This is a genomic window from Actinoplanes flavus (genome assembly GCF_017592555.1).
GTDB lineage: Bacteria > Actinomycetota > Actinomycetes > Mycobacteriales > Micromonosporaceae > Actinoplanes > Actinoplanes flavus.
Map to the genome: position 1 here is coordinate 1 of NZ_JAGFNS010000009.1, position 115,343 is coordinate 115,343.

At 72.2% G+C, this 115,343-nt stretch carries 87 protein-coding genes and 1 pseudogene (1 of these 88 running past the window's edge); 39 read left to right on the top strand and 49 right to left on the bottom strand.

All coding sequences use genetic code 11. The features are described 5' to 3' along the window. Positions 1-1,158 precede the first annotated feature (1,158 nt). Entirely contained in the window at positions 1,159-1,536 is a 378-nt protein-coding gene (locus J5X75_RS15095; protein WP_307798092.1) for a type II toxin-antitoxin system PemK/MazF family toxin, read from the bottom strand. Positions 1,537-1,581: 45 nt separating this feature from the next. Continuing rightward, the gene (locus tag J5X75_RS45970; RefSeq protein ID WP_208468027.1) at positions 1,582-3,024 is read right to left on the bottom strand and encodes a GGDEF domain-containing protein; all 1,443 of its coding nucleotides are present in this window, start codon (positions 3,022-3,024) and stop codon (positions 1,582-1,584) included. A gap of 92 nt (positions 3,025-3,116) precedes the next feature. Here J5X75_RS45970 and gnd point away from each other — a divergent pair, with 92 nt between their 5' ends. Both gnd and J5X75_RS15110 read left to right on the top strand, forming a co-directional pair. Next, complete coding sequence (gene gnd, locus J5X75_RS15105; RefSeq protein ID WP_208468028.1) at positions 3,117-4,556, top strand: NADP-dependent phosphogluconate dehydrogenase; 1,440 nt, start codon at positions 3,117-3,119, stop codon at positions 4,554-4,556. 58 nt (positions 4,557-4,614) lie between these two features. Further along, positions 4,615-5,406, top strand: coding sequence for an SAM-dependent methyltransferase (locus J5X75_RS15110; RefSeq protein ID WP_208468029.1), 792 nt, complete (start codon positions 4,615-4,617; stop codon positions 5,404-5,406). Here the strand turns inward: J5X75_RS15110 and J5X75_RS15115 are convergent. From J5X75_RS15115 to pgm, 4 genes are all read right to left on the bottom strand, one after another. Beyond that, the gene (locus J5X75_RS15115) at positions 5,376-6,827 is read right to left on the bottom strand and encodes a GGDEF domain-containing protein (RefSeq protein WP_208468030.1); all 1,452 of its coding nucleotides are present in this window, start codon (positions 6,825-6,827) and stop codon (positions 5,376-5,378) included. The two genes, J5X75_RS15110 and J5X75_RS15115, sit on opposite strands and share 31 nt — an antisense overlap. 76 nt (positions 6,828-6,903) lie before the next feature. Continuing rightward, entirely contained in the window at positions 6,904-8,253 is a 1,350-nt protein-coding gene (locus J5X75_RS15120; RefSeq protein WP_208468031.1) for an MFS transporter, read from the bottom strand. 47 nt (positions 8,254-8,300) lie between these two features. Continuing rightward, a complete protein-coding gene (locus J5X75_RS15125; protein ID WP_208468032.1) occupies positions 8,301-10,607 on the bottom strand; it encodes a putative bifunctional diguanylate cyclase/phosphodiesterase in 2,307 nt (768 codons plus the stop codon). A gap of 79 nt (positions 10,608-10,686) precedes the next feature. Beyond that, on the bottom strand, positions 10,687-12,327 hold the full coding sequence (gene pgm, locus J5X75_RS15130) for a phosphoglucomutase (alpha-D-glucose-1,6-bisphosphate-dependent) (protein WP_208468033.1): 1,641 nt from the start codon (positions 12,325-12,327) through the stop codon (positions 10,687-10,689). A gap of 94 nt (positions 12,328-12,421) precedes the next feature. Between pgm and J5X75_RS15135 the strand changes: the two genes are divergently transcribed. From J5X75_RS15135 to yaaA, 3 genes are read left to right on the top strand one after another with little or no spacing between them, the layout of a single operon-like run. Then, complete coding sequence (locus J5X75_RS15135; protein WP_307798093.1) at positions 12,422-14,155, top strand: copper resistance CopC/CopD family protein; 1,734 nt, start codon at positions 12,422-12,424, stop codon at positions 14,153-14,155. Between the two features lie 31 nt (positions 14,156-14,186). After that, a complete protein-coding gene (locus J5X75_RS15140) occupies positions 14,187-14,525 on the top strand; it encodes an STAS domain-containing protein (protein ID WP_307798094.1) in 339 nt (112 codons plus the stop codon). A gap of 9 nt (positions 14,526-14,534) precedes the next feature. Further along, on the top strand, positions 14,535-15,329 hold the full coding sequence (gene yaaA, locus J5X75_RS15145) for a peroxide stress protein YaaA (RefSeq protein ID WP_208468035.1): 795 nt from the start codon (positions 14,535-14,537) through the stop codon (positions 15,327-15,329). A gap of 1 nt (position 15,330) precedes the next feature. On the opposite strand, the gene J5X75_RS15150 is transcribed toward yaaA, so the two are convergent. Further along, positions 15,331-15,903, bottom strand: a complete 573-nt coding sequence (locus J5X75_RS15150; protein WP_208468036.1) for an FKBP-type peptidyl-prolyl cis-trans isomerase — start codon at positions 15,901-15,903, stop codon at positions 15,331-15,333. A gap of 193 nt (positions 15,904-16,096) precedes the next feature. Between J5X75_RS15150 and J5X75_RS15155 the strand changes: the two genes are divergently transcribed. The 3 genes from J5X75_RS15155 (at position 16,097) to J5X75_RS15165 (ending at position 25,114) form a co-directional block, all read left to right on the top strand. Next, on the top strand, positions 16,097-16,867 hold the full coding sequence (locus tag J5X75_RS15155; protein ID WP_208468037.1) for a hypothetical protein: 771 nt from the start codon (positions 16,097-16,099) through the stop codon (positions 16,865-16,867). Positions 16,868-16,947: 80 nt separating this feature from the next. Continuing rightward, on the top strand, positions 16,948-23,259 hold the full coding sequence (locus tag J5X75_RS15160; RefSeq protein WP_307798095.1) for an MMPL family transporter: 6,312 nt from the start codon (positions 16,948-16,950) through the stop codon (positions 23,257-23,259). A gap of 445 nt (positions 23,260-23,704) precedes the next feature. Further along, positions 23,705-25,114 carry an SDR family NAD(P)-dependent oxidoreductase gene (locus tag J5X75_RS15165; RefSeq protein ID WP_208468039.1) on the top strand — a complete coding sequence of 470 codons (1,410 nt, stop codon included), beginning with the start codon at positions 23,705-23,707 and terminating at the stop codon, positions 25,112-25,114. A 51-nt stretch (positions 25,115-25,165) separates the two neighbouring features. On the opposite strand, the gene J5X75_RS15170 is transcribed toward J5X75_RS15165, so the two are convergent. The 4 genes from J5X75_RS15170 to J5X75_RS15185 all read right to left on the bottom strand — a co-directional run bounded on the left by J5X75_RS15170 (position 25,166) and on the right by J5X75_RS15185 (position 31,329). Next, positions 25,166-25,942 (bottom strand): hypothetical protein, encoded by a 777-nt coding sequence (locus J5X75_RS15170; RefSeq protein ID WP_208468040.1) that lies wholly within the window; start codon positions 25,940-25,942, stop codon positions 25,166-25,168. 245 nt (positions 25,943-26,187) lie between these two features. Beyond that, positions 26,188-27,531: an SWIM zinc finger family protein gene (locus J5X75_RS44300; protein ID WP_238488107.1), complete on the bottom strand. Its 1,344-nt coding sequence runs from the start codon at positions 27,529-27,531 to the stop codon at positions 26,188-26,190. Between the two features lie 129 nt (positions 27,532-27,660). Next, the gene (locus J5X75_RS15180; RefSeq protein ID WP_208468041.1) at positions 27,661-30,633 is read right to left on the bottom strand and encodes a DEAD/DEAH box helicase; all 2,973 of its coding nucleotides are present in this window, start codon (positions 30,631-30,633) and stop codon (positions 27,661-27,663) included. 249 nt (positions 30,634-30,882) lie between these two features. Then, a complete protein-coding gene (locus J5X75_RS15185) occupies positions 30,883-31,329 on the bottom strand; it encodes a DUF5990 family protein (protein WP_208468042.1) in 447 nt (148 codons plus the stop codon). Positions 31,330-31,545: 216 nt separating this feature from the next. On the opposite strand from J5X75_RS15185, the gene J5X75_RS15190 reads away from it, so the two are divergent. From J5X75_RS15190 to J5X75_RS15205, 4 genes are read left to right on the top strand one after another with little or no spacing between them, the layout of a single operon-like run. After that, positions 31,546-32,508, top strand: a complete 963-nt coding sequence (locus J5X75_RS15190; RefSeq protein ID WP_208468043.1) for an alpha/beta hydrolase — start codon at positions 31,546-31,548, stop codon at positions 32,506-32,508. A 22-nt stretch (positions 32,509-32,530) separates the two neighbouring features. Continuing rightward, positions 32,531-33,769, top strand: coding sequence for an ATP-grasp domain-containing protein (locus J5X75_RS15195; RefSeq protein ID WP_208468044.1), 1,239 nt, complete (start codon positions 32,531-32,533; stop codon positions 33,767-33,769). A gap of 31 nt (positions 33,770-33,800) precedes the next feature. Continuing rightward, positions 33,801-36,011, top strand: coding sequence for a glycoside hydrolase family 9 protein (locus tag J5X75_RS15200; RefSeq protein ID WP_208468045.1), 2,211 nt, complete (start codon positions 33,801-33,803; stop codon positions 36,009-36,011). Between the two features lie 58 nt (positions 36,012-36,069). After that, complete coding sequence (locus J5X75_RS15205; RefSeq protein ID WP_208468046.1) at positions 36,070-37,329, top strand: cytochrome P450; 1,260 nt, start codon at positions 36,070-36,072, stop codon at positions 37,327-37,329. Here the strand turns inward: J5X75_RS15205 and J5X75_RS15210 are convergent. Continuing rightward, on the bottom strand, positions 37,317-37,649 hold the full coding sequence (locus J5X75_RS15210; RefSeq protein WP_238488109.1) for an STAS domain-containing protein: 333 nt from the start codon (positions 37,647-37,649) through the stop codon (positions 37,317-37,319). The two genes, J5X75_RS15205 and J5X75_RS15210, sit on opposite strands and share 13 nt — an antisense overlap. Before the next feature lie 292 nt (positions 37,650-37,941). Here J5X75_RS15210 and J5X75_RS15215 point away from each other — a divergent pair, with 292 nt between their 5' ends. Continuing rightward, entirely contained in the window at positions 37,942-39,351 is a 1,410-nt protein-coding gene (locus J5X75_RS15215) for an amino acid permease (RefSeq protein WP_208468048.1), read from the top strand. Between the two features lie 10 nt (positions 39,352-39,361). Here J5X75_RS15215 and J5X75_RS15220 read toward each other — a convergent pair whose 3' ends face one another. The 3 genes from J5X75_RS15220 to J5X75_RS15230 all read right to left on the bottom strand — a co-directional run bounded on the left by J5X75_RS15220 (position 39,362) and on the right by J5X75_RS15230 (position 42,527). After that, positions 39,362-40,303 (bottom strand): serine/threonine-protein kinase, encoded by a 942-nt coding sequence (locus J5X75_RS15220; protein WP_208468049.1) that lies wholly within the window; start codon positions 40,301-40,303, stop codon positions 39,362-39,364. Between the two features lie 307 nt (positions 40,304-40,610). Next, positions 40,611-41,522, bottom strand: coding sequence for a glycoside hydrolase family protein (locus J5X75_RS15225; RefSeq protein WP_208468050.1), 912 nt, complete (start codon positions 41,520-41,522; stop codon positions 40,611-40,613). Positions 41,523-41,591: 69 nt separating this feature from the next. Beyond that, positions 41,592-42,527 (bottom strand): sulfotransferase family protein, encoded by a 936-nt coding sequence (locus tag J5X75_RS15230; protein WP_208468051.1) that lies wholly within the window; start codon positions 42,525-42,527, stop codon positions 41,592-41,594. A gap of 939 nt (positions 42,528-43,466) precedes the next feature. Between J5X75_RS15230 and J5X75_RS15235 the strand changes: the two genes are divergently transcribed. The 6 genes from J5X75_RS15235 (at position 43,467) to J5X75_RS15260 (ending at position 51,240) form a co-directional block, all read left to right on the top strand. Next, the gene (locus J5X75_RS15235; RefSeq protein WP_372450884.1) at positions 43,467-44,543 is read left to right on the top strand and encodes a glycosyltransferase family 2 protein; all 1,077 of its coding nucleotides are present in this window, start codon (positions 43,467-43,469) and stop codon (positions 44,541-44,543) included. 37 nt (positions 44,544-44,580) lie between these two features. Further along, a complete protein-coding gene (locus J5X75_RS15240; protein WP_208468053.1) occupies positions 44,581-45,534 on the top strand; it encodes a glycosyltransferase family 2 protein in 954 nt (317 codons plus the stop codon). Beyond that, on the top strand, positions 45,531-46,856 hold the full coding sequence (locus J5X75_RS15245) for a glycosyltransferase family 2 protein (protein ID WP_208468054.1): 1,326 nt from the start codon (positions 45,531-45,533) through the stop codon (positions 46,854-46,856). The genes J5X75_RS15240 and J5X75_RS15245 overlap by 4 nt, the downstream gene beginning before the upstream one ends. Positions 46,857-46,934: 78 nt before the next feature. Continuing rightward, entirely contained in the window at positions 46,935-49,334 is a 2,400-nt protein-coding gene (locus tag J5X75_RS15250; protein WP_208468055.1) for a putative glycosyltransferase family protein, read from the top strand. After that, the gene (locus J5X75_RS15255) at positions 49,331-50,119 is read left to right on the top strand and encodes a DUF1616 domain-containing protein (RefSeq protein ID WP_208468056.1); all 789 of its coding nucleotides are present in this window, start codon (positions 49,331-49,333) and stop codon (positions 50,117-50,119) included. The genes J5X75_RS15250 and J5X75_RS15255 overlap by 4 nt, the downstream gene beginning before the upstream one ends. Positions 50,120-50,130: 11 nt before the next feature. Next, the gene (locus J5X75_RS15260; RefSeq protein ID WP_208468057.1) at positions 50,131-51,240 is read left to right on the top strand and encodes a glycoside hydrolase family 26 protein; all 1,110 of its coding nucleotides are present in this window, start codon (positions 50,131-50,133) and stop codon (positions 51,238-51,240) included. On the opposite strand, the gene J5X75_RS15265 is transcribed toward J5X75_RS15260, so the two are convergent. After that, entirely contained in the window at positions 51,230-52,270 is a 1,041-nt protein-coding gene (locus J5X75_RS15265) for a glycoside hydrolase family 26 protein (RefSeq protein WP_208468058.1), read from the bottom strand. The genes J5X75_RS15260 and J5X75_RS15265 overlap by 11 nt on opposite strands. A gap of 32 nt (positions 52,271-52,302) precedes the next feature. Next, positions 52,303-53,115 carry a polysaccharide deacetylase family protein gene (locus J5X75_RS15270; RefSeq protein WP_208468059.1) on the bottom strand — a complete coding sequence of 271 codons (813 nt, stop codon included), beginning with the start codon at positions 53,113-53,115 and terminating at the stop codon, positions 52,303-52,305. Between the two features lie 258 nt (positions 53,116-53,373). Here J5X75_RS15270 and J5X75_RS15275 point away from each other — a divergent pair, with 258 nt between their 5' ends. After that, positions 53,374-54,036: a hypothetical protein gene (locus tag J5X75_RS15275; protein WP_208468060.1), complete on the top strand. Its 663-nt coding sequence runs from the start codon at positions 53,374-53,376 to the stop codon at positions 54,034-54,036. Positions 54,037-54,060: 24 nt separating this feature from the next. Here J5X75_RS15275 and J5X75_RS15280 read toward each other — a convergent pair whose 3' ends face one another. Then, positions 54,061-55,026 (bottom strand): ScyD/ScyE family protein, encoded by a 966-nt coding sequence (locus J5X75_RS15280; RefSeq protein ID WP_208468061.1) that lies wholly within the window; start codon positions 55,024-55,026, stop codon positions 54,061-54,063. A 116-nt stretch (positions 55,027-55,142) separates the two neighbouring features. Here J5X75_RS15280 and J5X75_RS15285 point away from each other — a divergent pair, with 116 nt between their 5' ends. The 5 genes from J5X75_RS15285 to J5X75_RS15305 all read left to right on the top strand — a co-directional run bounded on the left by J5X75_RS15285 (position 55,143) and on the right by J5X75_RS15305 (position 62,542). Then, a complete protein-coding gene (locus J5X75_RS15285) occupies positions 55,143-55,769 on the top strand; it encodes a nucleoside/nucleotide kinase family protein (RefSeq protein ID WP_208468062.1) in 627 nt (208 codons plus the stop codon). Between the two features lie 45 nt (positions 55,770-55,814). Beyond that, positions 55,815-56,996: a metallophosphoesterase gene (locus tag J5X75_RS15290; protein ID WP_208468063.1), complete on the top strand. Its 1,182-nt coding sequence runs from the start codon at positions 55,815-55,817 to the stop codon at positions 56,994-56,996. Beyond that, positions 56,993-57,841, top strand: a complete 849-nt coding sequence (locus tag J5X75_RS15295; RefSeq protein WP_208468064.1) for a class I SAM-dependent methyltransferase — start codon at positions 56,993-56,995, stop codon at positions 57,839-57,841. The genes J5X75_RS15290 and J5X75_RS15295 overlap by 4 nt, the downstream gene beginning before the upstream one ends. A gap of 361 nt (positions 57,842-58,202) precedes the next feature. Beyond that, the gene (locus tag J5X75_RS15300) at positions 58,203-61,685 is read left to right on the top strand and encodes an ABC transporter ATP-binding protein/permease (protein WP_208468065.1); all 3,483 of its coding nucleotides are present in this window, start codon (positions 58,203-58,205) and stop codon (positions 61,683-61,685) included. A 65-nt stretch (positions 61,686-61,750) separates the two neighbouring features. Continuing rightward, a complete protein-coding gene (locus tag J5X75_RS15305; RefSeq protein WP_208468066.1) occupies positions 61,751-62,542 on the top strand; it encodes a nucleoside-diphosphate kinase in 792 nt (263 codons plus the stop codon). Here J5X75_RS15305 and J5X75_RS15310 read toward each other — a convergent pair. Further along, a complete protein-coding gene (locus J5X75_RS15310) occupies positions 62,535-63,560 on the bottom strand; it encodes an alpha/beta hydrolase (RefSeq protein ID WP_208468067.1) in 1,026 nt (341 codons plus the stop codon). The genes J5X75_RS15305 and J5X75_RS15310 overlap by 8 nt on opposite strands. A gap of 26 nt (positions 63,561-63,586) precedes the next feature. Between J5X75_RS15310 and J5X75_RS15315 the strand changes: the two genes are divergently transcribed. Next, positions 63,587-64,771, top strand: a complete 1,185-nt coding sequence (locus J5X75_RS15315; protein ID WP_208468068.1) for an acyltransferase family protein — start codon at positions 63,587-63,589, stop codon at positions 64,769-64,771. A gap of 316 nt (positions 64,772-65,087) precedes the next feature. On the opposite strand, the gene J5X75_RS15320 is transcribed toward J5X75_RS15315, so the two are convergent. From J5X75_RS15320 to pgi, 4 genes are all read right to left on the bottom strand, one after another. Further along, positions 65,088-66,242 carry a dienelactone hydrolase family protein gene (locus J5X75_RS15320; protein WP_208468069.1) on the bottom strand — a complete coding sequence of 385 codons (1,155 nt, stop codon included), beginning with the start codon at positions 66,240-66,242 and terminating at the stop codon, positions 65,088-65,090. A 111-nt stretch (positions 66,243-66,353) separates the two neighbouring features. Then, on the bottom strand, positions 66,354-67,670 hold the full coding sequence (locus J5X75_RS15325) for a carbohydrate-binding protein (RefSeq protein WP_208468070.1): 1,317 nt from the start codon (positions 67,668-67,670) through the stop codon (positions 66,354-66,356). Positions 67,671-67,730: 60 nt separating this feature from the next. Then, on the bottom strand, positions 67,731-68,801 hold the full coding sequence (locus J5X75_RS15330; RefSeq protein ID WP_307798096.1) for a winged helix DNA-binding domain-containing protein: 1,071 nt from the start codon (positions 68,799-68,801) through the stop codon (positions 67,731-67,733). A 33-nt stretch (positions 68,802-68,834) separates the two neighbouring features. Beyond that, complete coding sequence (gene pgi / locus J5X75_RS15335) at positions 68,835-70,466, bottom strand: glucose-6-phosphate isomerase (protein ID WP_208468071.1); 1,632 nt, start codon at positions 70,464-70,466, stop codon at positions 68,835-68,837. Between the two features lie 208 nt (positions 70,467-70,674). Between pgi and J5X75_RS15340 the strand changes: the two genes are divergently transcribed. Then, the gene (locus tag J5X75_RS15340) at positions 70,675-72,009 is read left to right on the top strand and encodes an SWIM zinc finger family protein (protein WP_208468072.1); all 1,335 of its coding nucleotides are present in this window, start codon (positions 70,675-70,677) and stop codon (positions 72,007-72,009) included. After that, positions 72,006-75,014, top strand: coding sequence for a DUF6493 family protein (locus J5X75_RS45445; RefSeq protein WP_208468073.1), 3,009 nt, complete (start codon positions 72,006-72,008; stop codon positions 75,012-75,014). Before J5X75_RS15340 ends, J5X75_RS45445 begins: the two co-directional genes overlap by 4 nt. A gap of 576 nt (positions 75,015-75,590) precedes the next feature. Here the strand turns inward: J5X75_RS45445 and J5X75_RS15350 are convergent. Continuing rightward, a complete protein-coding gene (locus J5X75_RS15350; protein ID WP_208468074.1) occupies positions 75,591-76,757 on the bottom strand; it encodes a dipeptidase in 1,167 nt (388 codons plus the stop codon). Positions 76,758-77,149: 392 nt separating this feature from the next. Here J5X75_RS15350 and J5X75_RS15355 point away from each other — a divergent pair, with 392 nt between their 5' ends. Next, positions 77,150-78,682 (top strand): CBM96 family carbohydrate-binding protein, encoded by a 1,533-nt coding sequence (locus tag J5X75_RS15355; RefSeq protein WP_208468075.1) that lies wholly within the window; start codon positions 77,150-77,152, stop codon positions 78,680-78,682. Positions 78,683-79,151: 469 nt separating this feature from the next. Here the strand turns inward: J5X75_RS15355 and J5X75_RS15360 are convergent, their stop codons facing one another. The 9 genes from J5X75_RS15360 to J5X75_RS15400 form a co-directional block, all read right to left on the bottom strand. Further along, a complete protein-coding gene (locus tag J5X75_RS15360) occupies positions 79,152-79,364 on the bottom strand; it encodes a hypothetical protein (RefSeq protein WP_208468076.1) in 213 nt (70 codons plus the stop codon). Between the two features lie 168 nt (positions 79,365-79,532). Further along, positions 79,533-82,268, bottom strand: a complete 2,736-nt coding sequence (locus J5X75_RS15365; protein ID WP_208468077.1) for a helix-turn-helix transcriptional regulator — start codon at positions 82,266-82,268, stop codon at positions 79,533-79,535. 63 nt (positions 82,269-82,331) lie between these two features. After that, positions 82,332-82,856 carry a hypothetical protein gene (locus J5X75_RS15370; protein ID WP_208468078.1) on the bottom strand — a complete coding sequence of 175 codons (525 nt, stop codon included), beginning with the start codon at positions 82,854-82,856 and terminating at the stop codon, positions 82,332-82,334. A gap of 7 nt (positions 82,857-82,863) precedes the next feature. Beyond that, on the bottom strand, positions 82,864-84,066 hold the full coding sequence (locus J5X75_RS15375) for an ABC transporter permease (protein WP_208468079.1): 1,203 nt from the start codon (positions 84,064-84,066) through the stop codon (positions 82,864-82,866). Then, positions 84,063-84,827, bottom strand: a complete 765-nt coding sequence (locus J5X75_RS15380; RefSeq protein WP_208468080.1) for an ABC transporter ATP-binding protein — start codon at positions 84,825-84,827, stop codon at positions 84,063-84,065. The genes J5X75_RS15375 and J5X75_RS15380 overlap by 4 nt, the downstream gene beginning before the upstream one ends. Then, entirely contained in the window at positions 84,824-86,026 is a 1,203-nt protein-coding gene (locus J5X75_RS15385) for an efflux RND transporter periplasmic adaptor subunit (RefSeq protein WP_208468081.1), read from the bottom strand. Before J5X75_RS15385 ends, J5X75_RS15380 begins: the two co-directional genes overlap by 4 nt. Positions 86,027-86,092: 66 nt before the next feature. Continuing rightward, positions 86,093-87,538 (bottom strand): sensor histidine kinase, encoded by a 1,446-nt coding sequence (locus tag J5X75_RS15390; RefSeq protein ID WP_208468082.1) that lies wholly within the window; start codon positions 87,536-87,538, stop codon positions 86,093-86,095. Next, positions 87,535-88,257 (bottom strand): response regulator transcription factor, encoded by a 723-nt coding sequence (locus J5X75_RS15395; RefSeq protein ID WP_208468083.1) that lies wholly within the window; start codon positions 88,255-88,257, stop codon positions 87,535-87,537. Before J5X75_RS15395 ends, J5X75_RS15390 begins: the two co-directional genes overlap by 4 nt. Positions 88,258-88,336: 79 nt before the next feature. Beyond that, positions 88,337-89,512 (bottom strand): efflux RND transporter periplasmic adaptor subunit, encoded by a 1,176-nt coding sequence (locus J5X75_RS15400; RefSeq protein WP_208468084.1) that lies wholly within the window; start codon positions 89,510-89,512, stop codon positions 88,337-88,339. Positions 89,513-89,690: 178 nt separating this feature from the next. Here J5X75_RS15400 and J5X75_RS15405 point away from each other — a divergent pair, with 178 nt between their 5' ends. Next, a complete protein-coding gene (locus tag J5X75_RS15405; RefSeq protein ID WP_307798097.1) occupies positions 89,691-90,290 on the top strand; it encodes a hypothetical protein in 600 nt (199 codons plus the stop codon). Between the two features lie 210 nt (positions 90,291-90,500). On the opposite strand, the gene J5X75_RS15410 is transcribed toward J5X75_RS15405, so the two are convergent. Next, positions 90,501-91,526, bottom strand: a complete 1,026-nt coding sequence (locus J5X75_RS15410; protein ID WP_208468085.1) for a LacI family DNA-binding transcriptional regulator — start codon at positions 91,524-91,526, stop codon at positions 90,501-90,503. A gap of 73 nt (positions 91,527-91,599) precedes the next feature. On the opposite strand from J5X75_RS15410, the gene J5X75_RS15415 reads away from it, so the two are divergent. Next, the gene (locus J5X75_RS15415) at positions 91,600-92,826 is read left to right on the top strand and encodes an MFS transporter (protein ID WP_208468086.1); all 1,227 of its coding nucleotides are present in this window, start codon (positions 91,600-91,602) and stop codon (positions 92,824-92,826) included. Between the two features lie 610 nt (positions 92,827-93,436). Here the strand turns inward: J5X75_RS15415 and J5X75_RS15420 are convergent. The 3 genes from J5X75_RS15420 to J5X75_RS15430 all read right to left on the bottom strand — a co-directional run bounded on the left by J5X75_RS15420 (position 93,437) and on the right by J5X75_RS15430 (position 96,235). Then, positions 93,437-93,619, bottom strand: coding sequence for a hypothetical protein (locus tag J5X75_RS15420; RefSeq protein ID WP_208468087.1), 183 nt, complete (start codon positions 93,617-93,619; stop codon positions 93,437-93,439). A 381-nt stretch (positions 93,620-94,000) separates the two neighbouring features. Continuing rightward, positions 94,001-95,296 (bottom strand): hypothetical protein, encoded by a 1,296-nt coding sequence (locus J5X75_RS15425; RefSeq protein ID WP_208468088.1) that lies wholly within the window; start codon positions 95,294-95,296, stop codon positions 94,001-94,003. Positions 95,297-95,350: 54 nt separating this feature from the next. Then, positions 95,351-96,235 carry an alpha/beta hydrolase family protein gene (locus J5X75_RS15430; protein WP_372450885.1) on the bottom strand — a complete coding sequence of 295 codons (885 nt, stop codon included), beginning with the start codon at positions 96,233-96,235 and terminating at the stop codon, positions 95,351-95,353. Positions 96,236-96,406: 171 nt separating this feature from the next. On the opposite strand from J5X75_RS15430, the gene J5X75_RS45450 reads away from it, so the two are divergent. Beyond that, complete coding sequence (locus J5X75_RS45450; protein WP_208468089.1) at positions 96,407-99,088, top strand: helix-turn-helix transcriptional regulator; 2,682 nt, start codon at positions 96,407-96,409, stop codon at positions 99,086-99,088. Between the two features lie 27 nt (positions 99,089-99,115). Here the strand turns inward: J5X75_RS45450 and J5X75_RS15440 are convergent, their stop codons facing one another. From J5X75_RS15440 to J5X75_RS15450, 3 genes are read right to left on the bottom strand one after another with little or no spacing between them, the layout of a single operon-like run. After that, complete coding sequence (locus J5X75_RS15440) at positions 99,116-99,682, bottom strand: histidine phosphatase family protein (RefSeq protein ID WP_208468090.1); 567 nt, start codon at positions 99,680-99,682, stop codon at positions 99,116-99,118. Positions 99,683-99,692: 10 nt separating this feature from the next. Beyond that, the gene (locus tag J5X75_RS15445; protein ID WP_208468091.1) at positions 99,693-99,929 is read right to left on the bottom strand and encodes a hypothetical protein; all 237 of its coding nucleotides are present in this window, start codon (positions 99,927-99,929) and stop codon (positions 99,693-99,695) included. A gap of 48 nt (positions 99,930-99,977) precedes the next feature. After that, complete coding sequence (locus J5X75_RS15450; protein ID WP_208468092.1) at positions 99,978-100,253, bottom strand: hypothetical protein; 276 nt, start codon at positions 100,251-100,253, stop codon at positions 99,978-99,980. A 225-nt stretch (positions 100,254-100,478) separates the two neighbouring features. Here J5X75_RS15450 and J5X75_RS15455 point away from each other — a divergent pair, with 225 nt between their 5' ends. The 4 genes from J5X75_RS15455 to J5X75_RS15470 all read left to right on the top strand — a co-directional run bounded on the left by J5X75_RS15455 (position 100,479) and on the right by J5X75_RS15470 (position 104,649). Beyond that, positions 100,479-100,919 carry a universal stress protein gene (locus tag J5X75_RS15455; protein ID WP_208468093.1) on the top strand — a complete coding sequence of 147 codons (441 nt, stop codon included), beginning with the start codon at positions 100,479-100,481 and terminating at the stop codon, positions 100,917-100,919. A 197-nt stretch (positions 100,920-101,116) separates the two neighbouring features. Beyond that, positions 101,117-101,701 (top strand): DoxX family membrane protein, encoded by a 585-nt coding sequence (locus tag J5X75_RS15460; protein ID WP_208468094.1) that lies wholly within the window; start codon positions 101,117-101,119, stop codon positions 101,699-101,701. Positions 101,702-101,835: 134 nt separating this feature from the next. Then, positions 101,836-102,024, top strand: a complete 189-nt coding sequence (locus J5X75_RS15465; RefSeq protein ID WP_208468095.1) for a DUF1918 domain-containing protein — start codon at positions 101,836-101,838, stop codon at positions 102,022-102,024. 138 nt (positions 102,025-102,162) lie between these two features. After that, positions 102,163-104,649 carry a DEAD/DEAH box helicase gene (locus J5X75_RS15470; RefSeq protein ID WP_208468096.1) on the top strand — a complete coding sequence of 829 codons (2,487 nt, stop codon included), beginning with the start codon at positions 102,163-102,165 and terminating at the stop codon, positions 104,647-104,649. On the opposite strand, the gene J5X75_RS15475 is transcribed toward J5X75_RS15470, so the two are convergent. Together J5X75_RS15475 and J5X75_RS15480 are read right to left on the bottom strand one after the other, a co-directional pair. Next, the gene (locus tag J5X75_RS15475) at positions 104,621-106,402 is read right to left on the bottom strand and encodes a sensor histidine kinase (protein ID WP_208468097.1); all 1,782 of its coding nucleotides are present in this window, start codon (positions 106,400-106,402) and stop codon (positions 104,621-104,623) included. The genes J5X75_RS15470 and J5X75_RS15475 overlap by 29 nt on opposite strands. Beyond that, complete coding sequence (locus tag J5X75_RS15480; protein ID WP_208468098.1) at positions 106,399-107,103, bottom strand: response regulator transcription factor; 705 nt, start codon at positions 107,101-107,103, stop codon at positions 106,399-106,401. Before J5X75_RS15480 ends, J5X75_RS15475 begins: the two co-directional genes overlap by 4 nt. Positions 107,104-107,258: 155 nt before the next feature. Between J5X75_RS15480 and asnB the strand changes: the two genes are divergently transcribed. Together asnB and J5X75_RS44320 are read left to right on the top strand one after the other, a co-directional pair. Then, entirely contained in the window at positions 107,259-109,184 is a 1,926-nt protein-coding gene (asnB, locus tag J5X75_RS15485) for an asparagine synthase (glutamine-hydrolyzing) (RefSeq protein WP_208468099.1), read from the top strand. A 38-nt stretch (positions 109,185-109,222) separates the two neighbouring features. After that, positions 109,223-109,438: pseudogene (locus tag J5X75_RS44320) on the top strand (hypothetical protein); the annotation flags it as partial. Between the two features lie 18 nt (positions 109,439-109,456). Here J5X75_RS44320 and J5X75_RS15490 read toward each other — a convergent pair. Beyond that, a complete protein-coding gene (locus J5X75_RS15490; protein ID WP_208468100.1) occupies positions 109,457-110,476 on the bottom strand; it encodes a sigma-70 family RNA polymerase sigma factor in 1,020 nt (339 codons plus the stop codon). Between the two features lie 104 nt (positions 110,477-110,580). On the opposite strand from J5X75_RS15490, the gene J5X75_RS15495 reads away from it, so the two are divergent. Further along, complete coding sequence (locus tag J5X75_RS15495; RefSeq protein ID WP_208468101.1) at positions 110,581-111,372, top strand: alpha/beta fold hydrolase; 792 nt, start codon at positions 110,581-110,583, stop codon at positions 111,370-111,372. A 4-nt stretch (positions 111,373-111,376) separates the two neighbouring features. Here the strand turns inward: J5X75_RS15495 and J5X75_RS15500 are convergent, their stop codons facing one another. The 6 genes from J5X75_RS15500 to J5X75_RS15525 form a co-directional block, all read right to left on the bottom strand. After that, complete coding sequence (locus tag J5X75_RS15500; RefSeq protein WP_208468102.1) at positions 111,377-111,925, bottom strand: MerR family transcriptional regulator; 549 nt, start codon at positions 111,923-111,925, stop codon at positions 111,377-111,379. Between the two features lie 163 nt (positions 111,926-112,088). Continuing rightward, the gene (locus J5X75_RS15505) at positions 112,089-112,553 is read right to left on the bottom strand and encodes a bifunctional nuclease family protein (protein ID WP_183219032.1); all 465 of its coding nucleotides are present in this window, start codon (positions 112,551-112,553) and stop codon (positions 112,089-112,091) included. Positions 112,554-112,652: 99 nt separating this feature from the next. After that, positions 112,653-113,321, bottom strand: coding sequence for a transcriptional regulator FtsR (ftsR, locus tag J5X75_RS15510; protein WP_238488113.1), 669 nt, complete (start codon positions 113,319-113,321; stop codon positions 112,653-112,655). A 68-nt stretch (positions 113,322-113,389) separates the two neighbouring features. After that, positions 113,390-113,839 carry an oxoglutarate dehydrogenase inhibitor Odhl gene (odhI, locus tag J5X75_RS15515; RefSeq protein WP_183219034.1) on the bottom strand — a complete coding sequence of 150 codons (450 nt, stop codon included), beginning with the start codon at positions 113,837-113,839 and terminating at the stop codon, positions 113,390-113,392. A 177-nt stretch (positions 113,840-114,016) separates the two neighbouring features. After that, the gene (gene gcvH, locus J5X75_RS15520; protein WP_208468104.1) at positions 114,017-114,397 is read right to left on the bottom strand and encodes a glycine cleavage system protein GcvH; all 381 of its coding nucleotides are present in this window, start codon (positions 114,395-114,397) and stop codon (positions 114,017-114,019) included. A 15-nt stretch (positions 114,398-114,412) separates the two neighbouring features. Next, positions 114,413-115,343, bottom strand: the 3' portion of a protein-coding gene (locus J5X75_RS15525; protein WP_208468105.1) for a DUF881 domain-containing protein. It continues 560 nt past the right edge of the window; 931 of the gene's 1,491 nt are visible here — the last part of the coding sequence; the start codon falls outside the window, past its right edge — the gene reads right to left on this strand; it ends in the stop codon at positions 114,413-114,415.

Genomic DNA, 115,343 nt, shown 5'->3' on the forward strand with positions numbered 1-115,343 from the left:
CGCGGGCCCGGAGGCGGACGCGGGCCCGGAGGCGGACGCGGGCCCGGAGGCGGACGCGGACGCGGGCACGGGCGCGGGCACGGGCACGGGCGCGGGCGCGGGCGCGGACGCGGGCGCGGGCGCGGACGCGGGCACGGAATTCGGTGCGGGCGCGGGCACGGAGGCAGATGCAGGCGCGGGCGCGGAGACAGGCGCGGGCGCGAGGGTGGGGGCGGAAATGCCAGCGGCAGTGGCAGGAGACGGGTCACGGCGGAGTTGGGCGCGGCGCAAACGTTGGGCGTGGCGCTGGTGTAGGCCCCATTCGCGGTGGCGTTCGTGGTCGCGGCGGAATTGGTCGGCGGCTGGCGAATGGTTTCGTCGCTTGGTTCGGTCGCGCATCGTGGCGATCGTCTTCGGGGAGAATAGCTGCTGCTGCCGCATGCCTATACTCTCCTACTTCCGGGAGAAAGACTGTAAGAAGTCGATCATGCCAATTCCGGGCCGAAGGGAAGATGAAGAACAAGCGTCATTGATGACGAAACGAGAAACATGTAACAGCACAGAGAAATCTTTTGTCATTTCATCGAAAATCGCATAGCCCCGCGCGATCACGTCGAAGCGGCGGCGCGCTCGACGCGCGGCCAGGCGAGCGGGCCGGCGTCGTCGCGCGCCGACCCGCCTGTGCCCCTCGGGCAACTGCTCACTTCGGCCCGCGGGCGCCGAAACGCGCCCGAGGCCGGCGCGGTCAGACCGCGGGGCATCGCCGACCAGGGATGGCCGCCAGCCAGTAACCGACAACGGCGGCGGCACCGAAGGGCGCCGGCCAATGAGGGCCGCCGAGCAGCACCGGTGAGCCGACGGCAACAAGGGCGGCAACCGATGGGCTTCGACCGGCGGCAGCCGTCAAACAGCGACGTGCGACGGCCTTCCACCGACGACAACCGCCAGACAGCGACGAGCGACGGCCTTCCACCGACGACAACCGCCAGACAGCGACGAGCGACGGCCTTCCACCGACGACAACCGCCGGGCAGCGACACGGCCGCCTCTTCGAGAGGAGATCTTCATCCGGGCTCGGGAGTCGAACGGCGTGGACTTCGGGCACTAAGGCAGGAAATCGGGTTCAGCAAACCGAAAATGGCAGAAATCGTGCGGTGTACCCCGTACCGGATAAAGGGTTTAAAGCTCGAAAAGATCCCGCATCGCCTCGGCCAGGCGGGCCATGCTGGCGCCGGTCACCATGCCGATTCGTTCGGCGCCGGTGGAGGCGGGCAGGCGGCGCATGCGGTTGACGACGACTACGCCGGTGATCGGGTCCTGTTCGGTGAGGGCGACCGCGTACGGTGGGAGTTCGGTGACCCCCCGCTGCCGGACGATCGGCGCGCAGAAGGGGGCCGCGTTGCCGCGCTCGTTGTAGCTGTCGCCGGAGAGGACGAGGACGCGGTAGCGCAGGTCGGCGCGATCGCCGATGGTCCAGATCTCTCCGCGCCTCATGCCCGCGACGACCCGGATGTCGGCACGGTCCGGATCGGCATGGCAGGAAGCGTACCGCCGCACCGATCTCACCCGCGTTCGCCCCGCCCACGCATCGGAAACAATCGTTCAGGCCGCGCGCCGGGTGGCTTTCTGCTGGTACATGGCCTGGTCGGCGCGCCGGATCAGTTCGTCGGCGCAGGTGCGGGCGTCGGAGTGGACGGCGCCGACGCTGGCGCTGACCCGGATCGGTTCGCCGCCGACGACGATCGGCTCGGCCAGGGCGGCCCGGACCAGGGCGGTGAGCCGTTCGGCGTCCTCGCCGAGCAGGACGAACTCGTCGCCGCCGTAGCGGGCCGCGAACGCGCCGAGGCCGCCGAGGCGGGCGCCGACCTCGGTCAGCAGCCGGTCTCCGGCCAGGTGGCCGAGCCGGTCGTTGACCTGTTTGAAGCCGTTGAGGTCGCAGAACAGCAGCACCACCGACGGGTGACCGGCCTCCTGTTCGCGGCGTAGCGCGGCGTCCAGGCGGTTCCACAGTTCGGCCCGGTTCGGCAGGCCGGTGAGCAGGTCGTGGGTGGCCTGGTGGCGCAGCCGTCGTTCGGCCTGTTCGCGTTGCAGGCCGATCCGGGCGACCCGGACGCCCACCAGCGTGATGATCAGCAGGTTGCCGACGGTGAGCAGGGCGGCGTCGCCGTGCATGCCGAGGATCTCGCGGACGCCGGAGACGGTGGGGATGACCGCGATCGCACCGCCGAGGACGATGACCCGGCCGGCGAGGAGGCGGCCGGGCGGCACCGGGCAGGGGTGGGCGAGGTCCGCCGCGCGGGGGTGCAGGGCGGCGAGGCCGACCAGCGCGTAGGCGACCACGAAGATGGTCTCGCGGAGGACGGTGGACTGCGAGGTGACGGTTCCGGTGGCGAGGATTCCGCCGACCACGCCGGCCAGGTTGCCCAGCACGGACAGGATGAACAGGGCCAGCGGGGCGGAGAACCGCTCGCTGGTGCGCAGGACCCGGATCAGGGTGCCGAGGATCCCGGAGATCAGCAGGACCGTGGCCAGCAGGCTGGTCTGCTTGGCCAGGGGGACGCCGGCCCGGACCAGGCTGGGTTCCAGCACGACGGTCCAGGTGAGGGCGGCGACGACCACGGCGACCACGCCGGCGTCGAGCAGGCCGCCGATGTCGGCGCGGCCACGGCGCAGCACCAGGGCGACCGCGGCGGCCAGCATGTGCAGGTTGCTGACCAGGACGATCAGGTCCCCGACGGCGGCGTTCCGGCCGCTCAGCAGAATGACGTTGTCGAGCACCAGCCAGCCGAGGGCGAAGGCCATCAGCACGAAGGGGCGCCGTTCGCCGGGCGGCACCCGGCGGACGAGGAGGGTGACCGGGATCGCGGCGAGCACCGAGATCGCCAGCAGGATCAGGTCGCGGCCACCTTCGGACACCACCGGCATCGCGGCCGTGAGTGCGGTCGCGGCGCTGATGTAGGCCACCATTCCGAGGTTCCGGGTCACGACACCTGCGATCGGTACGCGGTCCGGGCACATGAGGTAACCCGCGGCGAGAGTGTTCACCACGTGGACGGGATCGAACCGCCGGGCTCCCGAACCCGTAAGAATGACCGCGGGGCCCGTAACGGGCGGGTAACGAGGAAGGACGTAGCACGATGTCGCAGAAGGCGCAGATCGGAGTCACCGGCCTGGCGGTGATGGGCCGGAACCTGGCCCGGAACTTCGCCCGGCACGGACACACCGTGGCGTTGCACAACCGGTCCTACGGCCGCACCAAGGAGCTCGTCGAGGAGTTCGGTCACGAGGGCAGCTTCCTGCCGGCCGAGACCGCCGAGCAGTTTGTGGCGAGCCTGGAGCGCCCGCGCCGCGTGGTCATCATGGTCAAGGCCGGCCCGGCCACCGACGCCGTGATCGACGAGTTCGCCCCGCTGCTGGAAGAGGGCGACATGCTGATCGACGCGGGCAACGCGCACTACGCGGACACCCGCCGCCGCGAGGCCGCGCTCAAGGCGAAGGGGCTGCACTTCGTGGGCGCCGGCGTCTCCGGTGGCGAGGAGGGCGCGCTGCACGGCCCGAGCATCATGCCGGGCGGCCCGAAGGAGTCGTACGAGGCTCTCGGCCCGCTGCTGGAGGACATCTCGGCGAAGGTGGACGGCGAGCCGTGCTGCGTGCACGTCGGCCCGGACGGCGCCGGCCACTTCGTCAAGATGGTGCACAACGGCATCGAGTACGCCGACATGCAGCTGATCGCGGAGGCGTACGACCTGCTGCGCCGGGTGGGCGGCCACTCCCCCGCCGAGATCGCCGGCATCTTCAAGACCTGGAACGAGGGCCGGCTCGGCTCCTACCTGATCGAGATCACCGCCGAGGTGCTCAAGCAGGTCGACGCCGCCACCGGTAGGCCGTTCGTGGACGTCGTGCTGGACCGCGCCGAGCAGAAGGGCACCGGCCGCTGGACCGTGCAGGCCGCCCTGGACCTGGGCGTCCCGGTGTCCGGTATCGCCGAGTCGGTGTTCGCCCGCGCCATCTCCGGTGGGGTGCAGGAGCGTGAGGCGGCGGTCAGCGCGGGTCTGCCGGGCCCGTCGGCGTCGGCCGGTTCGCACGCCGGTGACCTGGTGGCGGACGTCGAGCAGGCGCTGTTCGCCTCCAAGATCGTGGCGTACGCGCAGGGCTTCCAGCAGGTCCAGGCCGCCAGCAAGGAGTACGGCTGGGACATCGACCCGGGCGCCATGGCGAAGATCTGGCGGGCCGGCTGCATCATCCGCGCCAAGTTCCTGGACTTCATCAAGCAGGCGTACGACAAGAACCCGGCGCTGCCGACCCTGCTCGTGGACGAGTACTTCCAGGACGCGGTGGCCGGCGCCCAGGACGCGTGGCGCCGGGTCGCGGTGACCGCCGCCCAGCAGGGCATCCCGGCGCCCGGCTTCTCCTCGGCGCTGGCCTACTACGACAGCCTGCGCGCCGAGCGCCTGCCGGCCGCCCTGATCCAGGGCCAGCGGGACTTCTTCGGCGCCCACACCTACCACCGGGTGGACAAGCCGGGCTCGTTCCACACGCTGTGGGCCGCGGAGGGCCGCCCCGAGGTCGACGCCTGATCCCACTGTGCGAGCCCGGCCGAGAACGATCGGCCGGGCTCGATTATCCTCACCGGGCATGACCGTGCCCCCCGGCATCGACGTGACCGTGCCGAACGCCGCCCGCATGTACGACTACTACCTGGGCGGCAAGGACAACTTCGCCGTCGACCGGGCGGCCGCCGACGCGGTCCTGTCCGTGGCGCCGGAGATGCGCGACGCGGCCCGCTCCGGCCGTGAGCTGATCGTCCGCGTGGTGCGGCACATGATCACCGAGCGCGGGATCCGCCAGATCATCGACATCGGTTCCGGCCTGCCCACCAGGGAGAACGTGCATCAGATCGCCCAGGCGGTCGATCCGTCGGTGCGGGTGGTCTACGTCGACCGCGACGAGGTCGTCTGCCGCCACGGTCAGGCCCTGCTCAGTTCGGCGAACACCACGATGATCCAGGGTGACCTGCGCGATCCGGCGGCGATCCTGGCCGACCCGGGCCTGCGGAAACTGATCGACCTCGACGAGCCCGCCGGCATCCTGATGATGTTCCTGCTGCACCTGATTCCGGACGGCGACGGCCCGCACACCCCGGTCGCCGCGATCCGGGAGGCGGTGGCCCCGGGCAGCGTGCTGGCGATCTCGCACGCCGCCTCGGACGCCCGCCCCGAGCACATGGCCAAGATCTCGGCGATCTACCAGCGGGCGAACTCGCCGTTCACCCCGCGGGACCCGGAGACGATCCGGGCGTTCTTCGGGGACTGGCCGCTGGAGGAGCCCGGCCTGGTGCACCTGTGGCCGTTCGCCGAGCTGCCGGCCGGGGTGGACCCGGATCTGGCGGCGATGGGCTATGCCGGGGTCGCGGTCAAGCGCCGCTGAGCCTTCACCTCGTACATGGCGGCGTCGGCCCGCGCGATCAGGGTCTCCCGGTCGACGACGGCGCCGGCGCGCGCGACGGCCGTTCCGATCGACACCCCGATCCGTACGGGTGTGCCGCCCACCAAGATCGGTGCCCGCAGCGACTCGACGATCCGGTCGGCGACCGTGGTGCCGCCGCCGGGATGTTCGCCGCGTAGCAGGATCAGGAACTCGTCGCCGCCGATCCGGCCGACGAGGTCCTGCTCGCGGACCGCGGCGGTGAGCCGCCGGGCGACCTCCTGGAGCACGGTGTCGCCGGCCTGATGGCCCATCCGGTCGTTGACCGGTTTGAAGCCGTCGAGGTCGCAGAGCAGCAGGGTGACCTCGGCGAGCGGGCCGTCGTCGAGGGCGCGCAGCTCCTCGTCGATCCGGTCGACGGTGTGCCGCCGGTTGTAGAGACCGGTGAGGTCGTCGTGGTGGGCCTGATGGGCGAGGGTGCGCTCGGCGCGGGCCCGCTGCGCGGAGAGCAGCCGCAACCGCAGCACCACCACCGGCACCACCAGGATCGTGGTGGCCGGAAGCACCACGCTGGCCGGGCCGTCGCTCTGGACCGCCTGGACGGCGGCGACCGCCGGGTTGGCGCAGAGGGCGGCGCCGAGCCAGCCGAGCGGCGGGTGCCGCACGGTGGCCGGGCCGGGCGCCGGCCGGGTGACGTGCGGGCCGGTGGGCAGCACCGGACCGGCGGCCACGCACAGGTAGGCCACCATCATCAGCTGGGCGGTCGGGACGTGGCTGCCGTGCACGGTGAGGACCGCGACGACGTCGCAGAGCAGGGTGAGGATGCCGGCGGCCATCAGGTAGGCGATCGGGCCGCGCGACTTCGGGGCGGTGACGCCGATCCGGAGCAGGCAGCCGATCACCGCGGAGAGCAGCAGCAGGTCGGAGAGCAGCAACATCTTGCCGAGCGGGGTGGCGTCCGGGACGAGGCCGGGGCGGATCAGCCAGGCCCCGAGCGGGCCGGCGGCGCAGAGGCCGATCAGCGCGGCGTCGATGAGGCCGCCGGGGTCCTTGCGGCCGTGCCGGCGCAGCCCGATCGCGGTGCCGGCCAGGAAGAGCACGTGTGCGCCGGCCATCACCAGGTCGGTGCCACCGCCCTCGGCCCGGCCGAGGTGGTGGCCGGGGATCCAGTCGGGCCAGCACAGCGTGCCGAGGGTCAGCATCGCCATGCCCGCGGTGGCGATCAGCCACGGCAGCCGGTCGGTGAGGTGCCGGGCGGCGATGGCGGCCAGGTAGGTGATGATCGGGGCGGCGGTGACCAGCGCGAAGATCACCGTTCGTGAGCCGGGGCCGGTCAGCGCGTAGGACGCGACCGCGGCGGCCGACAGTCCCAGCACTCCGGCGTGCACGGGCCAGGCGGGAGCCGTGGCACGCGGCCATGCCATACCGGGTTCCCTTCCTCGGCCTGACGGGGTCTCGGCCAACGATCGGCCGCGCCGCGCCCGGCTTGAGGGAAACGGGTCAGGCGGGTGCCGCGGCCGGTTCGGTGGCCGGCGTGTCCTCGGCGACGCGGCGGCTCAGGGCCCGGTAGGGGCGGCTGGCCAGAGCCAGCGTCGTGGCGATCACGCCGATCAGGCCGGTGAGGATGAAGACCAGGGCCATGCCCCGGTCGGCGCCGGTGCCGAACCAGGAGCCGATGGCGTCCGCACCGGCGCCGCCGTCGCTCATGAACGGGATGAACACGAACTGGGTGATCGGGGAGATCAGGAACGCGGTCAGCGGGGACGCCGCCTGTTCGGCGCTCTGGGCGAGGCCGAAGACCCGGCCCTGCCGCTCGTAGGGCACGACCCGCTGGAGGATGGTCTGCTCGGTGGCCTCCGCATAGGGCATGAGCAGCATGTACACGTACATGCCGACGGCCATCGGGATGATCGACGCCCAGATCGGGAAGACCACGATGATCACCCACAGGACCACGTTGAGCAGCAGCAGGAGCCGGACCGGGCGGGAACCCAGACCGGTACGGGACACGAGCAGCCCACCGAGGATGAAGCCGGTGCTGATCACGCCCCACAGCAGGCCCCACGTCTGCACCGACACGAGCGACAGCCCGTACGCGTCGGCGAGGGCCATGAACACGCCGCCCAGGAAGTTGTTGAACGTGCTGAACAGGATGAGCGCGGTCAGGCCCGGCACGCCGGCGATGATCCGGATGGTGCCGCGCAGGTCGACGCCGGGTCTCGCGGCCTCGGTGTGCTCCGGTTCCCGTTCCGGGATGCGCACGAACGTGAGGTGGACCAGCGACAACCCGAGCACCGCCAGGGCCAGGACCAGCACCGAGAACATGCCGTCGAAGGCCACCAGCACGCCGCTGATCACCGAGGTGACCAGGAAGCTGGTGCCGGAGACGGTGCCGACCAGGCCGTTGGCGCGGTCCCGCCGGTCGGCGTCGATCAGCAGCGTGACCAGGGTGGGCAGCGCGATGGTGCGGATGTTGCCGGCGATCACGCCGAACATCAGCAGCAGCACGAACGCCCAGAGCCGCGCGTCGGCCGGGTCCGTCCACGCCTCGCCGGGCACGGACAGGTGGACGGCGAAGGCGGCGCCGTACAGCACGAGCGACGCCAGGGCCGAGCCCTGCAACGCGGTCTTCTTGCGGTGACCGTCGACCAGGCTGCCGAACCAGACGCCGGTGAGCGCGGTCAGCACCAGGAAGATGCCGGAGATGACGCCGGTCGCGAAGACCGATCTGGTCTCGAGGTACACCCAGAAGGTGACGGCGAACCAGACGGTGAAGTTGATGACCGACACCAGCAGGGTGTTGAAGAGCAGCTGGTAGAAGGTCCGGACGTGCCCCGTGACGACGGTCATGGACTGCACGGTATTACCTGGACCCCGCTTGAGGTCCAGAGGGTTTTTCAGGCGCGGACCGGGTCGGTGGCCATCAGGGCGGCGAAATCGTCGGCGGGCAGCGGCCGGGCCATGAAGAAGCCCTGCCCGTACCGGTAGCCCATGTCCCGCAGCCGGTTCAGCTGCTCCTGGTTCTCGATGCCCTCGGCCACGGCCTTGAGCTGAAGGTGCTCGGCGAGCTGGGCGACCGCGGCGGCGACCGCGAGGCGGCCCCGGTCGGCGCCCTCGGCGATGCCGTCGACGAACGACTTGTCCAGTTTCAGCACGTCGACCGGGAAGGCGCGGAGCAGGCTGAGCGACGACTGGCCGGTGCCGAAGTCGTCGAGAGCCAGGCGTACGCCCATCTCGTGCAGTGCCCGGAGGGTCTCCTGCACCTGCCAGCCGTCGACCACCGACGACTCGGTGACCTCGAGGATCAGGTCGCGCGGGCTGAGCCCGGTCTCGCTGAGCACGGCCGCGACCTCGTCGACGAAGCCGGCCTCGCGCAGTTGGCGGACCGCCACGTTGACGTTGACGGCCTCGACCGCCGCGTCCTTGAACGTCGCCCGCCAGCGAGCCAGCTGTGAGCACGCCTCGCGCAGCACCCAGGCGCCGAGCGGCACGATCAGGCCGGTCCGTTCGGCGACCGGGATGAAGTCGGCGGGCGAGACGAAGCCGCGTTCCGGGTGCTGCCAGCGCACCAGCGCCTCGCCGCCGTGCAGGCGGCCGGTGACCAGGTCGTAGATGGGCTGGTAGAGCAGCCGGAGCTCGCCGCGGGCGATGCCGGTGCGCAGTTCGCCGGCGAGCATGGCGTGGTTGACCATGTCCTGCCGCATCCGCGGCTCGAACCGGGCCCAGGACGCCTTGCCGGCCTCCTTGGCGGCGTACATGGCGATGTCGGCGTTGCGCAGCACCTCGTCGGCGGTCTCGCCGAGCTCGGCGATCGCGATGCCGGCGCTGGCGTGCACGAGCAGGTGCTGCTCGCCGACGGTGAACGGGTCGGCGAGGGCCTGCAACGCCCGCCCGGCGGCGGACTCGGCGGCGGCGGGAGTGTCGATGGGCAGCAGCACGGCGAACTCGTCGCCGCCGAGCCGGACCGGCATCTCGCCGGCCGTGCACTGGGCCCGCAGCCGCTGCGCCACCTGGAACAGCAGCTGGTCGCCGGCGGCCGGGCCGAGCGTGTCGTTGATCATCTTGAAGTCGTCGACGTCGATCAGCAGCGCGGTGGCCGGTCGGCGGGCCTCGATGCGCTCGGCGAGCGCCACGGTGAACCGGGCCCGGTTGGGCAGGCCGGTCAGGGCGTCGCTGAGCGCCAGGCGTTCCAGCTCGGCCTGCTGGCGGCGGATGCCCCGCAGCGCGAGGGTGTTCTCCCGCAGGCTGAGCAACTGGCGGGCGACGACACAGCCGGCGATCAGCAGCGCGCCGATGATCACGGTGCGCTGCCGGTGGCTCATGTCCTGGGCGCTGACGCTGATCACCAGGCCGGTGGTGGCGGCGACCGCGGCGAACGGCAGCAGGTTGAACAGCGACCGGTTCGAGGCCGGCACGGGCTGCGCCTCCGGCTGGTCGAGGGCCCGCCGCTGGAGGTAGGCGCTGATGGCGAGGGCGGTGCCGACGATCGGCAGGACGAGCACCGACAGCGCCATCCGGGACTGGTCGTCCCCGGCGATCAGCAGGATGGTGCCGGCCACGCAGGCGATCGGGGCGGCGGTGAGGACCCGCAGCGCGGTGCCGTCGACGGCGGTCTCCGGGGCGGCGGCGGCCTTGCCGACGGTCACCAGCAGCAGCACGCCGCCGACGCCGACGAGGGCGGCCACCATCCGGGCGGCCAGGGAGGTGTCCTCGGGGGCCAGGTCGAACACGGTGTACCAGAAGACGAGGGCGCTCGCGACGGCCACCGTCAGGGCGTCGAGCACGGCCCGGAGCAGGGCGACCGGGGTCGACTCGCGGCCGCGCAGAGCCAGGAAGGCGAACATCAGGAGGCCGAGGCCGGCCAGTGTCGGGACGGCGACGTACACCGACATGCCGGTGTCGTTGTTGGCCCGGACCATGGCGACCAGCGCGGCGATCAGCAGGCAGACACCGACCAGCGTCATCCGCCGCCAGAACACGTGGACCCGCCGCGGCAGCCCGGGGAGCCGGGCGATCCGCAGGCAGGCGTACGCGCCGGCGGCCATCGCGACCGGGCCGCCGACGTAGCCGAGGAACAGTTCGTCGTCGCCGCGGACGAGCAACCACGTGACGACCCCGAGGATGGCGCCGACGGAGACCAGGACGGGCGCCAGCCCTCCGGACCATGGCCGGGGGAGACCGCCGGCGTTCTCGGGTTCGCTCATCGGGGGTCTCGGCTCCTGCCCGGTTGGCATCTCCTTGCGGTCTACCAGTCGGCGCGCGAGCCCCGAATCTGAGTGGAATTCAGCCGGACAGTGCGGCGGACACCACAGCCCGGGCCTCCTCCTGGACGCGCGCCAGGTGGTCGGGGCCCCGGAACGACTCCGCGTAGATCTTGTAGACGTCCTCGGTGCCGGACGGCCGGGCCGCGAACCAGCCGGACTCGGTGACCACCTTGAGGCCGCCGATCGCCGCGCCGTTGGCCGGGGCGGTGGTCAGCACCGCGGTGATCGGCTCGCCGGCCAGCGTGGACGCGGTGACCTGCGACGGCGACAGCCTCGCCAGGATCGCCTTCTCGTCGCGGGTGGCGGGGGCGTCGATCCGGGCGTAGGCCGGCTCACCGAACCGCGCGGTCAGCTCCCGGTAGTGCTCGCTCGGGGTCCGGCCGGTCACCGCGAGAATCTCCGAGGCCAGCAGGTCCAGGATGATGCCGTCCTTGTCGGTGCTCCACGGGCCGCCGTCGCGGCGCAGGAACGACGCGCCTGCGCTCTCCTCGCCGCCGAAGCCGATCGACCCGTCGAGCAGGCCGGGCACGAACCACTTGAAACCGACCGGCACCTCGTCGAGGCGGCGGCCCAGGTCGGCGGCGACCCGGTCGATCATCGACGAGGACACCAGGGTCTTGCCGACGCCGGCCCCGGACGGCCAGCCGTCGCGCGAGGAGTAGAGGTAGGCGATGGCCACCGCGAGGTAGTGGTTGGGGTTCATCAGGCCGCCGTCGGGGGTGACGATGCCGTGCCGGTCGGCGTCGGCGTCGTTTCCGGTGGCGATCTGGAAGCGGTCCCGCCGAGCGATCAACGACGCCATCGCGTACGGCGACGAGCAGTCCATCCGGATCTTGCCGTCCCAGTCCAGGGTCATGAAGCCGAACCGCGGGTCGACCAGCGGGTTCACCACGGTCAGGTCGAGCCGGTGCCGCTCGGCGATGGCACCCCAGTACGCCACGCTGGCCCCACCGAGCGGGTCCGCCCCGATCCGCACGCCGGCGTCGCGGATCGCGTCGACGTCGATCACCGACGGGAGGTCGTCCACGTACGTGGCGAGGTAGTCGTACCCCTGAACGCTCTCCGAAGCCCGCGCCGCGGCCGCGGTGACCCGCCGCACGTCCTTGAGCCCCGCCGCGATCAGCGCGTTGGCCCGGTCCTGGATCCACCCGGTGGCGTCGGTGCCGGCCGGGCCACCGTCCGGCGGGTTGTACTTGAAGCCGCCGTCGTCCGGCGGGTTGTGCGACGGCGTCACCACGACCCCGTCCGCCTTGGCCTTCGCCGACCGGTTGTGGGTGAGGATGGCGTGCGACAGCGCGGGCGTCGGGGTGTAGCCGTCGCGGCTGTCGATCAGGACCGTCACCTCGTTGGCCGCGAACACCTCCAGCGCGGTGATCATCGCGGGCTCGCTCAGCGCGTGCGTGTCACGGCCCAGGAAGAGCGGGCCGGTGGTGCCCTGCTCGCGCCTGTACTCCACGATCGCCTGGCTGGTCGCCGCGATGTGATCCTCGGTGAACGCGGTCCGCAGGCTGGACCCGCGGTGCCCGGACGTCCCGAAGGCGACACCCTGCCCCGGCTGCGCGGGATCCGGGTGCTCGGTGTAGTAACGCGAGATGACCTTGGGAACGTCGATCAGATCGGCCGGCTCGGCCGGCTCACCGGCACGGGGGTGGTGGGACATGGCGGCTCCCTCGAGGACGGGTCTGGGCGCTGCCCCGGATCGTATCGACAGCCCCGGCTTGAACCTTTCCCCACGCCGATCCGAACTACCTCTTGTGACCCGGGTCTTACTGTTCCTGCTCGTCCTGCTGACCGGCACCCTCGCGCTGCCCGCCGCGCCGGCCGCCGCGCACGCCGCGCCGGTCGGGGCGTCCCCCGCGCCGGGCAGCCTGAACAACGCCGCGCCCACCGAGGTCACCGTCACCTTCAGCGAGCCGGTCACCCCGGTCGAGGGCCGGGTGCAGGTGATCGCCCCGGACGGCGAGCGGATCTCCGGCAAGGTCACCGTCGAGGGCCCGGTGCTGCGGATCCCGATCCGCAAGGCCGGGCACCCGCTCGGCACCTACCTGATCAGTTTCCGGGTCATCTCCGCGGACAGCCATCCGGTCGGCGGCGCGATCACCTTCTCGGTCGGCGCGCCGTCGGCACGGCCCGAGGCGCCGGTGGAGTCGGCCGGGGCGCATCCGTCGGTCACCGCCGCGATTCCGATCTTCAAGACATTGGGGTACGGAGGGATCACCCTGATCGCCGGACCCGCCCTGTTCCTGGCGTTCCTGTGGCCGCGGACCCGGTCCCGGCTCGGGGCGCTGCTGGCGATCCGGATCGGCCTGGGGCTCACCGCGGTGGCCACCGTCGGCGCGCTCGGCACCCAGGCGCAGCAGAGTTCCGGGGCCGCGCTGTGGCAGGTCACCGCCGCCGAGCTGGGTGAGGTGGCGACCAGCCGGTTCGGGTCGCTGCTGCTGGGACGGCTGGCGATCGTGGGCGCGCTCGCCGTACTCCTGCCCGCTCTCCTGCGGAAACCACGACGGACCGTGACCGTGCCGCGGACCGTGCCCCAGCCGGTCCTGGTCGGCGCCGGGGCGCCCGCTCCCGAACCGGCACCCGCGCCGGGGCCGCGGCCGCCGGCCGGGTCGCGGAAGGCGCGGGCCTACGCGGTTCTCGGGCTGTCCGTGGCCGGGCTCGCGACGTGGCCGCTGACCGGGCACGCCATCGCCGCACCGCTGCCGGCGGTGACCGTGAGCGCCGGGGTGGTGCACATGGCCGCCATGGCGGTCTGGATCGGCGGGCTGCTCACGCTGACCGTCTTCCTGCTGCGCCGCACCGACCAGCGGGTGCTCGGCGTGATCCTGCCGGTGTGGTCCCGGTGGGCCGCGCTCTCGGTGTTGTGGCTGGTCCTCGCGGGCGCCGCGCAGTCGGTCATCCAGGTGGGCCGGGTGAGCGCGCTGTGGGAGACCGACTACGGCCGGCTGCTGAGCGCCAAACTCGGCATCCTGGCCGTGGTGCTGGCGGTCGCGGCCGGCGCCCGCCGTCTGGTGCTGCGCGGGTCCGGCGGGACCGGGCTGCGGCGGCTGGTCGGCGTCGAGGTGGTGGCGACCGTGCTGATCTTGGGGCTCAGCTCGGTGCTGGTGCAGGTGGACACCGGGCGGATCGCGGCCGCCAAGGACCGGCAGATCACCGGCGCCGGCAAGTCCGAGACGCTCACCAGCGACCTGTACGCGGTCCAGTTCAACATCTACCCGGTGGAGCTGGGCGAGTACAACACGGTGCACGCGTACCTCTACGCGCCGGACGGCTCGCCGATGCGGGCCGAGGAGTGGCAGGTCACGGCCCGGCTGCTGGACCCGGCCCTGGAGGCGGTGCCGCAGCCGCTGGCCCCGCTGCCGACCGGGAACCAGGCTCTCGGGTCGATGTCGTTCCCGCTGCCCGGCACCTACGAGATCACCTTCACCATCCGGGTCAGCGAGATCGACCGGGCCAGCGTGAAGACGACCGTGACCGTGGAGAGGTGACGGGCGGGACGGTTCTGGGCATCAGGCGTGGGTGGACGTCTCCCTGAGCGAATCGACCGTCGCCGTCGTCGTCACGGTGCACGGCACCCTGGACATGGACAGCGCCCCGCTCCTGGCCGCCCGGCTGGACGAGGCGCTCGACCGCCCCGAGCCACGCGTCGTGGTCGACATCGCGGGTGTCGGCTTCTGTGACTCGATCGGGCTCAGCACCTTCGTGCTGGGCCACAGCCGGGCCCGGGCCTCCGGTGGCTGGCTGCGGCTGGCCGGGCCGGGTGAGTTCCTGGAACGGCTGCTCGACACGGTCGGGCTGATCCGGCTGATCGGCGTGTACCCGTCGGTCGCGGACGCCGTCGCCGACCGGCCCGGCTAATGTTCGCCCGTGCTGATCCTGCTCCCGCCCTCCGAAGGCAAGACCCCGGCCGCCGCCGGCGCGCCCGTCGACCCGTCGTCGCTGTGGCTGCCGTCACTGACCGCCGCCCGTACCCGGGTGCTGAAGAAGCTGGTGTCGCTCTGTGCGCGGAGCAGCGCGCGGTCGATCGCGGACAGTCTGGCCGTGCTGGGGCTCAGCGAGGGGCAGCGGGGCGAGGTGGCCCGTAACGCCGGGCTGCTGACCGCCCCCGCGGGCGTCGCGTCCGGCATCTACACCGGCGTCCTCTACGAAGCCCTGAATCCGGGCGATCTGCCACCCGCTGCCCGTCGATGGCTCGGGGAGTCGGCGGTCGTCTTCTCCGGGCTCTGGGGCGCGGTCCGCCTCGGTGACCGGATCCCGGCCTACCGCTGCTCGATCGGCGTCACCCTGCCCACGATCGGCGGGCTCACCGCGTACTGGAAGAAGGCTCTGCGCCCGGCCCTGGACGAGGCGGCCGCCGGAACGCCGGTGCTGGACCTGCGCTCCGGCGCGTACGCCGCGATGTGGGCCCCGGCGGAGAACGCCGCGGCCGTCAAGGTGCTGCACGAGCGGATCGTCGACGGGGTGGCCAGGCGGTCCGTGGTGTCCCACTTCAACAAGGCCACCAAGGGCCGCCTGGTCCGCGCGCTGGCCGCCGAGGGCGCCGCGCCGGGCTCGGTGGACGAGCTGGTCACCGCGCTGCGCGACCTGAAGTTCACGGTCGAGGAGCGGCCCGGCCCAACCGGGCAGCCCCGTCAGCTCGAGGTGATCGTCACCGAGCTGTAGCTCACTCGGCCGACACGATGTCCACGACGAACCGCAGGTCGCCCTTCTCCGGGCCGTAGGCGAGGGCGGCCGGCACGTCCAGCTGGATCCGGCTGCCCACCTTCTGCCCGGGGACGCCCTGGTCCCAGCCCGGGATCAGCTGGCCGACGCCGATCTGGGCGGTGAACGGCTCGGACACGCCGTTCTCCCACGACGAGTCGATCAGCTCGCCGGTCTTGTGGTTGATCACCTTGTAGTTGACCGTGATGGTCTGACCGGCCTTGACCGTCTCACCGGTCCCCGGCACCAGCTCCTTGACGGTCACCGCGGTCACCGCTCCGGTGCCGGGCTGCACGTCGGGCTCCTGGCTGAGCCCGGACGCACCGGAGGCAGCCGCGGTGGCGGGCGCGGACGACGGCACGGCCGACGGCGGAACGGGCGGGGCCGGCTGGGTCGTCGCCGAGGGCTGCGACGCGACCGGCGCCTCGTCGCCGCCGTCACGGACCGCGAAGAACACTCCGACCAGCACCGCGACGACGAGCGCGCCGCACAGCACACCGGCGATGGCCTGGCTTCGGCGCTTCTTGTCACTCATTCGTAGAACCCCTCGGTGTCGGAAACTCCGGACACGCTACTCAACGATGTGACCGGCGCGACAGCGAACCTCCCCCGAATCGCCGATGGGGATGATCAACCGTAAGGCCCCCGTCCGCCTCCCCCTCTTCTCCCCGGCCGTACGAGATGAGATCGTTTAGCGCCCCTGTCACCGACGCCGCCCTGGAGGATCCTTGCCTCTGCTCGATCCCGGAGCACGGCGGGACTACCTCGAACCGGCCGCGGTGATCCTGGCCGGCGTCCTCGCCGTCGTGGTGTTCGGGCTGGTCATGCACGCCCGCGCGAACAGCGGCGGGCAGCCGGCGGAACCGGAGCCGACCGCCGCGCCGACGGCGACCGCCGACCAGATCCCGATCCCGCTGCCCAGCGCGAGCCTGCCGCCGTCGACGGCGCCGGTCGACGCGATCTCCATCGAGCGGGTCCCGGTCGCCGCGACCGTCGACCTGGCCGCCGAAGGCACGATCGACTGGGTGCACTGGGGTGAACAGGGCCGGTTCTCGCTGGAACGCGACGCCGACGGCGAGTTCGCCATCCTGGAGGGCACGCCCACCGCGCCCCGGGTCCGGCACACCGCCAGCCCGCAGCGGTTCGCCTGGAGCGGCGGCGAGCCGATGGCCGCGACCTCCGGCGTGACCAGCGGCATCAACACCTGCGGCACCGGCAACGGCTTCACCGTCACGGCGCCGGCCGGGACCGGCCGCAACGTCCTGACCGTGTACGTCGGGGCGATCAGCGCCCGCGGCGACCTCCGCATCGAACTGTCGACCGGCGGCGAGCCGGTCACCGACGTCCTCGAGAATCGAGAGCCGGCGATGACGACCGTCGCCTATGTCATCTCCTACCGAGCTTCCGGAACTGGCAAGATCTCGGTCAAATGGATCACCGGCGCCACCTTCGACGACAAGTGCGGCGGAGTGTCCCTGCAGGCCGCGACTTTGAGCTGACCTGCGGAAACTCTCTAATCCGAAAGGGGAACCCTGTGTTCGCGGGCTGGGGATCGCGGGTCGCCCGCCTCCGTTGGCCGGTGCTGATCGTCGCGCTCGTCGCGGTGCTCGGCGCGGGCGTGTGGGGCTTCGGCGTGTTCGGTCAGCTCACCGAGGGCGGCTACCACGACCCGAACAGTGAGTCGGGCCGCGCCGCCGAGGTGATCACCGCCACCACGGAGGGCCGGAGCGGCGACGTCATCGCTGTCTACACGCCGGACCAGGGCACCATCGACGACCCCGAGCTCGGCACGCGGATCAAGGACCGGCTCGCCGCGCTGCCGAAGTCGGCCGTCAACGCGCAGACGTCGTACTGGGACCAGCAGGCGCCGGACTTCGCCGCCGAGGACAAGTCCAGCGGCGTCGCGGTGATCACCCTGGTCGGCTCCGACGACGCCGCGAAGATGGAGTCGTACGCCGACATCGAGGACTCGTTCACCGTGCCCGGCGCGCACGTGCAACTCGCCGGCGGCATCCCGCTCGGGCACGCCTCGTCCGAACGCTCGACCGAGGACCTGGCCTTCGCCGAGATGGTGTCGCTGCCCATCGTCCTCATCCTGCTGCTGGTCATCTTCGGCTCGCTGGTCGCCGCCTCGCTGCCGGTGCTGGTCGGCGGCTGCGCGGTCCTCGGCTCGCTGGGCGTGCTGCACCTGATCGCCCTCAACCACGAGGTCAACTCGTTCGCCGTCAACGTGGCCAGCCTCCTCGGCCTCGGCATGGCGATCGACTACGGGCTGTTCATGGTCGGCCGGTTCCGTGAGGAGCAGGCCCTCCACCCCACCGCCGAGGCCGTCCGCCGGACCGTCGCCACCGCCGGCCGAACCGTGGTCTTCTCCGCCACCCTGCTGATGACCGCCCTCGCCGGGTTGCTGCTGTTCCCGCAAGGCTTCCTCAAGAGCCTCGCGTACGGCGGGCTCGCCGCCGTCTTCCTCGCCATGCTGCTGTCGCTCACCCTGCTGCCGGCGCTGCTCGCCCTCCTCGGGCCGCGCGTCGACCTGATCCCGGTCCGCCTCCCGTTCGCGGCCCGCACCGGCACCGGCGGCTGGCAACGGCTCGCCACCTGGGTGCTGCGCCGGCCGGTGCTCGTGGCCGTACCGATCCTGATCGCCCTTCTGGTCCTGGCGTGGCCGATCACGGACGCCCGCTTCGGCGAGAACGACGAGCGGCAGCTGCCGGCCGGGGACCCGTCCCGGGTCGCGGTGGAGACGCTCAAGGCCGACTATCCGCAGTTCAGCGCGGACGGCGTACAGATCGTGGTGCGGTCGGCGAACGGCCGGGAACCGGACGTCGAAGCCTTCACCGACGCGGCCGGAAAGATAACCGGCGTCGCCGGGGTGACCGCCACCGGCGGCAACGGCGAAGACGTCGTCGTGCTCACCGCCGACCTCGACAGCACCGACTCGTTCAGCACCGAGGCCCGGCAGGCCGTCGAGGACCTGCGCGCGCTGCCCGCACCGGCCGGAACCGAGACACTGGTCGGCGGCGTCACCGCCCGCAACGTCGACAGCGTCGCGGCGATCGCCGACGAACTGCCCGTCATGATCGCCCTGCTGGTCGGCGCGACGCTGGTGCTGATGTTCCTGGCCTTCGGCTCCATCCTGCTGCCGGTCAAGGCCGTCGTGATGAGCGCGCTCAGCCTCTCCGCCACCTTCGGCGTCCTCGTGTGGATCTTCCAGGAGGGGCACGGCGCGTCCCTGCTCGACGTCACGCCCACCTCGCTGGAAGCCGGCATCGTCGTGCTGATGGCCGCCGTCGTGTTCGGCCTCTCCACCGACTACGAGGTGTTCCTGCTCTCCCGGATGGTCGAGGCCCGGCTGCGCGGCGCCACCACCGAAGAGGCGGTCACCCTCGGCCTCACCCGTACCGGCCGGGTGATCAGCGCGGCCGCCCTACTGCTCATCGTCGTCACCGGCGCGTTCTCGCTGTCGTCGATCAGCACCATGCGCTTCATCGGCGTCGGCATGATCGTCGCCCTGGTGCTGGACGCCACCGTCGTCCGGGTGCTGCTCGTGCCCTCCGTGCTGGCCCTGCTCGGCGACGCCTCCTGGTGGGCGCCGGGGCCGCTGCGGCGTCTCCAGGAGCGGGCCGGGCTCGCCGAATACGCCGGCGAGGAGGAACCCACCGGGCGTCACGCGTACCGGCCCGTCCTCGACGGCACGGTGGTCAGCCGGGCGTTGCCGGCGGCCCCCGCACAGGCGGCGCTGCCCTCCTCCGCCACCGGCGACGGCATGGTCCTCGACTACGACGCGTTCCTGGAATACATCTCCGAGAAAGAGAACGGGACCACACCCTTCGGCTTCCCGCTGCCGGGCTCGACGACCGTCGCCCTTTCCACCAGCACCGGTACGGCCGGCGCATCGTCCCCGGACGCGGATTCGGCGGCCCCGCCCGCCGACGATCCCGTGGTCGGCGCCGCGGCGTCCGACGGCGGTGCGGTCGAGCCCGGCGACACCGCCTCCCCCCGCGACGCCGCCTCCCCCAGCGACACCATCTCGGCCGGCGACGGCGTCTCCCCCAGCGACACCATCTCGGCCGGCGACGGCGTCTCCCCCAGCGACACCATCTCGGCCGGCGACGGCGTCTCCCCCAGCGACACCGTCTCGCCCGGCGACGGCATTTCCTCCGGTGACGCCGTCGTCGATGACGACCACTCGCTCGGCGGCCCCGCGGTCGGCGACGCGCTTTCGCCCGGCAATGCCTTTACCTCCGGCGACACCCTTTCGTCCGACGACGCCTTTACGTCCGGCGACGCCCATTCGTCCGGCAATGCCCTTACATCTGGCGACGCCCATTCGTCCGGCAATGCCCTTACGTCTGGCGACGCCCATTCGTCCGGCGACGCCTTTGCGTCTGGCGACGGCTTCTCGCTCGGTGGCCCCGTGGTCGGCGACGCCGTTTCGCCCGGTGATGCCGTTTCGGCCACCGAACCCACGGTCGACGCCTTCTCGCTCGACGACCCCGCAGTCGACGACGCCCACTCTCCCGGGAGCCCCGGCGCCCTCTCGTTCGATGGCGCTGCGGTCGAGGCGGCTGATGTTTCGATCGCTGATGGCGGCGCCTCGGCATCGGTCGGGGACGACCTGGGCGGGCTCGATGATCTTCCCGTCATCAGCGGTGGCGACGAGTCGCCCGAGCTGACCGAGGAGCCGATCACCTTCGCGGCCGTCGAGGACGCCCTCACCCCGACCGACCCGTTGTCCGCGGACCTGTCCCGCATCGCACCCGGCGAACTGGAACCCGCCGAGCTGGCACCCTCCCTCGACGACGAAGCCGTTCCCGAGCCGGTCGACTCCGACGCCATCTGGGCCGAGGTCGAGGCGACCCTGGCCGCCGGAGCGGAGGCCATGAACGTCGAGGTCCCCGTCCTGGAACCGACCTTCGACGAATTCGGTGTCTCGGCCACGCAGGTGATCCACCCGCCCACCGAGCCAGACGAGGCCGACAAGGCCGACACCTCGGCGACCCAGGTCATCCAACTGCCGCCCACCACCGAACCGGCCACCACCTCAGCCGACCCCACCCACGCCCGGCAGGACGACACCTACGCGGCCCCGGCCACCGACCTGCCGCCCACCACCCCAACCGACCCCACCCACGCCCGGCAGGACGACACCTCAGCGGCCCCGGCCACCGACCCGTCGCCCACCCCAGCCGACCCCACCCACGACCAGCACGACGACACCTCAGCGGCCCCGGCCACCGACCCGTCGCCCACCCCAGCCGACCCCACCCACGACCAGCACGACGACACCTCAGTGGCCCCGGCCACCGACCCGTCGCCCACCCCAGCCGACCCCACCCACGACCAGCACGACGACACCTCGGCGACCCAGGTCATCCAGCTGGCGGCCGCGATGGAGAAAGCCAGCGAGGAGACGGTTCCCGCCGAGTCGGACATTCGGGACGAGACGCCGGTGCTCGGTCGGGCAGCAACCGAGCCGACGACCGAAATGTTCGCCGCGACCCCGGACGCCGCACCCCTCGAGAGCGAGACGACACCCGTCACCGCGACCGAGGCTCCGGCGCTGGACCCGTTCTCGTGGCGTTCCGACCCGAGGTTGGCCGACTTCGCCGCGCCGGGTTCCGCATCGTTCCCCTGGCTGGTCCGCCCCACCGAACCGAGCAGTGCCCCCACCGACCACACCGCGCCCACGGCACCCGGCGACATCGCCGTCCAGGCCGAGGCTCCCGCCGAAGCCGCCGCGGCTTTCGGATCGCCGGCCACCGCCGGTGCCGCCGACCTCAAAGCTGATACCGGCATTTCAGGCATGGGCGGCTACGGGTCCACGGCCCGCCCGGACGCCACGCTTCCTCATCCCCTCGCTGACCGGACCGGACAGCGTCGACCGCAGACCCTCGACGACTGGCTGGCCGCCTCACGCCCGCAGTCCCTCGGCGACCTGCCCACGACCGGCGCACGCCGCCCGGAAACCCTCGACGAGTGGCTGACGACCAGATCGAGCGGAACGCCGGACACCGAGGCCACCACCTCATCCCCCGCCGATGCCCCGGACACGCCCTCGACGACCCCTTCCGCGGAAGAACCCAGCGGAGACGCCGAAGCGCCCAACCCGATCGCCGAAGCACCCAGTCGGGACACCGAAGCGCCCGGTCGGGATGCCGAGGCCGATCTCTCACCTGAACCGACCCGAGTCGCCGAGCCCACCGCTCCGGACACGATCCGGGACAACATCGACTATTCGCATGAACACGACGAACCCGCGTCGAGCCCCGTGGATCTTCCCGATGCTGGAGGTGCAGTCGCGCGGCCCGAAGCCACCGACGAGAGCCGGAAGCCTGGGGAAGGCATCGTTCCCGCGAACTCGGAGCCCGTCGCAGCGAAGACCGAATGGGCGACGTCCGAAGACCGCCTCGCGGAGCCCGCGTCGGCCATCGTTGCCGGTCAGCAGACGTCCGCCCCCGTGACGGAAAGCCCGGAGCCGGATCACGAGCCGCTCACCGTCGCGGAGCCGACCGCCGCCCCTCAGCCAATGGCGGAACAGGTCACCCAGCCCGAACCGGCAACGGAACGAATCACCGAGCCCGAACCGGCAACCGAACAGGTCACCGAACCTGAATCGCCGACCGAACAGGTCACCGAACCTGAATCGCCGACCGAACAGGTCACCGAACCTGAATCGGCAACGGAACGGGTCACTGAGCCTGAATCGATGACGGAAGCGACCGACGAACCCCGATCGGCGACGGAACAGCTCACCGAGAGGATCTACGAGGCAGAAGCGGCCCACCACAGCGACGGGTCCGACGTCGCGGCAGGTGTGCTCAGTGACGGGGCGATTCCCGCACGGGCTGAACCCGCCGTCGCGGAGGGAGCCGAACCGACAGTCGCCTCGGAGCAGCTCACGGCTCCCGCACCGCACGCCGCCGAACAGATCGACGAGCCGGCCGCGGCCGAGACGAACTCGGCTGGGCAAACCCCCGCAGAAGGGCCGTCCGCCACGATCGGCGAGCCGATCGCGGAGTTCGACTCGGCCGACAGTCCGGGCCCTGTCGTCGTCGAGGACGCGGCGAACGACAACGCCACGATCCTGATCAGCGAACCGATCGCCGAGTTCAACCCAGCCGACAGCCCGGACACCCTCGTCATCGAGGACGCAACGAACGACAACAACACGATCCTGATCAGCGAACCGATCGCGCCGATCGAGGAGATCACGGACGTCGAGCCCGCTCGGCCGAGCATGGCAACCGCGGAATCGGCAGTCGATGGAGGTACCGCTGCCGAAGACGCCGTGACGGATGAGGTGGCCGCAACGCTCGCTGATCAGCACGCGGTGCTCGACGACTCGCCGGCTTCGAAGGCCGAGGACGCCGAGGTGACCGACGAACCGGCAGCGGAACCGGCGACCCGCGAACCCGTCATGGCAGACGGCGGCGCAGCGATCATCGCGGAGCCGGCTGGCGAGACCCTTGCTGCCGCCACAGAAGCGGCCGTCGCGGAAGCAGCCGCCGCCGAAGCGCTCAGCGAGGCCCTGACGGTCAACCCGGTGATCCCCAGGCAGGGTCGTCGCCCGCAGACGCTCGGCGACCTCCCGGTCGGTGCGTGGCGCGAGGACGGTCAGCCGGCGGGACGCCGACCGGAGACGCTCGACGACCGGCTTCGCGGGGCCGGGCGGCCGGCCACGCTGGCGGATCACCTCTCCGACCACGGCGGGGCCGCGCGTCGTCCGGCGAACGCGGGCCCGGCCTGGGTCGCCGTTTCAGGTGAACATCCGTACGATCGGCAGACCCGCCGTCCGGCTTCGCTGGCCGACCATCCGGGACCGGCGCGGTCCTCTCGGGAGGCCGTCACCGAGGAGCCGGAGTCGGGTTCCGCATCGAGTCCGTCCTGACGGGCAGGTCCCGGCCGGGCAGGTTGATCTTGTACGGCTGGCTGTGAGGGCTGTCTCGAACCCTGGAATCAGCACTCACAGCCAGCCGAACGACCCCAGCCGGCCGCCGAAGCTGTCTCCAAGCCCTCGAAACAGCGCTCACGGCCAGCCGAACGAAACCGGCTGGCTGTGCGGGCCGTCTCGGACACCTCGAAACAGCGCCCACCGCCAGCCGAACGAAACCGGCTGGCTGTGCGGGCCGTCTCGGACGCCTTGAGACAGCCCTCACCGGCCAGCTGGAAAATCGGCCACCGCGGAACGGACACGACCACGGGCGGCGGGATGCCCGCGGGCGGCGGACGCCGTACCAGTGATCGAAGAGTGCTCGCGTGGATGCCGCCGTCGGCCGATAGGAGCGCCGGTAAGTACAGTGCGTGCGGGCAAGGAACCAGAGGGGGACATAGGAATGACCGGAGACCCGGGCGCCGTGGGTGTGGATCCGGACCGGCTCGCGGTGTGTCTCGCGGTCCTGGCCGAGGTGGAGGCGTTGTCGCCGGACCACCCGGACGCGGTGACCGTGCGGCGGGCGACCGCCGGACTGTTCAAGACGGTGAAGTTGCAGCGGCGGCGGGATCGCCGGCAGGCGGTGCTGGCCGCCGACCGGGCGGTGACGGAGGCCACGGCCACCGGGGCGCCGGGGCGGATCGACGACGAGACGGCGGGCATTCCGCTGCGCAGCACGGTGCGGGGCGCCACGGCGGGCGTGTTGAAGCAGGCGCGTGGCTGCTACGTCTGCAAGCAGCGGTTCACCGTGGTGGACGCGTTCTATCACCAGCTCTGCCCGCAGTGCGCCGAGACGAACCACGCGAAGCGGGACGCCCGTACCGATCTGACCGGGCGGACGGCGCTGCTCACCGGCGGACGGGCCAAGATCGGCATGTACATCGCGCTGCGCCTGCTGCGCGACGGCGCGGATCTGACGATCACGACGCGGTTCCCGCATGACGCGGTCCGCCGTTTCACGGCGATGCCGGACAGCGCGGACTGGCTGCACCGGCTGCGGGTGGTGGGCATCGATCTGCGGGACCCGGCCCAGGTGGTGGGTCTGGCCGAGTCGGTGGCGTCACGCGGGCCGCTGGACATTCTGATCAACAACGCGGCCCAGACGGTACGGCGTACGGCCGGCTCCTATGCGGCGATCGCCGCCGCCGAGGCCGAGGCACTGCCCGGCGGGAGTCTGCCGGAGCTGGAGTATTTCGGCACGGCGGGCGCGTCTCCGGCGGCCGCTCTGACCTCCGGTGTGACCGAGTTGACGCCTCAGCAGATCACCGAGATGGCGCTGACGGCCCGGTCGGTGGCGATCGACGCGGGCGGCCTGGTGCCGGACACCACGCCGACGAACAGCTGGAGCGACCGGGTACACGAGGTCGATCCGCTGGAGCTGCTGGAGGTGCAGCTCTGCAACGTGACGGCGCCGTTCATCCTGGTGAGCAGGCTGCGGCCGGCGATGACGGCGTCGAAGTTCCCGAGACGGTACGTGGTGAACGTCTCGGCCATGGAGGGGATCTTCGCCCGCGGCTACAAGGGTGCCGGGCATCCGCACACCAACATGGCGAAAGCCGCGCTCAACATGCTGACCCGGACCAGCGCGGAGGACCTGTTCGCCGACGGGATCCTGATGACCAGCGTCGACACCGGCTGGATCACCGACGAGCGCCCGCATCCGACGAAGATGCGGCTGCACGAGGAGGGTTTCCACGCCCCGCTCGACCTGGTCGACGGCGCGGCCCGGGTGTACGACCCGATCATCCGCGGTGAGCGTGGTGAGGACGTGTACGGCTGCTTCCTGAAGGACTACGCGCCGGTCGCCTGGTGACGGTACGCCGAACGGGCCGCACCTCGAGAGGGGTGCGGCCCGTTCGCGTGATCACTTGTTCTTGTACTGGCCGTCGATGCTCAATGCGCCCAGCGGGCTCTTGTGCGTGTCGCGTACCTTGTACACCTTGTCTTGCTTGTCGTACTTATTCGACTTGTAGGCCTTGACGGACTTTACCGACTTGTCGACCTTGCCTTTTTTGTACCACGGGCCGTCACCGTAAACACCGCCCCCGTAAACATCACCGTCCACGACAGCACCGCCCACGACAGCACCGCCCCCGTAGGGACCGCGCACGACAGCACCACCCACGACGGCGTCAACGTCCGCGCCGTACCTGAACCCGTTCAGGCCGGCGCCGTACCCGAGGCCGCCCACGCCGTGGCCGTACCTGAACCCGACGCGGTTATAGAACGGATTGGCGTAGCCGCCCCCGATGCTGTACGTGTTCCCGTACAGGTAGTTCGGGCGGTACGGCCAGTTGCCTTGCCATCCGTTCCAGCGGTTCCAGCCCCAGTAGCCCCTGTCGATCTGGAGAACCCAGATCCGGCCCCAACGGACATCCCACGCCGGTACGCAGTCGAAGTCGGTCCACGCGCCGACCCCGGCAACCCAGCGGCCGGCATTGCGGCAGGCCCACAGGTTGTTGTAGACGCCGACGACATAGTCGTTGTTCCAGCCCACATCCCAGCCCCAGCCGCTCGCGACGGTCGCGGTACGGGGCGACTGGTCGGCGCCGGGCGCCGCCTGGGCGGGCGCAATTCCGAGCATCGCGCCGGCTGCCAGGGTCATACCCGCTAGTGCCAACATCCGCTTTGCGTTTTTCATTGTCACACCTTTTCAGGACAAATCGCCATGACGTGCGTAGCTCATCACGGGGCCCCGAGGCGAATCTGGCGTTTTCCGGAATGTCGGCCGTTTGGCCGACCCGAAGAGTGGCCGTAAAGGCAGGAACGGAACAGTTGTGTTTAGCTCAAAAATCGCAGCTGACCAGCGGAAATGCTCTTCTCACGGCAGTCCGCCCGCTTACCTGGCGGCCACTGCAAAACGTCGCGCCGATGACGCTAAAACGGTCATTCGGGAACAAAATCGGCATCATCTCCATCGGGCAGAGCCCGGTACGCGGGACGCAGCACCTCGACAATCGCGCGGCCATGATGGGCAAGCCCCGGAGCATCCAACTGATCGAGAAGAGCATCCGGCCGCAGACCCCCCTCCCGCCGTCCCGTCCCCGCCCCACTCACCCCAGGGGCACCCGACCCCGATCCGCTCGACCCGCGCCCACGCCCACGAGCCCCAGACTCGCCCGGCGTACGTCCACTCGCCTCAGAGCCACCCGGCCCACGCCCACGCGCCCCAAACTCAGCCGGCTCATGTTCACTAGCCTCACCCTCGCCCGGCGCATGTCCACTCGCCCCAAAAGCACCGGGCCCACGCCCATCGGCCTCGGACCCGCTCGGCCCACCCGGCCAACGCTCACCGGCCTCGAACTTGCCCGGCGCATGTCCACTCGCCCCAGAGGCACCGGGCCCACGCCCACTCGGCTCAGACTCACCAGGCCCGGTTTCGCCAGGCGCCGGCCGCCCCCAGAAGGCGACCGGATCGGCGGCCGCCGCCCAGACGTCCCCCGCGCCGCCATCCGCCTCCGAAGCATGTGCCCGGCCCCCGGCCGAGCCGGAGCCACGCGCCGCACCACCGCCCCGACCAGAGGTTTCCGCCGCTTCATCGGCCGATTCGAAAGCGCCCGCCGCACCGGCGGCCGAACCGGAAGCACCCGCCACGCCGCCGGCCGAGCCGAATGTTTCCGCCGGACCGCCGGCCGGACCGCCGGGCGGGGCGGGAGTGCCCACCCCGGCGAGACCGGCCGAACCTCCGCGCGCGCCCGGCCCGGTCGCGTCGACGACCGCCGCCTCGCGCAGGCGCCGCAAGCGCATCAAGAGCTCGTCGCGTGGCCGGCCCCGCCAGGTGAACACCTCGAACGGGTCGGCCTCGAAGGCACGGGCCAGGGCGTAGCAGGTGGCGGCCAGGTGGGCGCACGGCATCGGCCAGCGCTCGCACGTGCAGTCCATCGCCACCTCGTCCAGCGACAGCGGCAGCAGGCTCAGCCCGGCGCCGGCGAAGACGGCCTCGATCCCGGCGGGCATCCGCCCGTCGAGCAGGTCGGCCACGAACCGCGCCTCGGCGACCAGTGCCGTCTCCACCCGTGCCCATTCGGACGCGCCGAAGGCGGCGACCGCGATCCGGGCCCGGAAGGCGACCGGATCATCCGGCCCACGGACCAGGGCGACGACCAGGCTGCCGGAGACGGTGAGGCTGCGCACGTGCCCGGCCCGCTCGTCACGGCGCCCGCGAGCGAAGGTCGGCCCCATCCTCAGCGCCTCGAACATGCCGAGGAAGGCCAACGGGAACTCAGCCACCGAGCACCTCCACCCGCGAGGAGCCGCCACACCCAAGGTCAGCCACCGCACACCCCACCCACGACGAGCCGCCACACCCGAGATCAGCCACCGCACACCCCAACCCACGACGAGCCGCCACACCCGAGGTCAGTCAACGATCGCCTCCGGGGCCAGGGCGAACAGGTCGCGCAGGTCCTGGGTGGAGAGCGAACTCAGCCACCCCTCGCCGGCCCCCACCACGCGTTCGGCCAGGACTCCCTTGTCGGCCAGCACACGGTCGATCCGTTCCTCCAGGGTGCCGAGGCAGACCAGCGTGTGCACGTGGACGTCACGCCGCTGGCCGATCCGGAAGGCGCGGTCGGACGCCTGGGTCTCGGTCGCCGGGTTCCACCAGCGGTCCACATGCACCACGTGGTTGGCGGCGGTCAGGTTGAGCCCGGTGCCGCCCGCCTTCAGCGACAGCACGAACATTCCCGGCCGGTCGGCCCGCTGGAACTCGGCGACCATCGCGTCGCGGGCGCCGCGTGGCGTGCCGCCGTGCAGGTAGCGCACCGGCACTCCGAACCGGGCCGCCAGGTGTGGGGTGAGCATCGCCCCGAACCGGGCGAACTGGGTGAAGCACAGCAGGCTCTCGCCGGCGCCGAGCGCGTGGTCGACGATCTCCTCCAGCCGGTCGACCTTGCCGGAGCGGCCGGCCAGCGGCGAATTGTCCTTGAGCAGCAGCGCCGGGTGCACACACGCCTGCTTGAGTTTGGTCATGGCGGCCAGCACCAGGCCCTTGCGCCACTTCTCGCCCGGTTCGGCGAGCCGCTCCAGCAGGTCGTCGAGGACCGCGCGGTAGAGGCTGACCTGCTCGGTGGTCATGCCGCAGAGGTGCCGGACGTGCCGTTTGGCGGGCAGCTCGGCGGCGATGCCGTGGTCGGCCTTGGTCCGCCGGAGCAGGAACGGCCGGGTGGCCTGGCGCAGGCGGGCCGCGGCGTCCTCGTCGGCGTAGCGTTCGATGGGGACCGCGAACCGGGCCCGGAACGTGTGTGCCGACGCCAGCAGGCCCGGGTTGGCGAAGTCGAGGATCGACCAGAGCTCGGCCAGCCGGTTCTCCACCGGGGTGCCGGTCAGCGCGATCCGGTTGCGGGCCGGGAACCGGCGGACCGCCCTGGCCGTGGCTCCGCCGCTGTTCTTGATGTGCTGCGCCTCGTCGAGCACCACCCGGTCCCACGAGACGGCGGCCAGCGCGTCGGCGTCGCGGACGGCTGTCGCATAGGTGGTGAGCACGATGTCGGCCCCGGCGGCCAGGACGGCCGGCTCCTCCCGGTCGGCGCCGTGCAGCACCCGCACCCGCAGGCCGGGCGCGAACCGGGCCGCCTCGCGCTGCCAGTTGCCCAGCACCGACAGCGGGCAGATCAGCAGGGCCGGCCCCTCCCGGTGGTGCAGCAGCAGCGCCAGCAACTGCACGGTCTTGCCGAGGCCCATGTCGTCGGCCAGGCAGGCGCCCAACCCCAGCGAGTCGAGGAAGGCCAGCCAAGAGAAGCCGCGAACCTGGTACGGCCGGAGTGTCCCCACCAGACCATCCGGCGGATCGAGCACCTCGAGCCGCTGGTCGAGCCGGCCGGTGAGCAGGTCGGCCAGCCAGCCCTCGCCGCGCGCGTCGGTCACCGGCAGCGGCAGCTCCTCGGGCGGCAGCAGGCGCATCACCCGCAGCGCGTCGCCTGCGGTCATCCGCCCGCCGCCCCGTTTCAGGAACGCCAGCCCGGCGGCCAGCCGCTCCGGGTCCAGGAAGACCCACCGGCCGCGGAGCCGGACCAGCGGCACCTTCGCCTTCGCCAGGTCGGCCAGGTCGTCCTCGGTGAGGGTGCGGCCGCCGAGCGCCAGGCCCCAGCGGTAGTCGACCAGCTCCCGCAGCCCGACCGCACGGTCGCGCAGCACCTGCGAGACCGGGTCGCGGCCGCGCACCTCCAGGGACAGCCCGAGGGCCGGCCGGCGGCGCCACCAGGCGGGCAGGAGAATGCCGTAACCCGCCTCCTCCAGCACCGCGGCGTGGCTCAGGAAGCGGTGGGCGCCCTCGGTGTCGAGCAGCATCTCGCCCGGATGGACGCCGCGCAGCGCCTCGGCCAGGTCGGGGTAGAGCCGGGCGGCGCGGCCCAGGCCGGCGAGCAGCCGCTCCTGCGGGTGCCCGGTCCAGCGGCGCAGGGGAGCCGACCGGTCCCGCCAGACCTGGGCGGCCGGGACCAGCACGCTCGGCTCGTCGACCGCCTGGAGCAGGAACTCGAGACGCCAGGTGTCTTCCGGCAAGGGGACCTCGTCGGGCATCACCGGCTCGTGCTCGCGGGGATCGCTCAACCGGAAGCAGACCCGCACCTCGGCGCCGCGCGCGGCCTGCTCGAACCAGGCGCCGAGGCGACCGGCCAGCTCGTCGGCGAGCGCCGGGGTGGCGTCGAACTCCGGCTCCCCGGTCAGCGCGGCGAGCCACCCGTAGTCGGCGAGGGTGACCCCGGCCTCGGCCAGCCTGGTCCGCACGAGCCCGTCCACCAGCCGCTCCAGCGCCGCGGTGAAGGGGTCGCCGCCGGTCTCCGGGTGCTCGGCACGGCAGGCCGGTGGCATCCGGTCGAGCAGCGCGGAGCGGCGGACCGCGTCGGCGCCGGACAGCACCGGCTGCCAGCGGGCCGAGGGACGGGGGCCCTCGATCCGGACGACCGGCAGCACCCGCCCCCGCCGGACCAGGCTCGCCGCGAACCCGCACAGCTCGACCAGCCACTGCGCCGAGGGCGCGGCCCGGCCCTCGAACTCGGCCACCAGATCGACGTCGACGAACGGCACCACCGCCAGCGGCACCCGCCACCGCCGGGGCCGCGGCGTGCCCCGGCGCGGTGGCAGCCCGAGATGTGGCGAGGCCAGCGGCCCGGCTCCGGTGGAGGGCAGCACCACCGTGGCGGTGCCGCCGTCGCCGGCCGGCAGCCCCGCGGACGGCACCGCGAACGGGTGCTCCGGCGCCGCCCCGCGCCCGGCGGCGCCGTGGCCCGCGGCCGCGGCGTCCTCACCCCAGAGGGCCAGCGTCCCATCCGGCCGGAGCAGCCCGTGCAGGACCCGAACCCCGGCCGCGCCCGCGCGGACCACCTCGCTCATGCCGCCGACTCTAGGCCGCCCCTCTGACATTTCCGGGCCCCGGAGACGCCCCCGGCCCGCCCGGCGTAACCAGCGTCACTCCACGGTCCAGGCGATGTCCGGTGGGCGCACGCGGGCGCAGAGCAAGCCACCCTCACTCCACGGTCCAGGCGATGTCCGGTGGGCGCACGCGAGCCCAGAGCAAGCCACCCTCACTCCACGGTCCAGGCGATGTCCGGTGGGCGCACGCGAGCCCAGAGCAAGCCACCCTCACTCCACGGCCCAGACGATGTCCGGTGGGCGCACGCGAGCGCAGAGCGGGCCGCCGTCACGACCGGTCAGGCCCAGGCGCCCGACCAGGACCCGGTCCCCGGAGAGCGCGGCGCGCAGCAGGTCGCCGGGGATGTCGCCGAACATCAGCTTCGCCCGGCGGAACACGGCGAACGAACCGTCCCCGGTGGCGCCCCAGCTCAGGTAGAGGAAGCGGGCGCCCGGCCGGCCGTGCACCCACGGCCCGCCCACGTCGACGAGGCCCTCGTCCTTCTCGCGGACGTCCACGTCCAGCTCCCAGACGGCACGGTCGGCGTGCACCGGCACCCGGTCCACGACTTCCTGACGCCGCTGCACTCCGACCTCCACGCCGCCGAGCCGCAGCGCCTCGGCCTGCGGGGCGCCGGAGCGCCCGGGCAGTTCGTCGCCCTCGATCCGCATCCGCATGCCCCGACTCTAGGGCCGCCGCCGGCCCGGCCACCGATCTGAGCCCGGCGGGCGCGGCACCGGCGGGAGCGGGCAGCGACATCGCGGGGCGGGGCGGAACGGCCCTGATGGAAGGCCGACGGTGTAGCCCGTACCGGGAAGGGGTGTGATGGCGGGACCACCGATCACCGTGAGCAACGCCGAGCGGGTGACGTCACGCGGCGCTAGTGTGCCTTCATGGAGGGTGCCGGCGGGGCGTGGTGTGACGGCGCCCTGCTGCGATTCCGCTACCGCGACCCGCGGCGGCTACTGGCGGGGGTGCGGGTGCTCTCCTCGGCGTTCCGCGCCGATCTGGCCTATCGGCCCGAGCTGAAGACCTGGGAGCTGTGCCGGGAGCGGCCACCACTGTGGCGGCTGGAGTACCGGCTGGAGCTGATCCACGCGGACGGCACCCGCAGCGAGGAGGGGCCGCTGGAGCTGCGCTGTCCCGGCTACGCCGAGCCGGGGTGGCTGACCGCTCCCGGGCGGCCGGGGGTGTGGCGGCGGTTGCGGCTTCCGGTTCTGGGTGCGGCGCGGGTGTGGTCGCCGGAGCGGGCGGCCGGGCGGGTGCTGGTGGCGCACGACGGCGCCGACTACCACCGGCAGGGTGGGCTGGGCCGGTTCGCGGCGGCCTCGGCCGTGCCGTTTCACCTGGTGCTGCTGCCGGTGCGGCGGCGGGAGGAGTGGTTTTCCGCCGATCCCGGCTATGCCGCGCTGCTCGGTCGCCGGGTGCTGCCGCGGATCCGGGGCGCGCTGGCGGCCGGCCCGGTGATCGGCGCCGGGGTGAGTCTCGGCGCGCTGTCCATGCTGCACGCACAGCGCGCGCATCCGGACGGTTTCGCGGGCCTGTTCCTGCAGTCGGGCAGCTATTTCCAGCCGCGGCACGACCGGCAGGAGTCCGGTTTCCCGGGGTGGCGGCGGATCGTCCGGTTCACCGGCCGGATGCGTGCCGCGACGAGCGGCCCGGCCGTTCCCGTGACGCTGACCTGCGGCGCCGCCGAGGAGAATCTGGCGAACAACCAGGACATGGCGGATTTCTTGCGGAAACAGGGGTATCCCGTGGCCTTCGCGGAGAATCCGGACGCGCACACGTGGACCGGCTGGCGGGACGCTCTGCACCCACACCTGACCGACCTCCTGCGACGGGTGTGGCCGGACTGACTCGAGAAGAAGGGGAGACGACGTGGCCGACGTCGAGCACACCATCGGAATGCTGCTGGGCACCGAGGACGACTGGCCACGCGCCTACGAGTCGCTGATGCGCCGGCTCGGCCTGGTCACCGCGGCGGACGGGCGCACCCACCGGGCCCGGCCGGTCCGCGTCACGATCGAGCCGTTCAACCTGCGCGACAAACCACGGCACGACCTGGTCATCGACCGTCTGGCGTACTGGTACTACCACCCCCGGGAGTGGCTCAAGAAGATCGCGCTGATGGACGACGTCTACCTGTTGAACAGCCCGTTCACCTTCCAGTCGATGGAGAAGCACGCCGCCTACTGCGCCATGATGCGGCTCGGGCTGAAGGTGCCGGAGACGGTTCTGGTGCCGTACAAGAATCCGCTGGAGAACTCGCGGTGGGCCTACACGGCGGCCCGCTACAACCAGCCGTTCGACCTGGAGGCGACGGCGGCCGGAATCGGTTACCCGCTGTGGATGAAGCCGTACGACGGGGGCGCCTGGGTCGGGGTGTCCAAGATCCGGGATCAGGAGGAGTTGCACTCGGCGTACGACGCGTCCGGCGAGCGGCTCATGCACCTGCAGGCCTCGGTGGAGGGTTACGACGTCTTCGCCCGGAGCCTGAGCATCGGCCCGGAGACGATGGTGATGAGGTTCCACCCGGAGCAGCCGATGCACGCCCGCTACCAGGTGGACCACGACTTCCTGTCGGCGGGCGCCGGCGACGAGGTGGTGACGATCTCCCGGCTGATCAACGCGTTCTTCCGGTGGGAGTTCAACAGTTGCGAGTCGCTGGTGCGCGGCGGCGACGTGCACCCGATCGACTACGCCAACGCCTGCCCGGACGTGTCGCTGACCTCGCTGCACTACTACTTCCCGTGGGCGATGACGGCGCTGGTGCGGTGGACGGTCTACTGCGTGGTGACCGGCCGGCGGCCGCGGATCGACATGAACACGGCCGACTACTTCGCGATCGCGGACGATCCGGACCGGACATACCACGAAAAACTGGAAGCTTATCGGAAGCTTGCCGATGACTACTTCGAAACCGAGAAATATCGGGAGTTCTGCGGCAAGCATCTCAGCACCATCGACGACATCGTGTACGACTGGGTCGACTCGGAGGAATTCCGGTCGCTGCTGCGGGAGACCGTCCGCGCCATGTACCCGGTGCACGAGCACGAGAAGTTCCTGGCGCACTTCGGCGGGCTGATCGACGCCTGGCTCCGTGACCAGGGGCGTTGACGCGTAACACGGACGCAACCAATATGTGTCCATGCCTCTATGGGAGCGCTCCCTAAAAATTGCCACAGTCACCGCACTGATCATCGCCGGGGCCGCGGCGCCGGCCCACGCCGAAGAAGTCGAACAGGTCGTCAACGGCGGTTTCGACAACGGCGCCGACCCGTTCTGGGCCAACGGCGGCATGACCATCGAGCTGGTCGACGGCCGGGCCTGCGTGAACGTCCCGGGCGGCACCACCAACCGCTGGGACGCCGCGATCGGGCAGAACGACATCGATCTGGTCGCCGGGGAGACGTACCGGTTCAGCTTCGACGCGTCCGGCGACGCCGCCGGCCACGTGGTCCGGGCCATCACCGGCCTGTCGGTCAGCCCCTACGACACCTACTTCGAGCAGTCACCGGTTCTCGGCGGTCTCACCCACTACGAGTACACGTTCACCGCGAGCACCAGCACCGCGCAGGGCCAGGTCGCCTTCCAGGTCGGCGGCAGCCCGGACCCGTGGCGGTTCTGTGTGGACGACGTCTCGCTGGTCGGCGGCGTGCCGCCGGAGGTCTACGAGCCGGACACCGGGCCGCGCGTGCGGGTCAACCAGGTCGCCTACCTGCCGGACGGCCCGAAGGGCGCCACCCTGGTCACGTCGTCGACGACCGCCCTGCCCTGGGAGCTGCGCAGCGGCGCCGGCACGGTGGTCAAGCGGGGGACGACGACCCCGCGCGGCGTCGACGCCTCCTCCGGGCAGAACGTCCACACCATCGACTTCAGCGGCTATCGCCGCCAGGCCACCGGGCTCACCCTCACTGCCGACGGCGAGACCTCGCGACCCTTCGACATCACACCCGGGGAGTACGACCAGCTGCGCACCGACGCGCTCAAGTTCTACTACACCCAGCGCTCGGGCATCGAGATCCGTGACGACCTGCGACCGGGGTACGCCCGCCCGGCCGGTCACGTCGACGTCGCCCCGAACCGCGGTGACGGCGCGGTGCCCTGCCAGCCCGGCGTCTGCGACTACACGCTGGACGTGCGCGGCGGCTGGTACGACGCCGGCGACCACGGCAAGTACGTCGTCAACGGCGGCATCTCGGTCTGGGAGCTGCTCGCGGAGTACGAGCACAACAGGGGCTCCCGGAAGGTGAACCTGAGCATCCCGGAGAGCGCGAACCGCGTCCCGGACCTGCTCGACGAGGCCCGCTGGGAGCTGGAGTTCCTGCTCAGCATGCAGGTCCCGGCCGGAAAGCCGAACGCCGGCCTGGTCCACCACAAGATCCACGACCAGGCGTGGACCGGCCTGCCGCTGCTGCCGCACCTCGACCCGCAGCCCCGTGAGCTGCACCCGGTCTCCACCGCGGCGACCCTGAACGTGGCCGCCACCGCCGCCCAGGCGGCCCGCCTCTACAAGCCGTTCGACCCGGCCTTCGCGGCCCGTGCGCTCGCCGCCGCGCGCACCGCCTACGACGCCGCCAAGGCGAATCCCGCCCTGTACGCCCCGGTCTCCGACGGCACCGGCGGCGGCCCCTACAACGACGACAAGGTGACCGACGAGTTCTACTGGGCGGCCGCCGAGCTGTACCTGACCACCGGCGAGAAGAAGTACGCGTCCGACGTCCTGGCGTCGCCGGAGCACACCGCCGACGTGTTCGGCCCGGTGGCGTTCGACTGGGCGGTCACCGCGGCCGCCGCGAAGATGGATCTCGCCCTCATCCCGAACCGGCTGCCCGGCCTGTCCGCGGTGAAGGCCCAGGTCGTCAACGGCGCCGAGGAGTACCTGGCGGTCCAGCGGCAGCACCCGTACGGCGTCGGCTACGCGCCCACGAACAACGCCTGGGACTGGGGCTCCAGCAGCATCATCGCCAACAACCTGGTGGTGATCGCCGCGGCCCACCGGCTCACCGGCCGGGACCGGTACCGGGACGGGCTGCTGACCGGCCTGGACTACCTGTTCGGCCGCAACGCCCTGAACATCTCCTACGTCACCGGCTACGGCGAGGTCAACGCGAGGAACCAGCACAGCCGCTGGTACGCCGCGCAGCTCGACCCGTCGCTGCCGCACCCGCCGGCCGGCACCCTGTCCGGCGGTCCCAACTCGTCGATCCAGGATCCGGTCGCGCAGAACCTGCTCAAGGGCTGCACCGGCCAGTTCTGCTACATCGACGACATCCAGTCCTGGTCCACCAACGAGCTCACCATCAACTGGAACGCGGCGCTCGCCCACCTGATCGGTTACGTCGCCGAAGACTGCTGAGTGCTCCGCTCGCCCTCCTCCCCTAGGCTCGAACCGGAACCTTCGGGAGGAGGGCACCGTGCGCGCCCTGCGTTTCGCCACCACCCTGTACGCCAACCGGCTGGCCGTGGCCTACCACGGCTACCTGCGCGGCGACCCGATGTCCCGGCTGCACCTGGCGCCCGGCCGCCGCGACCCGTACGCGATCTACGACGGCCTCCGCGCCGAGGGCGACATGGCGCCCACCCGCCTCGGCAACTACGTGACACCGAGCCACCGGGTGTGCGACACGGTGCTGCGGGACCGCCGGTTCGGGGTCCGCGCCGCCGACAACGTCGGCCCGCCCCCACCCGGCACCCAGGTGGACATGTCCTTCCTGGACCGCGACCCGCCGGACCACACCCGGCTGCGCCGCCTGGCCCAGCCCTCGTTCAGCCCGCGGCAGATCGCCGGGTTCCGCCCGCAGGTCGAGCAGACCGTCGACAAGCTCCTCGAGGAGGCCTCCGCGGCGGAGACCTTCGACCTGGTCAGCGCATTCTCCGCGCCGCTGCCGATCGCGGTGATCACCGACCTGCTGGGCGTGCCGGACGCCGACGCGAGCCGCTTCGCCGAACACGGCGCCACCTTCGGCAGCGCCCTGGACGGCATCCGCTCGCTGCGGCACGCGGCCCGGCTCATCGAGGCCAGCCGCGAACTGGAGGACGTCTTCACCCGGCTCGTCGCCACCCGCCGCGGCCTGCCCGCCGGCACCGGGCCGGACGACGTGGTCGGCCGGCTGCTGGCCGCCGAGGGCGACCGGGTCGAGGCGGCCGAGATGATGCCGATGCTGCGCCTGCTGCTGGTGGCCGGCTTCGAGACCACGGTCAACCTGATCGGCAACGCGGTCGGCGCCCTGCTCGACCACCCGGACCAGTGGGCGGACCTCTGCGCCGACCCGGCCGGGCTCGCCGAGCGTGCCATCGAGGAGACGCTGCGCTGGGACCCGCCGGTGCAGCGGACCGCCCGGTGCGCGCTGGAGGACGTCGAGGTGGCCGGGACGGTGGTCCGGCGCGGCCAGTTCGTGGTCACCCTGCTCGGCGCGGCGGGCCGGGACCCGGCCGTGTTCGCCGACGCCGCCCGGTTCGACATCCACCGCGTCCCGGAGGCCGACCACCTGGCCTTCTCCAGCGGCATCCACTACTGCGTAGGCGCTCCGCTGGCCCGCCTGGAGGCGACCGTGGCGCTGCGCCGGCTGGCCGAGCGGATGCCCGGCCTGCACCGGGCCGGCCCGCTCCGGCGCCGCCGGTCCACCCTGATCCGCGGCCCGATCCACTTCCCGGTGGCGCATCAGATCCGGTAGGGCTGGGCGCCGGACTCGGCGGGCAGGCCGAACAGGCCGGTCAGACCGGTGATCCGCAGCTGCCGTTGGACGAACTCGTTCGGGTTGCGCAGCACGAAGCGGGAGCCCAGGTCGCGGGCCGCCTCGCAGCAGGCGACCAGCATGCCGATGCCCATCGAGTCCATGAAGGTGACGAACGTCAGGTCCACGATCATCAGCCGGGGCCGGTCCCGATGGAGGGTCTCGAGCAGCACGCCCCGCAGCCCGTCGACCGTGGCCGCGTCGAGGCTGCCGCGCAGGTCGGCCACGAGCGCGCCGTCGGCCTGTCGCCGCGTGGTCATGACGGCCTCGCCCATCGTGCCCTCCGAGCCTGGCGAACTGCCCGTTCGCCCCACCGTACAGCCCTCGCGGCTGCCCTCGCAGGCTGCCGCGCCAGACGGTGATCACGGCGCACAACGCGTACGCCAAAGGGGTTTTCCGTGCCATGAGCCGCGGATTCCGCAACCGGAGGAGGGGGTTTCGGCGCATCGCGCCGGTCCGCGGTCTGATGTGCCAATCTGACGTTGCGGCGTGCCGGACCCTGGGCGACCGTGGCTGGCGACGGCGGCGGGGCCGCCGGGGAGGAGGCAGACCATGGTCGGGCACCGCATGTTCGCCACCCGTGACGTGGGTTCGCTGATCAGCGGCACCGCCGAGGAGGGCACCCGGCTCAAGAAGGCGGTGAGCGTCCGCCACCTCACCGCGATGGGCGTCGGGGCGATCATCGGCACCGGCATCTTCGTGGTCATCGGCGAGGGCTCCCGGATCGCCGGTCCGGCGGTCGTGCTGTCGTTCGTGCTGGCCGCGGTGGCGTGCGCGTTCTCCGCGCTGTCCTATGCCGAGCTGGCGTCGAGCATCCCGGTCTCCGGCAGCGCCTACACCTACGCCTACGCCACCCTGGGCGAGGTGGTCGCCTGGATCATCGGCTGGGACCTGATCCTGGAGTACGGGGTGTCGGTCGCGGCGATCGCGCTCGGCTGGGGCGGCAACCTCAACGCGTTCCTCGACGCCGCCTTCGGGGTGAGCCTGCCGACGGCGATCGCGACGTCGCCGGAGGACGGCGGAATCTTCAACCTGCCGGCCGTGGTGGTCGTCCTGGCGATCACGTTCCTGCTGGTCCGCGGGGTCACCGAGAGCCTCCGGGTGAACCTCGTGATGGTCGTGATCAAGCTGCTGGTGCTGCTGTTCTTCATCGTGGTGGCGTTCGCGAACTTCGGGACCGGCAACTTCACCCCGTTCGCGCCGCAGGGGGTGGACGGGATCACCTCGGCCGCGGCGATCATCTTCTTCGCCTACATCGGCTTCGACGCCGTGTCGACCGGCAGCGAGGAGGCCCGCGACCCGGCGCGCGACCTGCCGCTGGCGATCCTCGGGTCGCTGGCCATCTGCACCGTCTTCTACGTGCTGACCGTGATCGGCGCGATCGGCATCGCCACACCCGAGCAGATGGCGTCCAGCGACGCCCCGCTCGCCGCCGCCCTCGACCAGGGCGCCGGGATGAACTGGGCGGCCGCCGTCCTGGCTCTCGGCGCGGTGGTCGCGATCACCAGCGTGGTCCTGGTGATCTTCTACGGCCAGACCCGGATCTTCTTCGCCATGTGCCGCGACGGCCTGCTGCCCCGGCGCCTGGCCACGGTCAATCAGAGGTACGGGACCCCGGCGCGACTGACGATCATCCTGGGCGTGTCGATCGCGGTCCTGGCGGCGTTCGTCCCCCTGGGCACCATCGTCGAGCTGGTCAACATCGGCACGCTGTTCGCCTTCGTCCTGGTCAACATCGGCGTGATCGTGCTGCGCCGGACCCGGCCGGACATGCCCCGCCCGTACCGGGTGCCGTGGGTGCCGGTGCTGCCGCTGATCGGCATCGCCTTCGCCGTCTACCTGATGGCCGACCTGCCGCTGGACACCTGGATCCGGTTCGTCGGCTGGATGGCCGTCGGCCTGATCATCTACTTCGCCTACGGCTACCGCCACTCCCGCCTGCGCCAGGGTGAATCCCGCTGATCCCGGGTGGTCACGCGCGGTGGCGGCCGACGTGGTGCTCGGTGGGGGCGGAGGCGGCGCGTTCGTCCCAGGGGGCGGCGGCGGCGCGTTCGTCCACCGGGGCGGCGGAGAGTTCACCCAGTGGGACGTAGACGCGGGCGTCCACCGACTCGGCCAGCAGCAGGGCGGCCATCAGGGCGGTGGGACGCTCGGCGGGGTCGCGGGACAGGCAGCGCGAGCAGAGGTCGAGCACCTCGGGCGGGAGGCCGTCGATGCGCGGGAGCGGGTCCGGGTCGGTGAACCGCTGGGCCAGGACCATCTCGGTGTGGGTGCGGGCGGTCCACGGCAGACGCCCGGAGAGGCAGTGGTGGAGCAGCGTGCCGAGGGCGAACATGTCGGCGGCGGGTGTGGCCGGACAGCCCTCGAAGCGTTCCGGGGCGATGTAGGCGGGGGTGCCCATGACCGGGCCGTCCGGGTCCGGGTCGGGTGAGCCGGCGACCGCGGCGATGCCGAAGTCGAGGACCTTCGCGCCGGCCGGGGTGAGCATGATGTTGGCCGGTTTGATGTCGCGGTGCACGACGTTCTCGGCGTGGGCGGCGGCCAGGGCGGCCGCGACCTCGGCGCAGACCCGCACGCCGATGCGCCAGTCGAGGCGCCCGGCGGCCAGATGCGCGCTGAGGGTCTCCCCCTCGACCAGTTCCATCACGATGTACGGGACGTCCCGCCCCGCCGCCGGCGAGGTGCCGAAGTCGTGCACTCCGGCGACGTTGGGGTGGGCGAGCCGGGCGGCCGAGCGGGCCTCGGCACGGATCAGGGCGACACCGGCCTCGCCGAGGGTGCCCTCCACCGCGGGCGCCATGATCTTGACGGCGACCGGGCGGTCGAGGACGTGGTCGTGGCCGCGCCAGACCTCCGACATGCCGCCCAGGCCGATGCGGTTCACCAACCGGTAGCGGCCACCCAGCGTCCGCATCGCACCCCCGCCTCCGACCGGGCCCCTCCCGTTCGGGACTGCCGATACCCCCGGCTATCCGGGCACAAACGCCACTTCCGCCCAGTGCGGCCGAATGGCCGGAACCACGATTTTCAGGGACGGTTAACAGCATCGTTATTTCCCGTTTCCTGGAAACGCTCCCAAATAGCACCTCCTATGTGGAGGCACGCACCTTTCGAGGCGGAAAGAATGTGCTGGCCGTCACTCTTCGTATACCGGGAGGACCTCGGACCGGCTCCCGGGTTCGGTGCCGGTCCGTCCGCAGACGATTACCGTGCGCGACGCGTCAGGCGAGTTCGGTCCGCAGATCGTGCGCCCCGTCGGCCCTGGTCGCCTCGTAGTAGAGCCGCTGCCGCCCGTCCGGCAGCGCCACCAGGCTCAGATAGCGCAGCCCGTACGGCGCGTGCGGGCTGCCCACCGGCGGCCGGTCCTCCGCGGTGAGCTGCCCGAACGTGCCGTCGGCCAGGCGCCGGCCGTGGGCCACCCCGGTGCGCTCCTCCCAGTTCTCGCCGGCCGTGGCCCGCCCGTCGTAGGCGACCGTGATCTCGTCGCCGTCGACCACCACCGAGGAGACCCGGACCCCGCGGGCGTCCCACTCCCCCGGACGGCCGGCCAGCGCGGTGCGCACCCAGGTCCAGTGCACGCCGTCCGGGCTGGTGGCGTACTCGGTGGTCATCCGGTCGGCGTCGGCCCAGCTCTCCAGGGGGTGGACCGAGGCCCACAGGTGCCAGCCGTGCTCGTCGTGGTGCAGCACCGGATCCTTGACGCCGGCGGTCTCGTCGCCGGCCAGGACGGTGCGGGCGGGCGCGGTGGCCAGCCCCTCCGGCGTGTCGGCCTCGAGCAGGTCGACACGCCAGTGTTTGGTGCCCGGGGTGGCGGCGCTGACGTAGAGCCGCCACCTACCCTCAGGGGTGCGGACCAGGGCGGGCCGCTCCAGCGACTCGGCGCCGAAGCGGTCCTTGCCGATCTCCGCGACCACGGTGAAGTGCAGGCCGTCAGCCGAACGGGCCACCACGTTGGCGATTCCCCGGCCCGCGCCGATCGGGAGCCGCAGGCGGTAGGCGAGGTAGACGTAGGAGTCCGCGTGGACCGTGCTGGGGGCGCCGGACCAGGCGCCCGGCTCGGTGCCCGGCGGTTCCACCACCACGGTGGAGTCCTCCCATCCGGGCAGGGGCAGGGCGGTGATTCCGATGGTCAAAGCGGCTCCCTGGGGTCAGCGGCGACGACGGACGCGTCAAGTTTGCATGATCTATGGGAAATGTGGGCTTTACCGGGCGCGGGCGTGTCGGTCCAGGCTCAGCCAGTCGTCGTAGTTCTCGCCGGTGACGTCCTGCAACAGGGCGATGTCCTCGGCGAAGTAGGGCAGCAGCGCGGCCCGCTCCTGCGGGGTGGTGACGGGCCGGTTGCCCCGCTTGCGGTGCAGCAGGGTGAGCAGCGGGCCCCGGGCCGCCAGCCGCAGCGGCACCGGGAACCGGTGACCGAAGTTCCCCCCGGACCGCAGCAGGCCGCGGATCGCCCGGTTCACGCCGTTGTCCTCGACGTAGTGGCGGTTCACGTTCTCCCGCGGGATCGCGGTGAGCACCCCGGTGCGCACGCCGAGGAAGGCGCAGACCCGGTCCAGCGTCTCGGCCGGGTCGTCCTTGAGGTCGCGGTAGCGCAGGAGCAGCACCTGGTCGCGGGAGAAGCGCTGGTAGAGGTGCTGGAGCTGGCGGCCGTACAGGCCCAGGCCGATGTAGTGCCAGAAGTCGGCCCAGTGCGCCTCCCTACGGGCCGGCTCGGCGTGGCAGGCGGCCAGGAAGTCGGCCTCCCGCTCGAGGCCGGCCACCCACAGGTGGGTCCAGTTGGAGTGCGCCCGGTCCACCGGATCGCGCAGCAGGATGATCAGCTTCACCTCCGGGATCAGCGCCTTGATGCGGTCGTGGGCGGCCAGGTCGTACAGGTAGAAGGGGGTGGCCTCGCCCTTGAGGACACCGGGCGGCGCCGGGTCGAACAGCTTCTCGTAGTCCGGCCGGCGCCACACGTGTTCCTGGTAGGTCTGCACGTCGCCCGGCCCGCCGATCGTGGGCGGCGGCCCGTCGGAGAGGAAGAACTTCGGCTCCTTCACCTGCGGCAGGAACAGCTGCGGGTGCCCGGTGAGTGCGGCGTGCAGCGCGGTGGTGCCCGCCTTGGGCACACCGGCGATCAGGAAGTCGGGAAGTGACATGGGATCTCCCCCTCGGCTCAAAGTGACAGTAAGCCTACAGATCCGCTAGGAATTTGCGGACGGCCGACTTGGTCACAGATGCCCGATCCAATACCCGAGGTCATCGAAAATCAGCGATCCGGCCGAGCGCCGGCCATCGCATTCCGCCGAACCGGACGACCACCGATCCGCCGTACCGGCGACGGGGCGGAGGATCCCCCCTCGGCCGAACGGTCACCCGGTCAGCGAGGCCCCAGAAGGCGGCGCCACCAGCGCAGAGCCGGCCGGAACCGGGGGCAGCGGCCGGGTTCGCAAAGCGCGCATTCCGACCCGGATCGGTAGTGCTCATGCGCCCGAATCGAGTGCCCGCAGACGCAGAGTCCGGTTTGAATCACCATCGCCTCACCAACGGTGGACAGCCCCGGAGGCTACGGGTGGCCGGTGACTGTTCCCCCCTGATCCACCGTAACGCTCACGGCCCGCTGTCGGAGAGTCACGGGGACGGGCACCGATATACACGCCGCGTAAACGGTCACGTCCGGAAAGTAAGCAAATAGCAAGGGTTGGCAGTTGCCGATCTTGTCCGGATTTGCGGTGATCAACTCCGGCTTTATGTATTTGCCAGAGACTCTCCGGACTGGTCCACAGATACGGCCAATGCCCGTTACGCTACGTAACGAATGTGGCCTTGATCGCGCGCGGCCACCTGGTAGTACTTGCTCCGGCCATACTGCGACTGTCAACTTCGGGTCACCTGTGACCCGAACCTTTCTCTCGGTCTGTTGACGCTACGTAATCCCTTGCTAGGTTGATTTCCTGAAGCGAGCGGCTGTGCGATGTCCTTCGGGAATTCGCGCAACAAAGTCGCATAGCCGCCCCCCGGAAGGGACCGACATGGAGCTTTCGCACTTGAACCCGAACACTGACAGCAACCGTCCGCAATCACCGACCGTAAGCGTCGTGATTCCCACCCTGAACGAGGAGCGGAACCTGCCGCACGTGTTCGCGAAGCTCCCGGAGATGATCACGGAAGTGATCATCGTCGATGGCGGCTCCAAGGACCGGACCGTGGAGGTGGCCCGCGAGCTGCGCCCGGACGCGGTGATCGTTCAGCAGACCCGGATCGGCAAGGGCAACGCGCTGGCGTGCGGCTTCGCCGCCTGCACCGGCGACATCATCGTGATGATCGACGCCGATGGCTCGACCGACCCGGCGGAGATCCCGCTCTTCGTCGACAAGCTGGTCAAGGGCGATCACTTCGTGAAGGGGTCCCGCTTCAGCCACGGCGGGCACAGCCACGACATCACCAAGCTGCGCAAGCTCGGCAACGACGGCCTCAACCTGGTGGTGAACGTCCTGTTCCGGACGCACTTCACCGACCTCTGCTACGGCTACAACGCGTTCTGGCGCTCGGTCGTGCCGGCCCTCGACCTGCCGGACGTCTCGCTGCCCCGCCCCTCCGACGGCAGCAAGCTGTGGGGTGACGGCTTCGAGATCGAGACGATGATCAACATCCGCGCGGTCGCCGAGAAGCTGAAGGTCGGCGAGGTCGGCAGCACCGAGCACGAGCGGATCTTCGGCGAGAGCAACCTGAACACCTTCCGCGACGGGTTCCGCGTGCTCCGCACCATCTTCAGCGAGTACGGCCGGATGCGCCGCCGCCGTGGCGCCGGCCTCCGCCCGTTCGTCGAGGGCCTCCAGCACGTCGCGCCGTCGGCCGCCGCCCCGCAGTCACGCGGTCTCGGCCAGGTCGTCAACCCGCCCGCGCCGGCCGCGCCCGCGCACCCGGTCGCCACCCGGCACCCGGCCGACCCGCGCCGCGACGCGAGCCACCTGAACCGGGCGGCCCGCCGTGAGGACGTCGGCGCCCGCCGCTCCGACGACATCAACAAGATCCGCAGCCGCGCGCTGGACGACCTCGGCACCCAGCCGACCCAGGACCTGAGCGCCGCCCGCGCCCGGATGCTGGACGACCTCGGCAACGTGCAGACCCAGGACATCAACAAGCTGCGCAGCACGACCCAGCTCGACGACTGACCCGAGCGCCCCTCCCGCCCACAGGAGCACTCCCCTCGTGAACCACACCCACGCCACGACGATCGTCATCCCCACCTACTCCGAGGTGCGGTGGGACTACCTGACCCGGACCCTGGCCTCGGCGCGTGCGCAGACGCACACCCCCGACGAGATCGTCGTGGTGGTCGACCACAACCCCGCGATGCACGAGCGGATCCAGCGTGAGCTGCCCGGCGTCACGGTGCTGCAGAACGCGTACGCCCAGGGCGTCTCCGGCAACCGCAACACCGGGGCGTTCCACGCCCGCACGCCGCTGGTCGCCTTCCTGGACGACGACATCATCGCCGACCCGGACTGGCTGGCCCGCCAGATCGAGCCGTTCGCCGACCCCACCGTGGTCGGCACCGGCGGCGCGATCCAGCCCGCCTGGGAGGGCCCGGCCCCGCGCTGGATGCCGGCCGAGTTCCTGTGGGCGGTCGGCGGCTCGTACGCCGGCATGCCCACCGAGACCGCGCCCATCCGCAACGTGTGGTCGGCCAACATGATCGTCCGCAAGGACGTCTTCGAGGCCGCCGGCGGCTTCCGGGTCGGCTTCGGCAAGCTCGGCTCCCGCAACCGGCCCGAGGACACCGACCTCTGCCTGCGGATGAGCCAGGTGAACGGCGGCCGCTGGATGTACGTGCCGAGCGCGGTGATCCAGCACGAGGTCCCGGTCGAGCGGTCCAGCTTCAGGTTCTTCGTGCGCCGGTGCTACGCCGAGGGCCGCGGCAAGGTCCAGATGGCCGGCCTGCACGAGAACGACGCGCTGGGCGCCGAGCGCGACTACCTGTGGGCCCTGCCCAAGGCGATGTTCCGTTACTTCGGCGCCGGCCTGTCCGGCAAGGGCGCCGACAACTTCCTGCGTTCCGGCGGTGTCGTCGCCGGCGTGGCCGCCGCCGGGTTCGGTGGCGTCGTCGAGACCGTCAGCTCCAAGCGGCTCAGCCGCCGTACCCCGGTGGAGGCCACCCCGTGACCGCGACCGTCCCCGCCGCTCCGCGGCTCGACGAGGAGAGCGGCGTCCTGCCCGCCGTCGTCCTCGACCTGGAACTGTCCGAGCCCCTGCCGCCGGTCGGCGCGACCGCGCCCGACGGCCGCCGGGTCCAGCAGGCCTGGGCCCTGGTCCGGCTCTTCACCGAGCCGCTCGGCACCATCCTGGTGGATGTGCCGCAGCACGGCCTCACCCCCGGCGACCTGGCCGCGGCGATCGACCGGGAGCTGGGCGACGTGGTGCGCCCGCGCCTCGGCGGCGCCCCGGTGCCGGCCGACGGGTTCGTCCCGGCGAGCGAGCCCGCCTTCCTGGCGAGCCGCCGTGCCGCGCTGGCCTCCGCCCCGGACATCACCGTGGTGGTCTGCACCCGGGAGCGGCCCGGCGCGCTGGCCCGCTGCCTGGACAGCCTGCTCACCCAGCACTACAAGCCGGCCCGGATCCTGGTGGTGGACAACGCCCCGGTGACCGACGCCACCGCCGAGGTGGTCCGGTCGGCGGCCCGCCGCGGCCCGGTCGACTACCTTCTGGAGCCGAACGCGGGGCTGTCGTTCGCCCGTAACGCGGCCGAGGCCGCCACCCGGGGCGAGATCGTGGCCTGGATCGACGACGACGAGCTGGCCGACACGTACTGGCTGGCCGAGGTGGCCCGGGCGCTGGTCGACAACCCGGAGGCCGACGTGATCTCCGGTGTGATCGTCCCGGCCGAGCTGGAGAGCCGCGCGCAGATCTGGTTCGAGCAGTTCGGCGGGCACAGCAAGGGGCGCGGCTTCAAGCCGGACACCTTCGGCCCGCACACCGCGCACATCCAGAGCCCGCTCTACCCGCTGCCGCCGTTCGGCACCGGGGCCAACATGACCTTCCGTCCCGGTGTGATCGAGCGGATCGGTGGCTGGGACAACGCGCTCGGCGCCGGCACCCCGGCCATGGGGTCGGAGGACACCCTGGCGTTCACCCAGGTGCTGCTGGCCGGTGGGACGATCGTCTATCAGCCGACCGCGGTGACCCACCACTACCACCGGCGGGACTTCGAGGGCCTGCACAAGCAGATGGTCGGGTACGGCACGGGGCTGACCGCCGCGTACACCGGCCTGCTGCTCGGCCGCCCGGGACTGCTCTGGTCGCTGATCAAGCTGGCGCCCACCGCGCTGCGCGACCTGACCGGCTCGGACAGCCTGCGGGTGTCGACCCTCCAGGACGATTTCCCGCGAGAGCTGCTGACGGCCAATCGGCGAGGCATGATTGCCGGACCGCGTGCGTACCTCCGGGGCCGGCGCGCCGCCCGGGCGAAGCTCCGGGGCACCCGCTAACGATCACCGCGGCGTCGGCTTCCGTAGCCCCTGACCTGGGGCTACGGAAGTCTCGTCAACACTGTGGAGGCTCTTTACATGGGGGACCAGCCGACGTCCGACCGGAAACGGGCGCCGGAGGAAGCGACCGCGAAGGCCGCGGATTCGCGACCCGACGAGACCGTCGTGCTGACCCGGCTCGCGCCGGAGCAGCGGGACGGACGTGAAGAAGCCACCCAGAAGCTCGCGGAACCGGCGAAATCCTCCGGGGACGAGACCGTCGTGATCCGGCCCACAAAGACGCCATCCGCCGACGACACCGTGGTGATCCGGGCCACCGGGCCGTCGAAGAAGCGGCCGGCCGGCGACGACACTGTGATCATCCGGCTGCCGCAGGCGCCGAAACGGAACACCGCCGCCGGCGCCGCCCGGAAGCGGTCGGCCGGCGACGACACGGTCGTCATCCGGCTGCCCGGCGGCCCCAAGCCGAAGAGTCCCGGCCCGAACGCGCTGAGCACCGTCCGCAAGCGGGCGGCCGGCGACGACACCGTCATCATCCGGCTGCCGCAGGCGCCGAAGAAGAAGGTCGCCGGCCGGGTCGTCGTCGACAAGAAGGTCGCCCACGACGAGACGGTCATCATCCGGCTCCCGGCCGAGGCGAAACCGGAACCGCGTACCGCCCTGGACTTCGGCTGGGCCCCCTGGGTCATCGCCGTCTCCACCCTCGGTGTGGTGCTGATGGCCCTGGCGTACGCCGGTGGCCGGGCCGAAGCCCCCTGGGCCATGTCCGCCTACTGGGCGGGCCAGATCATCGTCTTCTCGCCGGTCGTGTTCCGGCTGCTCAGCCGGCTGGCCGGGGTCGCCGAGTCGTTCGTCCTGGTGATGGGCCTGGCGCTGAACCAGTACATGCTGAAGTGGATGTACAGCCCGGACCAGTTCCGCTTCCCCGACGAGTTGCAGCACTGGCTGGCGACCACCCTGATCACCGAGTCCGGTGACCTGTTCCGGCAGAACAACGCGCTGCCGCCGGCCGTGCACTTCCCCGGCCTGGCCGAGATGGGCGCCGGGCTGGCGCTGCTCACCGGCCTGCCGGTGACCGCGGCCGGCACCATCGTGGCCGGCGTCGCCCACCTGATCTTCGTGGGCCTGCTCTTCGCCACGGTGCTGCGGGCCAGCAACTCCCCGGCGATGGCCGGGGTGGCCTGCGTGACCTATGCGACGGCCATGCACTACCTGTTCTTCAACTCGATGTTCCTGTACCAGACCGCCGCGCTGCCGTTCTTCATGCTGGCGATCTGGGCGTACCGGCGGTGGCGCACCGGCGGCGGCCGCAAGTTCTTCGCGCTCGCCGTGGTGGGCATCTCGATGACCACGGTGAGCCACCACGTCACCGCGTTCGCCCTGGTCGCGACGCTGCTGCTGCTCGCGCTCGCCGAACTGGCCCTGGAGCGGCCGCGGCCCTGGGAGGCGCTGATCCTGCCGGCCGTCGCGCTGGCCGTGGTGTGCTGCTGGATCGGCTTCGTCGCGCAGGACGTCATCGCCTACCTGGAAGCGCCGGTGGAGCGGCTCGCCGCCTCGCTGAACCAGATGTTCGGCGGCGCCGCCAGCGAGGAGGCCGGCGCCACCAAACCGGTGCCACTGGTGCAGCTCGCCGTACAGGGCATGGGTCTGCTCGGTCTGCTCGTGCTCTTCCTGGCGGTGGCCCGGGACATGATCCTGCGCAAGGACCGGGACACCTGGCGGTGGGCCGCGCTGGCCGGCGGCGCGGTGTTCTTCGCCGGCAACGGCGCCCGGTTCCTCGGCACCAACGGTCCGGAGATCGCCGGCCGGCTCTCCACCTTCACCTACATCCCGATGTCGATCATCGCGGCCATCGCGATCGTGTACGCCGTGCAGATCATCCCGGCCAAGGACGCCGACGGCCGCCGCTGGCTGTCGGTGCCGCCGCCGGGTGTCGCGGTCACCACCGGCCGCCGACTGGCCGGTCAGGTGTACATCGGCACGGCGCTGATCACGCTGCTGATGATCGGCGCGCGGACCGGCGGGTGGCCCCCGGTGTCCGCGCTGCTGCCGGGCCCGTACCTGGCGGCCGCCTACGAGCGGTCGGTCGACGCGTTCGGCGTGGACGCGGCCCGCTGGCAGGAGCGCACCCTGCCCCGGGAGGCCCGGGTCGGCGGCGACATCACGGCGGTGGCGCTCTCCTCGACGTACGGGCGGATCGACCCGGTCCGTGAGGTGGGCGAGCTGTTCTACGCCACCTCGTGGACCTCGGCCGAGGACGAGCGGGCGCAGGAGCTGGCGGTGAACTACCTGGTCGTCGACGAGCGGCTGGGCGACATGCTGCCGTCGAACGACGCGTACTTCCAGGACGACCCGATGGCCGGCCGGATCACCGAGCCGCTCAGCGACACTCAGCTCGGCAAGTTCGACCAGGTCAACTCGATCTCCCGGCTCTACGACAACGGCACCGTCCGGATCTATCAGATGGGACCCTCGTGAACCCGGTACGCGCCGGTGTCCTCGCCGGCCTGACGGTCGTGGCCGCGCTCGCCGTCGAGTTCGGCCCGCTCGCCCTCTCCGTGCCGGGTGGCCTGCTGCTCGCCTTCGTGCTGCCCGGTCTGGCGATCAACGACGCCCTGTTCCGGCCCGGCCGCCGTGACATCGGCGTCGTCGAGCGGACCATCCTCGTGCCGGCGCTGAGCCTGGCCGTGCTGGTGCTCGGCGGTCTGCTGCTGTGGGGCGCCGGCGGCAGCCTGAACCGGACGAGCTGGATGCTGGTGTGCGCGGTGGGCACGCTGATCGCCATCGGCGTCGCGGTCTACCGGACCCACACCGCCGCCACCGTGGCGGCGGCGGCCCCGGCCAAGGCCGCCGGTGAACGCCGGACGATCTCGAAGCAGCGCCTGATCCGCGACGTGCTGCCGCTGGCCCTGGCCGGCGTGATGCTGGCCGGCGTCGGGATCTGGTCGTTCGCCGACTCGGTGCAAACCTACGACGTCGGGGTGACCTCGCTGTCGGCGGCCCCGCCCGGGGCGGTGGACCCGGCCGGCAACCGGTCGGTGCAGGTCACCGCGGCCGGGCTGAGCGCCTCCGGCGGGCCGTACACCATGGTGGTGACCGGCACCTCCGGCGAGGAGCTGAGTAGGCACGACATCACGCCGGACACCGACGGCGACTGGACCGGGCGGCTCACCGTCCCGGCCGACGAGCGGGTCACCGTCGACCTGTTCCGCGCCGGTGACCCGACCGCCATCCGTACCCTGATCATCGCCGCCGCCGCTTAGGACTCGCCTGTATGCCGGACGTTCCGCCCACCGCGCTCCGGCGCGGCCGCCTCTGGCTGGCCGCGGCCGGGGTGGCCGTTCTCGCCCTCGCGATCGTCATGAAGGCCGATCCGGAAAGCCCGGCGACTCCGGCATCCACGAAGAGCCCGGCACCTCATGGGATCGACGCCGACCCCCGCTCGGCCCGTGCCCAGATCGCGCTGCCCCGCGAACCCGGCGCCTGGCCCGGACCCTACGGCCTGTCCGGTGTCAACGGCTTCCCGGTCCTGAACAGCGCCTCGGTCAAGGAGTTCTGCTCGACCCGGGGCCGCGACTGCAAGGTGGCGCACACCTACACCGACCGGACCAGCTACGACGCGATGACCGGCGGGTCCGGCTGGACCTTCGAGTACTTCGCCGACTTCGACGGCGTCCTGGTGATCTCCCAGGCGCTGGTGCCGGACCGGGGCGAGAACCTGGTCGCCGACTGCGCGGCCGGAAAGTACGACCAGAACTGGCGGGACTTCGGCGCGCTCATGGTGACGCACGGCCGGGGCGACTCGATCGTCCGCCTGGGCTGGGAGATGAACGAGCCGACGATGGCCTGGCGCGGCCGGAACGCGACCGACTACATCGCCTGCTACCGCAAGGCCGCCGACGCGCTGCGCTCCGCCAACCCCCGGGTCGTGCTGGACTGGACGATCAACGCGCACAACACCCCCGCGGACCTGTGCGGCGGGCTGAGCACCAACTGCTACCCCGGTGACGAGTACGTCGACATCATCGGCATCGACAACTACGACCACCACCCGTGGTCGCCGGCGGAGGCCGACTTCGACCGGACCGCGGCCGCGCCGGAGGGCCTGAACTGGCTCTTCGACTTCGCCCGCGGCCACGGAAAGCTGTTCTCGGTGGGCGAGTGGGGCGTCATGCCGACCGCCGACGCCGGCCGGGACAATCCGGAGTTCATCCGCTGGATGCACGCCTGGTTCGCCGAGCACGCCCCGTACCTGGCGTACGAGGCGTACTTCCAGCGTTGCGACGGTGACTTCTCCCAGTCGTCGATCCTGCGCCCGGACGACCCGAAGTGCCTGCCGAACACCGGGTCGTCCGAGGTCTACACGGAGCTGTTCAAGCGCTGAACCGGGCGCTGGTGGCCATCGCCCGGTACGCCGCCGTGGACTGCGGATCGGTGTCGAACCGCCAGGCCTCCGGGTAGTTGGGGTGGGTGTCGGTGTCGAACCACACCGCCGCGCCGATCGCCGGGCGCTGGGCCACGTACGCGGAGAAGTCGGTGATCCAGTCGGCCTTGGTGGTGCCGCCGTGGTCCTTCGAGCCGACCTCGGTGATCATCAGTGGTTTGTGGGACGCGTACCGCTGGTAGATCGGGTCGAAGAGGGTGGCCGGGCTCTCCTGGTGGAGGTTGTAACCCGAGACGCCCACCCAGTCGACGTACTTGTCGCCCGGGTAGTACGCCTCCATCCGGTTCCAGTCCTCGTCCGGGCTGGAGTTCCAGTTCGGGCTCCACACCCAGGAGACGTTGTCGGCGCCCTGGTCGTCGAAGATCTCCCGCAGGTAGCGGAAGCACTTGACGTACCCCTCGGGGTTCCGCTTGTTCTGGAAGCCGCCCCACTCGTACCAGCGGCCGTTCATCTCCCAGCCCCAGCGCAGCATGGTCGGCCGGTCCAGCTCCTTGATCCGGCGGGCGGCGGCGGCGATCAGGTCGTCGGAGTCGCCGCTGAGGATCTTGTCGTACTTGGGGCCGCGCCAGGACACCATCGGGACGGCCTTCTTCGGCATGCCCTCGATCGACGTGGGCAGCCGGTCCGGCCAGGCGTAGAAGACGTGCACGATGCGGTGGTCGCGGCCGAGCTGCTTGCGCCGGTACTTGACCGCCTCGGGGTAGCTCATCCCCTTCAGGCCCAGGTACGACCCGAGCAGCGCCTTCCCGGCCGTGAACGGGACCGCGCCACCCAGCTTCGCGAGGTCGCCGGCGGCCGCGAACGGGCTGGGCGTGGCGGACGGCGGCGCCGGTTCGACCGGGCCGGTGGCCGACGTCGTACCGGAGATGGTGTTCGGGGTCTGGCGGGCGGCGGCCTTCCACATGCCGACGACGCCGGCCGCCGAGGCGGCGCCGAGGGCGCCCAGCCCGAGCAGGCCCCGCCGGGTCATGCGCTGTCCCCCCTGGCTGCGGTGCCCTGGCGTCACGTCAGGTTCCGGCCGGCCGTGCGGGCCATCTTGCGCACCAGCCGCCAGCCCGGCTGGGCCAGCTGCTTGATCTGCGACATCAGCCGGGGGCCACCGCCCTCGACGAGGGCGACCAGGTCGGCGCCGGTGTGATCGGGGGTGGGCTGGAAGCGGGGTACGGCGAACCGGCGCTCCGACGGGGTGTGCAGCCGGCGGCCCACCTCGGTGGCGTTGTCGTGGCCGGACGACTCGACCACCCGGCGGACCCGGTCGCTGTTGTAGCCGTGCGGGTACGCGAACGACCGCACCTTGCGCTGCAACCGCTGTTCGAGCTGGTCGTGGCTGCTGACCACCTCCTCGCGCAGCTGCGCGGCGGAGAGCACGTCGAGCGGGTGGTGGATGAGGCTGTGGTTGCCGATCTCGATGCCGGCGGCGGCCACCTCCGCCAGCTCGGACCAGGTGAGCATCGGGCCGAAGTCGGGCGACCACTGGCCCAGCCAGCCGGCGTGACCGCCGAGGTGGCCGACCGACGCGTACAGGGTGGCGCCGGCGCCGGCGGCCTGCAGGGCGGGCACACCGTGGGTGAGGAAGTCGCGGTAGCCGTCGTCGAACGTGACGGCCACCATCTTCTCGGTGCTGCCGGCCGCCAGCTCGTCGAGCGCCTCGGTGAGACCGACCAGCCGGTACCCGGCGGCGCTGAGCGCGTCCAGCTGCTCGGCCAGCCGCTCCGGCGGCACCGCGAGGTCGCGCAGCGGACCACCGACGGCGGAGACCGAGTGGTACATCAGCGCAGGCAGCGTGGTCCAGGTCTGGGCCACCGAAGCGGTCACCGCGTCCCCCCAAATTGCTTCCAGTCGTCGGCCGGGAACCTTACCAATCCTCGGGATCTCTCCGACTCCCCCGTTCGCACGGTGCCGCGTCACTAGCCATCTCAAACTACAGCGAGTAATCTTCGGGAACTTCCGATTCTCCGGCCAGCGCAAACGCCGTCACATTGCGGATACGCAGAGTGACAGATGAACTTTTGTCGCCCCGGATACGTATCAGAGGACGACACCGAAACCGCTCTAACCCCGGGAGCGCGCACCATGTTCCGCCTCATCCAGCTGCACACCGAGAGCGGTGTGCCACGCATCGGCGTCGAACCCGACGGCTACGTCAGCGCCCGCGCCGCACTGGCCCACTACCGCACCGCCCCGGCGACCTACTTCGCCGTCGGCCGCTTCGACAACGAGGGCACCCTCACCGAGGTGATCCTCGACCCGATCTGCGGGCTCGACGGAGCCTGCCAGCGCCCGGCGTCGGTCATCCACGCCACCACCTACGAGCGTCTCTGCGAGCGGTGCGCCTCCGGCCTCGACGTGCTCACCGTGCCCCAGCTGGCCCGCCGCCTCGGCATCGCCTGCCGCCTCGCTCCCCCGGTCGCCCGCTTCCGGCAGACCGGGATCGCCGGGCTGCGCGCGCCCTCCGGCAACCGGATCGCCCGGGAATTCCCCGACCACGTCCACGACCCGGTCTGGCGCCAGGAGCTCTGCGACGACCTCGCCCACAGCACCACCGCCCTGAACGGCCTGCTCATCGGTGTCGGCGCGCTCAGCCACCGGCAGGTGCTCGACCTCTTCCCGGCGCTCTGCACGCTCGGCGACGAGCTTCCGGCCGGCATCCGCTCCGACCTGGCCCGGGCCACGGCGCGGCCGCTCTCCCCGGCCGGCGTCACCGGCCTCCGCCTGGGCCTCAACCAGCTTTCCTGAAAAACCCTTTCCGGTACGACGGGGTCAGAGCCGGATCCTGAGCACGGTTCCGGTGCCCCGGCAGGTGGCGCAGGTGGAGACGTAGGCGTCCCGGCCACGCAGGGCCAGACCGCCCGGGGCGGTCAGGCCCGCCGTGACCACCGTCCGCGTTCCCCGTCCGCCGAGGCGCAGCAGGGCGGCGCCGTCCAGGACGTACAGGTCCCCGGACGGCGACCAGACCAGGTCGACGACACCACGGAGGCCGGAGGCGTACATCTGCGGGGCCCGGCCGGGCTCGATCCGCCAGATCCGGCCCTCCCGGCCGGCCCGCTCACCGACGTAGAAGGCGCCGTCCGGCCCCTCCGCCACCGAGGTGGCCTCGGTGGCCGGTGTGCGCCGCGGCAACGTGGCGATCGTCTGCACCCGGCCCCGCCGGCCGACCCGGAGCAGGGCGTCGCCGGCGGCGTCCACGACCAGGTAGCCCTGCCCGGTGGCGAGCACCGCGACCGGATCGGCCGGGGTCGCCTGAGCGCCCAGGTCGGCCAGCACCGTCCCGCGCCGGTCGAGCCGCGCCATCCCGTCCCGGCCGGGCGCGGACCGCAGCGCCGGGCCGCCGCCCGACCGGACGGTGTGCACCGGGTCGCCCTCCGCCGAGACCGTGACGTCCGACGGGCCCAGCGCGTACGCCCCGGCCGGGGAGGCCAGCGACGACAGCCCCGCCTCGACCCGCCACTGCCGCCCGAACCCGGCCACCGTGATGGCCCCGGACCGGCCGGAACAGAGCCGTCCGCCGGTCTCGGCCCGGCAGGGCCCGCCGCGGCCGCCCTCCGCGATGTAGAGCTCACCGCGCGGCCCGAACGCCAGGCCCCGCGGACTGTCCAGCCCGCGCGCGACGACCTCCACCCCCGGGCGCGCCGGGACCGTCGGCTCCGGTGCGGCGGCCCGCATCGGGCTGGCGCTGGACACCAGCCCGACAACGGCCACCACGACAGCCGGACGGGACCGGAACATGATCAACTAAACCCCCGTGCAGTCGTTGTCCCACCGACACACTCTCCGGCAGGACGGACCGCCGGGGCGGCTCAGTCCGAGATCCGACGAGAAGACGGACCGGTACGGTCGGGGCCATGACGCCGACCCTCCCCGACCTCGTGGCACGGGCCCGGAGCCTGGCCGGTGACGGGCGGCGCGCGGTCCTGGGCATCACCGGGCCGCCCGCCGCCGGCAAGACCACCCTCGCGACCGAACTGGTCGCCGCCCTGGCCGCGCCCGGGTGGGTGGCGCACGTACCGATGGACGGCTTCCACCTCGCCGACGTGGAGCTGGACCGGCTCGGCCTGCGCGACCGCAAGGGCGCCCCGGACACCTTCGACGCGTACGGGTACGCCAACCTGCTGCGCCGCCTGCACGAGGACCGGGACGAGATGATCTACGCGCCCGGGTTCGAGCGGGTCCTGGAACAGCCGATCGCCGGCAGCATCGGCATCCCCCGGTCCGCCCGCCTGATCGTGACCGAGGGCAACTACCTGCTGCTCGACGAACCCCGCTGGGCGCCGGTGCGGACCCTGCTCACCGAGGTCTGGTACGCCGACCTGGACACCGGCGTCCGCCTGCGCCGGCTGATCGACCGGCACGTCCGGTTCGGCAAGGCCCCGGACGCGGCGGTGGCGTGGGCGACCGGCACCGACGAGCGCAACGCCGCGCTGGTCGCGGCGACCCGGGACCGCGCCGACCTGATCGTCGGTCTCGCCTGAGCCCGTTCTCAGGTTCTGTCACACCGGAGTGGCATGCTTGCCCTCATGTCGGTGGATGAGGCGGTCGAGGCCCGGCCGCGCGGGCGTGGCCCGCGGGTGGCCCGGTTCGGCGTGATCCTGTTCGTGGTGCTGGGGCTGCTGTTCGGTGTCCCGCTGGTGACCCTGTTCTGGTCCGGCAACGACTGGCCCGGCGTGGTCGTCACGGCCGGCACGGTGCTGTTCCTGGCCGTCGTCGCGCTGTTCCCCTGGCTGATGTTCCGCGGTCACGGCGGTCACGACGACCGGGCCGCGCGGATCGCCGACACGCTGCTCGGCGTGATCTGGGTGCTGTTCACCTGGTCGGTGCTCGGGCAGCTGTCCGAGCTGGCCCTGCTCGCCGCCGGGGTCGCCGACCCGCTGCGCTCCCGGGTGGTCACCGGGCTGGTGCTGGCGATCTCCGCCGGCCTGCTGCTCTGGGGTCACCGCGAGGCGATGCGGGTCTCCCGGGTGCGCGAGGTCGAGGTGGTGCTGCCCCGGCTGGGCCGCGGCCTCGACGGGCTGCGCGTGGTGCTGATCACCGACACCCACTACGGTCCGATCGACCGGGCCGCCTGGTCCCGCGGCGTCACCGAGGTGATCAACTCGCTGGACGCGGACATCGTGGCGCACACCGGCGACATCGCCGACGGCACCGTCGAGCAGCGCCTCGCGATGGCCGCCCCGCTCGCCGACGTGCGTGCCCGCCACGCGCGGGTCTACGTGACCGGCAACCACGAGTACCACAGCGGCGCCCTGGGCTGGGTCGAGCACATGGAGCACCTGGGCTGGGAGACGCTGCACAACCGGCACGTCGTGGTCACCCGCGGCGGCGACTCGCTGGTCGTGGCGGGCGTCGACGACCGCACGGCCGGGGGCTCCGGCCTGCCCGGCCACCGCACCGACCACGAGGCCGCCCTGTCCGGCGCCGACCCGTCGCTGCCCGTCCTGCTGCTGGCCCACCAGCCGCAGCAGATCAAGGACGCGGTCGCCCACGGCATCGACCTGCAGCTGTCCGGCCACACCCACGGCGGCCAGATGTGGCCGTTCCACTACCTCGTGCGGACCGACCAGCCCGCCCTGCAGGGCCTGTCCCGTCACTCCGAGCGGACCCAGCTCTACACCAGCCGGGGCACCGGGTTCTGGGGCCCGCCGTTCCGGATCTTCGCCCCCAGCGAGATCACCCTGCTGACCCTGCGGTCCGCCTCGTGACGAGATCCTCCTTCGACGACCACGAACGCTCCATGTGGGCGGGCCGGGCCGAGATCTTCAACGACTCCATGGCCCACCTGTGCGGCCACACCGCCCCCGCCCTCCTGTCCGCCGCCGTCCCGCCGGCCGGCGCACCCGGAGACCGTGATCTGGCCGGGCTTCGGCTGCTCGACGTGGGCACCGGCTCGGGGACGGTCGCCGGGCTGGCCGACGCGCGCGGGGCGCGGGTCACCGCCGTCGACGCCGAGCCGAGCATGGTGGAGCTGGCGGCGAAACGGGTGCCCGGCGCCGAGGTCCGGCAGGCGATCCTGCCCGAGCTGCCGTTCCCGGACGGCACGTTCGACGCCGCGGTCGCCAACTTCGTGATCAACCACGTCGGCGACCCGGCGGCCGCCGTCGCCGCGATGCGGCGTGTGGTGCGACCCGGCGGCCGGATCGCCGTGACGATCTGGCCGCACCCGAAACCCGAGGCCCAGCGCCTCTGGGACGAGATCTTCGACGCCGCCGGGGCGATCCGCCCGGACGATCTGCCCCGCCTCGACCCGGCCCTGGATTTCCGCCGCGACGAGGCGGGCCTGACCGCCCTGCTGGCCGGAGCCGGCCTGACCGGCGTGACCGGCACGACGATCTCCTGGACCATGTGCATCGACGCCGGCGCCTGGTGGTCCGGCCCGGCCGCCGGCATCGGCTTGACCGGCCTGATCCTGGCCGCCCAGGACGAGCCGACCGCCATCCGGGTCCGCCGGGAGTATGAGCGGCGCACCGCCCTCTACCGCGGCCCCGACGGCGTCCTCGCCGTCCCGACCGCGGCGTTGCTCGCCGCCGGCACCGTCCCCGCCGCCTGACCACGGATCCGGCCGGCTCCGGGTGCTGTCGCAACGCCCTCGAGGCAGCCCCCACGGTCAGCCGGATCTCCCCACTGGCCAGGGTCGTTCGAAGGGCCTCGAAAAACGCCGGCCGGATCTTCCCGGCCGGACGTCAGAGCTGGTTCGAGGGCCGCGAATTGGCTCTCCGGGCCGGCTGGATCTTTTCGGCTGGCCGGCACGGCTGTCGCGGCGGCGTTGAGACAGCTTCCACGACCAGCCGGAGTGTCCTGATGCGACCGCGCGACGTGGGCGGAATGCCGGGAATAAACCCGTTGAGCCGCCGTCTCCCGGCCGAGCAGGATGAGACCACCGCCTTCCCCTATCGTTCCGAGGACTCTTCATGCGCCTGCTCCGCGACCTGTGGGCCACAAGCCGAAGTCGCACCGCTCTCGTCGGCTTCCTGATCGTGCTCGGCGCGTCCGGTTCGGCCTGTGCGTTAGCCCTGGCCGGCCCGGTCCTCGTCGACCGGTCCGGCCCGCTCTTCACCCTGCTGGCCGCCGCGCTCGTCGCCTCGGTGTTCAGCGATGTCGTCGTCGGCCTGCTGGCGGCCCGCCTGACCGCCGACTGGGCGGCCCGCGCCCGGCGGCGGCTCAACCGGGTCGCCTTCGGCCAGGACATCCCCACCCTGGAGAACACCCCGGTCGGCGAGTTGCTCGACCGCATCGACTCGGACGTCTACCAGGTCGGCGCCGAGCTGCGCGGCAGCGGTGTGCGCCTGGCCCAGTCCCTGGCGGTGGCCTCCCTCTCGGTGCTCACCACGTTCTTCGTCTGGTGGCCGGCCGCGATCGCGATGATCCTGGTCAGCGTCCTGCTGTTCACGGTGATGAACAAGCCGATCCAGCGGATCGGCCCGGTCCGCATCGCCGAGGAGGAGGCCTGGTCCGATCTGGCCGCGGTGATGGAGGAGGCCATCCACGGGCAGGACGACGTGCGCACGAGCCTGGCCGCGCCGTACGTGTTGCGGCTCTTCGCCCAGCGCTCGGCCGAGGTGCTGCGCCGCGGCCGCCGGGTGTGGCGGGCCTCCGCCCGGGTCACCATGGCGGCCGGCTCGATCACCCGTTCACTGATCGCCGTCCTGGTGGTGGGCGGCGCCTGGGCGCTGTACGCGGGACAGATCGACGCCGCCCGCCTGACCGCGGTGTGGCTGCTGGCGCTCGGATTCGGCGGCACCCTGGAGCACCTGACCCGGATGGTCCCCGAGATGCAGAACGCGCTCGGCGCCTGGGGCCGGGTGCAGCTGCTGACCCAGGTGCCGCAGGAGCCGGTCGAGGGTGTCCCGCCGGTCGCGGGTGACCTGGTCGTCCGCAACCTCACCTTCCGGTACGGCGAGGCCGACAGCGGCCGGCCCCCGGCGTTGCGCGACGTGAGCGTCACCTTCGCCCGCGGCAGGTCGTACGCGCTGATCGGCCGCACCGGTTCCGGCAAGTCCACACTGGCCAAGGTGCTGACCCGGGCCGTGGAGGTGCCTCGCGGCACGGTGTTCCTGGGTGGCGTCGACATCAACGACATCGGTGTGGAGGGTCTGCGCCGGTGGACCGCGATCGTCCCGCAGCGCACCGAGATCCTGGCCGGCACCCTGGCGGAGAACATCGCCCTGTTCGACCGGGAGCTGCTGCCCCGGGCCGGTGCGGCGCTCGACGAGCTGGGCCTGACCGCCTGGGCCGAAGGGTTGCCCGACGGGCTGGACACCAAGCTGGGCGAGGGCGGCTACAAGCTCTCGGCCGGTCAGGAGCAGTTGGTGGCGTTCGCGCGGATCCTGGTCCGCGAGCCGCAGGTGGTGATCCTCGACGAGGCCACCGCCCGGATGGACCCGGTCACCGAGTCCTGGGTGCAGCGGGCCACCGACCGGCTGTTGCAGGGCCGGATCGGTGTGATCGTGGCGCACCGGCTCTCCTCGGTGCAGCGGTGCGACGAGGTGGTGGTGCTCGCCGACGGTCAGGTCATGGAGGCCGGGCCGCTGCGCGAGTCACGCCGCTTCGCCGAGCTGATGGCCAGCAGCAACCTGGCGGTTCCGGCGGCCCAGCCGGCCGGCGGCGGGGTGCTGCTCGCCGAACGCGACTGGGATGCCGCGATGCGGGAGGAGCTCGGCCCGGACGCCCTGGCCAATCCGCTGCCCACGGTGGATCCGCCGGCGCTGCCCGAGGCGCCGCCGGCCCGGACCATGCGGGAGATCGTCCGGCTGGCGCTGAACGACAAACGGTTCGGGCTGGCCGCGTGCGGGTTCTTCGTGTTCCTGGTGCTGTTCGGGTTCGACGGGGCGATCCTGCCGCTGCTGTGGTCGAACGTGGTCGACGGTGTCGGCAACCCGCTCTACCCGGCGCTCGGGCTGGCGGCGGCGCTGCTGGCGCTGATCCCGACGCTGTACTACACCGGGGCCTGGTTCCCGGAGTGGTGGGTGCGGCAGATGCTGCGGATCAGCCTGCGCCTGGTACACGGCCAGATCGGCCCGCGCCGGGTCAGCAAGCACACCCCGGCCGAGGTGGTGGCCCAGGGCGGCGACACCGAGCGGGTGGTCATGCTGGCCGACAACGTGATCGACAACTCGGTGGCGATCTTCGCGCTGGTGTCGATGACGGTGTTCTCGCAGTCGTGGGTGCCGGGGCTGCTGTTCTCCGGGACGATGATCCTGTCCGGGCTGGCCGCGACCCTGTTCGGGCCGCGGCTGGAGCGGGCCGCCCGGAAGACGGTGGCGGCCCGGGCGGCGTTCGCGACGTCGCTGGTGTCGTCGCTGTCCGCGGCGCGCACGGTGAAGCTGGCCGGCGCGACCGAGCCGGTGCTCACGCATCTGGCCGACCTCGACGGGGTCCGCAGCGAGTTGCAGCGGCGGGAGATCGCGATCCAGGTGTGGGCGCGGTCCACGCCGTCGGTCGCGAGCGGGCTGCTGCCGATCGCGGCGTGGGCTCTCTACCTGGACGGGCGCATCACCTCGGCGGCGGTGCTGATCGCGGTGTCGGTGCTCGGTTCGGCCCGCTGGTTCGCGTGGACCACGGCGTCGCTGGTGTCGCACTACCCGTCGGCGAAGGTGTGGACCCGGCGGACCGCCGCCATGACCGGCGTCTCCGAGTACACGGCGGAGGTTCCCGGGGTGGACATCTCCGCCGGGACGGCGCCGGCCCCGCCGACCGCGCCGCGCAATCCGCTGCGCACGCTGGAGCTGTCCGGCTTCAGCGCGGTGCACGAGAACGGCGCGCTGGGCGTACGGGATGTCGATCTGACCGTGCGCCGCGGCGAGCTGGTGCTGGTGGTCGGTCCGGTCGGCTCCGGCAAGTCGTCGCTGCTGCGGGCCCTGGCCGGGATCGTGCATCACACCGGCGAGCTGCGGTGGAACGACGAGCCGGTCGGTGAGCCGCACGTGTTCCTGCGGCCCAACCAGGTCGGCTACGTGGCCCAGCTGCCGCGGGTGCTGTCCGGGACGGTGGCCGACAACATCCAGCTCGGGCACGAGGTGGACGCGGCCGACGCGGTGTCGGTGGCGCAGCTGGAGCACGACCTGGCGGCCGCCGGTGGTGGCCTGCAGCTGCTGATCGGGCACAAGGGCACCCGGCTCTCCGGTGGCCAGCTGCAACGGCTGGCCCTGGCCCGGGCCCTGGCGCCACGGACCGAGCTGCTGATCGCCGACGACGTCTCGTCCGCGCTGGACGTGACGACGGAGCTCGCGCTGTGGCAGGCGCTGCGCTCGCACGGGGTGACCGTGGTCGGCTCGACGTCGAAACGGGCGGCGCTGGCCCAGGCCGACCGGGTGGTCGTGCTGATCGGTGGGCAGGTCGAGGACCAGGGCACCTGGGACGAGCTGTCCGGCCGCTGGGGTCACCTGGCCGGCTGACGCGCGGCGGTGGGTTCCGGGTCCCCCCGGAACCCACGTCGCGCCGGATCCCTATGGTCTGTCTGGTGGATCACCCCAGGGCCTTTCTGCTGCTCAAACCGGACTGTCTGCGGCTCGGGCTGACCGGGTCCGTGGAGCGGGCGATCGCGCGGGCCGGGCTGCGGATCGTGTGCCGCCATCGGGTCACGCTGTCGGGCGCCGACGTCCGCTGCCTGTGGCCGGAGTATCACGAGGCCGGCCACCCCCTGGCGCTCGCCTTCCTGGACCGCTATCTGACCGGCGAGCCGTCCGAGGTGCTGCACCTGCGCGGGCCGGACGCGTTCGAGGCGGCCCGCCGGGTCAAGCGGGAGGTGCGGTCGCGGCACGCCGCCGGCCCGTTCGCCAACGTGGTGCACGGCGCGCAGCGGCACGGTGAGATGGCCCGGCAGGCCGGTCACCTGCTCGGCCGCTGTGCGGCGTGCGCGGAGCCGTTTCACTCGGACGAGCCGCCGCTCAACCCGCCACGGCCGCCGGGCCGGGACTTCCGGGCGGACGCCGACCTCACCGCTCTGGTGGACGAGCTGTGGCCGCTCGTCCAGGGCGTGCCGGCCGATCCCGGCCCGGTGCGCCTGGACGGCGACGACACCGGCCAGGCGGTCGTTCTCGGCTCCGACCCGGAGCAGACCCTCGACTCGACGGTCACCGCTTTGTGGCACGCGCTGCCCGGGGTCGAGCTGCGCCACGCGGTGCTGCTCGTGATGCACGCCGGCTACTCCGGTGGCACCCCGGTCGCGGTGGGTGGCCGCCGGGCCCTCGACGACTGTCTCCGGATCCTGCGCGCGCACGGCGTCCGTGCCTGCTGGCGGGGGCTCATCTGAGCAGGCGGTTAGCCAGCCACTCGACGGCCATCGGGTAGCGGAAGCCGATGCCGCCGTGCTTGGCCGGGAACAGCTCGAACGCGATCTTCTCCTCCGGTACGCCGATCCGCCGCAGACCGTCCCGGAACGCCTCGGCGCCCAGATCCAGGAACCACTCGTCGCGGGTGCCGGCGTCGATCCAGACGGCGCGCAGGGAACGCAGCTCGTCGGCGTACCGGTCGATCATCCGGATCGGGTCCCACGCCAGCCAGCGCTCCCACAGCTCCGGTTTGAGCTGCCCGGTCCGGGGGTCGAACGGCAGCCGCGGGGTGCCGTCCGGGTCGGCGGAGAACGCCGCGGTGCAGCCCAGGAGGAGGCAGAACGGCATGTCCTCCTCCTTGGTGAACGGCACCCGCGACTGGAAGTCCTTCCACCAGGCCAGGATGTCGCCGTCGTAGTCGCGCAGGTAGCGGACGCACTTGCCGAAGTCGGGGAGGTAGCAGTACTCGTACAGGGCGTCGCCGGCGTGGGTGGCCAGGGCTCCGAACAGGTCGGGGCGCAGCATCGGGGTGATCATCGCGCCGAAGCCGCCGGACGACTTGCCGGTGATGGCCCGCGACTCACGGTCCGGCAACGTCCGGTAGTGGGCGTCGACGTACGGCACCACCTCGTCGCACAGGTAGGAGTGGTACTTGCCGGTGCCGGGCGAGTCGACGTACTGCGAGCCGCCGTAGGCCGTCCACGCGTCCACATAGACGAGCACGCATCCCGGCGCGCGCCCCTCGGCGAACACCCGGTCGGCGGTCTCGATGAACGGCTCCCGGAACGGCTCCCGGTTCCCCCACATGGTGACCTGGCCCGAGTAGCCCTGGATGACGTAGATGCTCGGGCACCGTTGGTCGCCCTGCTCGTAGCCGGGCGGGGTGTAGACCCACAGCGGCCGCACGTGCGGATCGCCGAGCGGATTGTCCCGCAGCAACCGCGACTCGATCGTGTCCTGATGCAGGGTGCCGGCGAGTTCACTGGTCCAAATCGACATGAAGGTCAGTCAACTATCTTTTTCCGATGACCGCACCAAGGATGGCGTGGCTCGACGGGCTGCGCGCCGTCGCCGTACTGCTGGTGATCTATGCGCATCTGACCCGCTTCGTCTTCACCGATCTGCGCGCGGTCACCGGTGAGTGGCTGCACGCCGGCACCGCCGGGGTGATGCTGTTCTTCCTGGTCAGCGGCTACATCATTCCGGCCTCATTGGAGCGGCACGGCGATCTGCGCGCGTTCTGGCTGAGCCGGGCCCGCCGTCTGCTGCCGCTCTACCTGGCCGTGATCGCGGTCCTGGTGGTCGCCCACCCGCCCGCGAACGTCGGCTCCACGGCGGTGGGCCACGCGACCATGCTGCCGTTCCTGCTGGGTGTGCCGCTGGTCACGCCGGTGTTCTGGACGCTCTCCTTCGAGATGGCCTTCTACCTTCTCGTGACGACCCTTTTCACGGTACGGGCGCAGCGTTCCCTCCTCCCACCGGTGATCCTGGCCGTGCTCGGCGCGGCGACGGCCCCGCTGGTCCCGCTGCGGCTGGGTGAGATCGCGGTGCCCGGCGCGGTGATCCTGGCGGCCGGGCTGGCCGGGGTGCTGTCCGGTCGACGCCGGGCGGAGATCGCGGGCGGACTGCTGCTGGGCGCGCTGACACTCGGCCTGCTGCTGTTCGACATGGACCCGGCGCACGCCCGCGACGGCCTGCTGATCGTGGCCGTGATGTTCACCGGCTCGGTGATCCACCGCGCCGACCACGGCCACACGTCATGGCGGCGGGCGACCGTGGTGATCGCCGTGGTGGCGGCCGCGCTGCTGACCGTCTGGCTCGGTGAGCTGGCCGCCCTGAACGCGCTCACCCCGCGTTACGTGACCCGCTCGGTGCTCACCCTCCTGACCTTCGCCGGCGCCTTCGCGGCCGGCCGCCTTCTGCGCCGTCGGCACACGCCCCGCTGGCTGGCCCGGATCGGTGTGCTCAGCTATTCGATCTACCTGGTCCACTTCGTGGTGATCGAGCTGGCCGGCCCGGTCCTGCGTTCCCGCGTGCCCGATCCTCTGCTGGCGGCCGCCTATCTGGCCACCGTCCTGGGCATCTCGTGGCTCACCCACCGTTACATCGAGGTCCCCGGCCAGCGCCTGGGCGCGCGCCGTCCGGACCCGGCGGTGAAGGACCAGAATCCCCACCCCCCTTCCCGGTACGCCCGGCCCCGTCCCCCATGATCCAGGGCCGTTCCGCCGAGCCACGCGATCCGCTGCCACTCCCGCCTGTGCCGCGCCCGCCGGGCTGAGCTCGGTGGTCCAGCCGGCAGTGAGAGCTGTTCGGACGCGCTTGAGACAACGCTGAAAGCCAGCCGGACCTGACCCGTGCGGCGCCCGGGCACGGATGGGCTGGACCACCGATCTACGCCCGGCGGGCGCGGCACAGGCGGGAGTGGGCAGCGGCTCGCGCCGACCGGGCGGGACTGCCCTGATGAGGCGGGACGGCGTCACGCGTACCGGGAAAGGGGTGGACTTTGATCTTGTCTGTCCAGGGTTTTCAGAGGTGGCCGTCGAGCCAGGTGAAGGCGTCGTCCTGCATCTCGGCGGTGAAGACGTGGCCGAGGCCGGGCCACGTCTTCGTGCGCAGGCGGGATCCGGCGTGCTGGGAGGACCAGACGGCGGCCATCTTCGCGTGGGCGACGGCGATGCCCTCGGGGGTGAAGAGGGGGTCGAGTTCGCCGTCGGTCAGGTACATCGGGCGCGGGGCGGCGAGGCTCGCCACGTCGGGGATGTCGAGGTGGCGGTAGAGGCCGGGATGCAGCATGTAGAACGCTGACTGGCCACGGAGCGTGTTGTTGCCGGGCACCATCATCTCCTTGAGGCCGGTCATCCAGCAGGCGGAGACGGTCGCCGCGATGTGGTCGGAGAGGGCGGCTACCTGCCACGCACGGTAACCGCCCATGGAGAAGCCGACCGCGGCGACCCGGTGCGGATCGACCTCGGGCAGGGTGGACAGCAGGGCGGCGGCACGGGCGTCCTCGCGGGCCATCAGGCCGGCCGGCGACGAGCCGAGGTGGTAGAGGTTGCTCGCCAGCGCCTGCTGGCTCTCGTAGGTGAGGCCGCCGCGGTCGCCCCAGCCGAGGGCGTCGACGGCGAGGACGGCGTAGCCGCGGGAGGCCAGGTGGTCGCCGACGAAGCGGCCGCTGAAGTAGCGGTCGGCCCAGGCCTGGGCGGAGGCCCGGCGGGTGTCGTCGTACCAGGGTTCGATCAGCTTCTCCTTGCCGATGTCGAACCTCGCGCCGTGGTCGTGCAGCAGCAGGGCGGCCGGGAACGGGCCGGGGCCGTCGGGGATCAGCATGGTGGCGCGGACGCGGCTGTTCCGGGTGACGTTGAAGATCAGCTGACGGCGGCGGTACCCGGGCGCCGGCTGCTCGTCGACGATCTCGGGCCGGAAGGGGGTGTGGTCGGCGGGCTCGCAGAGCAGCGTCTCGAACTGGGCGCGGGCGCGGCGCTTCCAGGACCGGAAGTCGGGGTGGCGGGTGCGCGACCAGGCGAGGGGGAAGGTGAGCTCGTCCCGGAGGCGCTCGTAGTAGACCGGAAGGTTGCCGGTGATCACGGAGGGGCCCTCGAAACCGGCCGCCGCCCGCGCCTCGGCGACGTGCGGGGCGGCGAGCGCCACCGCGGATAGGGAGATCACGGAACGCCGCTTCATGGGATTCCTCCTGATCGATGAAATCCGTACGCTAGAAAGCCCTTTCCCGCATGTCAACAGAATGGTGCCACCCTTCCCGGGGACGGCCCGGGAAGGGTGGCGGAGAGGAGCTCAGCGACCCTGGAGGGCCTTGACGTTGTCGCCGAAGGTCCAGCCCTTCGACCCGTCCCAGTTGATCGACCAGGTCATCAGGCCCTTGAGACCGGGGACGCTGTTGTACGCCTGCGACACCAGGGCCGGCGTCATGTACCCGCCGCCGGCGCCGGTCTGGGCGGGCAGCCCGGGGACCTGCTTGTCGACCGGGATCCGGATGGTCGTGCCCTGGATGGTGAGGCCGTTGGCGAGGCACTGGGTCTGGACGGTGAAGCCCTGCACGGTGCCGGCCGAGTAGGAGTCGCCGGCGCAGCCGTACATGCTGCCGTTGTAGTACTGCATGTTGAGCCACCACAGGCGGCCGTTGTCCAGGTACTTCTTGATGATCGGCAGGTACGAGCCCCAGATCGAGCCGTAGGTGACGCTGCCGCCGGTCACGTACGCCGTCTCCGGCGCCATGGTGAGGCCGAAGTTCGACGGCATGGCCGCCAGCACCCCGTCGATGATGCGGATCAGGTTCGCCTGCGAGGTGGACAGGGTGGTGATGCTGCCGCTGCCGGTGAGCCCGGTCTCGATGTCGATGTCGATACCGTCGAAGTTGTACTGCTTCAGGATCGGCACGATGGTCGCCACGAACCGGTCGGCGACGGCGCTGGAGCTCAGGTCGATGCCGGCGGCCGCGCCACCGATGGACATCAGGACGGTGGCGCCCTGGGCCTTGGCCGCGCAGATCTCGGCGGCGGTCGGGACCTTGACCCCGGCGTCCATCCCGTTCTCCCACAGGACGGTGCCGTCCGAGCGGATCACCGGGAAGGCGGCCATCAGCACGTTGTAGCCGTGCTGGGTGATCCGGCTGTCGTTGACCGGGATCCAGCCGAGGCCGGGGTGCACGCCGTTGGAGGCGCCGTCCCAGTTCTCCCAGTAGCCCTGGAGGACCTTGCCGGCCGGGCGGCCGCGCAGCCCGCACCCGACGGGGGTCGACGGGGAGGTGGACGGGCTGACCGAGACCGAAGGAGACGGGCTCGCCGAAGACGAGGAGACCGACGGCGACGGCGAGGGGGTGCCGCCGCCCGTGCAGGCGCCCAGCGACTTCCACAGCGATGGGGTGGCGGCCGGGTTCCACCCGGCGCCGACGTGCGCCGTGTGGGTGACCAGCGCTTGGTACAGGTTGGACTGGTAGGTGACCTGGGTGCCCGCGGTGTAGGTGTTGCCCTCCGCCCACACGGTCGTGGAGCAGGTGACGGCCGCGTTGCCGGTGGCGGTGAAGGCCACTGCCGAGCCCAGCACCACCCCCGCTCCGACGACCACGGCCAGCAACTTTCGGCGCAGCCTCATGTGAACTCCTCGACGGCGTACGAGTGTGTGAGCACATCCTGGAGTTCACATACGTAAATATCAAGGGTTCTTAACAGTAAATTTGAGTGGTAGTCCCACGAAGGCGGCGAACGGCTCCAGAGCCGCCCGTGCGTCGTCGAGATCGAACTCGGCCATCGGCTGCACCGTCACGGTGACCGCCGTCTTCCCCAGCGTGCGTTTCCAGGTGGCCATCACCCGGCCGTCACGCACCAACGTGGACTGGAAGACGCCGTTGCCGCCCGGCACCACCCGGGCCAGCTGCTCGGCGGTGGCCATCATCGACCGGTCCTTGTAACCCAGCAGGAACTCGTCGAAGCCCGGCAGCGCCCACCAACCGGTCACCGGGCCGGCGTCGAGCACCGCCGGATCGGCCCACATCGCCACGCCCTCGACATCGACGGCTGTCAGCCCGGCGGCCGCCACCCCGGCCCGCGCGTCGGTCACCGTCAACCCGGTCCAGCCGGCGAAGTCCTTGATCGTGGTGGGACCGTGCGACCGGAAGTAGCGGTGGGCCAGGATCGCCAGCGCCTCCTCCCGGGACGGGTCGTTGCGCTTCTTCGCCCAGTCGTCGAGCAGCACGAACGTCTGCTCGGCCCCCTCGTTGGGCGCGATCGCCGTCACGCCGCGCTGGGCCGCGAACCACAACAGGTGGTAACCGCGCTGCCCGGAGACCTCGACCCCGCCCTCCCGGAGGGCGGCCAGGCACCAGGACCGCGTCCGCCGGCCGCCGCCGGCCAGCGCCGACCCGAGAATCTCCACCGCCCGCTCGGCGTCGTCGCCGCTGAGGCCGATCTGCTCGCGCCGCTTGGCCGCGCCGGCCAGCGCGCGCACCCCGGTCAGCTCCAGCATCCAGTGGGCGTCGGCCGAGGGCACGAGATGGACCGTGCCGCGCATCGGCCAGGTCCGCACGACGTCGCCCCGCTCGGTCGCCGCCACCACCTCGGGCAGGGTGGTGCCGGGGAGGCGGGCGCCGAGCGACCAGAGGACGCTGTTGAGATCCTGCGCCTGCATGGCGCCGAACCACTCCGCGACACCCAGCACGTCGGGCTGGGAGCGCGGGCCGAGAAGAAGGCTCGTCATACGAAGGCTCAGGGCCGTGTTCACGTCCACGACCCTGAGCCTAGAAGCGGGGTACGACAGAAATCAGCGGCCGCGCTGGGACCGGTACCGCTTGATCAGTGTGTTCGTCGACGAGTCGGCGTCGGCGGCGGGCGCGGCGGACGAGGTCAGCTTCGGCGCCAGCTGGTTGGCCATCACCTTGCCGAGCTCGACACCCCACTGGTCGAACGAGTTGATCTCCCAGATCACGCCCTGCGTGAAGGTGATGTGTTCGTAGAGCGCCACCAGCTGCCCGAACGTCGCCGGCGTCAGCTTCTCCGCCAGGATCGTGGTGGTCGGATGGTTGCCCTGCATCACCCGGTGCGGCGCCACCTTCGGGTCGGTGCCCTCGGCCTGCACCTGCTCCAGCGTCCGACCGAAGGCCAGCGCCCCGGTCTGGGCCAGGAAGTTCGACATGAACAGGTCGTGCATCTCGCCGATGTCGTGGTTCGGCACGCTGAAACCGATGAAGTCCGCCGGGATCAGCTTGGTGCCCTGGTGGATCAGCTGGTAGAAGGCGTGCTGGCCGTTGGTGCCGGGCTCGCCCCAGAACACCTCGCCGGTCTGGAAGGTGACCGGCTCGCCGGACAGCCGCACCGACTTGCCGTTGCTCTCCATGGTGAGCTGCTGGAGGTAGGCGGCGAACCGGTGAAGGTACTGCGCGTAGGGCAGCACGGCGTGCGACTGCGCGCCGAGGAACGTGTCGTACCAGACGTTGAGCAGGCCGAGCAGGGCCGGGACGTTCTCCTCCAGCGGGGCGCTGCGGAAGTGCTCGTCGACGGCGTGGTAGCCGGAGAGCATCTCGGCGAAGCGCTCCCGGCCGATCGCGATCATGACGGAGAGGCCGACCGCGGACGGCAGCGAGTAGCGGCCGCCGACCCAGTCCCAGAAGCCGAACATGTTCGCCGTGTCGATGCCGAAGTCGGCGACCTTCGCGGCGTTGGTGCTGACCGCCACGAAGTGCCTGGCGACCGCCTCGTCTCCCGACGCGAGGCCCTTGAGCAGCCAGGATCGCGCCTCTTTGGCGTTGGTCAGCGTCTCCTGGGTGGTGAAGGTCTTGGACACCACGATGAACAGGGTGGTGGCCGGGTCCAGGTCGCGGGTCTTCTCGAACAGGTCGGTGGGGTCGATGTTGGAGACGAACCGGCACTCGATGTCGCGCTGCGCGTAGTCCTTCAGCGCCTCGTAGGCCATCACGGGGCCCAGGTCGGAGCCGCCGATGCCGATGTTCACCACGGTCCTGATGCGCTGGCCGGTGGAGCCCTTCCACTCCCCGGAGCGGACCTTCTCCGCGAAGGCGCCCATCCGGTCCAGCACCTCGTGCACGTCGGCCACCACGTCCTGGCCGTCGACCACGAGCGAGGCGTCGCGCGGCAGCCGCAGCGCGGTGTGCAGGACGGCCCGGTCCTCGGTGATGTTGATGTGCTCGCCGGAGAACATCGCGGTGACCCGCTCGGCCAGCCTCGCCCGCCGGGCCAGCGCGAACAGGGCGCTCAGCACCTCGTCGGTGACCAGGTTCTTGCTGTAGTCGACATACAGCCCGGCGACCTCGGCGGCGTAGCGCTCGCCGCGCTGCGGGTCGCTGCCGAACAGGTCACGCAGATGCACCGCCGAGAACTTCTCGGCGAGCCCCTGGAGGCTCTGCCACTCGGCGCTGTCGGAAACGCGTTCGCTCATCTCTCCCACTCCGAACCTGGACGACGCAGAAATCGTGGCACGATCCGGTGCCCGGCACCCGCGAACCGGCCGGGTCGTTACCCTGCCCGCGAGGTTAGTCCCCGTCCAGGGCCGGTGTACCCGGGTGTCCCCCTTCTCACTCCGTTGAACCGGCCGCGTCGTTTCGGGGCTTTCGAAAATGTCGTACCCGGCATCTAGGTTCTGCGGCATGGTTTCCGCGGCGTACTCGTACCTCGGCTCGTCGGCCCTCGACGACGGCCTCACCCTGCAGACTTCCGGTGGCCCGGCGGCGCACCCCCGCTTCTTCACCGGCTTCCTCACCGACCCCGGCGCCGCGGCCACCGGCCTGCTGGCGGTCGCCGAGGTCGCCCGCACCCGGTATTTCCGGCCCCTGCCACCGGCCAGCCTCGACCCGGTCGTCACGGCCGGCTCGGACCGGCTGCGGTTCGAGTCGTTCTCCGGCTGCTGCGGCGTCTACGCCCGGATGGACGTGCTGCCCGCCGGCCTCGACGGCGACATCGTCGCGCACGGCACCACCAACGTGGACGTCAACCTGCCCCTGCAGCGGGCGCTCACCCGGGTCGGCCGGGCCGACCCGATGCACGTCGCGGTCGGCCCCGACGACCTCACCGTCACCACCTTCGACGGCGAGCTGGTGGAGCGGAAGGTGCCGCTGCCGTCGCGCTGGCTGCGCGGCTTCGCCGAGGCGCAGGTGCTGACCGCCCGCTTCGACCCGCGGGCCGAGATCGGCGTCGCCGAGGCGCGGATTCTGCTCAACCGGCTCCCGGCCACCGACAAATCGGTGCTCTGGGCGGTTCCGGCCGGGCGTTCGCTGCGCTTCACCTCCCGGCCCACGCCGGGCGCGGTCTGCCTGCCGGGCGCCGGGCGCCTCGCCGCCCTCAAACCCTTCCTCCGGTACGCGACACGCCTCGCCGTCTACGGTCCGGCCGTCGCGGCGGGCAGCGGTCCGGTCGCCAGCACCTGGGAGCTGAGCATGCCGTCGCTGCGGTTGTCGCTGACCCTGTCGCCGGAGCCGTACCGGGGGTTCTCCGGCGAGGGCGCCGTGCTCGACTCGCTGGCCAGTGACGAGGCGGCCGACGACGCCGACCTGATCAGCGCCCTGCTCTCCTGGGACCCGACGGTCGACGTGGACGCGCTCGCGGTCGCCTCCGGGCTGGACGCCCGCCGGGTCCGTGACGCGCTCACCCAGCTCGGCACGTCCGGGCGGGTCGGCTACGACGTGGCCGAGGCCGGCTACTTCCACCGCACCCTGCCCTACTCGGCCGACGTGGTGGAGAAGATGAACCCCCGCCTGGCCGGCGCCCGCGCCCTGGTCACGGCCGGGGCGGTCACCCCCGGGCCGGAGGTGTCCGTGGTGGTCAGCGGCACCGAGACGTACCACGTCCGCGACGCCACCTCCTGCACCTGCCCGTGGTGGGCCAAGCACCGCGGCGACCGGGGCCCGTGCAAGCACGCCCTCGCCGTGCGCATGGTCCTCGCCGGAGAGACCGCCGACCTGGACGCCGCGGAGGCCACGGCATGACGCTCGCCGTGGACATGCTCGACCGCCGCGTCCAGTCCGGCGACCACGTCGGAGCGGCCCGGCTGCTGCTGCACATCAGCGAGGAGGAGCGGCTCGCCTACTTCAAGACGGTCGAGGCCGCTGTCAAGGGCGCCGACCCGCGGGTGTGGTGGCGGGCCGAGGTCAACCCCGCTCCGGCGTACGCGCTGGCCGTCATCGGCACGGCGCCCAGCGTCGCCAAGGCCGCCACCCTGCTCAACCACCGCAGCCTGCGGGACAGGTGGCGGCTGATCCCGGTCGACCACTTCCTCGCGATCGCCCGAGCCCGCAAGCTGGACTGGCTCGGCGACCTGGGCACCCGACTGACCCGGCGCCTGCCCACCCGCACCAACTTCGACACCGGGGAGTGGTCGGTCCTCGCGTCGATCATGCGGGCCGGCGGGGTCGAGCCGCCGGTCACCGAGGGGATCGTGCACGGCTGGCTGCTCGCCCTCCTGCGTTCCCGGGGCGACCGGGGCCGGGAGCGCCCGCCGTTGAACGTGCGGATGCGGGAGGACCCGTACCTCGATCTCCTCCTGCCCGCCGTCTTCGAAATGGACGGCCTGGGCGCCGACATCACCCACTCCTCGTGGGGTGAGCCGGAGGGCCCGCCGAGCCCCGCCCACCACTTCCCCACCGCGGTCGTGTCGCTGGTCGCCGAAGGCCGCCTGGAGCGCAAGGACATCCTGACCGCGCTCGTCGACCGGCTGGTCCGGGGCGACAAGCCCAACGCGCTGCGCCCGTTCGTGCTGCTGCACGACGAACTGGCGCCGACCGTCGACGAGATCGCCGGGCACGCGCTCGACTACGCGCGCATGCTCGCCGACAGCGCCGGCCCGGTGGCGACGCTGGCCCAGCGGGCTCTGCGCACTCTGGACGATGCCGGGCGCCTCGATCGGGAAACGCTGCTCGACACCAGCGCCACGGTTCTCCTGCGCAAGGAGAAGACGCTGGTCAAGGCACAGATCTCCTGGCTGGAGAAGGTGGCTCGGCGGGAGCCGGGCCGGGCCGGGGAGGTGTTCGAGACGATCGCCGTCGCGTTCGGGCACCCGGCTCTCGAGCTCCAGGAGCGGGCGCTGACCCTGATCGGCAAGCAGGCCCCGCGCCTCGGGCCGGAGCTGCTCGCCCGGCTCGCGGACGCCGCCCAGGTCCTCACCGGCGACCTTCCGGCCCGTGCCGCGGAGCTGTTCGGCGTCGCCACCCCGGAGGCCGGGTCCACCGGTGTGCCGTCGCTGCCGCCACCGGCCGGGCCCGCGCAGATGCCGCCACCGATCGCGACCGCCGCCGAGCTGGCCGAGGAGGTGGTGGCGCTGCTGCACGAGCAGTCCGGCGTCCGCTGGGAGCGGGTCCTCGCCGCGCTCGTCGCGCTGCACGCCAGGGACGGGCGGGACACGCTGGCGACCGCCCTCACCCCGGTGATGAAGCGGTACCCCGGCTGGTTCGCCGAGAGCCAGTGGAACTCCGGCTCGCCGTTCGTCTGCCTGGCCACCGCCATCCGGATGGTGATCGACGCACCCCGCCACGACAGCACCCACCAGCGGCTGTACAGCGCCGTCCGGGTCGCCTGGCAGGAGGGCCGCCGCGGCGGAGTCGACTCGAAGCTCTCCGACCGGCCCGACGGTGTCCTGGCGCTGCGTGCCGCCGAGGTCGCCGTGCACCTCAACGGGTCGATGATGCCGATGCTGGTCGCCACCCCCACCCGGGTGAACGGCAGCCTCGACCCGGCGGCCCTGCTGGAGCGGCTGTCCCGGGCCGACGCGGAGGGCTGGCAGCCGTGGCCCTTCGACCTGGAGCAGGCCCTGCTGCGGCTGCCCCGCGCACCCGTCCCGCCCGAGGTGGCCGCCGGCGCCGCGGCGCTGGCCTCCGCCGCCGGGCGACAGTTCGCCCAGTGGCTGGCCTCCGGCGGCCTGCCCGACCCGGTCAGCGAGCCCTTCACCCAGTTCGGCGACCGGAGAGCCCACGGCGGCTACACCTGGGACGCCCCGGTGCCCCGCCGGCTGGCCGCCCGGCTGCGCCCGTCCCGCGACGGCGGTCTGCGCCTCGAGCGGCAGTTGCTGACGCTCGACCCGTTCAAGTACCCGGTCTACATGCCGGACGACTTCAAGGGCGCCGAGGAGGTGCTGGCCATGGTCCTGCCACACCACCGGGAGGTGGCCGCGGCCTGGGCGCTGGGCGAGGTGGCGTCGGCGGCCGACCAGGGCCAGAAAGGCCCCGGCCGGCTGCTGCCCCTGCTGGCCGACGGCACCGGCCCGATCGGCCCGGCCATGGCGACGGCGCTGGCCTACACCTTCGGCGCCAAGCACGAACCCGACCGGGCCGCCGCCGTCGACGCCTTCCTGACCCTCGCGGCCACCGCGGTCTCCCCCACCGCCGACGACCCAACCGCCACCACGGCCCTCACCGCCGAGGGCCTCGCCGTTACGGCCTCCCTCACCGCCGACGACCCAACCGCCACCACGGCGCCCTCCGCCGACGGTCCCACCGCTGCGGCCTCCTCCGCCGGGGGTCCCGCCACTACGGCCCCCACCGCCCAGGGCCTGACCGCCACCACGGCCTCCGGCGCCGAGGGTCCCGCCACCGCGGGCTCCTCCGCTGCCCAGGGGCCGACCGCCACCGAGGGCCGCACCGCGGCGGGGCGCCCCGGGGCGGCCGGGAGAGGCGCGACCTTCGCCGGTGCGGTCGGGGCCGTGCTAGGCGATCTCTGTTCGGACGGCACGGTCAAGCTGAGCCGGGTCGTCCCCGGACTCGCCGACGCTCACCGGGCGGGTGCATCGGTGGCCGTCTGGGAGCTGCTCACCGCGGCGCTGCCCGAGCTGTTGGCGGCCAAGCCGCGGTCGCTGCCCGACCTGCTGGAGCTGGCCAGCCAGGTGGCCGTCACGATCAGCGCCCGCGGCGAGATCCCCGGTCTCGCCGCGGAGGCGGCCCGACCAGGCTCGGCCCGCCTGACCCAGGAGGCAAAGCGCCTACGGTCCCTGCTGACGCCGTAATCGGCCGACCGGACGGGCCTCGCTCCCCCGACGCCCGTCCGGCCCGCCGCCTGCCCCTCCCGACCCCCGACGGCCTGCCCGACTTCACGCTCGACCGATGCCGAATTCGTCGCCCCGACCATCACCCGGCCCTCGCGTTCGCCAGCGTCGACGTTGTCGGCGTGAGTGGGCGGGGGTGGCCAACGGCCTCAGCCCGGCGGGCGCGGCGAAGGCTTGACCCGACAGATTCCCGCGGGGAACCGGCGGAGCGGTGGACCCGTCCGTTCGAATGGCTGTGCACTGTGGTCGCGCTTGCCGGCTGGCTCTCAGCGCCTCGACGGGTTTGTGTCAGCTCCCACAGCCAGCTGGATCTTCGCAGCTGGCTGTGAGAGCTGTTTCGATGCGGTTGAAACAGCTCTGAGAATTAGCCGGACCTGCGGGCCCGTGTGGCGTCAGCCGCCCGGTCAGGCTATCGATGCGGTGGGGACAGGGCTGGGAACCAGTCGGGCCCGGTGGCCCGTGCGGTGTCGGCCGCCCGGGGCGGACCGTGCGGTGTCGGCCGCCCGGTCGGGGTGGGAGCGCCGTACCGGAAGGATGTCAGCGGGGCCAGAGTGGGTCTGTTGCGTGTTCTTCGGCGTCGCGCAAGGCGCGGAGGATGTTGCGGTTGGCGAGTTTCTCCAGGTCGAGGGGGGACCAGCCACGATCGCGCAGTTCGGCTAGCAGGCGGGGGTAGGCGGCGACGTCGGACAGTCCGGTGGGGACTTCGGCGGTGCCGTCGAAGTCGCCGCCGATGCCGATGTGGTCGACGCCGGCCACCTCGCGGGCGTGTTCGACGTGGTCGGCCACCTCGGCGACGGTGGCGGTGGGCTTCGGGTTGGCCGCCAGCCACGCGTGGAAGGCCGGCTCGTCGGCGTGGTCGGTGATCGGCGACGTGGGCACCCGGGCGGGGTCCTCGCCGGGGCGCGGGCCGCGCGGCCAGTTCTCGGCGAACGGTGGCAGGCCGAGGCGTTCCCATGCGGCGTCGGCGGAGCGCATCCAGTCGCGGACGGCCGCGGAGACGAAGAACGAGACGAAGGTGAGCTGGATGACGCCGCCGTTGGCGGGCAGGCGGGACAGTACGTCGTCGGGGACGTTGCGGGGATGGTCGGTGACGGCCCGGGCGCCGGAGTGACTGAAGATCACCGGGGCGACCGCTTCGTCGAGGGCGTCGCGCATCGTGTCGGCGGAGACGTGCGACAGGTCGACGAGCACGCCGAGACGCTGCATCTCCCGTACGATCGCTCGCCCTTCGGCCGTCAGGCCGCCGTGCACCGGATCCTGGGTGGCCGAGTCCGCCCACGACGTGTGGTGGTTGTGGGTGAGGGTCACGTAGCGGATGCCGAGGCGGGCCAGGGAGCGCAGCACGCCGAGCGAACCGCCCAGGCAGTGCCCACCTTCGACGCCGATCAGCGAGGCGATCCGCCCGTTCGCCATGGCTCGTTCCACGTCCGCTGACGTGTAGGCGATCGCGAGGTCGTCCGGGTAGGCGGCGACCATCCGCTGCACCAGGTCGATCTGTTCGAGGGTGCTGGTGACCGCCTCGGGTTCGGACAGGTCGGACGGCACGTAGACGGACCAGAACTGGCCGCCCACCCCGCCGGCCCGCAGCCGTGGCAGGTCGGTGTGCAGCGGTGGTCGTTCCTTCTCCAGTCCGGCCACGGCCGATCCGTGCCACTCACGCAGGCGCATCGGCAGGTCGTTGTGGCCGTCGATGATCAAGTTCATTCCCTCTGGCTACCGGCCCGGGGCGTCCGGTGCAAGCGGATCGCCCAATCGGGGCCGGTGAACCCGCAACCGGCCGGCACCGGCACGGGCACCGGGCGCACAACTCCCGGCCCGGAACATGTCTCACGTATCCGGTCCACGACGCGCCCGGAGACCACATCCGGCCGACGACATGCCGGAGACCGTGCCCGGCCGCCAACCCGCCGGGCGCCATGCCCGGCCGTCGACGTGCCGGGCACCAAGCCCGCCGCCGACGCGCCGGGTGCCAAGCCCGGCCCACGACGTGCCGGGTACCGAGCCCGGCTTACGACGCGCCGGGCGCCGAGCCCGGCTGACGACGTGCCGGGCACCAAGCCCGGCCCACGACGTGCCGGACGACCAGGGGAGGCATTTTGCGACGCGCCAAGCTGCCGACGTCTCTGACAGCTCTGACCGCCGTATTCGCGGGAACCGCCGCCGTAGTCGTGGCGCCGAACGCCGCCGCGGCGGCCGGTTCCGACCTCACGATCCAGGCCGCCGACGACACCTACATCTCGAGCACCCGCACGTCCACGACGTTCGGGTCGGACGAGAAGCTCGCCGTCGGCAGGATCGGCAACGAGACGAAGACCGCCCTCCTGAAGTTCACCGTCCCGGCCGGCACCAAGGTCAAGAGCGCGACGCTGTTCCTGACCCCGGAGACCAAGCCGTCCGGCAAGCTGACCGTGTCCCGCGTGGTCGACGACTCGTGGACCGAGGCCAAGACGACCGGCGGCAACGCGCCGAAGCTAGGCCCGGCCATCGCGTCGGTCAGCCCGAAGGCGGCGGACACCCGGGTCGGTTTCAACCTGAACGCCGAGATCACCGGCCCGGGCACCTACTCGCTCGCGCTGTCGTCGTCGCTGACCGACGGCGCCCTGCGTTTCCAGTCGGCCGAGAACAAGGCCGGCGGCGGACCGAAGCTGATCATCGGCACCGCGGCCGCGACCACGCCGCCGGTCACCGCCAAGGACTGTGTCACCGGCGCCAAGCTGGTCCCGTCCTGTGGCGTGCTCTGGGGTGGCGCGGCCGGCGGGTTCACCAGCAAGCCGCGCGATGTGGAGCACCGGAACTGGGAGAAGCTGTCCGGCCGGACCGCGACGGTCTTCCACACCTACCACAAGGGCGACGAAGCCTTCCCCACCAAGGCCGAGATCGCCATGACCAACGACCCGGCCAACCCGCGGGTGCTGCTGCTCAACTGGAAGATCGCGTACGGCTCCACCTGGGCCAAGGTCGCCAAGGGTGAGCAGGACAAGCGGATCGACGCGTTCGCCAAGCGGATCAAAGCGTACGACAAGCCGGTCTTCCTCGCCCTGCACCACGAGCCGGAGAACGACGTCAAGGCCACCGCCGGCTCCGGCTGGGAGGCCAAGGACTACGCCGCCATGTACCGGCACACCATCGAGCGGCTGCGTGCCCAGGGCGCCGGCAACGTGGTGAACGTGATGGCCTACATGGGCAACGAGAAGTGGATGGCCCAGTCCTGGTGGAAGGACCTCTACCCGGGCGACGACGTCGTCGACTGGATCGGCCTGGACTCGTACGTCTCGGTCGAGAAGGGCTACTACCACTACGGCACCTTCGCCGACCTGCTCGACCGTAAGCCCAAGGGCGGTGGCCCCGGCTTCTACGAGTGGGCGACCACCAAGCACAAGAACAAGCCGATCATGGTCGCGGAGTGGGGCGGCTACCACCGGATCGGCAAGAACACCGACAAGACCGCGGTCTACAACAGCGTCCTGCCGGAGCTGCGGAAGCGGCCCGCGATCAAGGCGATCGTCCACTTCGACACGAAGGCCGACGACGAGGGCGACCGGGACATCAGCATCGACAGCACCCCGGCGAGCCTGGCCTCGTTCAAGAAGCTGGCCGCCGATCCGATCTTCAAGGTGAAGCTGAAGTGACGAGGTGAAAAGCGCCGCCCGGTCCCCGCCGGGCGGCACTTTTCGTTGTGGCCGTCACGCTTACGCCCGCCGGGCTCTGCGGCTGCTGCCGGTCGCCGCCGTGGTTCACCCACGCGGGCCGGGGAACTCGGGACCGGCGCGCTGGTCGCGGTCGGCTCGGCCCGGCTCGCGCGATGGGCGACCTCGCCGCGATGACCGGCGGTGGTGCGCGGATCCGCCGGCGTCCGGATCATGGGGTGGGGCATCTGGGCGTCCGGCGGATCTGCCGGCCGGGTGGCGCCGCCTTCTGGGCGGTGCGGAGGTGCGGCCGGTCGCTGAGCGGGGATGGCCGCCACAACGCGAGGATCCTACGCATTAGTCGGATCCGCGGGCCCGCAGGGGTCCTCGGAGACGCGAGAACCCCGGGCGCGACCAGCGCGCCCGGGGTTTCACGTGGGCGGTCCCGGGACGGTCGGGACCTTGCCCGGTCCTAGCGGCCGGCGACCCCGGCGGCGTCCTGGCGGCTGAGAATCGCGTGGATCTCGGCGGTCTCCTCGGCGCTGTGCCGGCCCAGCATCAGGTCCAGTTCGGTGCGTTCGGCGGCGGTGCGGAAGGCCGCGAGCTCGTCGGCGAGCCGGCGGTGGGCGCGGCGCTCGGCGACGCGGTGGAGGATGGCGTTTCGGGCGTCACGGATGAACTGCATGGCAACTCCTCGACGGATAGTGACGGATAAAGCCTCGTCGCTTCCGGCTACAACAATCCTCCGTCCCCGCATCAGCCCCAAATCAACCAGGTAAAACTCCGAAGACGAAAGTGACGGCCACCACCGGATTCCGGTAACCCGCGTCACTCTCCGCTACCAATGGGCAGGTCAGGAGGGGTTGGTGATCTCCCCCACCGCGAGCACCGTCAGAAGCTGGGTCCGGGACCGGACGCCGAGCTTGCGGTAGACCCGGGTGAGGGTCGCCTCCACGGTCTTCACGCTCAGGTAGAGCCGGGTGGCGATCTCCCGGTTGCTGGCCCCGTCCCGCACCATCCCGGCGATCCGCAGCTCGGTGGAGGTCAGTCCCTGGTCCGGTGTGCCCTCGGTCCGGGCCAGCGTCAGTTCCGCCTCGCGCGCCCACGGCCGGGCCCCGGTGGTACGGAACAGCCGGTGCGCCGCCCCGATCGCCTGCCGCGCGGCCGCGTACCGGCGCCGCCGCCGTTCCGCCCCACCGGCCACCAGCAGCGCGTGCGCCTGTTCGACCGGCTGCCGCAGCCGCTCGAAGTGCCGGGCCGCGGCGGTCGCCAGGTCGGCGGCCGTGTCGGCCTGCCCGGATTCGGAGCTGACGATGGCGGCCGCCCGGTCCAGGTAGCCGGCCAGCGCCGGGCTGCTGCCCAGCCCCTCGGCCGCCTGCCGGGCCAGCGCCAGGGTGGTGGCGGCCTCGGCGTGCTCACCGACCGACGCCAGCGCGGCGGCCAGGTCGGCCCGCCAGCGCACGATCATCGGGTCGGCGCTGCCCGCCTCGGCCTCGGAGTCGCGGAGCCGGCGCAGGGTGGCCACCCCGGCCCGGGTGTCGCCGGAGCGGACCTCGGCCTGGCCCAGGGCGTGCAGGTTGCGCCGCAGGTAGAGCCCGTCGCCCTCCTGGCGGGAGGCGCGGATGCCCCGGCGGGCGAATCCGGCCGCCGTTTCCAGGCTGCCGCCGGCCAGTTCGGCCACCGCGGCGGTGTACCACGTCGGGCCGGGACTCAGACCCGCCTCCTGGGCCGCCCGGACCGCGCGATGGGCGTACCGTAACGCCTCCTGGCACCGGCCCGCCCGGGTGGCCACCTCGGAGAGGCTGCGGAGCACCTCGACTCGGGCCTCGCCGATCCGGTCGTGCTCGGCCACCGCGAGCAGGTTGAGCAGGCCGGCGCGGGCCTCGTCGAGCCGGTCGTCGAAGAGCGCGAAGCGCGCGGCGAAGTAGTGCGGCCCGTAGTGCAGCCAGTCCGGGGCCGGGGTGGCGGGCAGCCGCAGCGCCCGTTCCAGGGTGTCACGCCAGCCGGGTTCGCCCTGGACCCGCTGGATCTGGGCGAGCGCGGTGAGCGCCATCGACTCGGTGGTCGGGTCGCCGGCCAGGCGGGCCGCGCGTTCCGCCTCGCGGGCCTCGGCGACCCCGCCTTCCAGGTCGCCGGTGAGCAGCGCGGTCCAGGTGAGCCGCAGCCGGACCGGTGCGGCCAGCGCCGGGTCGTCGCCGGCCTCGGCGAGCGCCGCGGCGAAGGTCTCCCCCATGTCGGCCAGCGCCTGCCCGGCCAGGTCGAGCAGCACGAGCCGGGCCCGCACCCGGTGGGCGGGCGGCGCGTCGGCGGCCAGGACCGCCTCGGCGGCCCGCCCGGCGACCAGCGGCACACCCCCGGTGATGGCGGTGCGGGCGGCGGTGACCAGCCAGTCGAGACGGTCGGCGGAACGGTCCGGCGGGCAGCGGTCGGCGGCGAGCAGGTACAGCTCGGCGGCGGTGCGCTCGGCGCCGCGCTCCGCGCAGCGGCGGGCGGCGGCGGCCAGATCGGCGGCCACGTCGGGGTCCGGCCGGGCGGTCCGCAGGGCCTGCTGCCGCAGGGCCTCCACCGGGTCGTACGCCGCCGCGGCGAGATCCGCGTGCACCCGGCCACGGTCGGCGGCCGGGGTCTCGTCGGCGAGCACCCGCGCGAGCAGCGGCGGGGTGAACCGGATCCGCTCGCCGGTGAGTTCGACGATCCCGGCGTCGGCGGCCGACCGCAGGTCCCGGACCGCGTCGTCGCGCCCGGCGCGCAGCAGCAGGGTGACCGTCGGCTCGGTGGCCAGCGCCGCCACCAGCAGGGTGTCCCGGGTCTCGGTGGGCAGTTCGGCGAGCCGTTCGCGGGCCAGTTCGCGGACCGGCTCGGGCAGCGACGGCGCGCGCCAGGTGGGCCCGGCCGCGATCGCACCGCCCAGGGCGAGGGCCAGGAACGGGTTGCCGGCGCTGGCCTGGTGCAGCTGACTGGCGGTGCGGCAGGGCAGCCCGTGGGCTTCGAGCAGCGCGGTGAGGTCGTCCGGGGAGAGCGGCGGCACCTCCAGCTCGGTGACCGGGGCGGGGCAGAGCCGGGCGGCACGGGTCCGGCCGGGCCGGCGTTCGGCGGCGAGCATCCGCACCCGGGGCCCGGGGCGGCGGCGCATGGCGTAGCCGATCAGGTCGGCGGACTCCGGGTCGAGCCACTGGGCGTCGTCGAGGACCAGCAGCACCGGGGAGGTACGGGCGCAGTGTGCCAGCAGTTCGGGCATGACCAGGCGCCGGGCGAGGGCCGGCGCCCCGGTGCGGGACGGCCGGCCCTGGCGCAGCGCGATGAGGGCGTGCCGTGGCGCGGGCGCCAGGGCGGCGACCGCCTCCGCCGGGGCCTGGTGGACGAGGTCGGCCACCCCGGCGTATGCGAGCGCCCGTTCGCCGCGGGCCGGGCGCAGGCGGAGCACGAGTTCTCCTCGCGCCGCGGCCTGGTCGGCGACGGTGTCGAGCAGCGCGGACCGGCCGATGCCGGGCGGCCCGTGCAGGACCACCCCGCCACCGGCCGCGAGCCGGGCGTCGAGGGCCGCGAGCAGTTCCTCCCGGCCGTGCAGAGCGGGAACCACCTCCGGCATCACCCCCAGCATCGAGGGGCTCAGCCTAGGGATCCGTTCACACCGTCATCAATATGTTCAAGTTCACTCGGCCGCGGTGACCGATTTCGCGGTCACCGTGCCGTCGTCGGCGGTCGTGCCCTGGACGGTCACCGACTGCCCGGCCTTGACGTCGCTCAGCTTGCCCTTGCTGGCCGTACTGATCGTCGTCGAACCGTCGGTCCGGACCGTGACCACCGTCCCGTCCTCGGTCTCCACGTAGATGGTCTTGCCGTTGACCAGCTTGACCTTGCCCGTCGTGCCGCTGCTCGCCGCCGCGCTCGTGGTGCTCTGCGGCTGTTGACCGAGCCCGCCGCCGGGGAAGCCACCACCGCGCATTCCACCGCCGCCGCCGGGGAGGCCGCCGGCCGTGCCCGCCGACGACGGACCCCACTGCTTCTGGGCCTGCACCCCGCCGAGGAAACCACCCATCAGCAGCGCCGCCACCCCGAGGCCGACGGTGGCCCTGTTCCACCACTTCCGGGGCGCCGCGGCGGCCAGCTCCGCGGAGAGGCCCTCGTTGCCGGGGACCCGCGGAATGACCGCGGTCTCGTCGTTCATCGTCGTCATGGGGTCCTCACTCGTAGCGCAGCGCGTCGATGGGACGCAGGCGGGCGGCGCGGGCGGCGGGCAGCCCGCCGAAGAACAGCCCGATCGCGATGGAGACGCCTACGGCGTACCCGATCGAACTGGGCACGATCACCGGTTTCACCCCGACGATCGAGAACTGGGAGCCGATCAGCGCGGCGGCCACGCCGAGGGCGCCGCCGAGCACGCTCAACAGGCTCGCCTCGATCAGGAACTGGGTGAGGATCACCCGCCGGGGCGCGCCGAGCGCCTTGCGGATGCCGATCTCCCGGGTCCGCTCGGTGACCGTCACCAGCATGATGTTGGTGATGCCGATGCCGCCGACCAGCAGGCTGATCGCGGCCACCGCCCCGAGCAGGGTGGTGAACGTGGCGGCGGTCTGGCTCTGCGTCTCCAGCAGCGACGACGCGTTCTGGATCCGGTACGGCGTGCTGGTCGACGACGGGTCCACGTCCAGTTTCTGGTTGAGGATCGTGGCGACCTGCCCCTGTACGGCGTCCACCCTGTCCGGATCGGCCGCCTCCACGATGATCGAGGTCAGCGCGCCGTACCCGGTGAGCACCTGCTGCACCGCGGTGAGCGGGGCGACCGCCCGGTCGTTGGCGTCGTCGAAACCGGTGGAACTCTTGTCCGCCAGCACCCCGACGATGGTGAACAGCGCCCCGCCGACGGTGACCTGCTTGCCGATCGGGTCGACCCCGGGGAAGAGCTCCTCGGCGACGGTCTTGCCGATCACCACGACCCGCCGGCCCTGGGCGACGTCGTCATCGGTGAAGGCCGAGCCGCGTTCGACCGGGGTGGTGGAGGCGGTGAACCAGGCCGGGGTGGTGCCGACGAAGGTGGCCACCGAGTGGTCGGTGCCCTCGTACGTCATGGTCGCCGACGACGAGCTGACCACCGGCGACACCGACTTGACGTCCGGCGCCATCTGTTCGTCGACGAGCGCGTCGGCCATGTCCTTGGTCAGCGACGTGCTGCTGGACCCGCCGCGGCCGGTGCTCATCACGGTGATCGTGTTGGTGCCCAGCGCCTCGATCCGGTCGCTGATCGCCTTGGCCGAGCCGTTGCCGACCGCGACCAGCAGGATCACCGCGGCGACACCGATCAGGATGCCGAGCATGGTGAGCGCGGAGCGCAGCTTGTTGGCGCTCAGGCCGCGCAGGGAGAAGCGGATGACCTCGAAGAAGTTCATCGCGTGTGCCGCCCGGCCACCATCGCCCGGCCGTGCGCCACCCGGGCGGCGCCGACCGGGGGCAGGTGCAGCGGGGACTGCCGCGCGTCGGTGACGATGCCACCGTCGACCAGGCGGATCAGCCGCTTGGCGCGGTCGCCGACCTCCTTCTCGTGCGTGATGATCACGATGGTCCGGCCGGCCGCGCTCAGGTCGTCGAAGACCTGGAGCACGTCGTCGGTGGACTTCGAGTCCAGGTTGCCGGTCGGCTCGTCGGCGAGCAGCAGGGCCGGCTCGGTGACCAGGGCCCGGGCCACCGCGACACGCTGCTGCTGGCCGCCGGAGAGCTGGTTCGGCTCGTGGCCGGCCCGGTCCGCGAGCCCGACCACGTCGAGTGCCGCCATGGCCCGGCGGCGGCGCTCCTTCGGCTTGACCCCGGCGTACGCCAGCGGCAGCTCCACATTGGCCACCGCGCTGGTCCGCGGGATCAGGTTGAACGCCTGGAAGATGAAACCGATCAGGCGGTTCCGGGCCAGTGCCAGCTGGCCGTCGGAGAGCCGGCTGACGTCGACGCCGTCCAGCAGATACCGCCCCGAGCTGGGGGTGTCCAGCGCGCCCAGGATGTTCATCAGGGTCGACTTGCCGGAGCCGGACGAGCCCATGATCGCCACGTAGTCGCCGCGCTCGACGGTGAGGGAGACCCCGCGCAGCGCGTGCACGGTCGCCTCACCCTGACCGTAGATCTTCTTCAGGTCGGTGACCTCCAGGACCGGCCGGCTCACTGCGGCCTCCCGCCGCCACCCTGAGGACCGCCGCCGCCACCGGTGAAGCCGCCGCCACCGAAGCCGCTGCCGCCGCCCGGGAAGCCGCCGCCCTGCTGGCCGCCGCTGGTGCTGGTCGAGGTGGTCTTGACGACGACCTGCTCGCCGGCGGTCAGACCGGAGGTGATCTCGGTGGCCGCGTCGCCCTCCAGGCCGATCTCCACCGACCGGGTCTCCTGGGCGCCGTTGGCGACCACCGTGACGGTGTGCCGGTTGCCGACCGTGGTGATCGCGGCCGCGTTGACCAGCACGACGTTCTCCTTGGAGCCGGTGGTGACCGACACCGAGACGGTCTGGCCGACCTTCGCGCCGGACGGCACCTTGTCCAGGGTCAGCGTCACGCCGTAGGTGACCACGCTGTTCGCGGTGGTGGCCGACGGGTCGATGGCCGCGACCCTGGCGCTCTGCGAGACGCCGCTGAGCGCGTTCCAGGTGACCGTGGCGACCTGCTTCTCCCTGAGGCTCGTCGCGTCCGCCTCGGCGAAGCTCGCCGCGACCTGCATCCTGGTGAGGTCGGCGATCTCGATGAACCCGCTCGACGACGTGGACGACGAGCTGCTGGAGCCGCCGCCCGGCGAGCCGCCACCGGAGGAGCCGCTGGAAGAGGACGAGCTGCCGGAGGCCGAACCGCCGAGCGTGCCGTTGACGGCGGTGACCGTGCCGGCCATCGGGGCGGTCAGCACCGTTCCGTCGACGCCGGCCTCGGCCTCGTCGACGGCCAGGTTCGCCGCGGTGACCTGGTTGGCGGCCTCGGTGGTGTCCGAGCCGGCGACCTCGGCCCGGTCCAGGGAGTCCTGGGCCGCGTCCAGGTCGGCCTCGGCGGCGTCCAGGACGCGCTGCGCGGCGGCCGGGTCCACCTTGGCCAGCACCTGGCCCTTCTTGACCTTGTCACCGACCTTCACGCTGATCGCGGTGACCGTGCCACTGGTCTCGAACGTGGCACTCGCGGTGCTGGCGCTCTCCAGGGTCCCGTCCGCGGTCGCGGACTTGGTGACCGTGCCCTGCTGGACGGTGACCGTGCGCTCGGCGGCCGTCGCGGCCGTACCCCCGTCGTCGGTTCCGGAGAATGTCTCGTACACCGTCCAGGCCCCGGCGACGAGCACGACGCCGATGACGGCGTTGACCACCAACGACGGGTGGCGGCTCAGGCGTACCTTCATGGCTGCACACTCTGCGGGCGTGGGCTATGAGGAGCTTCGGCGCAACCTGGGAGCCAGCTCAAAACCTCACGCCGCGTCACCGACCGCCGGGAGCTCCACCCGGAAGGTGGCCCCGCCGCCCGGCGTCTCGCGGTAGTCCACCGCACCGCCGTGCCCCGCCACGATCGCCGCCACGATCGCCAGGCCCAGCCCGGAACCGCCGCCCATGGAGCGGGAACGGCTGGAGTCGGCCCGGTAGAGCCGCTCGAAGATACGGTCGGCGTGCTCCGGCGGCACCCCCGGCCCGTTGTCGCACACCTCCAGGACCGCCACCCGGAAGCCGTCCTCCGAAGTGGCCAGTCCGACACGTACCGTGACGATGGTTTCGGGCGGGGTGTGGTGGAGCGCGTTGGCCACCAGGTTGGTGACCACCTGCCGCAGCCCGTGGTCGTCGCCCAGCACGGTGGGCGGCTCGAAGGTGTCCTCGTCGTCGCTGAGCCCGGCCAGCAGCACCTGCCGGTCCGGCATGCGGGCATGCGCGTCCCGGATGGTGTCGGCGGCGATCTCCAGCAGGTCCACCGGGCGCAGGTCCAGGGTGCGCTGCTGGTCCATCCGGGCCAGCCGGAGCAGGTCCTCGACCAGCACCGTCATCCGGGCCGACTCGGCCTCGATCCGGGCGAGCGTCTCGTCCAACTGCGGGCCGGGCGGCGCCCCGCCCCGCCGGTACAGCTCGGCCCAGCCGCGGATCGAGGTGAGCGGGGTGCGCAGCTCGTGCGAGGCGTCCGCGACGAACTGGCGCAGCCGCTGCTCCGAGGCGGTACGCGCGCTGACCTCGCCCTCGATCCGGGTGAGCATGGCGTTCAGGGCCAGGCCGAGACGGCCCGGCTCGGTGTGCGGATCGGTGTCCGGGATCCGGCCGGAAAGGTTGCCGCCGGAGATGTCCGCGGCCACCGCCTCCATCTCGGTGAGCGGCCGCAACCCGATCCGCACCACGAACGCGGCCCCCAGCCCGAGCACCGTCAGCACCAGCAGCATCACCCCGGCGTCGATCAGCATCAACTGCTGCGTGAGCTGCTCGACCTCCAGCATCGAGGAGCCGATCAGCACGTACCCACCGGTGTCGCCGGCCGGGACGGCCATCACCCGCCAGTCCGAGCCGGCGTCCGTCGAGACGGTGTACGGCCGTCCGGTGGCGGCCCGCTCGGCGACCTCCGCGAACGGCGCCACCGCGGGGCGCTTCTCGTCGGCGGGGGTGCTGTTGGCGGTGTCCAGGGTCCCGTCGGCGGCGTAGAAGTACATGATCTGGTCCGGGCCGAGGCCACGGAACCGGCCGGGGCGGGGCCCGAAGCGCAGCGGGTTGGCGTCGGCGAGCGGCCGGCTGATGCCGATCAGCTGCTCGTCGATCCGGTCCTGCTGGTACTCGCGGATCAGCAGCAGGCCGGTGATGTTGGCGACCACCACGGCGATCGCGGACAGCACGCCGACGACCAGGACCAGCCTGGATTTGAGAGTCCAGTAGCGCCAGGGAGTCACTCGTCGCCGCGGGGCAGCCGCAGGGCGTACCCCACGCCCCGCACGGTGTGGATCAGCGGAGGATCGCTCCGATCGATCTTCCGCCGCAGGTAGTAGACGTAGGACTCCACGATGCGGCCGTCGCCCCCGAAGTCGTACTTCCACACCCGGTCCAGGATCTGCGCCTTGCTGACCACCCGGCCCGCGTTGATCAGCAGGTAGCGCAGCAGGTTGAACTCGGTCGGGGACAGCTCGACCAGCCGGCCCGCCCGCCGCACCTCGTGGGCGTCCTCGTCCATCTCCAGGTCCGCGTACCGCAGCACGCCGGTGTCCTCCTGCGGTTCCTCCGGCTGGCTGCGGCGCAGGATCGCGCGTATCCGTAGCACGACCTCCTCGAGACTGAACGGCTTGGTGACGTAGTCGTCCGCGCCGGCTGACAGCCCCAGAATGCGGTCCTCCACCGCGTCCCTGGCGGTCAGGAACAGGACCGGGACCCGATGGCCGGCGGCCCGCAGCCGCTGGGCCACCTCGATCCCGTCCACGTCCGGAAGCATCACGTCGAGGACGATCAGATCCGGCTCGAACTCCTGCACCGCGATCAGGGCGGCGTTACCCGACTCGGCCACCCGCACGTCGAAGGCGACCAGCCGCAACGTCGCGCTGAGCAGCGCGGAGATGTTCGGCTCGTCGTCGACGACCAGGACACGGGCGGGCCGTGCCGCGGGGTCGAGCGTGGTCACGGAACCTCGGGTATCGGAAAGCACCGCCTAGAACTATCAGCGTTTTCTTTGAAGAACCTATGAGCGGGAAGGGAGGAACCTACCAGGAACGGGCCACCGGGTCGCCCGCGGCGAGACCGGACACGATCTCCGTGAACTGGTCGCCGCGCAGACCCAGCCTCACCTGCGTGGCGGCCCCGCCCTTGAGCACGGTGCCGTTCTCCCCCGACACATCGTGCACCGCGGTACTGGGCACCCGCAGCACATCGTCCTTGCTGCCGGTGGTCACCCGTACGTTGGCGCTCTGCCCGATCAGCAGCTCGTCCGGGGCGTCGTCGAAGGAGAGCACGACGCCGAAGCGGGTGAGCGTGCCGTCGCTGGTGCCGACCGGGTCGACCTGCACCACCGTCGCGTCGAACGTCTCGCCGGCCCGGTCGGCGAGAGTGATCACCGCCTTCTGGCCCACCGCCAGGCGGTCCGCGTCGGCCTCCGGGAAGTCGGCGCTGATCTGCATGTCGTAGACGTCGGCCAGGGTGATGAAAGTGGAACCGGACGTGGCGCCGCTGCCCACCTTGCCGCCCACCGAGATGATCTTCCCGGCGATCGGGGCGGTGATGGTGGCGCCGTCCCGCGCCTCCTCGGCCTTCTCCAGGGTCACCTCGGCGGCGTTCACCCGCTGCTGGGCGCTCAGGATCGCGTCGCCGCCCGAGTCACCGCCCCGGGAGGTGGAGGAGGAGCAGGTCTTCGTACCGGTGGGGCTCGGTTTCGAGGTCTTGGTCCTGGTCGGCGTGGGTGACGTGGTCGCGGTGGCCGACGGGGAAGCCGAGGCCGAAGGCGAGGCGGAGGCGGTGGTGTAGGCCGCGGCCACGTCGCAGCCGGTGGACGACGACGTGGACGACGCCTTGGTCAGCGCCTCCCGCGCGTCGTCGAGCGCCTCCTGCGCGTCGTCGACCGCCTCCACCGCGTCCGTGTCGTCGACCGTCGCCAGCACCTGACCGGCGGTCACCGTCGTGCCGGCCCGCACCTTGACCGTCTCCACCGTGCCCGACACCGCGAACGACAGGCTGCGCGTCTGCGCCGCCTGCAACGTGCCGGTGGTGGCGACCTCGGTGGTCACCGCACCCTTGTCCACCTCGACGGTCTCGGCCGCCTTCGACTCCTCCGGCGCGGCGCCGGCCGTCAGCGCCCGCACCACGCCGAAGGCGACGAGCGCGAGCACGACGACCGCCGCGCCGAGCCGGATCAAACGCCGGCGACCGGCCAGTGCAACACCCATGGTCGCCGAGTGTGACCACCGGTCCTCGCCGCGGGCTCGGTCCTACCTGGGAATTCGCTCGGAGGCCGCGTCGTTCCGGGCGTTCTTAGGCAACTCCTAGGATCGTCCGACCTTCCGCACAGGTGCGGCCGCTTTTCTTCACACGTTCCCGCCCGTCGACATCTCATTAAGGAGTCCGGTGATCAGTTCGAAGCGCGCCGCGGCCATCTTCGCGGTCTCGGTGGCCATGCTGTTCACGGCGGCCTGCGGCGGCTCGGAAGAGGCGAGCACCGACAGCGGCACCACCGGGCAGAACGGTGGCGGCGACAACGCGTTCGCCGCGTACATCAGCTGCCTGAACGAGAACGGCGTCACCGTCACGATGCCGTCCGGCGGCCCCGGCGGCGGTGGCGCTCGCCCGTCCGGCGCACCCGACGGCGTCCGCCCCTCCGGCGCACCCGACGGCATCCGCCCGTCCGGTCAGCCGCGGCCCTCCGGCAGCGCCGGCCAGCGCGGCGGCGGATTCCCCGGCGGTGGCGGCTTCGGCTTCGGCAAGCCCGACGGCGTCGACGACGCGACCTGGCAGAAGGCCCAGGAGGCGTGCGCGTCGGTCCGCCCCAGCATGGGCGGCGGCCGCGGCAACCCCGGCGGTGGCACCCCGGGCGGCGGCAACGCGAACGCCGCCTACGAGAACTGTCTCAAGGAGAACGGCGTCACCGACCCGGCCAAGGTCGACACCACCGACGCCACCGCGAAGAAGGCCGTCGAGACCTGCTCGGTGCTCAAGCCCACCTCCTGAACCCCGGGACCACCGTGCCGGCGTCGCCGCCGTCCCCCCGTCGTTGCGGCGCCGGCACGGTCACCACCGGGTCGCTCCTTTTCAGACCCGTTTCCCGTACGCGCAGAGCCGTCCCGCAGAATCCTCCCCGTCCCGGAAGCTCACGCGAGCCAGGCGACACTCCCGCCTTTGCCGCGCCCGCCGGGCTGAGCTCGGTGGTCCGGCCGGTCGTCAGGGCTGTCTCGATGCACCGGCAGCCGGCCGGGGTGCGCCCGTCGTGCCGCGGACCATCAGGCGGGGTGGGACGACCATCTCGCGGGGGCCGGCCGGCGTACCCTCGATCCGGGCGACCGCCCGCTCGATCGCGCCCGCCGCCATGGTGTCGATGTCCTGGCCGACGGTGGTCAGGTCGATGTGCGCGAGCCGGCTCAGGCCGGTGTCGTCGTAACCCACCACGCTGATGTCGCCGGGCACGCTGAGCCCGTGCCGGCGCAGGACGTCGAGCAGCCCGGTCGCGCTCAGGTCGTTGAAGACGGTCACCGCGGTCGGCGGGTCCACCAGCAGGCGCTCCGCGGCCCGGGCGCCGTCCTCCTCCCCCGCCCCGCCGGACACCACCCGGATGTGCTCGGCCAGCCCGTGCCGCCGCATCGCCTCCTGGTAGCCGGCCCGCCGCTCGGCCGACCCGTGCCACTGCCCGCCGTCGACGTGCGCGATCCGCCGGTGCCCGAGCCCGACCAGATGATCGACGGCCTGGTGGGAGCCGAGCGCGTCGTCGTTGTGCACCACGTCGACGTCGCGCCGCCGGGCCGCGCGCATCATCGCCACCACCGGGAGGCGGGCCGCGATCGACGCCAGCTCGGAGGCCCGCAACTGGCCGCCGAACAGCACCAGCGCCTCGCAGCGGTCCTGCAACAGGTCGCCGATGGCCGTACGCTCGCCGCGCCGTGGTGTCACCGCGCTCAGGGTGAGTTGATAGCCGGCCTTGCCGGCCGCGTCGTAGAGCCCGGTGAGCAGGTCGTGATGGAACGGGTGCCGCACGTCGAAGACCACCCCGAGCAGCCGGCTGCGACCGCTGCGCAACAGCCGGGCCCGGCTGTCCGGCTGGTATCCGAGCCGGCGTGCCACCTCCAGCACCCGCTCCCGGGTGGCGGCCCCGGCTCCGGGCGCGCCGCGCATCACGATCGACACCAGTGCCACCGACACCCCGGCCTCGGCCGCGACGTCGGCGAGGGTAGTCCGCCGCTCCGCTGACTGCATGGCGGCATCCTACGTTGTGATCACTAGAACGTTCTATTCGCCGATGAACTAGAACGTTCTAGAGTCTCCGGACGTGGAGACACTGACCGCCGGCCGCCGCTGGGCGGCCCTGCTCGCCCTGTCCCTGGGCGGCTTCGGGCTCGGCCTGACCGAATTCGTGGCCATGGGACTGCTACCCGACATGGCTCGCGACCTGCTGCCCGAGTCGTACGCCGCCTCGGTCCCGGACGCACTGGCCCACACCGGCTGGATGATCACGATCTACGCGCTCGGCGTCGTCGTGGGCGCACCGACGATCGCCGTGATCACCGCCCGGCAGCCCCGCCGGCGGCTGGTGCTCGGCCTGCTCGCCGTCTTCGTCGTCTTCACCACGGCGTCCGCGCTCGCACCCACCTTCGAACTGGTCCTGGCCGCCCGTTTCGGCGCGGCCCTGGCACACGGCGCCTACTTCGGCGCGGCCGGGCTCCTGGCCGCCGCCATCCTGGGACCCGGCAACCAGGGACGCGGCGTCTCCATCGTGATCGGCGGGCTGACCGCGGCCAACCTCGCCGGCGTCCCGCTGATCACCGTGCTCGGGCAGAACCACGGTTGGCGGGCCGCGTACCTCGCCGTCGCCGCCGTCTTCGCCCTCAGCCTGCTCGCCGTCCTGGCCACCGTGCCCACCGTGGCGGCCGCCCCCGGCGGCTCGCCCCGCGCCGAGCTGCGCGCCTTCCGCAACCCGCAGGTGTGGCTGGTGGCCGCGGCCGTCGCCGTCGGCACCAGCGGCTTCTTCGCGGTGAACAGCTACGTCGCGCCGATCACCACACACGTGGCCGGCCTGTCCGAGGCGGCCGTCCCGTGGGTGCTCGCCGCCATGGGCCTGGGCATGACGGTCGGCATCGCCCTCGGCGGGGTGGCCGCCGACCGCGACCTGCGGCGCGCCGTCCTGATCGGGTTCGCCGGCCTGATCGGCTCGGTCACCATGTTCGGCCTGACCGCGGTCCACCCGGCCGGCCTGTTCCCGGCCGCCTTCCTGGTCGGCGCGGCCAGCCTCTTCATCGTCCCGGCGCTGCAGTCCCGCCTCATCGCGGTGGCCCCGGGCGCCCAGCTGATGGGCGCCGCGGTCAACCAGTCCGCCCTGAACATCGCCAACGCCACCGGGGCCGCCCTCGGCGGCGCCGTGATCGTCGCGGGCTGGGGCTACCTGGCATCCGCGTGGCTGGGCGTGGCCCTCTCCTTGACCGGCCTGCTCCTGACCCTGCTCAGCTTCCGCCTCGACACCCGCACCCCAACCCCGGCCCCCACCCCGGTCCCCGCCTGACCCCTCCCAAACGCACCCCGCACCCCCACCAAACGCATCCCCGCACCCCAGCCGAACGCACCCCCGCATCACCGCCACTGCATCCGGCACCACCGCACCACCGCCAACCGCACCCGGCACCACCGCCAAACGCACCCGGCACCACCGCCAAACGCACCTCCGCACCACCCCCCAGACACTCCGCACCACCACAAAACGCCCCCGCACCACCCCCAAACGCACCATCGCCAAGCCGGCCTCGCCGCCGACAACCGCCCTCCACCGCCCTCATACTCATGGCGCTCAACGCTCCTCCACCACCAAACCAGCCGATCTTGGACGATCACCCACCGATTCCGGTGGCAAAACGTCCAAGATCGCCGATGGAAGCAACGCGATGAGCGCTAGCCACCCAAACCGCCGAGATCTTGGACGATCACCCACCAATTCCGGTGGAAATTCGTCCAAGATCGCGGATGGCAGCAACGCGATGGGAACCGCCATCCAAACGGGCGCGATCTTGGACGATCGCCCACCGAATACGGTGGGAAAGCGTCCAAGATCGGCGGCGGAACCCGTGGCACGAGGGCGGAGGCAGCGCGGACCTGGGAGCCGCCGAAGCGGTTGAAGGTCAGAGGTCGGCCTCGACGAGGATGCGGAGGATCTCAGAATGCGGAAGGTTGGGATTGGCGGCCGCCCGCCCGTGGATTTCCGGGTCCGCCAGCAACTCGACGGCCCGCGCCGCGGACATTGGACGATCACCCACCGATTCCGGTGGCAAAACGTCCAAGATCGCCGATGGAAGCAACGCCATGAGGGCCAGCCACCCAAACCGCCGAGATCTTGGACGATCACCCACCGAATTCGGTGGTAATACGTCCAAGAATGCGGACGGCAGCAACGCGATGGGAACCGCCATCCAAACGGGCGCGATCTTGGACGATCGCCCACCGAATACGGTGGGAAAGCGTCCAAGATCGGTGGCGGGGCCCGTGGCACGAGGGCGGAGGCAGCGCGGACGTGGGAGCCGCCGAAGCGGCTGGAGTCAGAGGTCGGCCTCGGCGAGGATGCGGAGGATCTCAGAATGCGGGAGGTTAGGGTTGGCGGCCGCCCGCCCGTGGATCTCCGGGTCCGCCAGCAGCTCCACGACCCGCGCCGCTGACAGTCGCGGGTCGTCGGCCAGGAAGGCCCGGACCTACGGATCGGGGTCTCGGCTGAGCCGGTCGATCAGAGCGGCGGGCGCCTCGGGGTCGCGGCGGGCCCGGGCCCGGGCCCGGCCGGAAGAGGCATCCGCAGGGACAGGCCGACCGGAAGAGGCGTCCGTTGGGGCGGGCCGACCGGAAGAGACGTCCATAGGGACGGGCCCACCGGAAGAGACGTTTGCAGGGACAGGCCGGCCGGAAGAGGCATCCGTAGGGACGGGTCGGCCGGAAGAGGGGGCTGCGAGCGCGGCCAGGCCGGTGCGCGGGAACGCCGGGTGGGCGAGCAGCTCCTCCTCGCCGGTTTCCAGGTAGGTGCGCAGCACCAGCGCACCGGGCACGGCCGCCTGATGTGAGCAGAGCGCCAGCCGCACGAGCGGGTCGCCGTCCTCGGCCAGCAGCGTGATCAGATCGCCGGGCAGGTCCGGATGGCCGGCGGCGGCGCGCCGGAGCAGGGGATGCCGGGAGTGGGCGCAGCGCCGCAGCTCCGAGGGCCCGGCCGCGACCACCCACTCCGGTACGGGAGCGTCCGCCGGATTTGGGTGGTCGATGGCCGCCCGCTCGTCCTCGGTGAGTTCCGGCCGCACCGACACGGCGAGCCGGACCCGCGGTGACGGGTCGGCCGCCAGCCGCCGCACCCATGAGGGCGGCAGTTCGGGGTCGGCGGCGGCCTGTGCCCGGTTCCACGCCGAGTCATCGCGGGCGTAGGCGACGGCCTGGTCGCGGCCCATCGTCGGTTCCTGGAACGGTTTGTGGTCGAGCAGTTCCCGGGCGGCTTCGGCGATCCGGGGGTGCGGGTCCCGGGTGAGCCGGTTCAGCACGTCGGGGGGTGTGCCGGGCAGGAACGTCAGCATGTCCCGTACCCGTTGCTCGGGGTGTTCGGCGAGCCGGCGGTGGACCCGGTGCGGAAGCGGGCCGGCCCAGCGGGTGCGCGGGCCTTCCAGGAGGGCGTGCAGCACGTCGATGTCGAGGTCGCCGGCGAGCCGGGCGCGCTGTTCGCCGGTCGCGCCGGGGCTCTGGGCGAGGGCTTCGCGGACGGCCGGGTCGGGGTGGGTGGCGAGCGCGTCGAAGGCCTCGTCGGCCCATTCCCGGCGGGCGGTGACGTGCCGTGGGCCGACCCGCGGGTCGCCGGCCAGCCGGAGCAGCGTCTCGGTGGGGAGGGCGGGGTTGCACGCCAGAGCACGGAGCCGGTCGCGGACGGGATCGGCGGTCAGGGCGTCCTCCACGGCGGCGGTCGGTGCGGGCGAGCCGCGTGAGCATAATCCGGCGGCCGGGTGGGTGCGTGCGCACATGGGGAAACCCGACAGGAGCGGAGCCGGCGGCTCCGCTCCCGCAGGGTGGGAGGATCAGCCGATCGGGCAGGAGCTGCGGTAGTCGGAGATGGACGTGCTGCTCGGGCCGGGGCAGATGAACTGGTTGTAGCGGGTGTCGTCGTCGACGAACCGTTTGAGCCAGGAGACCATCTGCACCGCGGTCGGCGTGTTGGTGGTCTGCGGGAAGAAGTGGCTGGCGTTGTTGAGCTCGAGGTACGCCTTCTCCGCCGATGCCGGGATGCTGTTGTAGAACGGGATCGAGTGGCTCGACACGGCCGCGATGCTGTCGCTCTCCCCGCCGATGATGAGCGTCGGCACCCGCAGTTCGCTCCACGTCTTGTCGGTGTTCCAGGGCGCCAGCGGCACGGCGGCCTGGAGGGACGGCCGGTCGCTGGCCGCTTCGAGGCTGCCGCCGCCGCCCATCGAGTGCCCGGCGACGGCGAGCCGGCTGGAGTCGACGCGGGTGCGTACCGAGCTGCGCTGGGTCAGGTAGTCGAGCGCGGCCAGCAGCTGGTCGCCGCGGGAGCCGGGCTGGTCGGCGGTGGTGTTCGTCTCGATGCCGATGACCACGAAGCCGTGCGAGGCCAGGCGCGGGCCGAGCCAGGAGATGCTGGACCAGTACGCGGTGAAGCCGGGCGAGATGGCGATCGCCCCGAAGGTGCCGTCGGCGGTCGTGGTCGGGTAGTAGATCTCGCCGCCGCCGAAGCCGGTCGCGGAGAGGCGGGAGACGGAGGTCTGGCTGACGGCGTAGGGCCCGCGGGAGGCCTGGAGCGCGGCCAGTGTGGGGTCGGGGCCCCGCTCGTACGGGTTGTCGGCGGCCTGTGCGGCGGCGGCGCCCGGGCCGGCGACGAGGGCTACCGCGGCGGCCGCGGTGAGCAGTGCGCGGCGGGCCCGGCCGGGAACGGTTCTCTGGTGCACGTCGACTCTCCTAACTGGGGGAATGGATCGACGAGCGTCAGTTTCAGCACCTCGCGGCAGGTCACACATCGGCGAAATCACCTGCGTCGCGTCATCGGCCGGCAACATCCTGGAAATTTCATCAGCCGAAATGGTCTTCCGCGCGGACCCCCGGCACGGAACACTCGCCGCATGTTTGATGCACCGGCAGTGCAGAAAGTTCGGCCGGCCGCGCACACCGAGATCGGCCGCCTCCTGTCCGCCGCCGCGTCCGGCCGGGGCGGCGTCCTCGTCGTCTCCGGCGCCCCCGGCGAGGGACGGTCCACCCTGCTGCGCTCGTTCGCGGCCGAGCCCGGCTGGACGGTTCTCACCGCCTGTGGGCATCCCGACGAGCGCGCGTTCCCGTACGCCGGCCTGCGCGGCCTGATCACCGCGATCGGTGACCGGATCGCCGAGCTCGCCCCCACGCCGCGCGCAGCGCTGGCGCACGCTCTCTGCGGCACCGGCCCCGGCGATCCGGTCACCCTCGGACTCGCCACCCTCTCCCTTCTGCGTACGGCGACGCGCACCCACCCCCTGCTGTGCCTGATCGACGACGCCCACCTGCTGGACCGGCCGTCCTGGCAGGCGCTCACGTTCGCCGCCCGCCGCATCGGCCCGGAGCGGGTCGCCATGGTCTGGTCGTTCCCGGCCGGCGCCGAGCCGCCCGGTCCGCCGGTGCACCGGCTCACCCCGCTGGACCCGGTGGAGTCCCGCGCGATCCTCGCCGGTCACGCCCCCGACCTGGCCGAGGACGTCGCCGGCACGCTGACCGAGCTGGCCGCCGGCAATCCGGCCGCCCTGGTCGACCTGGCCGCCGCCCTCACCCCGCAACAGCGCCGCGGGTACGCCCCGCCGCCGGAGTCACTGCCCCCGGACAGCCCGCTGCGCCGCCGCCTCGCCGCCGAACTCAACGGGTTCCCGCCCCGCACCGTGGCCCTGCTGCACCTGGCCGCGGTCGCGCCGGACGCCTCCCCCGACACTCTCCTGGCGGCCGCCGCGCACGGGGCCGGGCTGGCCGATCTCGCACCGGCCGAGCGGGCCGGGCTGGTCACCGTCACGGCGGCGGGCGTGCGGTTCCGCAGTCCGTTGATGCGCGCGGTGGCGTACGCGGAGATGCCGGCGGCCCGGAGGCGAAGCGCCCACGCCGCGGTGGCCGGGGTTCTCCAGGCGCGTGGCGCGACCCTGCCCGCGCTGCTGCACCGCGCCGCGGCCGCCTCCGGGCCGGACGACCAGCTGGCGCGGGAACTGGCCCGGGCCGCCCACTCGATGGACCCGGCGGTGGCCGCCGAGGCCCGCCGGTACGCCGCGGCGCTCTCCCCCACCCCCGCCGGAAAGGCCGGCCTGCTGCTGGACGCGGCCCGCTCGGCGTGGCTGGCCGGCCGCCCGCACGAGGCCGTGCAGCTGCTCCGCCGGATCCCGCCGGCCGGCGGCGGCGCCCGGGTCCGGGCCCGCGGTCTGACCGCCGAGATGCGCCTGCCGGAGGGCCGGCCGGGCGCCCGCGACGTGCTGCTGGACGTGGCCGCCGAGCTGGCCGAGACCGATCCGGGCACGGCCCTGGAGGCGCTCGCCCTGGCCGGTGAGTCGGCCTGCCGTTCCGGGGAGCAGAGCCGCTACGCGGCGCTGGCCCGCCGGGTCGCCGCCGGGCGGCGCGGTGACGAGCCGCCCGCCGTGGCGCTGGCCTTCCACCATGTCGCCGGGCTGGCGCGGATCGCCGACGGCGACGAGCCGGGCGCCTTCGTGCGGCTGCGGGAGGCGGTGGCGCTGGCCGACCGGGTCGCCGAACCGGGTCCGCTGCTGCGCGCCGCGACCGCCGGCATCCTGGTCGGCGACCCGCGCCGGGCGGGTGCGCTGGCCGGGCGCGCGGCGGTGCTGGCCCGCGAGGCCGGGGCGACCGTGCTGGTTCCGCAGGCGCTGGAGCTGGCCGCGCTGGCCGGGATGGCGGCCGGCGACTATCCGGCGGCGAACGAGGCCGCCCTGGACGGCGCGGCGGTGGCCCGCGGCACCGGGCAGCCGGTCCTGGCCGGCGCCCACCTGGCGGTGCTGGCGGTGCTGGCCGCCCTGGTCGGTGACCGGGAGACCGCGCTGACCCGGATCGCGGCGGTCGGTGAGGGCCCGTCCCGGCCGCTGTGCGAGTGGGCGCTGGCCCTGCTCGACCTGGTCGACGGGCGGTGCCCGGCGGCCGCCGAACGGCTGCTGGCCGTGGTGACCGGACCGCCCGGGCCGGGGTCGGCGCTGCTGCGGGTGGCGGTGGTGCCGCATCTGCTGGAGGCGGCCGCGCAGATCGGCCTGCGGGAGCCGGTGGAGCCGGTCGCGGTGGCCTTCGACCGTTGGTCGGGGCGGACCGGGCAGCCGGGCTGGCTGGCGCTGCGGGACCGGTGCCGGGCGCTGCGGGCCGACGACGGCGAGGCCGCGGCCGGGCATTTCGACGCGGCGCTCGCCCACGACGGGGAGGCCGGCTTCCCGCGGGCGCACACCGAGCTGCTCTACGGCCGGCTGCTGCGCCGGCAGCGGCGGCACGTGGCGGCGCGTACCCATCTGCGGCGGGCCGCCGAGACGTTCCGGCTGATGGATGCCGGGCCGTGGGCGGCGCAGAGCGTACGGGAGCTGCGCGCCGCCGGTGAACGGGTGGCGGCTCCGGCGCCCACCGGCCCGGCGCTGACCGCCCAGCAGGAGCGGATCGCGTCGCTGGTGGCCGGTGGCGCCACCAACCGGGAGGTGGCGCAGGAGCTGCACCTGAGCCCGCGGACGGTGGACCACCATCTGCGCAACGTCTTCGCCCGCCTGGGGGTCCGCTCCCGCACCGAGATGGCGCGCCTGATCACCGCACGCTGACAACCGGCCGGGTCCGGACCGCCGGGGTCAGCGGCCCGCGTTCCAGGAGAGCAGCACCGGGTCGGTGCCGTGCTCGAACCCGAGGACCGAGGTCGTGCCGGTGTCCAGGCGCAGCAGCCCACCGCCGGCCGGCGGCAGCCCGATCCAGCGGGCGCCGGCCACGCGCAGACAGTGCCCGTGTGCCACCAGGGCCACGTCGCCGCCGGCCTCGCGGGCGCGGGCCAGCACCCGGTCCAGCCGCGCGCCGACGTGGGCCGGGGACTCGCCGCCGGGACAGCCGTCGGTCCACAGCGACCACCCCGGCCGCCCGGCCCGGATGTCCGCCGTGGTGACGCCCTCGTACTCGCCGTAGTCCCATTCGGCCAGATCGTCGGCCACCTCGGTCACCGCGAGCCCGGCCAGCTCGGCGGTGCGCAACGCCCGCTGCCGTGGGCTGGCCAGCACCGCGGCGAAACGCCGGCCGGCGATCCGCTCCCCGGCGGCACGTGCCTGCCGCTCGCCCTCCGTGGTCAACGGCAGATCGGTGTACGACGTGTGCCTGCCGTCGGCGCTCCACTCCGTCTGCCCGTGCCGGATCAGGACGATCTCCGCCATCGCGTCCGCCTCACTCCGGCAGCGGCAGCGGATGCCGGCTGTCGTCCCGCTGGGCCAGGCAGGCCATCGCCCGCCGGTACTGCGCCGGGGTCAGGTCACCGCCGAACAACTGCGCCACCAGCAGGCCTTCGGTGCTCTCCGCCCGGGGGATCAGCGGAACCGGGCCCGGCGGCGGGACCGGCCGCGGCCGCCGGGTGACGGCCCAGCAGACGACCATCACGGCGAGCAACAGCACGGGGACGACCATGGGTATCAACCTCCTCGATTCCCGGTGATACCCCGGGAACCCCGGTTCTCATGCCCGGCGGTCGTCCCACGGCACGGCGAGCGGGTGCCGTTCCTCGTCCCGGGCGGCCAGCCGTTCGATGGCCCGTAGGTACTGCGGACGGCTGATGTCGCCGCCGACCAGCTGGGCGGCGAGGACGCCCTCGAGGCAGGTCGGCCTGGCGGTCTCCGCGGGTTCCGCGATCGCGGCGGCCGGTGCCCGGTGTGCCCGGTCGCCCGGTGCGGGCCACAGGGCAAGGATCGCGGCGGCGATCAGACCGAGTGTCGCCACCAGGAGAATCATCATCGGTTACCACCTCCCTACGTGACATCCTCGTCACTCAAAGCAATGATCAGCAGGTGAAGCCCGAAAGATCCGTTTCGACACACCGGGCGCCCCTCCTACGGGAGACGCGTTCACGACGCCGTTCGGTTGCAGCGCAAGGTCCCGGCCCCGAGGGACCGATTCCCCTGACCGGCGCCGGCCGACCGGAGTGGGATGGAGAGGCAGGAACCCACTGAGGAGGCAGTGATGAGCACCGGATATCTGATCGTGGTGGGCGTCGACGGCTCCGAGGGCGGCCGCCGCGCCCTGCGCTGGGCCGCCGCCGAGGCCGCCGCACGCGGTGGCGCCGTACGGGCGGTGACCGCCTGGTCCTGGGACGGGCTCGACTACGGCCCGGCCCCGGCCGAATCCCGCGACGAGGAACGGGAACGCGCCGTCTGGATGATCGACGCCGAGATCCGGGAACTGGTCCGGGAACGCGGTTCGCACCTGCCGGTGACCGGCGAGGCCGTCGAGGGCTCCCCCGCCGAGGTGCTGTCCGCCGCCGCCCGGGGCGCCGACATGCTGGTGCTCGGCAGCCACGGCCACAGCCGGGTGCGGCACACCGTCCTGGGTTCGGTGAGCGAGTCCTGTGTACGCATGGCCTGCTGCCCGGTCGTGGTCATCCCGGTGCCGGCCTCCATCTGACCTGTTCCGCCGGCGACGGGACGCGCCCCCGGGGGGGCGCGTCCCGTTCGCGTCCGGGGTGGCGGACGGCCCCGGCGGGCCGAACGTCCCGAAACGGGCGGGCCCTCCGCGGCCGCGGAACGGGATGTTCGGCACCGGTGGCGACATCGCGGCAGGAGCAGAGTCATAGGTGCAGACAACGTCTCGAGGAGGACCAGATGGCCACCATCGGTCGCGCCACCACAGCCCAGCTGGAACACGTCGAAGCACCCGGCTCGATGCTCACCCACGGCGCCGCGCGGGCGCTGGCGGTCCTCCGCATCGCCACCGGCTTCGTCTTCCTGTGGGCCTTTCTGGACAAGACATTCGGGCTCGGCTACGCGACGCCGGCCGAGCGCGCCTGGATCAACGGCGGATCGCCCACCAAGGGCTTCCTCTCCGGCGTCGAGGTCGGACCGTTCCAGGACTTCTTCCACAGCATCGCCGGCGCCCCCTGGGCCGACGGGATGTTCATGCTGGGCCTGCTCGGGATCGGGGCCGCTCTGATCCTCGGCGTGGGCCTGCGGATCGCCGCCGTCTCGGCCGTCCTGATGATGGCCTTCATGTGGCTGGCCGAGTGGCCGCTCGCCCAGGAGACCGCCGCCGGTGAGGCCACCCGTTCGAGCAACCCGCTGGTCGACTACCACGTCGTCTACGGTGTCGTCGCCGTGGTGCTGGCGCTGGCCTACGCCGGGCACACCTGGGGCCTCGGCCGCTGGTGGGCGAAGCTGCCTTTCGTCCGCGGGAACCGCTGGCTCGTCTGACCCGTCCCGATGCGGGAGCCCGGCCTTCGACGAGGCCGGGCTCCTCGCGCATGTGGTGCCGAATTCCGCCCAACCCGGTGCCCGCGACCCCCGGCGGGTGCATCCTGCTGAGAGGCCAGCGAAGGGAGGCGACGATGATCGCGCACGTGGGTGACCGCATCGTGGTGAAGGGCAAGCACGTCGGCGACGGCAACAAGGCCGGCATCATCACCGAACTGCGGCACCAGGACGGCACACCCCCGTACGAGGTCCGCTGGGACGACGGCCACACCGGCCTGATCTTCCCGGGCCCCGAGACCCATCTGGAGGCCGCCATCCGCTGAACCCACCGCGGTCGGCCGGGTCGTGCTCAGCCGCCGCGCGGGCGGGGCACGGCCGGACCGCGGCCGGCTCCGGCGGATCGCGACCCGCGGAGGGCCCGGTACGCCACGTCCGGGGCGAGCTGACACACTTGACCGATCATGACGCTGACCGATCGCATCCCGGGATCCTCCGAACCTGACGCCGTCTTCGACGCCTTTCAATCGTGGGTGACGGAGCAGGGCCTGACCCTGTACCCGCACCAGGAGGAGGCGCTGATCGAGATCGCGACCGGCGCGAACGTCATCCTGAACACGCCGACCGGCTCGGGCAAGAGCCTGGTGGCGACCGGCGCGCATTTCGCGGCGCTGGCCGGTGACCGGACCACCTTCTACACGGCGCCGATCAAGGCGCTGGTGAGTGAGAAGTTCTTCGCCCTGTGCGCGATCTTCGGCGCGCAGAACGTGGGCATGCTGACCGGTGACGCGAGTGTGAACGCGGACGCCCCGATCATCGCGTGCACCGCGGAGATCCTGGCGAACCTGGCGTTGCGCGAGGGCGCGGACGCCGACGTCGGCCAGGTGGTGATGGACGAGTTCCACTTCTACGCCGAGCCGGACCGGGGCTGGGCGTGGCAGGTGCCGCTGCTGGAGCTGCCGCAGGCGCAGTTCGTCCTGATGTCGGCGACGCTCGGCGACACCGCGCGGTTCGTGGAGGACCTGACCCGGCGTACCGGGCGCCAGACCGCGGTGGTGGCGAACGCGGAGCGGCCGGTTCCGCTGATCTTCGAGTACGCGATGACGCCCCTGCACGAGACGATCGAGGAGCTGCTGGCGACCAAGCAGTCGCCGGTCTACATCGTGCACTTCACCCAGGCGGCGGCGCTGGAGCGGGCGCAGTCGCTGATGAGCATCAACATGTGCACGCGGGCGGAGAAGGACGCGATCGCCGCGGCGATCGGCAACTTCCGGTTCACGGCCGGTTTCGGGCGTACGCTGTCGCGGCTGGTCCGGCACGGGATCGGCGTGCACCACGCCGGGATGCTGCCGAAGTACCGCCGCCTGGTGGAGACGCTGGCCCAGGCCGGCCTGCTGAAGGTCATCTGCGGCACCGACACGCTGGGTGTCGGCATCAACGTCCCGATCCGTACGGTGCTGTTCACCGGCCTGTCGAAGTACGACGGGGTGAAGACCCGCCTGCTGAAGGCGCGCGAGTTCCACCAGATCGCGGGCCGGGCGGGCCGGGCCGGGTTCGACACCATCGGCACGGTGATCGTGCAGGCGCCGGAGCACGTGATCGACAACGAGCGCGCGCTGGCGAAGGCCGGTGACGACCCGAAGAAGCGGCGCAAGGTGGTGCGCAAGAAGCCGCCGGAGGGGCAGATCGGCTGGGGCCGGCCCACCTTCGACCGGCTGGTGGAGGCCGAGCCGGAGCCGCTGACGTCGTCGTTCCAGGTGAGCCACGCGATGCTGCTGAACGTGATGAACCGCGGCGGTGACCCCTACCCCGCGTTGAAGCACCTTCTGACGGAGAACCACGAGGAGCGGCCGTCGCAGCGCAAGCTGATCCGCCGGACGATCGCGATCACGCGGGCCCTGATCGCCGGGGGCGTCATCGAACGTACCGATGAGGGGTCGTACCGCCTCGTCGACGACCTCCAGCTGGACTTCGCGCTGAACCAGGCGCTGTCGCCGTTCGCGCTGGCCTGCCTGGAGCTGCTGGACCGGGAGGCCCCGGAGTACCCGCTGGACGTGGTGTCGGTGATCGAGTCGACGCTGGAGGATCCGCGGCAGGTGGTGTCGGCGCAGCGGCAGAAGGCGCGCGGCGAGGCGGTCAACGCCATGAAGGCCGAGGGCATCGAGTACGAGCAGCGGATGGAGCTGCTCGAGGAGGTGTCCTGGCCGATGCCGCTCAAGGAGCTCCTCGAGGCGGCGTACGAGACGTACCGGCGCGGGCATCCGTGGGTGGCCGACTACGAGCTGCGGCCCAAGTCGGTGGTCCGCGACATGTACGAGCGGGCCATGACGTTCACCGAGTACATCTCGTTCTACGGCCTGTCCCGGTCGGAGGGCCTGGTGCTGCGGTACCTGGCGGACGCGTACCGGGCGCTGCGCCAGACGGTGCCGGAGGACGCCCGCACCGAGGAGCTGACCGACCTGATCGAGTGGCTGGGCGAGCTGGTCCGGCAGGTCGACTCGAGTCTGCTGGACGAGTGGGCGCGACTGCAGAACCCGGGCGCCGAGCCCGAGGAGGTGCGGATCGACGACAAGCCGCCGGCGGTGACCCGCAACGCCCGTGCCTTCCGGGTGCTGGTGCGCAACGCCCTGTTCCGGCGGGTGGAGCTGGCCGCGCTGCGCCGCTGGGACCTGCTCGGCGAGATGGACGCGGAGTCCGGCTGGACGTCGGAGCGCTGGCAGCAGGCGATCCAGGACTACTTCGAGGAGTACGACGAGCTGGGCTCCGGCCCGGCCGCACGCGGGCCGGCGTTCCTGCACATCGAGCCGGGCCCGGCGGTGTGGACGGTGCGGCAGGTGTTCGAGGACCCGGCGGGCGACCACGACTGGGGCATCGAGGCGACCGTCGACCTGGCCGCCTCGGACGAGGCCGGCACCGCGGCGATCACGGTGACGGCGGTGGGTCCACACTGATCCCGGTGACCGCCGGCAGCCGTACGGTGAAGGTGGTCCCCAGCCCGGGTTCGCTGCTCGCGGTGACTTCGCCGCCCTGGTCGGCGACGATCCGGCGGACGATGGTCAGGCCCAGCCCGGAGCCGCCGGTGGCGCGCTGCCGGGCCGGGTCGGCGCGCCAGAACCGGTCGAAGACGCGGGACACCTCGTCGGCGTTCATGCCGACGCCGGTGTCGCGGACGGTCAGGACCGCTTCGGGGCCGTCGCGGGTGACCCGTAGCTCGACCCGGCCGCCGGCGTCGGTGTAGCGGATGGCGTTGGTGAGCAGGTTGCTGAGCACCTGGCGGGTGCGGTCCGGGTCGACGTACACCTCGAGCGGGCCGGGGACGTCGGCGACCAGTTCGACGCCGGCGTTCTGGGCCACCGCCCGGTGCGCGGTGGCGGCCGCCTCGACGAGTTCGGGTAGGTCCACCGGGACCGGGTCGTAGGTGAGGGCGCCCGCCTCGGCCAGCGCCAGCATCTGCAGGTCGTCGAGGATGCGCCGCTGGAGCAGGGTCTCCTCGTGCAGGGAGGCGAACAGCTCCGGGGAGGGTTCGACCACCCCGTCGGCGAGGCCTTCCAGGTAGCCGCGCAGGTTCGACAGCGGCGTGCGCAGTTCGTGGGCGACGTCGGCGACCAGCCGCCGCTGGCGTTCCTCGCTGCGCTGCAGCGCCTCGGCCATGGCGTTGAACGCGCCGGAGAGCCGGGCCAGTTCGTCCTGGCCGTGGGCGGGCACCCGCACGTCGAGGCGGCCGGCGGCCAGTTGCAGGGAGGCGCCGGTGAGCAGCCGGACCGGCCGGCTGACGCGGCGGGCGATCCAGGCGGTGCCGGCGGCGGCGGCCAGCAGCAGGGCGAAGGCCCCGAACACACCGGGCCGCTGCAATCCGTCCAGCTCGGTGCCCTGCCGCACGCCGAAGAAGACCCGCACCGGTACGGCGGACGCGCTCGCGGCCGCTCCGGCGAAGTTCTCGGTGAGGCACTGGTCGTAGGCGGGCCCGCCCAGCCGGCAGCCGGACAGCAGCGACCACGCGTCGCCGAGCCACTCCCGGTCGTCGCGGACCCGGGCGTTCCCGGTGGCCGCGCACGTCGCGGCGGTGGCGAGCCGCTGCCCGCCGAGGTAGGGCGGCTGGACGCTGTCGAGGACGCCGATCGTGCCGGAGCCGCGGGCCAGGCAGGCGGCGGTCTCCAGCGCGGCCCGGTACTTCGCCAGCTGGAACAGCGCCCGGACCTCGGGGGCGCTGCCGGCGGGTTCCGGGCCGAGCAGGTCGGCCGGCAGTTGCGGCAGCGGAGTCCTCCGGTAGGCCTGCGGCCCGAGCGCGGCCAGCTCCCTCTTGCTGAGCGTCACCGAGCCGAGCCGGTCGGCGGCCCGCACGATGTCGCCGGTCAGCACCGGCACCGGCTCGACGTTGGCGGGCAGCCGCTGCACCGGCCCGGACGTGCGGCCCTCGATGGTGTCGGAGTCGACGAGCACTTCGCCGTCGCGGGTCTCCACCCGGATGTGCAGGCCGGTGCCGGCGGCGAGGCGCCCGACGACCTGGTCGATGCCGGTCCACTGCCCGTGCAGGACGCCGTAGGTGCGGATCTCGTCGACGATCTCGGCCTGGTGCCGGTCGCGGGCCTCCTCGGCGTTCGTCACGGCACGGGAGGTGAGGCTCAGGGTGAGCCAGGCGGTCGCCCCGATCGCGGTGCCGGCCACCACCAGCACCAGCAGGAAGATCCGCAGGCGGAAACTCACTGTTCGGCCATCCGGTAGCCGCGGCCGTAGACGGTCTGCACGTACCGGGGCTCGGCCGGGTTGACCTCGATCTTGCGGCGCAGGTTGACCACGTGCGCGTCGACGGTGCGCTCGGAGACCTCGTTCTCGAAGCCGAACGTCTTGTCCAGGATCTGCCCGCGGGTGAAGACCCGGCCGGGCTCGCGGGCCAGCAGTTCGAGGATGCCGAACTCCTTGGCGGTCAGCCGGACCGGGGCGCCGGCGACCCGGACCTCGAAGCGGGGGGTGTCCACCTCCAGTTCGCCGACGCGCAGCACCTCCGCGGTGTCGGAGCCACGGGTGCGGCGCAGCAGCGCCCGGATGCGGGCGGTCAGCTCCCGCGGGCTGACCGGCTTGCTCAGGTAGTCGTCGGCGCCGATGTCCAGGCCGAGCAGCATGTCGTTCTCCCCGGAGCGGGCCGTGACCAGCAGGATCGCCACGTCGGCGAGGCCGGCGTCCGGGTCGGCGCGCAGGATCCGGCACACGTCGAGGCCGTCCACCTCGGGCATCATCCAGTCCAGCACCAGCAGGTCGGGGCGGCGGGCCCGGGTCTGCTCCAGCGCCGCCCGGCCATCACCGACGGTGAGCACCTGATGGCCCTCCCGCTCCAGATAGAGGCGGATCAGCTGGGCGTGTTTCGGGTCGTCGTCGGCCACCAGGATGCGCGCTGTCACGGTTCGCATTGTGATGCAGCGGGTCCAGGCGGCCAAGAAATGCGAGAAACCGATGAAGATCGGATCCCGGATTCGTGCCGTGCGGGTTCTCGGCAGCTTCCGCACAGGTTCTTCACAGGTGGCGGCCTACCGTCGGCTCCTCGCTTCTTCAAGGAGGTTCCTCGATGTGTGGCCTGAGCGCTTTCGTCAGCAGCCGGCCGGGCGCCGGGCCGCTGGACGACACGTTCCTGACGGCGTTCTCCGCCGCGCTCGCGACGATGCACCACCGCGGTCCGGACGACACGCAGGTCGTGCACGGTGAGGGGTACGTGTTCGGCTTCAACCGGCTCGCGATCATCGACCGGGAGCACTCGGTGCAGCCGCTGCGCTACGCCGACCGGTGGACCGTGGTGTTCAACGGGGAGATCTACAACTACCAGGAGCTGCGGGCCGAGCTGATCCGGGCGCACGGCGCGGTGTTCGCCACCGAGGGCGACAGCGAGGTGCTGGCGGCGGCGTTCCACTACTGGGGTGAGGCGGCGCTGCCCCGCCTGCGGGGGATGTTCGCGTTCGTGGCGTACGACCACCGCACCGGCACCCTGCACGCGGCCCGCGACGCGTTCGGCATCAAGCCGCTGTACCTGCTGGAGACCGCCGACGGGCTGCACCTGGCCAGCGAGCGCAAGGCCCTGGACCCGTTCGCGCCGCCGGCCGGCGCGGCCCTGGACACCGAGTCGCTGGCCCACTACCTGACCTTCCAGTACGTGCCGGATCCGCTGAGCCTGCACCGGCACATCCGCCGGCTGCCGCCGGGTCACCGGATCGTCTGGACGCCGGGCGGCGGGATCCGGATGCACCGCTGGTTCAAGCCGTCGCTGCGGCCGCTGCGGGTGCAGCCGGAGGCCGCGTACCAGGCGATCCAGGACGCGCTGACGGCCAGCGTCCGCAAGCATCTGCACGCCGACGTGCCGGTCGGCACGTTCCTGTCCAGCGGCGTCGACTCGTCGGCGATCGCGGCGCTGGCGTCGCGGGAGAAGCCGGATCTGCACGCGTTCACCGCCGGGTTCGCTGCCCAGGGCTACTCGGAGATCGAGATCGCCCAGGACACCGCCGACCAGCTCGGCATCCGGCTCACCCCGACCGTGGTGACCGACGAGGACGTGCTGGCCCATCTGCCGCGGATCGTGCAGCTGCTCGACGATCCCGTCGCCGACCCGTCGCTGATCCCGCTCTACTTCCTGGCCCGCACCGCGTCACGGTTCGTGACCGTGGTGCTGTCCGGGGAGGGCTCCGACGAGCTGTTCGGCGGCTACACCATCTACCGGGAGCCGCTGTCGCTGGCCGGGGTGGACAAGCTGCCGCCCGGGGTCAAGCGGGGGCTGCGGCACCTGGCCGAGGTGCTGCCCGAGGGGGTGAAGGGCCGGTCCTTCCTGGAGCGCGGCACCACCCCGATCGAGCAGCGCTACTACGGCAACGCGCGGATCTTCACCCCGGAGGAGAAGGCGCAGCTGATGCGGTTCACCGCGCAGCCGCACACGGCGATCACCGCCCAGCTGTACGCGGAGACCGCCGACGTCGACGACGTGGCCTCGATGCAGTACGTCGATCTGCACACCTGGCTGCCCGGCGACATCCTGGCCAAGGCCGACCGGATGTCGATGGCGCACAGCCTGGAGCTGCGGGTGCCGTTCCTGGACCAGCAGGTGTACGCGGCCGCGGCCGGCCTGCCCACCGAGCTGAAACTGCCGCACGGGACGGCCACCACCAAGCACGCGCTGCGCGAGGCGATGAAGGGCATCGTGCCCGAGTCCGTGCGGGAGGCCCGCAAGCTGGGCTTCCCCACCCCGACCCGGCTGTGGCTGCGCGGCCCGATCGGCGACTGGGTGGACCACCTGCTGGCCACCTCCGGCGCCTCCGAGTACCTGGACCTGGAGTACGCCCGTGGCCTGCTGGCCGAGCACCGGGCGGGCGGCGCCGACCGGTCCCGCAAGGTGTGGACGGTGGCCATGTTCTGCCTGTGGCACGCCATCGCCGTGGAGGGCACGATCAGCGTGGACGTCCCGGCGGCGCCGACCGCGGTGCTGCCGCGCCGCCCGCTGGCCTTCCACTGAACCGATGAGTTCCGGGGCCGCGGCCGGTCCTAACCGGTATGGCGGACTCCGTGATCCGGTTCCCGGTGCGAACAAGGCTGGCGCGTACGGAGATACCCCCACTCTGTGCGGCGCTGTCCGACTCGTTACGGGGCCGGCCCCGTGACCTCGTGATCTGCGAGGTCACCGGGCCCGGTGAACCGGACGTGGTGCTGGTGGAGGCGCTGGCCCGGCTGCGGCTGACCGCGCGGCGGCACGGCCGGCGGCTGCGGGTGGACGGCGCCGGGCCGCCGTTACGGTCGCTCTTCGTCCTGCTGGGCCTCGACGACCTGCTCGTCCAGATGTGCGGGGAGCCCGAACAGCGGGAACAGCCGGTCCGTGTCGAGGAAGTTGTTGACCCCGGTGATCCGGCCGTCTGAGATCTCCAGGACGATCAGCGCCCACGGGTCGTGGCCGGCGCCGCTCTCGCTCGGCCGGTACTGGCCGAACGCGGGCAGGCCGCTGGCCACCACCGGAACCAGGCGCGACCCGCGGCAGCCGCAGCCGGTGCCGCTCATCCACGCGGTGATGTCCCCGGGGCCGCGCAGCCACAGCGCCAGCGGCGGCATCGACAGGGTCGCGTCCTCGTGCAGCAGCGCGGTGAGAGCGCTCAGGTCGTACGCCTCGAAGGCCTGCACATAGCGCGCGAGAAGCGCACGCTGGGCCTCGTCGAGAGGCTGAAAGGTGTCGCCCGCCGAAGGCGTGGCGGTGGAGATCGTGGCCCGGGCCCGCTGGAGCGCGCTGTTGACGCCGGCGACCGTCATCTCCAGCAGGTCGGCGACCTCCTGCGCCGACCAGGCCAGCACCTCCCGCAGAATGAGCACGGCCCGCTGCCGGGGCGGCAGGTGCTGCAACGCGGCGACGAACGCCAGCCGGATCGACTCGCGTTCGGCGATCAGCCGGGCCGGGTCGGAACCCTCCGGCAGGATCCGCTCGTCGGGGACCGGGCCCACCCAGATCTTCTCCGGATGGATGTCACCCGGATGGGTGGCATGGCCGGATCCGGCCGGCCCGAGATCCATCGGCCGGACCCGCCGCTGGGCGCTGTCGACCATGGTGAGGCACACGTTGGTAGCGATCCGGTACACCCAGGACCGCAGCGACGATCGGCCCTCGAAGGTGTCCTGGGCGCGCCACGCCCGGATCATCGTCTCCTGCACGGCGTCCTCGGCCTCGAAGGCCGAACCCAGCATCCGGTAGCAGTAGCCGACGAGCTCGGGCCGGAATCGCTCCAGCTGCTTCTCGATCGGGACATCGGTGACGACTTCACTCACGGCCCGAACCTATCGCGGATATCTTCGCCCGGCAGCGATGAGTTTCCCGGGCGGGCCCGGTCTACCCGATGTCACCGATTCACGGAAAGAGACGAGGAGCCGTCATGAGCTACGCGGACGTCAACGGGATCAACCTCTACTACGAGATCCAGGGCGAGGGGCGCCCGCTGGTCCTGCTGCACGGCGGACTCGGATCGGGCGAGATGTTCGCGCCGGTCCTGCCCGCGTTCACCGCGAACCGGCGGGTCGTCCTGCCGGACCTGCAAGGGCACGGGCGGACCGCCGACGTGGACCGGCCGCTCGACATCCGCACCATGGCCGACGACATCGCCGCCCTCATCGACCACCTGGGTCTGGAGAAGCCGGACGTGGTCGGCTACTCCCTCGGCGGCGGCGTCGGCCTGCACCTGGCCCTCGCCCACCCGCAGAAGGTCGGCAGACTGGTCTCCGCCTCGGCCGGGATCCGCCGCAACGCCACCCACGCGGACATCCTCGCCCAGCAGGGCCAGGTCACCGGGGCGGCCGCCGAGTTCATGAAGGAGACCCCGATGTACGAGCTGTACCAGCGGGTCGCGCCGCGCCCGGAGGACTTCCCCCGCCTGCTCGACAAGATCGGCGCCGCGATGGCCGTCGACTTCGACCTCACCGACGAGGTCCGTGGACTGTCCGTGCCCACCCTGATCGTCGGCTCGGACGCCGACATCGTGCCGGTCGCCCACTTCGTCGAGATCTTCAACCTGCTCGACGGCGGCCTGCGCGACGGCGGCTGGATGGGCGAGGGCCGCCCCAAGGGTGGGCACGCCCTGGCCATCCTGCCCGGCACCACCCACTACAGCCTGTTCATGTCCCCGCTGTTCCCGGCGGCCGCGATGGCTTTCCTCGACCAGGAGGGCTGACGCCTCATCCGGCCCGGCGGCGCGCCCGCCGGGCCGCCAGCTCGTCACCCTCGGACGGCTGGAACGGCCCCGCGATCGCCTGCGGCTGCGCGGCCGGCTCGGCCGGCAGGTGCGACAGCGAACCTTGGATCTCCTTGAACGCGCCGCCGATCGCTATCCCGAACACGCCTTGGCCGCCCTGCAACAGGTCCACGACCTCCTCCGGGGACCGGCATTCGTACACCGTCGTCCCGTCCGAGATCAGCGTGATCTCGGCGAGGTCGGCCACCCCGCGCGAGCGCAGCGCCTCGATCGCCCGGCGGATGTTCTGCAACGAGACGCCGGCGTCCAGCAGGCGCTTGACGACCTTCAGCACCACCAGGTCACGGAACGAGTAGAGGCGCTGGGTGCCGGAGCCGGAGGCGTCCCGCACACTCGGCACGACAAGTGTGGTCCTGGCCCAGTAGTCGAGCTGGCGATAACTGATCCCGACGGCCTGACAGGCGGTGACCCCGCGGTAGCCGACCTCTCCGTCCTCGCCGACTAGTGGGCCCTCAAGAGGTTGCTCGTGCACCCGATGCCTCCCCGCTGCCCATGATCAAAATCTAGGCGGTATGCCGGTTCACCTGGACTTCACGAGCGTATATCTCAATCAACGCCGAAACATGGAGGCAACCGCTCGACACGCCGCGTACGGACTACGGCGAGTGTCGATACTCAGCCGGCTTCGGCAGGGCTCAGCCCGCGAAATCCTCGGGACGGACCTGGTCGAGGAACTCGCGGAACTTCTCCACCTCGTCCTCCTGCTCGTCCGGGATCACGATACCGGCCTCGGTCAGCACCTGCTCGGCACAACGGATCGGCGCGCCGACCCGCAACGCCAGCGCGATCGAGTCACTGGGCCGCGCCGACACCCGCAGATCGTCACCGATCAGCAGGTCGGCGTAGAAGACGTTGTCCTTCAGCTCGGTGATCTCCACCGCCTTCAGCGGGGCCTTCACCGCCGCCAGGATGTCGCGCAGCAGGTCGTGTGTCAGCGGCCGGGCCGGTTTCACACCCTGCTGCTCGTACGCGATCGCGGTGGCCTCCACCGCCCCGATCCAGATCGGCAGATAACGGTCGCCGTCGACCTCCCGCAGCAACACGATCGGCTGGTTGCTGGGCAGCTCCACCCGGACCCCGACCACGCTCAGCTCGCGCACCGCCGCCTCCGTGTCGTCATCGTCTCGGCTGCACCGCAGCCGCCCCTAACCTGCACGGTACACGCACACCGCGGGTGTCCGATCCGCGCGGCATCGGGTTCAGCGTCCCAACTCACCCCGAAGGCCCGAGCGGACCAGAGCGGCGTGCAGCCGCTGCGAAAGAGCCTGCAGCTCACGCGCGGTCTCCACGGCACGAGCGCGGGCGGCCGGATCCTGCTGCCGGGCCAGCGGCGCCAGCAACTGTGTGAACAGGCCCACCTCACGGTCCGCGGCGTTCCGGAACGCCCGCAGGTGACGCACCTCCAGGCCGTACCGGGTGAGACCCACGACGGCCTCCACGATGATCACCTGGTCGGCGTCGTACCAGCCCGGCGGACGGGCCGACACCAGCCCGATCTGCTCCAGCTCGGCCAGCAGCGCCTCGTCCACCCCGGTGCGTTCCAGCAGGTCCGCCTTCGGGATGCGGGTGTCCGCCGGATCCGTGGCCCGCTGCGTCCCCACCGCCACCAGCGTGGGCCGCTGCGGAACCACCGGCTCCTTCTCCATCCGGTCCAGCTGCTCGCGGATCACCCGCAAGGGGAGGTACTGATCCCGCTGAGCGGTCAGCACGAAACGCAGCCGGGCCACATCGTTCCACGAATACTTGCGGTACCCGGAGGCGGTGCGTTGCGGGTCGACCAGACCCTCCGCCTCCAGGAACCGCAACTTCGAGATCGTGGTGTCGGGGAACTCGGTGCGCAGATGGGCCAGCACCTCCCCGATGCTCATCAGCGCACCCTCCCGCCCGTCCTGAGGGCGCGAAGCCCCCGGATCACGCGCGGCCGCCCCCGACGACGTCACGCCCGGCCCTCGCCCTCCGGCCGCGGACCGGCGATGAACACCAGACGGAACTTGCCGATCTGGACCTCGTCGCCATTGCTGAGCGTCGCGGCTTCGACCCTTTCCCGGTTCACGTACGTACCGTTGAGCGAGCCGACGTCGCGGACGGTGAACGTGCCGCCGTCCCGGTGGAACTCGGCGTGGCGGCGCGACACCGTCACGTCGTCGAGGAAGATGTCACTGTCCGGGTGCCGGCCGCTGGTCGTCACGTCGTGGTCGAGGAGGAAGCGGGCGCCTGCGTTGGGGCCACGGCGGACCACCAGCAGAGCCATCCCCGGCGGGAGCGAGCCGGACATGCGGCTCGGCACCACGTCGGTCTCCGGTCCCTCCAGCACCTCGTCAAGGGCGCCAAGGTTCAGCGTGGACGTGACGTCGAGCGGGGGGAACTCGTCGTCTGGGCGCGTCATCGGACCACCTCACGGATCAGTTGGTCGTCGCCTCCCGGCGGGACACGCGGCGTTGCGGCCCCCGCCGAGCCATTCGGCCCGACGCACGACTATCGGTTTCAAAGGAATAACAGTTCTTCGTGTGCTTCGCGAGCCTAGTCAGCGCCAATATCGCTGAGCAACCGGACGCGCGGAGCCTCAGCTCTCGGTCAGCGCCCGGTACGCCGCGGCGTCCAGCAGCGCCGCGACCGACGCCGGATCGTCCGGCGCGATCTCCACCAGCCAGCCCGCCGCGTACGGCTCGCCGTTGATGATCTCCGGCTCGTCGGCCAGCGTCGCGTTCCGCGCGACCACCGTGCCCGCTATCGGCGCGTAGATCTCCGAGACGCTCTTGGTCGACTCGATCTCGCCGAGCGAGTCGCCCGCCTGCACCACCGTGCCCTCGTCGGGCAGCTGCACGTAGACGATGTCGCCCAGGGCGTCCTGCGCGAAATGGGTGATACCCACTCGCACGGGCCCGCTGCCGTCACCGGCGACCCACTCGTGCTCCGCGGTATACCGCAGATCCTCAGGAATCAACGCTTCCTCCGTAAATCACGAAACCGGACGCGCGTATCGCAAAGCTGCCGCCTTACGCACCGCGGTCACGTCGACCAGGGAACGCGAGTCCATGGTCACGCTACCGCCGTCGTTCTGCACCGACGCCACCACCCCGCCCGGGATCTGCAGCGCCGTGCTCATCGTGCTCGGCGGACCGATCACCCGCAGACGGAACGGACCCGTCAACTGCTCACCGTCGGCGATGATCCCGCCATCGGACGCGTCCACGAAGAAACTCGACGCCACCACCCGCACGGAGACGCCGTTCGCCCCGTCGAGCTGCATCACCTCACCGCCGGCGCCCCGCAGCTCCTGCACCGTGTTCAGCACATCCGACGCCCGCACGTTGCTCAGCGTGATGTCCAGCCCCGGCCCGCTGCCCGCCACCGTCCCGGCCAGCAGCGCCAGCTGCTGACTGCGCTTCTCCGCCTCGAGCTGCGCCGCCTCACGGCCCGCCACACCCGAGCTGAGCTGCTGCTTGCTGGTCTCCAGCTCCTGGATCTCGGTCAACAGGCGGCTGTCCTGCGCCTCCAGGTCGCTCAGGATCCGGACCAGGTCCTCCTGCCGCATCCCGGCCAGCCCGTCGTCGGCGTCGTTGCTGCGCAACTGCACCACCAGCGTGAACCCGAACAGCGCCAACAGCACCCAGATCAGCGCCCCGGCCGGCGCCGGCCAGCGCCTCCCCGGGCGACCAAGATCACTTTCTCCGGGCTCCGCCCCATCGGGTGACGTGGCGGATATCTCCGCCTCACCGTCCTCCCGGTCACCCGACCGGGGCACCCCCGCGGCCTGCGCGTCACCCTCGCTCACCGGGGCGGCCTCCGCCGCGTCGCCCACCTCACCACCATGCGGGGGTACGTCGGGAGCGCTCCGCCGAGCCAGAGAGACCGTCGGCTCCTCATCACCGCCGATCGGCCCGGTGAAC

Bases quoted from the DNA above. Each gene is read 5' to 3' on its own strand.
- J5X75_RS15180 (WP_208468041.1), bottom strand. From the start codon at position 30,633: ATGAGCGAGGTGGTCCGCGCGGGCGCGGCCGGGGTTCGGGTCCTGCAC.
- J5X75_RS15290 (WP_208468063.1), top strand. From the start codon at position 55,815: ATGTCGGTGGATGAGGCGGTCGAGGCCCGGCCGCGCGGGCGTGGCCCG.
- J5X75_RS15200 (WP_208468045.1), top strand. From the start codon at position 33,801: ATGCCTCTATGGGAGCGCTCCCTAAAAATTGCCACAGTCACCGCACTG.
- J5X75_RS15410 (WP_208468085.1), bottom strand. From the start codon at position 91,526: ATGCAGTCAGCGGAGCGGCGGACTACCCTCGCCGACGTCGCGGCCGAG.
- J5X75_RS15275 (WP_208468060.1), top strand. From the start codon at position 53,374: ATGTTCCGCCTCATCCAGCTGCACACCGAGAGCGGTGTGCCACGCATC.
- J5X75_RS15420 (WP_208468087.1), bottom strand. From the start codon at position 93,619: ATGGCGTTGCTTCCATCGGCGATCTTGGACGTTTTGCCACCGGAATCG.
- J5X75_RS15115 (WP_208468030.1), bottom strand. From the start codon at position 6,827: ATGGCATGGCCGCGTGCCACGGCTCCCGCCTGGCCCGTGCACGCCGGA.
- J5X75_RS15110 (WP_208468029.1), top strand. From the start codon at position 4,615: ATGACCGTGCCCCCCGGCATCGACGTGACCGTGCCGAACGCCGCCCGC.
- J5X75_RS15440 (WP_208468090.1), bottom strand. From the start codon at position 99,682: ATGGCGGAGATCGTCCTGATCCGGCACGGGCAGACGGAGTGGAGCGCC.
- J5X75_RS15280 (WP_208468061.1), bottom strand. From the start codon at position 55,026: ATGTTCCGGTCCCGTCCGGCTGTCGTGGTGGCCGTTGTCGGGCTGGTG.
- odhI (WP_183219034.1), bottom strand. From the start codon at position 113,839: ATGACGCGCCCAGACGACGAGTTCCCCCCGCTCGACGTCACGTCCACG.
- J5X75_RS15325 (WP_208468070.1), bottom strand. From the start codon at position 67,670: ATGAGGCTGCGCCGAAAGTTGCTGGCCGTGGTCGTCGGAGCGGGGGTG.
- J5X75_RS15480 (WP_208468098.1), bottom strand. From the start codon at position 107,103: ATGCGAACCGTGACAGCGCGCATCCTGGTGGCCGACGACGACCCGAAA.
- pgi (WP_208468071.1), bottom strand. From the start codon at position 70,466: ATGAGCGAACGCGTTTCCGACAGCGCCGAGTGGCAGAGCCTCCAGGGG.
- J5X75_RS15375 (WP_208468079.1), bottom strand. From the start codon at position 84,066: ATGAACTTCTTCGAGGTCATCCGCTTCTCCCTGCGCGGCCTGAGCGCC.
- J5X75_RS15285 (WP_208468062.1), top strand. From the start codon at position 55,143: ATGACGCCGACCCTCCCCGACCTCGTGGCACGGGCCCGGAGCCTGGCC.
- pgm (WP_208468033.1), bottom strand. From the start codon at position 12,327: ATGTCCCACCACCCCCGTGCCGGTGAGCCGGCCGAGCCGGCCGATCTG.
- J5X75_RS15250 (WP_208468055.1), top strand. From the start codon at position 46,935: ATGGGGGACCAGCCGACGTCCGACCGGAAACGGGCGCCGGAGGAAGCG.
- J5X75_RS15425 (WP_208468088.1), bottom strand. From the start codon at position 95,296: ATGTGCGCACGCACCCACCCGGCCGCCGGATTATGCTCACGCGGCTCG.
- asnB (WP_208468099.1), top strand. From the start codon at position 107,259: ATGTGTGGCCTGAGCGCTTTCGTCAGCAGCCGGCCGGGCGCCGGGCCG.
- J5X75_RS15495 (WP_208468101.1), top strand. From the start codon at position 110,581: ATGAGCTACGCGGACGTCAACGGGATCAACCTCTACTACGAGATCCAG.
- J5X75_RS15120 (WP_208468031.1), bottom strand. From the start codon at position 8,253: ATGACCGTCGTCACGGGGCACGTCCGGACCTTCTACCAGCTGCTCTTC.
- J5X75_RS15230 (WP_208468051.1), bottom strand. From the start codon at position 42,527: ATGTCACTTCCCGACTTCCTGATCGCCGGTGTGCCCAAGGCGGGCACC.
- J5X75_RS15165 (WP_208468039.1), top strand. From the start codon at position 23,705: ATGACCGGAGACCCGGGCGCCGTGGGTGTGGATCCGGACCGGCTCGCG.
- J5X75_RS15460 (WP_208468094.1), top strand. From the start codon at position 101,117: ATGGCCACCATCGGTCGCGCCACCACAGCCCAGCTGGAACACGTCGAA.
- J5X75_RS15315 (WP_208468068.1), top strand. From the start codon at position 63,587: ATGACCGCACCAAGGATGGCGTGGCTCGACGGGCTGCGCGCCGTCGCC.
- J5X75_RS15125 (WP_208468032.1), bottom strand. From the start codon at position 10,607: ATGAGCGAACCCGAGAACGCCGGCGGTCTCCCCCGGCCATGGTCCGGA.
- J5X75_RS15400 (WP_208468084.1), bottom strand. From the start codon at position 89,512: ATGGGTGTTGCACTGGCCGGTCGCCGGCGTTTGATCCGGCTCGGCGCG.
- J5X75_RS45450 (WP_208468089.1), top strand. From the start codon at position 96,407: ATGTTTGATGCACCGGCAGTGCAGAAAGTTCGGCCGGCCGCGCACACC.
- J5X75_RS15445 (WP_208468091.1), bottom strand. From the start codon at position 99,929: ATGGTCGTCCCCGTGCTGTTGCTCGCCGTGATGGTCGTCTGCTGGGCC.
- J5X75_RS15365 (WP_208468077.1), bottom strand. From the start codon at position 82,268: ATGCCGGAGGTGGTTCCCGCTCTGCACGGCCGGGAGGAACTGCTCGCG.
- J5X75_RS15450 (WP_208468092.1), bottom strand. From the start codon at position 100,253: ATGATGATTCTCCTGGTGGCGACACTCGGTCTGATCGCCGCCGCGATC.
- J5X75_RS15455 (WP_208468093.1), top strand. From the start codon at position 100,479: ATGAGCACCGGATATCTGATCGTGGTGGGCGTCGACGGCTCCGAGGGC.
- gnd (WP_208468028.1), top strand. From the start codon at position 3,117: ATGTCGCAGAAGGCGCAGATCGGAGTCACCGGCCTGGCGGTGATGGGC.
- J5X75_RS15215 (WP_208468048.1), top strand. From the start codon at position 37,942: ATGGTCGGGCACCGCATGTTCGCCACCCGTGACGTGGGTTCGCTGATC.
- J5X75_RS15220 (WP_208468049.1), bottom strand. From the start codon at position 40,303: ATGCGGACGCTGGGTGGCCGCTACCGGTTGGTGAACCGCATCGGCCTG.
- J5X75_RS15265 (WP_208468058.1), bottom strand. From the start codon at position 52,270: ATGACCCGGCGGGGCCTGCTCGGGCTGGGCGCCCTCGGCGCCGCCTCG.
- J5X75_RS15350 (WP_208468074.1), bottom strand. From the start codon at position 76,757: ATGAACTTGATCATCGACGGCCACAACGACCTGCCGATGCGCCTGCGT.
- J5X75_RS15260 (WP_208468057.1), top strand. From the start codon at position 50,131: ATGCCGGACGTTCCGCCCACCGCGCTCCGGCGCGGCCGCCTCTGGCTG.
- J5X75_RS15185 (WP_208468042.1), bottom strand. From the start codon at position 31,329: ATGCGGATGCGGATCGAGGGCGACGAACTGCCCGGGCGCTCCGGCGCC.
- J5X75_RS15170 (WP_208468040.1), bottom strand. From the start codon at position 25,942: ATGAAAAACGCAAAGCGGATGTTGGCACTAGCGGGTATGACCCTGGCA.
- J5X75_RS15300 (WP_208468065.1), top strand. From the start codon at position 58,203: ATGCGCCTGCTCCGCGACCTGTGGGCCACAAGCCGAAGTCGCACCGCT.
- J5X75_RS15190 (WP_208468043.1), top strand. From the start codon at position 31,546: ATGGAGGGTGCCGGCGGGGCGTGGTGTGACGGCGCCCTGCTGCGATTC.
- J5X75_RS15370 (WP_208468078.1), bottom strand. From the start codon at position 82,856: ATGACGACGATGAACGACGAGACCGCGGTCATTCCGCGGGTCCCCGGC.
- J5X75_RS15360 (WP_208468076.1), bottom strand. From the start codon at position 79,364: ATGCAGTTCATCCGTGACGCCCGAAACGCCATCCTCCACCGCGTCGCC.
- J5X75_RS45445 (WP_208468073.1), top strand. From the start codon at position 72,006: ATGACGCTCGCCGTGGACATGCTCGACCGCCGCGTCCAGTCCGGCGAC.
- J5X75_RS15340 (WP_208468072.1), top strand. From the start codon at position 70,675: ATGGTTTCCGCGGCGTACTCGTACCTCGGCTCGTCGGCCCTCGACGAC.
- J5X75_RS15320 (WP_208468069.1), bottom strand. From the start codon at position 66,242: ATGAAGCGGCGTTCCGTGATCTCCCTATCCGCGGTGGCGCTCGCCGCC.
- J5X75_RS15150 (WP_208468036.1), bottom strand. From the start codon at position 15,903: ATGAGTGACAAGAAGCGCCGAAGCCAGGCCATCGCCGGTGTGCTGTGC.
- J5X75_RS15210 (WP_238488109.1), bottom strand. From the start codon at position 37,649: ATGACCACGCGGCGACAGGCCGACGGCGCGCTCGTGGCCGACCTGCGC.
- ftsR (WP_238488113.1), bottom strand. From the start codon at position 113,321: ATGAGCATCGGGGAGGTGCTGGCCCATCTGCGCACCGAGTTCCCCGAC.
- J5X75_RS15310 (WP_208468067.1), bottom strand. From the start codon at position 63,560: ATGTCGATTTGGACCAGTGAACTCGCCGGCACCCTGCATCAGGACACG.
- J5X75_RS15465 (WP_208468095.1), top strand. From the start codon at position 101,836: ATGATCGCGCACGTGGGTGACCGCATCGTGGTGAAGGGCAAGCACGTC.
- J5X75_RS15385 (WP_208468081.1), bottom strand. From the start codon at position 86,026: ATGAAGGTACGCCTGAGCCGCCACCCGTCGTTGGTGGTCAACGCCGTC.
- J5X75_RS15470 (WP_208468096.1), top strand. From the start codon at position 102,163: ATGACGCTGACCGATCGCATCCCGGGATCCTCCGAACCTGACGCCGTC.